Consider the following 112,366-nt stretch of genomic DNA (forward strand, 5'->3'; position numbering starts at 1 on the left):
CCGGACGGCACGATCGAGGCGGCCGAGGTGCGGGAGGGCGACCCGGCGCCGGACGGCAAGGGCACGCTGGTGGCCGCCCGCGGCATCGAGGTCGGGCACATCTTCGCCCTGGGCCGCAAGTTCAGCAACGCGTTCGAGCTGGACGCGCTCGGCCCGGACGGCAAGCCGGTGCGGATCACCATGGGCTCCTACGGCATCGGCGTCTCTCGCCTGGTGGCGGCCATCGCCGAGCAGCACCACGACGAGCTGGGCCTGGTGTGGCCGCGGGTGGTGGCGCCCGCGGACGTGCACATCGTGCTGGCCGGCAAGGACGACGCGGTGTTCGAGACGGGCGAGAAGCTGGCGGCCGAGCTGGACGCCGCGGGCGTGCGGGTGATCCTGGACGACCGCAAGGCCACCCCCGGCGTGAAGTTCGCCGACGCCGAGCTGGTCGGCGTGCCCACGATCCTGATCGTCGGCAAGGGCCTCAAGTCCGGCGTGGTGGAGGTCAAGGACCGGGCCACCGGTGAGCGCACCGAGGTGCCGGTGGACGGCGCGGTGCAGCACCTGGTGGATCTCGTCAAGGCATGACCGACGGCGGCCGGGTCGGGCACCGCGTGCGCCTGCCCCGGCACCGGGCGACCGGGTCACTTGTTGGTGACGCGCAGGCTGCCGATGATCCGCCGAGCTTCGTCCTCGGGCAGCTCGTCGTCCACCCCGGTGTCGTGGTACAGCACGAACACCACCGTGAGGCCGCCGGGACGGGCCTGGAAGGCGACCGTCGTGACCTTCACGCCCTCGCCCTGGCAGGGCCCGTCCTCCGGGTTGTCCACCGTCGCGGTCGACAACCAGGCACGCTTGCCGCCGTGGATCTCGACCTCCTGCGCGGGCGTCGGCTTGACCTTCGGTGAGTCCTCCGGCAGTTCCATGGCGGCGGTCGCCCACATCTTCGCCGCGGCCCTGGCGACCTTCTTCGGGTCGAGCTTCTCGACGCTCATGAACCCGGCCCGGCCCCTGTTGGAGTTCTTCTCCTCCGCGCAGAACCCGTCGCGGTAGGTCGCCACCCCGTGCATGGCCGTCCGGATCCCGCTGTCGTCCTCGAATCCGGCGATCACCCCGGGATCTTCCACGGTCCAATCCTCGGACACGTCGAACGCCGCACCCTCCCGCGCGGAAAACACCGGTGCCCAGCCCTCGACGACTGCCTTGACGCGCGACGATCCGGCGCTTTGTGTGGTCGGCGGGGCAAGCGAGCTGGTCGGGGGTGGCGAGCTGCTCTGCGCGGTGGTGGGCGCCGCGCTCGTCGACGTCGCAGGCGCGGCTTCCGGCGATTCGTCACCGCCAGTGGTGAGGAAGTATGCGGCCGCACCCCCACCTGCCAGCACCAGCGCGGTGACGACGCCGGCCACGAGTGCCGTGCGCGACCGACGCGGCGGCTGCTCGAACGCGCCGAGCCCCTGGTAGGTCGATCCGGAACCGTAGTAGTGGGGAACCGGCTGACCGCTGTAGGGATCGTGCTCACCACCGGGATAGGTCATAGCTGCAGACCATATCCGGACGCGCGGAAGGCGCGCGGGAAGGTCGCGCGAACGTGCTCGGCCGGGGGAGGAGCAGGTCAACCCGCCAGGTAGCTGAACCGGACCTTGCGCACCGGGTTGTCCACGTTGGTGTCCACCAGGCACAACGACTGCCAAGTCCCCAGCGCCAGCCGCCCGTCCAGCACCGGGACGGTCGCGTACGGCGGCAGGAAGGCGGGCACCACGTGGTCGCGGCCGTGACCAGGGGTGCCGTGGGCGTGCCGCCAGCGGTCGTCCCGCGGGAGCAGGTCGTCAAGGGCGGCCAGCAGGTCGTCGTCGCTGCCTGCTCCGGTCTCCACCACGGCCAACCCGGCCGTGGCGTGCGGAACCCACACGTGCAGCAGCCCGTCGGTGGCGCCGCAATCGGCCAGGAACTTCTGTGCCTGCTCGCTCAGGTCGTGCACGACGGCCCGGCGGCCGGTGGTGATCTCGATTTCGACCGACTTCACACCTCCACGGTAGGGCGCTTCGTCCGGCGGGCAAAGCCGGCGGGAAGAAGACGACGGCCACCCGCGTTGTTAACCGCGCCACCGAAGATCGCCAAGGCCGGTCCGCCGTGGTACACAACGTCTTCAACGCCCGTGGTCCTGGCGGCCCCGAGCGGTCTGAGTTGCTCTCGGACAGGAGGTCACGCGGATGGCGGACACCGAAGCGGGAAGTGCGGGCGGCGCAACCGTCGGCGTCGTCGCCGAGACGGCGGCCGGTGAGCGCCGGGTGGCGCTGGTACCGAAGATGGTCGAGCGCCTGGTCAAACGCGGCATGCGGGTGATCGTGGCGGAAGGCGCGGGCGCCGGGGCGTTCCTGGCGGACAGCGCCTACACCGAGGCGGGCGCCGCGATCGGCGATCCCTACCAGGCGGACATCGTGGTGCGGGTGGCACCGCCCACCGACGAGGAGATCGCCCGGCTGCGCAAGGGCAGCGTGGTGATCGGCTTTCTCGCCCCGCTGAGCGACCCGGATCGGGTGGCCAAGCTCGAGCAAGCGGGCGTGATCGCGTTCGCCATGGAGTCGATCCCGCGGATATCCCGCGCCCAGGCGATGGACGCGCTGTCGTCGCAGGCCAATGTCGCGGGCTACCGGGCGGCCTTGCTGGCCGCGACGCACTTGGCGCGTTTCTTCCCGATGCTGACCACCGCGGCGGGCACCGTGAAGCCCGCGCGGGCGCTGGTGTTGGGCGCCGGAGTGGCCGGCCTGCAGGCGCTGGCCACGTGCAAACGGCTGGGCGCCCAGACGACCGGTTACGACGTCCGGCCCGAGGTGGCCGACCAGGTTCGGTCGGTCGGCGCGCAGTGGCTGGACCTCGGCATCGAAGCGGTGGGCGAAGGAGGGTACGCCCGCGAGCTGACCGAGGAGGAGCGGGCCGAGCAGCAGCGCAGGCTGACCGACGCGATCACCGGCTTCGACGTGGTGATCACCACCGCGCAGGTGCCGGGCAGGAAGGCGCCCACGCTGGTCACCGCGGACGCGGTGGAACGGATGAAAGCGGGCAGCGTGATCGTCGACCTGGCTGGGGACAGCGGCGGCAACTGCGAGCTGACCGAGCCGGGGCAGGTGGTGGTCAAGCACGACGTGACCATCGTGGCGCCGTCGAACCTGCCCGCCGAGATGCCCGACCACGCCAGCGAGCTGTACTCGCGCAACGTGGTCGAGCTGCTGGAGTTGCTGGTCGACGACAACGGCGCGCTGGCCATCGACGTCGGTGACGAGATCGTGGCCAAGGCATGTGTGGCCGGGCGGGCGTTGCTGCCCGCCGCACCGGAACCGGCCACCGAGCAGTCCGGGGAGGCGTGATGGAGAACCTGGTGCTGATCCAGAACCTGGCGATCGTGGTGCTGGCCGGATTCACCGGATTCCTGGTGATCTCCCAGGTGCCGAACACGCTGCACACCCCGCTGATGTCGGCGACCAACGCCATCCACGGCATCGTGGTGCTCGGTGCGGTGCTCGTGCTGGGCATGGGCGTGGGTGACGACGTGGTGAGCGGGATCATCCTGTTCGTCGCGGTGGTGTTCGGGGCGATCAACGTCGTCGGTGGCTTCGTGGTCACCGACCGGATGCTGGGGATGTTCAAGCAGAAGCCCGGCCAAGCCGGCTCGGTGAGCAAGGGGAAGGCCGACAAGTGAGCTGGATCCGTCACGAGGTGTTCGTCAACACCCTCTACATCATCGCGTTCTCGTTGATGATCTACGGGCTGATGAAGCTGACCAGCCCGAAGACGGCCGTGCGCGGCAACTGGATCGCCGCCGTCGGCATGACCGTGGCGTTCGTGGCCACCCTGCTCAAGGACGAGATGGGCCACAACTGGCTGCTCATCGTCGTCGCCCTGGTGATCGGCTCGGCGATCGGCGTGCCCGCCGCGCGGAAGGTCAAGATGACCGCGATGCCGCAGATGGTGGCGCTGTTCAACGGTGTCGGCGGTGGCGCGGTGGCACTGATCGCCTGGGCGGAGTTCCGCAACACCGACGCCTACGCGCACGAGCCGAAGTACATGGCGATCGCCTCGCTGTTCGCCGCCCTGGTCGGCTCGGTGTCGTTCTGGGGTTCCAACATCGCGTTCGGCAAGCTGCAGGAGATCCTGCCCGGCAGGCCGATCACGCTGGGCAGGCTGCAGCAGCCGGTGAACCTGCTGGTGCTGCTGGGCGCCGTGGCGTGCGCGGTGGCCATCGTCGCCGGGGCGGACTCCGAGCTGCTGATGATCGGCCTGCTGGTGCTGGCCGCGCTGGCCGGCGTCTTCGTGGTGCTGCCGATCGGTGGCGCGGACATGCCGGTGGTCATCTCCATGCTCAACGCGCTGACCGGCCTGTCCGCCGCGGCGATGGGCCTGGCGTTGAACAACACCGCGCTCATCGTGGCCGGCATGCTGGTCGGCGCGTCGGGTTCGATCCTGACCAACCTGATGGCCAAGGCCATGAACCGGTCGATCCCGGCCATCGTGGCCGGTGGTTTCGGCGGCGGCTCCGACACCGGGGGCGGCGCCACCGGGGGCACCGACCGCCCGGTGCGGAGCACCAGCGCGGCGGACGCGGCGATCCAGATGGCGTACGCGTCCAAGGTCGTCGTGGTGCCCGGTTACGGCATGGCAGTGGCGCAGGCGCAGCACGCGGTCAAGGAGATGGCCGAGCTGCTGGAAGCCAAGGGCGTCGACGTCGCGTTCGCCATTCACCCGGTGGCCGGCCGGATGCCGGGGCACATGAACGTGCTGCTGGCCGAGGCGGACGTGCCGTACGAGCAGCTCAAGGAGATGGACGAGATCAACTCGCAGTTCGCGCAGACCGACGTGTCGCTGGTCATCGGCGCCAACGACGTCACCAATCCGGCGGCCGAGACCAACCCGAACTCGCCCATCTACGGCATGCCGGTGCTGAAGGTGAACCAGTCGAAGTCGGTCATCGTGCTCAAGCGGTCGATGAGCTCCGGCTTCGCGGGCATCGAGAACGAGCTGTTCTACGACAGCAAGACGGCGATGCTGTTCGGCGACGCCAAGGCGTCGGTGACCGACATCGTGGAGGAACTCAAGCAGCTGTGAGGGGCGCGGCCATCCGCCGATCCCGCGGTGGCGTGGCTGCACCTGCCGTTCCCTGCCGCCGGCAGGGGCCCGGGGGTCCCGAGTCGCTCGGTCGGGAGCTGGTGGTCCTGGGTCGCTCGGTCGGGAGCTGGTGGTCCTGGGTCGCTCGGTCGGGAGTCGGCGGTCCCGGGTCACTCGACCGGGACCCGGAACGCGGTCTTGGCGATGCGGTCCAGTTCCCGGTCCTTGTCGGTGGACGGCCGGTCCAGCCACGCGACCCGCACCAGCCGCACCGAGTTGCCGTGCACCACGCTGTGATACACGGCGTGGTGGAAGGTCAGCTTGCCGTCCGGCCACGACTCGCTCATGTTCGCCGCGTCCGCCGCGCCGCCCGAGCCCGGTTTGTCCGCGACCGCCTTGAGCTGCTTGGCGTGCGCGGGATCGGCGAAGTCGATCACGGCCAGGCTCACCGCGGCCTGCTTGCCCGGGGTGGTGGCGAGGTAGCTGGCCAGGCGGATGCGGGTGCACGGCGTCTGCTGGAGCTTGGCCTGCACGTCGCCGTAGGTCAGGTCCTGGCAGGTGTCGTTGTCCCACCGCTCCACCGCGGTGAACTGCACGCCGTCGACGGTGATGTCCTGCGCCCGCTGTTCGGCCCGGTTCGCCGGTTCCGGCTGTTCCCCGGTCCCGCTCGTGCTGGTCGCCATGACGATGGCCGCGACGAGCCCGGCCACCACCACGAGCACGGCAGCGATCGGCAACAGCCGGAGCTGGGACCGGCGGCCGGACGGGGCAGGCCGCTGCTTCGGCAACGGCGGCGGTATCAGGTCCGTCGGGCGGTCGTCGGCCGCGAACGCGGCTCGTATCCGTTCGGTCCCGGACTGCTGTGCCTTGCCGGCGGCCTGGGGCGTGCCCGAGCTGTCGGGCTGCTGGGTGGTACCAGCAGACGTGGATTGCCGTGCCTGGGCCGCGGCCGCGAGGGCGGCCGCCTTGGCCTTCTGCGCGGTCACCGACGATGCCCCGGCGGCTGCCGGGGGAACGGCGTCGCCGGTACCATTCCGCACGGTGCTCGCCTGCCCGTTCGCCGGTGGCGACATCGGCACGGTCGACGCTTCCTCGGCCAGCGCGGGAGCGCACCCGTCGCGGGCGAGGGCGGCCGCCCCGGCGGCAAAGCCCTCCCGCATGAGCACGTCGTCCGGCTGAATCGGGGCATTGCTGTCGAGCAGGCGCACGATCGCTCGCGCTTGCTCCACCGTGCATGCCGGCCCTTCGGCGGGGACCAGCTCGGTGATCGCCTCGAGCAGCGCAGCGGGCCGGGGGTGGACGATCCGTACCCGGTCGTTCTCCGCCTTGGCGGGCGTCACCCGTTCCACGAACGGACCGACCGCCAGGATCAGGGAGATCGGCACGCTGCCGTTGGTCAGCGCGGCCAGGCGGCCGGCCAGCTCGTCGGCCGCGCGCAACGACGCGCTGGCCGGATTCACGGCTGCGGACTTGCCGACCAGCGGCCAGTTGTCCGCCTTCCACTGACCGTGCAGCGGCGCTTCCAGGTGCAGGGCGGGCCCGGGCAGATCGATGCCGGCCACCAGGACGATGCCGCGCGGCATGACCAGCACCGCGTCGAACGACGGGCCGTTCTCCAGCGGCTGCACGCCCACCACCGCGATCCCGCCCAGCTCCGCAGGACCCCGGCCGAGCGCAGTGAGGCCCGCCCGCACGTCGGCAGCGACCGTGCTGGCGGGCTCCCCGACACGAAGCAGCCGCACGCAAACCTCCCGGCTCGGCTGGTGGATTCCCCCGGATAGGTTAACCAGGACCCCGGCGGCCGGCGCGTTCGGACCCGCCCGTCGCACACCGGGACATCGGCCCGTTTGCGCAGGTCACCGGGGTATATGACCGGTTGTGCTGGTATGCCTGATTTGCGGCGCGGCCCATGGTGCGGTCGCTGCGAGTGCCGCCCCGCGGCTGTGTTCCCGGCGCGTCGACGTGACGGATGCGGCGCACTCCGAAGTGGGTCGCTGAACCGGGTGGCTCCGTCGTGCGAAGCATCGCCCGAGTACGGCGTGGCAGGTCGACACACCGCCGCGGGGTGGTGTATTGGTCCCGTTTTCGGTGTTGCAACTGGTGCATGTGGGGCGGGATAGGTAATCTGCAACTACCACAACTGCATACCCCGGAGTGCCTTCCTCCGATGCGGATCGATCGGATCTGTACACGACGAGGACGTTGGGGAAGATGCCCCTCGTCGGCAGAGCAAGATCGACAACGCGGAGGTCAGCTGTGAGCACTCGTGGGAACACGCGCGGCGTGGTTTATGTCCACTCCTCGCCTGCTGCGGTCTGTCCGCACGTCGAGTGGGCGCTCTCCGGCGCGCTGGGGAGGCCGGCGCAGCTGAGCTGGACGGCGCAGAACGCCGCGCCTGGGCAGTTGCGTGCCGAGTGCGACTGGCGTGGCCCGGCGGGGACCGGTGCCGCCATCGCCAGGGCACTCAAGGCGTGGCCGATGCTGCGCTTCGAGGTCACCGAAGAGCCCAGCGAAGGGGTCGACGGTGAGCGGTTCTGCTATGCCCCAGGACTGGGCCTGTGGCGGGGCCGCACCAGCGCGAACGGCGACATCGTGGTGGGCGAGGACCAGCTGCGCACCCTCGTCGCCCGCAGCCGGGCAGGGGAGGATCTGGCTCATCGGATCGACGAGTTGCTCGGCACCGCGTGGGACGAGGCGCTGGAGCCGTTCCGCCACGCGGGTGACGGCGCGCCGGTCACCTGGCTGCACCAGGTGGTGTAGCGGCGGCCGACTAGGCTGAACGCCGTGCGGTTGCTGGTGCCAACGGTGATCGGGGTGATGTCGCTGGCAGTGGCCGGCGGTCTGCTGGCCCGCGAGCTGTATCAGGAGCGCGCGCCGGTCCGTGCGGACATACCGGTCACCGTCGCGCCGTCGACCTCACTCGCGCCGTCCGACCAACCGGGGCCCGCGCAGGTCAAGCTGACGCCCGATGCCGCGCGGCACCCGTACGGCGAGATCGCCCGGAAGTTGCTGCAGGCCTACACCACCGGCATCAACGAACGCAACTACGGGCGCTGGAAGACCGCGGTCTCGCAGGAGCGCATCGCGGTGCAGCCGAAGCAGGCGTGGCTGGAGGGCTACCGCAGCACCCGCATCGGCAGCGCCGTGCTGCACCGGATCGAAACCGGCCCGGACGGCTCGCTGCGCATCCTGTTCAGCTTCACCAGCACGCAGGACGAGCAGGATGCGCCGCCGGATCTTCCTGCCGGGTGCATCCACTGGCAGCTGATGCTGCCGCTGGTGCTGGAGAACGACGGATGGAAGATCGGCAGCGTCGTCCCGGGGACGGTGCCGGAAGCCCGGCGATGCTGACCCCGCCCACGATCCTTGCCATGACGAGCCGAACGCCCCGGGGACGCGCCCGGGGCGTTCGTACTGCCTGCGTCAGGCCTTGGCGAAAGCCAGCGTCACGTTGTGCCCGCCGAACCCGAACGAGTCGTTGAGCGCAACGTCGATGTCCATCTTCCGCGGCTCGTCGCGCACCACGTCCAGCGTCACGCCGGGGTCGAGCTGCTCGAGGTTCTTGGTCGGCGGGATCAGGCCGTGGTGCACGGTCAGGATGGTGGCGATCGACTCGACCGCCCCCGCCGCGCCCAGCAGGTGCCCGAGCACGCTCTTCGGCGCGGTGAGCACCGGGTGATCGCCGATCGCCTTGCGCACGGCCACCGTCTCGGTCACGTCGCCCACCGGGGTCGACGTCGCGTGCGCGTTCACGTGGTGCACCCGCTGCGGGTCGATGTCACCGCTGCGCAGCGCGGCTCGCATCGCGCGCGCCTGGCCGGTGCCTTCCGGGTCCGGCGCGGTGATGTGGTGCGCGTCCGCGCTGGTGCCTGCGCCGACCAGCTTGGCGTAGACCCGCGCGCCACGTGCCGCGGCGAACTCCGCCCGCTCCAGCACGATGCAGCCGGCGCCCTCCCCGAGCACGAACCCGTCCCGGTCGACGTCCCACGGCCGCGAAGCGCCCTCCGGGTCGTCGTTGCGGGTGCTCATCGTGCGCGACTGGGCGAACCCGGCCATCGTGATGGCGGCGATGCAGGCTTCCGCTCCGCCGGCCACGACCACGTCGGCCTCCCCGGCCCGCAACATGCGGAAGGCCCAGGCGATGGCTTCAGCGCCGGAGGCACAGGCCGACACCGGCGCGTGCACGCCGGCGCGTGCCTTCAGGTCGATGCCGACCCACGCGGCGGGGCCGTTGGGCATCAGCATGGGGACGGTCAACGGGGACACCTTGCGCACCCCGTTGCTCTCCAGCTGATCGTCCATGGCGAGCAGGGTGCCCGCGCCGCCGACACCGGTGCCGATCACGACACCGAGCCGCTCCGGCTCGACGCCGGCGTCCTCGCCCTCGCCGAACCCGGCGTCCCGCCACGCCTGCCGCGCGGCCACCATCGCCACCTGCTCGACCCGGTCCAGCCTGCGCGCTTCCACCCGGGGCAGGACCTCGGTCGGCTCCACCGCCAGCGGCGCGGCGATCCGCACCGGCAGGTCGTAGGTCTCGACCCACTCTTCCTCCAGCAACCGGACGCCGCTCCGGCTGGCCAGCAGGCCGTCCCACAGGGCATCGACGTCCCCGCCCAGCGGTGTCGTCGCGCCCAGGCCGGTGACCACGACGTCTGGTGTGCTCATTGACTAACGCCTCCCCACTTGCAGGATGTGACCGGCGGTGTGCCGATCAGGAGTTCTTGGCGACGTAGTTCACCGCATCGCCGACCGTCTTGAGGTTAGCCAGCTCGTCGTCCGGGATCTTCACGCCGAACTTGTCTTCCGCCTGAACGGCGATCTCCACCATGGACAGCGAGTCGATGTCCAGGTCGTCCACGAACGACTTCTCCGGCGTGACCTCGTCCTTGGCCACCCCGGCGACCTCCTCGACGATCTCGGCCAGGCCGGCGAGGATCTTCGCGTTGTCCGCCATTGCGTTCCTTTCTGTCAGTTCACCAGTGCTCTTCCGCCCGGCACGACCTGCCCGAGCAGCTGATCACGGAGCCACGAACACCTGTCCCGCGTAGGACAGCCCGGCCCCGAAGCCTACGGCCAGCACCACGTCGCCCGACGACACCCGTCCCTTTTGACGCATGTGATCCAACGCCAGCGGGATGGACGCCGACGACGTGTTGCCGGAGTAGACGATGTCATCGGCCACCACCAGATCGTCCCGGGCCCCCTTGGCCTTGAGTTTCTTGGCGATCGCCTCCACGATGCGCAGGTTCGCCTGGTGCGGGATCAGCACGTCGATGTCGGCAAGGCTCAGCCCGGCCGCCTCCACGGCACGCATCGCCACCGGCGCGATCTGTGTGGTCGCCCAGCGGAAGACCGACTGGCCCTCCTGGTGGATGTACTTGTTGTCGCGCATGTGGATGGTGGCGGCCAGATCGCCCGCGCTGCCCCACACCACCGGGCCGATGCGTGGCTCATCGGCAGGCCCGACCACGGCGGCGCCCGCGCCGTCGGCGAAGATGATCGCGTTCGCCCGGTCCAGCGGGTCGACCACGTCGGTGAGCTTCTCCGCGCCGATCACCAGCGCCCGCCGGGACGAGCCGGCACGCACCAGATCGGAGGCGACCCCGAGGGCGTAGCAGAAGCCGGCGCAGGCCGCGTTCAGGTCGAACGCGCCCGCGGCCTTGACCCCGATGCGGTCGGCCACTTGCGCGGCGGCGTTCGGGATGGGGGCGGGCATGGTGCAGTTCGGCACGATCACCGTGTCCACGTCCGACGGCTCCAGCCCCGCGTCGCTGAGTGCTTTGCTCCCGGCCTCCACCGCCATGTCGACCAGCCGCTCGTCCTCGGCGGCGAACCGGCGCTCGACGATGCCGACCCGGTCCCGGATCCACTGGTCGCTGGTGTCCATCACCTGCGACAAGTCGTCGTTGGTGACCACCCGTTCCGGCTGGTAGCTGCCGATGCCGAGCACCTGGGTGGCCGGGGCCCCGGCTGCCTGACGAATCGCGGTCACGAGCTCTCCCGGCTGTCGTCGGCCAGCTTGTCCAGATCGGCGGGCACCTTGATCGCCGTGGTGCCGGTGACGGTGCCCTTCAGCTGGCGTCGCACCAGGCCGGTCAGCGTTCCGGCGGGGGGAAGCTCGACCGTGCTGGTCACGCCGATCTCGGCCAGCGTCTGCATGGTCAGGTCCCAGCGCACCGGGCTGGTGACCTGGCTGACCAGCCGGTCCAGGTACTCCTTCCCGGAGGACACGACGGCGCCGTCGGCGTTGGACAGCAGCGGCCGGTCCGGGTCGCGCGGGGTGATCTTGGCCGCGTGCCCGGCCAGCGCCTCCCGCGCGGGCGCCATGTACTCGGTGTGGAACGCGCCCGCCACCTTCAGCTGCCGCACCTTGGTGCCGGGGAGGGGGTCGGCGACGATCGCCGCGATGGCGTCGGCGGGGCCGGACGCGACGATCTGGCCCGCGCCGTTGCGGTTGGCCGCGGACAGGCCGTGCTCGGCCAGCCAGGCCACCACCTCGTCGGGATCGCCCATCATCACCGCGGCCATGCTGGTCTCGGCCAGCGCGCACGCCTTGGCCATCTCGGCGCCGCGCACCGCGGCCAGGGCCACGGCGTCCGTGGCGTCCAGCACGCCGGCGATCGCGGCCGCGGCGAGTTCGCCCACCGAGTGCCCGGCCACGGGGGCGTCCGCCGGCCACAGGCCGCGCTCGGCGCCGATCTCGTAGGCCAGCAGCGACGCCGCCACGATCAGCGGCTGGGTGATGGCGGTGTCCTGGATCTCGTCGGCGTCGGCCTCGGTGCCCAGCCGGATGAGGTCGAGACCGGTCGCCTCGGACCATTCGGCGAGACGCTTGCGGGCCCCGTCGACCTCGAGCCACGGGGTGAGCATCCCGGGGGACTGGGAACCTTGTCCGGGGGTAAGAACGGCGAGCTCGTGCGTCACGTTTCTAGCGAACACGGCGATGGCCTCCGGCCGTGATGTCGCGGAGTACCAAGTACTCCGAGCGTCTTTGGAGGAACCCCACAAACGTACCGCTTGCCGCCGGGTTCGCATCCCGGCTTGTGTAGAGGCTCACCACAAGCCGGGGATTCGCGGCATGCGGCAGGCCGCACGCTGCCGAGTGCGCGGCGGCGGGCCTGCTCACCACAGCCCCCTGGCCTTGGCCAGCCTGCCGACCATCAGCCCGACCCGCAGCACGAGCGCGTCGCGCGGATCGGTGGCGCTGCGCCCGGTGAGCTCGGCGGCCCGCTTCAGCCGGTAGCGCACGGTGTTGGGGTGCACGTACAGCTGCCGCGCGCACGCTTCCAGTACGCCACCCGCCTCCAGGTAGGCGGTGACGGTCTCCTCGATCGCGCTTCCCGCCTGTTCCAACGGCCGGGCGATCTCCTCGATCAGCGTGCGCTCCGCCTCGGCGTCGCCGGCCAGCGCGCGTTCCGGCAGCAGGTCGGCGGCACGGACCGGGCGAGGGGCGCCCGCCCAGCCGACCACCGCCCGCAGGCCGGACAGCGCCTCCACCGCGCTGCGGTGCCCGTCGGCCAGCCGGGGCACGGTCGAGCCCGCCACCACCGGCCCGTCGCCGAAGCACGCAGTCAGCGCGGGAAGCACCTTCTCGGCCTCCGGTGACCCGGTCGTCGGCCCGTTGACCACCACGATCAGCCTGGTGCCCTGTACCCCGACCAGCACCGAGCGGCCGACCCGGCCTGCTTGCGCCCGTACTTCGGTGATGACGTCGGGGGAGTCCGCCTTGGGGGCCGCGCCCACCACGACCGTGGCCGGGCTGGCCGGATCCCAGCCGAGGGCGGCCGCGCGGGACAGCAGTGACTCCTCGGCGTCGCCGCGCACGATCCCGTCCACCACGAGCGCTTCCAAGCGGGCGTCCCACGCGCCGCGAGACTCGGCGGCTGCGGCGTAGGCGGTCGCCGCGGCGAACGCCACCTCCCGGCCGTAGCGCAGCACGCTCTCGGTCAGCAGCACGCGTTCGGCCTCGTTGGCCGCGTACTTGGGCAGCTCCCGCTCGAACACCTCGATGGCGATGCGGATCAGCACCACGGTGTGCCGCAGGTTGATCAGCCGGGACAGCTCGCGCGGAGCGTCCCGGAACGCGTCGGTGGTCGGCCGGGAGGGGATGGTCGGATCCCGGAGCCACTCGGTGAACCCCGCAGCTTCCGCCTGCGTGATGAGCAGGATGCTGGCCCGCTGGTCGGCCGTCATCCGGGAGAACCACGGCAGCCGTCGCTGCATCTCCGCCACGCACGCCCCCGCCAGGTCGCCGGAGGCCCGTTCGACCTTGCGCATGGTGCCCGGCGACAGCCTCGCCGCAGGCGGCTCGAGCGACTGGGTGGTCATGCCGACAACAGTAATCCAGCGGGTCGGCGGCGATGTTTCCTCGGCGTTGCGGTCCGGTGCCGAGCGAGGTGTCGCCCGGGATGTTTTCCGTCCCATTGTCGTCCGGCTGCACCGGCGCTCGCTGGGCCCTGATTTTCCGGCATCCGGTCGTGCTCGATTCGGCTTGCCGCAGCGTCCGGATCCGCGTGCCGCGATGCGGATTCCCGGGTCGTGTCGCCGGAATTTGACTCCGGGCGCCTTTTGCATCGTCGTGCGATTTCCCGGTCGGCGTGTCCATTATGGGCGGACACGTCCTGTTTGCCTGCGGAATCACCCGTCCTTGCGTCCGTTTCGAGTTGCTGACCAGCGCATGCGGGCTGACGATCACGCTGTCCGGGGCGTTCGGTAGCGAGGAGGAGATGGCCGTGGACGAGATCAGAGCAGGCCTGGGCGATGCGTGGAGCGCGATCGTCACGTTCGTGCCCAAGCTGCTGATGTTCCTCATCGTTCTGTTGATCGGCTGGCTCATCGCCAAAGCCGTGTCGAAAGGGCTGAGCCTGCTGCTGCAGAAACTCGGCTTCGCCCGCTTGGTGGACAAAACCGGGCTGGCCCGGATTTTCCAGCAGTCGAACATCGACGCGGGCGGAATCATCGTCAAGATCGTCTACTATTTCATTCTGCTCATCGCGTTGCAGATCGCGTTCGGGGTGTTCGGGCCGACGAATCCGGTCAGCCAGCTGCTCAACGACGTGATCGCCTTCCTGCCGCGGATCGCGGTGGCCATCGTGCTGGTGCTGGTGGCGGCGGCGATCGGCAACGCGGTGCGCGAGCTGGTGGGCAACGCGCTGGCGGGCCGAGGTGCCGCGCGTGGCCTGGCCACCGCGGCGTACTGGGTGATCCTGGCGCTGGGCGTCATCGCCGCGCTGAGCCAGATCGGCGTCGGCGAGCTGGTCACCGGCCCGGTGCTGATCGCGGTGCTGGCCACCGTCGGCGGCGTGATCGTCGTCGGCTTCGGCGGTGGCCTGATCAGGGCGACGTCCGAGCGCTGGCCGCGCTGGCTCGACTCGATCGAGCAGCAGTTCTCGTCCTCGTCGGCAGGCGGCCGGCCCGCCCCGGGGGCCGGTCCCGGCGCCGGCCCTGCCACCGGCGGCATGAGCGGAGATCTGCGCGAGTAGCCGCCCGTACGACAGCAGAAGGCTGGGCGGACGCCGGTCGTCCGCCCAGCCTTTCGCCCGCTGTGTCAGGCGTCGCCGGCGTCGGTCAGCTGCGGGCCCGCGGCGGTGACGTCGTCGATGCGGTACTTGCGCGCCGCCTCGGACACCGCGGACTGCTTCACGTCGCCGGTGCGAGCCAGCGCGGCCAGCGTGGCAACCGTGATCGACTCGGCGTCGACCAGGAAATACCTGCGTGCCGCCGGACGGGTGTCGGAGAAGCCGAACCCGTCGGTGCCCAGGGTGTACATCGGGGCGGGTACCCAGGGCCGGATCAGGTCCGGCACCGCGCGCATCCAGTCGGAGACCGCCACGATCGGCCCTGCCGCGTCGGACAGCACCTGGGTGACGTACGGAACCCGCGGCTCCTCGTCCGGGTGCAGCAGGTTGTACCGGTCGATCTCCACCGCTTCGCGGCGCAGTTCCGACCACGAGGTCGCGGACCAGACGTCGGCCTGGACGCCCCACTCCTCGGCCAGCAGCTTCTGCGCCCGCAGCGCTTCGGGCATGGTCACGCCGGAGACCAGGATCTGCGCCCGTGGACCGGTGTTCCCCGGCGCCACCTGGTACCGGTAGAGGCCCCGCAGCAGGCCCTCGACGTCGAGGTCCTCCGGCTCGGGCGGCTGCTTGTACGGCTCGTTGTACACCGTGAGGTAGTACATGACGTCCTCGGCGTTCTCGCCGTACATCCGGCGCAGCCCGTCCCGCACGATGTGCGCGATCTCGAACGCCCACGCCGGGTCGTAGGACACCACCGCCGGGTTGGTCGCCGCCAGCAGATGCGAGTGGCCGTCCGCGTGCTGCAGGCCTTCACCGGTCAGCGTCGTCCGGCCCGCCGTCGCGCCGATCACGAAGCCGCGCGCCATCTGGTCGGCGGCCGCGTAGAGCCCGTCGCCGGTGCGCTGGAAGCCGAACATCGAGTAGAAGATGTAGACCGGGATCATCGGCTCGCCGTGCGTGGCGTACGACGTGCCCGCTGCGGTGAACGACGCCACCGACCCGGCCTCGTTGATGCCCTCGTGCAGCAGCTGGCCGTCCTCGGCCTCCTTGTAGGCCAGCATCAGCTGCGCGTCGACCGACGTGTAGCTCTGGCCGTGCGGGTTGTAGATCTTGGCGGTCGGGAACATCGAGTCGAGGCCGAACGTGCGCGCCTCGTCCGGGATGATCGGGACCACCCGCTTGCCGATGTTGGCGTCCTTGGCCAGCTCGCGGATCAGCCGCACCAGCGCCATGGTGGTGGCCACGTCCTGCTTGCCCGAGCCCTTGCGCAGGCCCTCGTAGACCTTGTCCCCCGGCAGCACCAGCGGCTTGGCCTGCACCCGGCGTTCCGGCAGGAAGCCGCCGAGCGCCTTGCGGCGGCCGATCATGTACTGGATCTCCGGGGAGTCCTCGCCCGGGTGGTAGTACGGCGGCAGCGCCGGGTCGGCCTCCAGCTCCTCGTCGCTGATCGGGATGCGCAGCGAGTCCCGGAACAGCTTCAGGTCGTCCAGGGTCAGCTTCTTCATCTGGTGCGTGGCGTTGCGCCCCTCGAAGGCCGGGCCCAGCCCGTAGCCCTTGATGGTGTGCGCCAGGATCACCGTCGGCTGACCGTGGTGCTCCATGGCCGCCTTGTACGCCGCGTACACCTTGCGGTAGTCGTGCCCGCCGCGCTTGAGGTTCCAGATCTCCTCGTCGGACAGGTGCTTGACCAGCTCCTTGGTGCGCGGGTCACGGCCGAAGAAGTGTTCCCGCACGTATGCGCCGTCGTTGGCCTTGTAGGTCTGGTAGTCGCCGTCCGGCGTGGTGTTCATCAGGTTCACCAGGGCGCCGTCGCGGTCGGCGTGCAGCAACGCGTCCCACTCCCGGCCCCAGATCACCTTGATGACGTTCCAGCCCGCGCCGCGGAAGTAGGCCTCCAGCTCCTGGATGATCTTGCCGTTGCCGCGGACCGGGCCGTCCAGCCGCTGGAGGTTGCAGTTGATGACGAACGTCAGGTTGTCCAGGCCCTCGGCCGCCGCCACGTGGATCAGGCCGCGCGACTCCGGCTCGTCCATCTCCCCGTCGCCCAGGAACGCCCACACGTGCTGGTCGGACGTGTCCTTGATGCCGCGGGCGTGCAGGTAGCGGTTGAACCGGGCCTGGTAGATGGCGTTCATCGGGCCCAGGCCCATGGACACCGTGGGGAACTCCCAGAAGTCCGGCATCAGCCGCGGGTGCGGGTACGACGGCAGGCCGCCGCCCTTGCCGGCGTGCGAGTACTCCTGGCGGAAGCCGTCCAGCTGGGCAGCGGTCAGCCTGCCTTCCAGGAACGCACGCGCGTAGATGCCGGGGGAGGCGTGGCCCTGGATGAAGACCTGGTCGCCACCGCCGGAGTGCCCCTTGCCACGGAAGAAGTGGTTGAAACCGACCTCGTACAACGCGGCCGACGAGGCGTAGGTGGAGATGTGGCCGCCGACGGAGACGCCGGGACGCTGGGCGCGGTGCACCATGATCGCCGCGTTCCACCTGATGTAGGCGCGGTAGCGGCGCTCGATCTCCTCGTCACCGGGGAACCAGGGCTCGTTCTCCGTCGGAATGGTGTTGACGTAGTCGGTCGCCGTCAACGGTGGAACGCCGACGTTGCGCTCGCGGGCCCGCTCGAGGATGCGCAAGAGCAGATACCGGGCCCGCTGTTGGCCGCCGCGGGCCAACACCTCGTCGAACGAATCCAGCCATTCGCCAGTCTCTTCCGGGTCGATGTCGGGCAGGTGCGCTGCCAGGCCGTCCCGGATGACCCGCACGCGGGCTGGCGCCTTGCCGTTCGTGGCGGCGCCGGACGGCGGTGTGTTCTGCTGGGGCAAGGGTGCCGCTCCTAGCTCGTCACTGTGGTCTTGGTGATGCTGTTGTCATCCTTCCGCTTCCTGGCGGTTTCGTCATCGTTACTCGCCAGTAGGCGGGTGTTCGTGACCGTCGAGCGCGGAAATAATGCCGACTCGGTGGCCGTGGTTGCTTGCGTGCGCGGCCACTGCGGTGTTCGCTGTCACTACTCAATACTGACGTTACAAGAGTCGGCGCGCCGATGGGCAGCGCATGGCAGGTAGGAGGAGTAGCAGTCGTGGTCGCGGCTGGAAACGTCGCCGACAGGCTTGGCATCAAGCCGGACATGGTGGTTCAGGAGATCGGCTGGGACGAGGACGTCGACGAGAGCGTTCGTGCCGCGATCGAGGAGCGGATCGGTGGGGAGATCCTCGACGAGGACGCCCAGGAAGTCGTCGACGTGGTGTTGCTGTGGTGGCGCGACGGCGACGGTGATCTCGGCGACGCCCTGGTCGATGCCCGGCAGCCGCTGAGCGAGAACGGCGTGGTGTGGGTGCTGACGCCCAAGACCGGCCAGGAAGGCCACGTGGAGCCGGCGGAGATCGCCGAGGTCGTCCCGACCGTGGGGCTGGCGCAGACCTCGACCATCAGCGTGGGGGAGAAGTGGGCTGGGTCTCGCCTCGTCCCGCCGCGGGGGACACGTCGTTGACCACGCCACTAACCTGACCCGCATCGCAGGTGATCCACGGGTTAGGGAGGCAGCAGCACATGATCGAGGTCGAGGTCGGTTCGATCGCGCCGGAGTTCTCGCTCAACGACTACAACAAGCAGCAGGTGAAGCTGTCCGACTTCCGGGGCGCCAAGCCGGTGCTGCTGGTGTTCTACCCGTTCGCGTTCAGCGGGATCTGCACCGGTGAGCTGTGCCAGCTGCGCGACGACTACTCGTCGTTCGAGGACAAGGTGCAGGTGCTCGGCATCTCGGTGGACACCCCGTTCGCCCTGAAGGCGTGGGCGGACCAGCAGGGCTTCCAGTTCCCGCTGTTGTCGGACTTCTGGCCGCACGGGGAGGTGGCCAAGAAGTACGGGGTGTTCAACGCCGACAGCGGGATGGCCGTCCGCGGCACGTTCCTGATCGACACCGACGGCGTGGTCCGCTTCGCCGAGCGCAAGGTGCCGGGTGAGGCCCGTGACCAGGAGGCGTGGAAGAAGGCGATCGCCGAGCTTTAAGGTATAACGGAGCACCCGGGTTCGCCCGGGCCCGTCGGGGCGCATAGCTCAGCGGAAGAGCACCTGCCTTACAAGCAGGGGGTCGCTGGTTCGAACCCAGCTGTGCCCACCGTGTGCGATGTGCGGGAGTCTCCCGTTTCCCGCGGCACCTGCAGCCGCCGTGCGGTCGGCTCTGGAAGACGACCGATGCCGGACCTGGCACAAGGCCGGGACGGCCCGCAGGTACCCGTCCCGCAGGCCGCCTCGGAGCGAATCAGCGCGCGCAGCTTGATCCGCGATGCGCGCGGCGCCGGTCCGTCCTCGACCGGGAAGCGGTACCGCTCGATCGTGCCGTCGTCGTAGGTGACGACCATCTCGTGCTCGGTCGGCGACACGTCGCGGATCGTGATGCGCTCGTCGCCACCACGGCCGTCGACGTCGCCGGATGTGGTCACCTAGGCGGCGGCTGACATGGTGTCCGCCGCCGCTACCGGCACCGTTGCAGCCGCAATCGCGGCGATACCGGAAACAACGATGCCAAGTGTCCGTTTACGCGCGGGCTCCCCCTTGTTGTCGCGTTGTCACGGGCTCTCCGGAAGACGTCTCGACGCCGATTCGGTTGCCCCGCCGCGAGAATCGAGCATCGGCGTCTTCGCGTACGCCACACGTTCACACCGCACGCCGCGCATTGTCCGCGTAGGCGGAGAACGACGCCGCCTCCGTTGACTGACTGAATGTTCAGACAGTATGCTGACTAAGCGTTCAGTCAGGAGTTGGCGAGTGGTGGCGCAACCGGACAGACGGGAAGAGGCGAACGCCGAGCGCGGCGGCGTGGAACGCATCCGGGACGCGGCGATCGAGTTGTTCGGTCAGCACGGGGTCAACGGCACGAGCCTCAAGGCCATCGCGGAGCGCGCGGGTGTTTCACCCGCGTTGATCATTCACCACTACGGCTCCAAGGACGGCCTGCGCGTGGCATGCGACCAGTACGTCGCTGACACGCTGCTGGCGCTCAAGACCGACGCGGTGCGGCAGGGCCCGCGGCTCGACCCGGTCATGCTCACCAGTCAGATCGCCGAGTTCCGGCCGTTGATGCGCTACCTGGCCAAGACGCTGGTCGACGGCAGCCCGCACGTCAACGACCTGATCGACAAGATGGTCGAGCACGCCGAGCAGTACATCGAAGAGGGCGTGGCAGCAGGCCTGGTGAAGCCCAGCGCCAACCCGCGGGCTCGGGTGGTGGTGCTGTTCCTGTTCGCCATGGGCAGCTTGGTGCTGCACGAGCACTTCAAGCGGCTGCTGGGGGTCGACCTGATCGACGGCGACGAGCCGCCGGTGGCCTACTTGCAAGCCGTCCTGGAGATCTACTGCGAGGGCGTGCTCACTCCCGGGACCTATCAGAACGTCCGCTCTTACCTCGATCAGCTCGAGGAGCAATCCGACCCGAAAGGCGGCAGCGACGATGAACGTGATTGAGTGTGCCGGGCTGGTGAAGACTTTCGGCACCATCCGCGCGCTCGACGGCCTGGACATGACCGTCGCCCGCGGCGAGGTGCACGGGTTTCTCGGCCCGAACGGAGCGGGCAAGTCCACCACCATGCGGGTCCTGCTCGGCCTGTTGAAGGCCGACGGCGGGACGGTGCGGCTGTTCGGCTCCGATCCGTGGCACGACGCCGTGGCGCTGCATCGCCGGCTCGCCTACGTTCCCGGCGACGTGGAGCTGTGGCCGAAGCTGACCGGCGGGGAGGCGATCGACGTCTTTGCGCGGCTGCGTGGCGGGGTGAACCGGCGCAAGCGCGACGAGCTGTGCGAACGCTTCGACCTGGACCCGACGAAGAAGGCCCGCACGTACTCCAAGGGCAACCGGCAGAAGGTGGCGCTGATCGCCGCCTTGGCCTCCGACGTGGAGCTGCTGCTGCTCGACGAGCCGACGGCAGGCCTGGACCCGTTGATGGAGCTGGTGTTCCAGCAGGCCATCCGGGAAGCCCGGGACACGGGCACGACGGTGCTGCTGTCCAGCCACATCCTGGCGCAGGTCGAAGTGCTGGCGGACCGGATCTCCATCGTGCGGCAGGGCCGGATCGTGGAGTCCGGCTCCCTGCGCGAACTGCGGCACATGACCCGCATCACGGTCGAGGCCGAGGTCACCGGCTCGCCGGAGCGGCTCGCCGCCATGCCGGGCGTGCACGACCTGCGGCAGACGGACGGACAGGTGCGCTTCGAGGTCGACGGCAGCCGGGTCGGGGACGTGCTGCGTGAGCTGGCCGGTTTGGGTGTCCGCTCGATCGTCGCCCATCCGCCGACCCTCGAACAGCTGTTGATGAGCCACTACGGGGACGATCTTTCGGCGCGCGGCGCCACGACGGGAGTGAAGTGACGTGCCGGCCACCGTGGGTGACCGGACGGCAACGCGGCACAGCGCGCCGTCCGGTTCGCGTACCGCGACCTTGACGCTGGCGCGGTTCCTGCTGCGCCAGGATCGGGTCAAGTTGCCCGCCTGGATCGTCGGCCTCGGGCTACTGGTGGTCTACATCGGGGCGGCGCTGCCCGAACTCGCGCCGTCGGAGCAGGATCTCGCCGCGGCCGTTCCGCTGCTCGAGCAGCCGGTCGGGCGCATGTTCGCCGGCCCGGCGTTCGGTCTCGACGCGCCGACCTACGAGCGGTTCTTCGCCGCCGGCTACCTGCTCTATCTGTTCCTGCTGGCCGCGTTGATGAACATCATGCTCGTCGTCCGGCACACCAGGCTGGAGGAGCAGACCGGGCGCGCCGAGCTGATCCGCGCCAACGTCGTCGGCCGGGACGCGCCGTTGACCGCGGCATTGCTGGTCGCCGTGCTTGCCGACATCGCGGCCGCGATCGTGGTGACGGCGCTGGCGGTCGGCAACGGCTTCGCACTGACGGGCTCGCTGCTTGTGGGCGCCGCGACCGGGGCGACGGGCCTGGCCTTCGCCGGGGTCACCGCGGTGACCGTGCAGCTGAGCGAGAGTTCGCGCACCGCGGCCGGGTGGGCCGGGGTGGTCGTCGGAGTGGCGTTCGCGCTGCGCGGCCTCGGTGACATGGCCGAGGTCGGCGGCAGCGCGCTGTCGTGGACGTCACCGTTCGGCTGGGCCTCGCAGACTGCGCCATACGTCCACGACCGGTGGTGGCCGCTCCTGCTCCTGCTGGGGCTGGGCATCGTCGGGGCGCTGCTCGGGTTCGTCCTGCAGAACAAGCGCGACCTGGGCGCCGGCCTGATCAGTGCGCGGCGCGGCGCGGCGACGGCTTCCCGTTTTCTGGGCACGCCGCTCGGTCTCGCGTGGCGTCTGCAGCGGGGTGGGCTCGCCGGTTGGGCGGCATCGATCGTCGCCCTCGGCTGTGTCGACGGGGCCTTCGCGGATGTGATCGTGGAATCGGCCGCCGACCTGCCGGAGGCCGTCCGGCAGATGTTCGGCGCAGAGCAGCTGCTCACCGGGTATCTGGCGTTCCTGGCGATCTTCGGTGGGTATCTGACGGCCGCCTACGTGGTGTTCGCGGCGCAGGTGCTGCGCGCGGAGGAGACGTCCGGGCGGGCGGGCGCGCTGCTCGCCACCCCGGTCAGCCGGTCTGCCTGGGCGGGCTCTCACCTGCTGGTGATCGGGTTCGGTGCGGCGGTGATCCTGCTGCTGACCGGCGTGGGTACCGGCGCGGCCGTGGCCGGATCGCTCGGCGACTGGCAAACGTTCGGGGACGTCGTCGCCAGCCATCTCAACATGATCCCGGCGGTGCTGCTGGTGCTGGGCCTGTGCGCGGCGCTGTACGGCTGGGTACCTGGCTGGCTGCCTGCGATCGGCTGGGCGGTGGTCGCCTTGGCGGTGTTCGTCGGCAACTTCGCCGATCTGCTCGACCTGCCGGAATGGGTGCGTGCCCTGTCACCGCTGAGCCACCCTGCGGACATGCCCGTCGAATCGTTCGACGTGCTTCCGGCGCTTTGGCTGGCGGTCCTGGCGCTGGCGGGTGCAGGCATCGGCCTCGCCGGCCTCCGGCAGCGCCAGATCGGCGTGCGGTGATGGACCCGTCGATCAGCGCAGGTCGGCCAGGGCCGTCCGGAGCTGGGTCAACGCCGCCGCCACCCACGGCAGTTCGGCCGGGGCGTCCGAACTCAGCGCTTGCCACCGCTGCTCCTCGGACTCCCCGTACAGCAGGCTGGTGGCCACCCGGAAGCGTGGCGCGTCCGGGTGGTCGCCGAACGCGGCGCCGCTGAGCACGCCGACGCCGTGCTTGTCCAGCAGGAAACCGGCCACGGCGTCCGCCCCCGCCAGGCCGTGACGGCCGAGACCAGCCAGCGGACTGAGATCGGGATACAGGTAGAACGCTGCCGTCGGCTGACGGCATGCCGCTCCGGCGGCGACGAACTCCCGGTACACCGCCTGCGCGACGGCCGCGTGCAGCTTGCGGCCGGCGGCAACGTGCTCGCGCACCTCGGACGGCTCATCCAGGACGTACGCGGCGACATCCTGCATAGGAGCGGCCAAGCTGGACCAGACTTCGCTGGCGATACCGATCACCGCGTCGAGAGTGCGCTCACCGAGGTCACTGTGCGGGAAGCGAGCGAAGCCGATGCGCCACCCGCCGAGGGCCAGGCTCTTCGACAATCCACCGGTCACGAAGCACTGCTGGGGCAGGAACTCGGCGGGGGAACGCACGCTTGCCGGGTCGGCGGCGAGATCGCGGTAGATCTCGTCCGAGATCACCGCGAGACCGTGCTCCTCGGCGATCGCGCACACCTGCTTGACGTGCTCGGCCGTCGCGACGGTCCCGGTCGGGTTGTCCGGCACCGTCAGGACCAGCACACCGGGCCTCTGCCCGGCCCGGCGCGCCGCGTGCACCGCGGCAGTCAGTGCCCCGGGATCGGGCACGCCACCGGCTTCCTCGGGGATGTCCGCCCAGTGCACGCGCTTACCGGCCAGAGCCGCTTGAGCCGCATAGCTCACCCACGACGGCCGGGGCAGGATCACGTCCCCGGGGAGGGCGGCGATCAGCGCGTACAGCAGTGCTTTGCTGCCGGGAGCGGTGACGATCTGCTCCGGCTGGGTGGTGATCCCTCGGCGGGTGAAGTAGCCGGCCGCGGCCCGGCGTACTCCGGGCGAACCGGCGACCGGGCCGTAGCCGTTGCGCCCGGCGGCGCCACGCAGCTGCTCGGCGATGAAGCCGGGCACCGGCAACCCGGCTTCGCCGAAGCCGAGATGCACCACCCGCTCACCGGCCGCGCGCCGAGCCGCAAGCCGTTCGTTGATGGCCAATGTCGCCGAATGGGCAACCATGTGCATGCCTCCTTGGCCGACTCCTTGGCCGACTGATGCAAACAGTATTGCACAAAGTAGTCATCGTGCAAACATTCATGCCGCCATGTGTGGCCCAGCGCGCAGCTCGGCGGCCGGCTGAGGATGATGGTGGTCATGGCCGACACGAACACCGCGCCGGAGACCTTCGACGAGCTGGCGGCGCTGCTGCGGAGCCGGATGCCTCAGCTGACCCGATCGCAGCAGCTGCTCGCCGAACGTGTGCTGGCCGATCCGGAAGGCGTGGCGTTCATGACGGTGACCGAGCTGGCCAGGTCGGTCGGCATCAACGAGTCGACCGTGGTCCGGTTCGCCACCAGCCTGGGGTTGGACGGCTACCCCGGCCTGGCGCGGCTGTGCCGGGAGCGGTTGCGGGAACAGGCGCAGCTGCTGCGCCGGTTCGCCAACGTGGAATCGCTCACCGCGCAGGCGCGGGATCCGCTCGAGCTGGCGGTGGCCTTCGATCAGGCCAACATCGCCCGCAGCATCGCCAGGGTCGACCGTCCCGCCTGGGACCAGACCGTCGGCGTGCTGGCCACGGCGACCCGGGTGCACCTGCTGGGCCTGCGCAAGTGTTTTCCCGTCATGCACCTGTTCGGCTACCTGCTCGGCCTGGTGCGGGAGGAGGTGCGCGTGCTCGGCGCGGCGCACGGCGTGCTGACCGACGAGCTGCGCCGGGTCCAGCAGGGTGACTGCTTCGTGGCGGCCTCGATCCACCGCTACTCGGCGGACACGGTCCGGGCCTTCGAGTGGGCGGCCCGGCGCGGCGCCACCACCGTGGCCCTGACCGACAACCCGGCCTCACCGTTGGCCGGCTCCGCAACCCACGCGTTCTACCTGGACACCACCGGGGTGTCGGTGTTGCGGTCGATGACCGCCTTCGTGACGTTCGTGCAGGCCATGGCCACGTCGGTGGCGGCGGCGCGGGGCACCGAGGCCCGGTCGGCGCTGCTGGTGGAGGAAGAACTGCTCGACACCTTCGGCGTCTACTACGCGCCGAACCGCGACCGCTGACATCTGAGGCGCAGCATGCCTGCGCAGCCTCGATGCCGGATCGGCGGCCCGCCGACGTACACGCCGAGAGACGGTCTGCAGTGGTCGTGGCGTGGCAGGTTCCGGTCAGCGCCCGTTGTCGTGGACCGGGCGTGCTACCACTGTGCTATGCACACCACTGACCTGGGGGCGCTCGTCGGCCGGTACCCGGTGGACAACAAGCGGCGTCGTGTTCTCGGACTGGCTTACACGATCGGCGGGGCGGCGGCGCTGGCCGTGGGGATACCCATGATGCTCTCCGATGCGGACCGGCCGATGCTTCCCGGTGAACCGGCGTATCGCGCGATCGAGATGGTGATCGGCGGCTTGCTCGGCCTCGGCGGGCTTGCCGTGCTGATCGGGGTCGTGCTGCTGATCAGGGCAGCGCAGACGCGTGGCCACGCGATCGACCTCCACGAGCACGGCATCGTCCGCCATGCCCGGGGTGCGGCCGAAGCGATCCCCTGGCGGGACATCGCCCAGGTGGTCCGGCAAGGGAACCCGCAGAATCGCGGGGGCCTGGGCATCAACTTCCGCTGTGTCGTCCGGCTGAACGACGGACGACAGTTCGCCTTCAGCAGTCACACGACGAGGGCCATCGAACTCGCGGAGCGGTTGCAGACGGCGGTGCACGGCCGCCCCTGACCGGCGTGCCGTTCTCGCCCGGCACTGCACATCACGTCCACCCGGGTCGTCACGAATGCCCGGGCGGGACTTCGGCCAGCCAGGCTGCCGCGGGTGACTGCCCGGTCAGGCGGGCTCGATGGGTGGCTGCCCGGTCAGCCAGGCTGCCGCGGGTGGCTGCCCGGTCAGGCGGGCTCGATGGGCAGCCGCCCGCCTAGGCAGGCTCAGACGTCGAGCAGCTCGACGGTCACCTCGGCGATGGAGCCTGGCTCGAGGCCTTCGGCGGTGCGCACCGCGCGCTTGACAGGCAGCGCATAGCAGCCGGACCCGCTGTCCGGGAAGATCGACGTCCGCCACGTGGTGCCGCCGATCGTGGCCCGGACCCGGAGCGACCCGAACCCACGCTGCACGCCCTCGGTGAGCTCCCGGATGTCCTCGCTCACCTCGACGGGAACCGACACGAACGTCCACGTCTCGGCACGCCGGGCGTCCCATACCCACAGTTCGGCTGCGAAAGTGGCGATCACCGTGCCAGCATGGCACGCCCTACCGACAGTCGCGGGCCGGGAATCCGGACGCACGACGCATACCGCTGACGGGCCGCGCTGGGCGGTGGGGCCTCCCGCGAGCGGCAGCCGCGCGAAGGCCCCACCGGCCGGCTACATGTTGCGGGCGCCCTCCTCGATCGCCTCGCGAATGCGCGAGTAGGTGCCGCACCGGCAGATGTTGCGGATCTGGTCGAGATCGGCGTCGGTGATCGACCTGCCTTCCCGCCGCACCTTCTTCACCAGCGCCACCGCGGCCATGATCTGCCCGGGCTGGCAGTAACCGCACTGCGAGACGTCCTTGTCCAGCCACGCCTGCTGCATCGGGTGCAGCTCGCCGTCGGCGGTGTCCGCCAGCCCCTCGATGGTGGTGATGTGATCGGTGGGTTCGAGGTCACCGACCCGGACCGCGCACGGGTTGAACGCCCGGCCGTTGATGTGCGAGGTGCATGCCTTGCACACGTTGATGCCGCAGCCGTACTTCGGTCCCGTCACGCCGAGAATGTCCCGGAGGACCCACAGCACTCGGACGTCGTCCTCGACGTCCACGGTGACCTTCTTCCCGTTGAGGATGAATGTCTGCTCGGGCATGGCGCTCCTCACCAGGTCAGCTTCAGGCCGTTGGTCGGCGACTGCGGAATCGGGGGAATGAACGGCTTCGGCTTGAACGCCAGCGGGTCACGGTGGTTGACCGGGAAGTAGTCCGGCACCCGGCCGACCGCCCTGGCGTAGGCGCAGGCCACCGCGGCCATGCTGGCGGCCACCCCGGCCTCGCCCGCACCGCCCGGCGTCTTGCGGTCGGAGGGCATGACGATGATCTCCACCTCCGGCGGCGTGTTCCACTGCCGTGTGTAGAAGTAGTTGTCCCAGCTGGCCTCGAGGAAGTGCCCGTCCTTGAGGTGCATGCTCGAGGTCAGCGTGAGCGCGATGCCGTCGTTGATGCCGCCGAGCATCTGCGCCCGCAGGCCGGTCGGGTTGATGACCAGCCCGGCGTCGATGGCGTACACCGCCTTGGTCACCCGCGGGCCGGTCACCGCGTTGGGGATCTTCCGGTTGACCGTCTCCGGGCGGCAGTCGATCTCCACCAGGCAGGCGCTGGCGGTCTTGTACTCCTTGTGGATCGCGATGCCCTGCGCCATGCCCTTCGGCAGCGGCCGGCCCCACTTGCCGACCTCGGCGACCTTGTTCAGGCAGGCCAGCACCCGCTTGTCCTTGAGGAACTTGCGGCGGAACGTCAGCGGGTCCATGCCCATCGCGGCGGCCAGCTGATCCACCACCAGCTCGGCGGCGGTGCGCACGTCCGGCGAGTAGATGTTGCGCATGCTGCCGGTGTTGAACCGCTGGTCGGTCTCCACCAGCGACTGGTTGACCACGCCGAAGTTGTACGGGATCTCCTGGGTCAGGGCGAAGATCGTCTCGGCGAAGCCGAGGTTGCCGAGGCCGGTCGGCAGGTTCGCCACGCTCGCCGTGATCAGGTCACCGAGGCCGTGCCGGTAGTCGGTCTCGATGCTGGTGTGGTTCTGCAGGAACGCCAGCACCTGCTTGCCGGTGTAGAGGGCGCGCACCCGGCTGGTGGCCATGCCGTGCATGCGGCCGGCGCGAGCGTCGTCGGCACGGTGCCACATCAGCTTGACCGGCTTGCCCATCGCCTTGGAGATCTTCGCCGCCTCCAGCGCCGCGTCGAAGAACAGCCGGCGGCCGAACGACCCGCCGCCGTCCACGACGTGCACCTTCACCTTGTGCTGCGGCAGGCCGAGCTCGGCGGCGATGGTCTGCTGGGTGACGATCGGCGACTTCAGGCTGGCCCAGATCTCCGCCCGGTCCTTGCGCACGTCGGCGACCGCCGAGTTGGTGTCCAGCGCCGAATTGCTGCGGAAGTAGAACAGGAAGTCGGCGTCGATGGACTTGACCAGGTTCAGGTTGACCGGGCCGATGCCGATCTTGTCCAGGCCCAGCTCGCTGATCTTGGGCAGCGGTATCTCGGCCTGGCGGAGCTTGCGCACGATGTCCTCGTCCGACTCGCCTGCCACCGGGCCCGGCTTCCACTCGACCTGCATGGCGCGGACCGCGTCGATGCACTGGCCGAACGTCCTGGCCCGCACCGCGACGCCGGTGTCGATCATCGCCACGTCGGTGACGCCGGGCATGGCACGGATCTCGGCCTCGTTGAGCAGCTTGACCGGCTTGCCGTTCAGCGTCGGCGGGCGGCACACCATGGTCGGCAGGGCGTCCTCGACGCGCAGGTCGGTGGTGAACACCTTGCGGCCGGTCACGGCGGCCCGCGCGTCGATGCGCTTCTGCTCCTTGCCGATGACCTTGAACTCGCTGACGTCCTTCAGCGTCACCTCGACCTTCTTGGTCTCCGAGACGGCGGCCCGCTTGGCCAGCTCGCCGTAGCCGACCGAGCGGCCGTCCGGGGCCTGGATGACGCCCGCCTTGGCGACGAGCTTGTTCACCTCGTCGCCGAGCAGGATCGCCGCGGCCTCCAGCAGCGCGTTACGCGCGATCGCGGCGGCGACCCGGATCGGGGTGAACGTCGAGATCGTGGTGTTCGAGCCACCGGTGAGCTGGTTGAACAGCAGCTCCGGCCGGGCGTCGGCGAGCGTCACCTTGACCTTCTCCACCGGCAGGTCGAGCTCTTCGGCGATGATCATCGCCGTGGACGTGGTGATGCCCTGACCGACCTCGGCGCGCGGCAACGCGAACGACGCGGTGCCGTCCTCGTTGATGATGACGGTGATCAGGTTCGCCGTCGCGCGGGTCGCGTCGGTGAGCAGGTCGTTCAGGTCGTACAGCTCGGGGACCTGGGGCGGGCTCGGGACGGCGGCGGTGGCCGGTTCGGACAGCGCGATGTCCGCGGCGGCCACCAGCGTCGTGCCTGCCACGACGTAGCCGAAGAACTTCCGTCGACTGATGCCAGAACGCTCGCTCGCTCCGGACTGGGCACGTTCACAATCGATCGTTGGACCGGACATATGCACCTCGTGGTGGGAGCGGATCAACCGGGTGGTTACGCCGAATGGCGGTAACCATCGGCCAGGTGGCCCTGAGTGTGTCACCCATCACGAGCAGTGCCTAGGAGGGACCCGCCCAAATTCAGCCGAACTGGTTGTGCAAGTGGCACAACTCACGGTCACCGGCCGGACCGCATGGCCAGGGCGCGCAACGCGAGGTCGAGCTCCACCGGCGGGGTGTCTTCGGCCAGCGGGCGACCGATGAGGAGGGCGATCCGGCGCAGCCGGTTGACCACGGTGTTGCGGTGGCAGGGGACCGCTTTGGCGGTGCGCACCGTCGACCCGGCGCAGGCGACCCACGCGCGCAGCGTGCGGATCAGCTCGCGGGCCTCGGCCGCAGGCAGCGCGAGCAGCGGGTCGAGCCAGGTGCGGATCAGGTCGTCGGCGATGTCCGGCGAGCTCAGCAGCAGCGCTTCCGGGAGACAGTCGTCGTAGCGGGACAAGCCGCGCGATCCGGCGCGGGCACGCAGAGCCAGCAGCGCTTGCCGGTATCCGTCGGCCACCCCGGCCAGCCCGCGGACGACGCCGGACACCCCGATCAACCTGCCGGGCGGGGCGGCGGCGAGCCCGTGCAGCAGCTCCAGCGGCTGGTCGGCCCGCGGCTCGCGCAAGGCGATGACGCCGACCACGACGTCGGAGCGGTCCACCCACGCCGAGGGATGGGCCGCCAGGCGTGATTCGGCGAGCGGGATGTCGAGCTCGTCGCAGACGATGACCAGGTAGTCGTCCTCGACCGGCAGATCGAGCACCCGCGACGCTTCCGCGATGAACCCTGGCTGGCCCGTGCGCCCGCTGAGCACGCCCTCCCACAGCATCGCCCTGCGCCGTTCGTCAGCGCGCAGGACCGATCGTTCGTAGTGGTGGTAGGCGCTGGCCACCTCGGCCGACGTCTGGTCGACCACCTCCCACAGCCTGGTGCCGATCTCCGGCACCACCTCGGGGGGCAGCACGTCGCGGCCGTGTTCGATGAGATCGTCCCAGATGATGCGCCCGCCGAACCGGAACGACCGCAGCACGTCGTCCAGCGGGACACCCTGCTCGGCGCGGCGGTGGCCGGTCTGCCGGGCAGCGTCGAAGATGGCGTCGGCGTGCGGCCTCGTCGGCCGGCCGCTGACGGCCTCGGCGAGCAGTTGCAGCACCCGGTCGATGTTGTCGTGGCAGGACCGGCGGAGGTCGTCGTGCGGAACGCGGATGGTGTCCTGGTAGCCGGGGTTCTCGCTCTCGATCGCCTTCACCAGCCGGTCGGTCAGGGATTCCAGCCGGTTGCGGCGGTGCGCGGTGATGAACTCCACCGCCGCGGCCTGCGTGTCGGTGTGCGACCTGGTCATCGTCGTTGCTCGTCTCGTCCGGCCGGTACGTACCGGAAGCCGGCTGGGCGGGGTGGTGCATCCGGCGTGCGCAGCGAGTCCGGCCGGGACGAGGCGTGCGGCACGACGGTCATCCCGTGATAGTAGGGGCCGGCGAGCCCGGCCCGGCAGAAGCGGACGTCAGCCCATCCGGCGAAGTTCCGGCCACATCTGCGACCACGGGCGGCTGGGGCCCGCGCAGAACAGCACCGGTGCGCCGTTCTCCTCGTTGTCGACGCCCGCGTCGTTGCCGATCGTGGCCGCGGTGGTGCAGCCGACGAAGAACCGCGACGCCCGTTCGGCCGGGATGCCCACGACCACCACCCGGCTGGCCAGGTCGGGAGGAGGTCCCCAGTGCCAGTAGGCGTTGTGGCCGCTGTAGGCCTGCGGCAGACCGTAAGCGGGGCCGAACCTGTCGATCGCGCCCGCCTCGCCGTAGTTGCGGGTGAAGATGACCGCGCCGTCCTGGTGGGCGTGTGCGACCGTGCTGACCAGCTCCGGCCAGCCCACCGTTTCGCCGACGTCCTCGTTCATCGCCACCACGAGGTCGATGTCCCGTACCGGCAGCACCGGCAGCGCGATGACCGGGTCGATCACGATGCTGGCGGCCAGCGCCAGCCCGAGGGCGGCCTTGCGCAGCAGCGGCGGGCGCCCGCGCAGCCATCGCGGGATGGGCACGCAGCCTGCGGCGACGAGCAGCGGCAGCATCCCCGCCAGGTAGTAGGGCTTGCCGCCGGTGGCCATGAACACCACCGCCAGCAGCACCCAGGTCACGGCGAGGAAGCGCAACTCGGCGTCCCGGAACAGCCGCACCAGCCCGGCGATCCACACCGGCGCCAGCACCGGGCTGACCAACAGCAGCTGGAACGGAACGACCGCCCACCACGGCTCGGAACTGGCCGACTCGCCGCGTGCGATGGCCGCGGACACCTCCAGATGCGGCCAGCCGTGCGCGGCCTGCCAGAGGATGAACGGCGCGAACAGCACCACGGCGATCATGGCGCCCAGCCACGGGTAGGGGCTGCGCAGCACGTGCCGTGGGCCGGCCGCCAGCAGGCTGACCAGCACCGCCACGGCCAGCAGCGCGGGCAGCGGCTTGTTGAGCAGGCCGAGCCCGACGACCAGCCCCACCGCCAGCCACAGCCGCTCGTCGCGCAGCACCGCACGGACGATCAGCCAGGTGGCGGCTGTCCAGCACAGCAGGTCGAACGTGGTGGTGCTGAGCAGGTGGCCGTTGAACAGCACGACCACCGACACCCCGGCGATCACCGCGGCGAGCACCTGGGCGCTGCGCTTGGCACCCAGCTCGCCGGCGAGCAGGCCGGTGATCAGCACGATCAGGCCGGCGGCCAGCGCAGAGGGCAGCCGGAGCAGGGTGAGCGAGTCCGCATCCAGCTCGGTCATCAGCCGGGCCAGCAGCGGGGTCACCGGGCCCTGGTCGACGTACGCCCAGTCCAGTCGCTTGCCCGCGGCGATGAAGTACAGCTCGTCCCGGTGATAGCCGTACTCGTGCGCGAACAGGACCAGTACCGCGCTGACGAGGCCGGCGACCGCCACGATCATGGCTCGGCAGCATAGCGCCACTTGCGCCGTCATGGGCCGTGTTCGGGCTGGTCACAAGCGCGGTTCCGGCCGGAAAGGCACCGCCGGGCAGCGCGATCCTGCCCGGAGAAGCACCACGGAGCAGGCACACGAGCCGGGCGGCGGCCCGGCGGGCGTCAGCGCTGCGGCTCGGGCTCGGTTGCCGCGGCCTCGGGCGCGACGCCGGCCTGCCGTTCGGCGGCGGCCTTGCGCTTCCGCTTCAGCAGCATGATCACGACGAAGCCGGCCACCAGCACGCCGAGCACCACCCAGCTGCCCTTGCCGATCGCCGACTCCAGCCACTTCGCCGACTCGCCGAGTGCCGCCCCGATGCCGACGTGCAGGGCACACCAGGCCAGGCCCGCCACGCCCGCCGCGGGCAGGAACCGGTGGAACGGCAGCTTGGCCGCCCCGGCCGCGGCGGGCACCAGCGTGCGCATCACCGGCAGGAAGATCGCGATCATCACCGCGACCGCGCCGCGCCGCTGCAGGAACTCGACCGCCTTGTCCCAGCTCTCCCCGCCGTGCTTGTCGACGAACTTCACGTTGCGCAGCTTCGGGCCGAAGTAGCGGCCCAGCCAGTAGCCCGCGGTGTACCCCAGCATCGCGCAGCCGGTGGTGACCAGCCACATCGCGACGAACTCGGGAACCGAGTCGACCGTGACGCCCAGGATGAACAGCCCGGTCTCGCCCGGCGCGACGAAACCGAGGCCCAGACAGGTCTCCCCGAACACCAGCAGGCCGGCGCCGAGGATCAGCCAGCCCTCGGGCAGGTTCTGCAGCCAGGTCAGGAAATCCGAGATCACGCCGCGGGGCCCCCTCTGCTACTGCCGTGAGTGGATCAGCGGGCGAGCAGCGCGCTCGCCTCCTGAGCCGCGGGCCCTGACTCGGCGAGATGTGCCAGGTTGGCCGGCAACGGCTCGCCGCGACGGCGCTTGGTCTGCGCGTACAGCCGGCCGGCGCGGTAGCTGGAGCGTACCAGCGGGCCGGCCATCACACCGGCGAAACCCAACGATTCGGCCACCCGGGCGTGCTCGACGAACTCCTCCGGCTTGACCCAGCGGTCCACCGGGTGGTGCCGGATGCTCGGCCGCAGGTACTGGGTGATGGTGAGGATCTCGCAGCCGGCGTCCAGCAGGTCACGCATCGCGGGCTCGACCTCCTCCGGCCGCTCACCCATGCCGAGAATCAGGTTCGACTTGGTGACCAGACCCGCGTCGCGGGCGCGCCGGATCACCTCGAGCGACCGCTCGTAGCGGAAGCCGGGGCGGATCCGCTTGAAGATGCGCGGGACCGTCTCGATGTTGTGCGCCAGCACCTCCGGCTCGGAGCCGAACACCTCGGCCAGCAGGTCCGGCTTGGCGTTGAAGTCCGGGATGAGCAGCTCGACGCCGGTGCCCGGGTTCAGCGCGTGGATCTGCCGCACGGTCTCCGCGTACAGCCAGGCGCCGCCGTCCGGCAGGTCGTCCCTGGCGACACCGGTGACGGTCGAGTAACGCAGCCCCATGGCCTGCACGCTCTCCGCCACCCGCCGGGGTTCGTCCCGGTCCAGCTCCGCGGGCTTGCCGGTGTCGATCTGGCAGAAGTCGCACCGCCGGGTGCACTGGTCGCCACCGATGAGGAAGGTGGCCTCGCGGTCCTCCCAGCACTCGTAGATGTTCGGGCAGCCCGCTTCTTCGCAGACGGTGTGCAGACCCTCCCGTTTCACCAAGCCCTTCAGCTCGGTGAACTCCGGGCCCATCTTCGCCCGGGTCTTGATCCACGACGGCTTCTTCTCGATGGGCGTCTGGCTGTTGCGGACTTCTAGTCGCAGCAGCTTGCGGCCCTGGGGTGCGGGTACGCTCACGGTCCCCACACTACCCACCCGCGCGCGCACGAGACACCGCGCTGTGCTCGGGACCGGATGGTGGACACCGCAGTCGTGGTCAGCCGGTCGGCGTCAGCATGCGCAGCAGCTCACCGACCGGAAAGCGGCGCCGCCTGCGCGTGGGGGCGGCCTGGTCCGCGCCGTGGCGCAGCAGCGCCATGAAGCTCGCACCGACCCGGGTGATCTCGTCCAGCGGCTCGTGCGGTTCGGCCAGGCCTGCGGTGATCGCCAGCAGCCGTTGCTCCCGTTCCAGAGCGGGCACCAGAGTCTCCGGGTAGACGTCTATGTGGCTGTCGAGGACCGCGCGCAACGTCGGGTTCTCCGCCACCGTGCCGCGCCAGGCCTGCGCCACCAGCTCGGGGTTGTCCGAGTCCTCCCGCGGCGGCGCGTCCATGGCGTCCTCCGGGCCGCCGACCGTGCTCCGCAACTTGCCCAGCAGGCGCAGGTTCCACCGGTAGTAGAGGGCCAGCAGCAACTGCTCCGGGGTGCCGAACAGCTCTTCGGCGCGCGGGATCTCGGCGAACGGCAACGGTCCGCCCGGCGCCCGGCGGGCCAGCTTGAGCACGGTGTTCATGACCTTGCGGCGGGCGTAGTAGTCGTTCCAGCTCATGGCAGCTCCCCGCTTCTTGCGATGCGCCCGAAATGTTGCTCCGGGGACATGGCCGAATCGCATACTGCCGGTATGTTCTGGAAACGAACATACCACGGGTATGGTGCGGCTCAGGTGGCGTAAACTTGTGATCATGGCGACAGTCCGTGCTCGTCCGGCGTCCGCGCGCAAGACGCGCTACGCCTCAGCCACCCGTGATGACCTGGTACGGAGTGCGGTCGCGTTGTTCACCACGCACGGCTACGCCGGCACGTCGCTCGATGTCATCGCGGCTCGCGCCCGGGTCACCAAAGGTGCGCTGTATCACCATTTCCGGGACAAGCAGGATTTGTTCGAGGCCGCATTCAGTGCGGTCGAGAAGAAGGTGTACGCCAAGCTGAAGAAGGTTCTCGCCACGTCCGAGAATTTGTGGGTGAAAGCCGGTCTCGTGGTGCGCGAGTACCTGCAGAGTTGCCTGGATCCGGCCTATCAGCGCATCGTCATCCACGAGGGACCGGTGGTGATGGGCTGGCAGCGCTGGCGGGACGCCCAGGAGGGCCTGAGCTTCGGGGTGATCAGGGACGCCATCGCCGACCTGCGTGCGGCGGGCGGCCTGTCCGGGCTGCCGGTCGAAGTCACCGCGCGGCTGGTGTGCGGAGCGTTGTCCACCGCGGCCACGATGATCGCCAACTCGCCGGACCCGAAGCGGGTCAGCGAGGAGACCGAGGACGCCGTGGTGCGGCTGCTCGGGTTGGTCCGGGCTGGTGCCGAGGCGCAGGGCCTGCGGTGAGCGGAACAGGTCACGCCTTGCCGTAGACCGGCACGTGGGCGCCGCTGACCGCGCTCGTCTCCTCCTGGCAGAGGGCGAGGATCACGTCGGCGATCTCCCGCGGCTGCACCCATCGGGAGTGATCGGCGTCCGGCATGCTTGCCCGGTTGGCCGGGGTGTCGATCACGCTGGGCAGCACCGCGTTGACCCGGATGCCGTCGTCGCGGTACTCCTCGGCCATCGCGTCGACCAACGCCAGCACGGCGGCCTTGCCGGTGATGTAGCCCGCGGCCCCGCTGAACGGCCGCAGCGCGGCGCGGCTGGAGACGCACACGATTGCGCCGCCGCCTGCCTCGATCATGGCGGGCAGCGCCGCCTGGCTGACCAGGTAGGTCGGGCGCAGGTTGAGCCGCAGCTGGTGCTCGAACTCGTCGACGTCCGTCTCGTGCACGCGCCCGCCCGCGGCGAATCCGCCTACCAGGTTGACGACGGCGCGCAGTGCAGCTGCGGGCTCGGCGGTGGCGAGTCCCACCACCGAGCGCGCCGATGCGGGATCGAACAGGTCGGCCTGGACCAGGTGCAGGTTCTCGTGCTCGGCCAGCCTGCCCACCTCGGATTCGGCCAGCCACGGCACCACGACCCGCCACCCGGCAGCCAAAAACACTGTGGTGACGGCGGAGCCGAGCCAGCCCGTGCCTCCGGTGATCAGGGCCGTCCTCGCCGCAGACGTCGCCATGCCGGACTCAGCCGTTCTGCAGGGCGAAGGTGACGCCGGGAGCCTCCGGCCGAGCCCGCGGGATCCACCGGTCGTCGCTCACCGGGAGCTCGCCGTCCAGCGCCGCCAGGGTCGCCTTCTCCGCCAGCGGCAGCACGTCCTCGACCGTCACCTCGCGGCCCAGCTCGGCGCTGAGCGACGTCACCCCGGCGTCGGAGATCCCGCACGGGATGATCTTGTCGAACGCGCTGAGGTCCGCGTTGCAGTTGATCTCGAAGCCGTGCATGGTGACCCCGCGCTGCACCCGGATGCCGATCGCGGCGATCTTGCGCTCCGGGCGGTGGTCGTCGGCAGGGACCCACACGCCGCTGCGGCCCTCCACCCGGCCGGTGGTCAGCCCCAGCTCGTCGCACACCGCGATGAGCGCCTCCTCCAGGCGCCGGACGAAGTGCACCACGTCGATCGGGTCGGCGAGCTTGACGATGGGGTAGCCGACCAGCTGGCCGGGGCCGTGCCAGGTGATCTTGCCGCCGCGGTCGACGTCCACCACCGGGGTGCCGTCCTGCGGCCGCTCGTGCGGTTCGGTGCGCTTGCCCGCGGTGTACACCGACGGGTGCTCCAGAAGCAGCAACGTGTCCGGGCCGGTGCCGTCGGCCCGCGCGGTGAGCAGCTCGCGCTGCAGCTGCCATGCCTGCCGATAGTCGATGAGTCCGATCCGCCGCACGTCGACCGGGTCCGAGGAGGCCCGGCAGCTCAACGATTCACTCACGATTGCGAGCCTACCCACTCCCGCGGCCTAGACAACGGCCGCCAGCGCTTGGTGCAGGTGCTCGTGCCGGAACGTGAAACCGGCGTCGAGCAGGGCCTTGGGTCGCGCGTTGTGGCTGTTCAGGATCGGCTCGACGGCATCGGGGCCGAGCAGCAGCCGCATGGCCTGCTTCGGCACGAACCACGGCGTCGGCCGGTGCAGCCGCGCCCCGAGTTGCCGGACGAACTCGGTGTTGGTCACCGGGTGCGGCGCCACCACGTTGACCGGGCCGCGCACCGCCGCCTGCTCCACCGCGAAGCGAGTGGCGGCGGCGTGGTCCGGCAGGCTGATCCACGGCACGTACTGGGTGCCGTCACCGAGCCTGCCGCCCAGCCCGAACCGCACCAACGGCGTGAGATAGCGCAGCATGCCGCCGTGCCCGGACAGCACCACTCCGGTGCGCAGCCGGACGACTCGCGCGCCCGCGCGCTCCGCCGCCTGCGTCGCTTGTTCCCAGTGGGTGGTCAGTTCGGCCAGAAAGCCGGAGCCGCCCGCGGCGGATTCGTCCACCACCGCGCTGCCGGTGTCGCCGTAGTAGTCGATGCCGGACGCGTTGACCATGGTCGCGATGCCGCGCTCGGCGACTGCCTCGGCGAGCACCTCGGTCGGTTCGATCCGGCTGTCCTTCATCTCCTGCTTGCGGGCATGACTCCACCGGCCCGGCGTCATCGGGGAGCCGCACAGGTTCACCACCGCGTCGACGTCGTCCAGCGCCTCCTCGTCGATGGTGCCCGCGGGAGGGTTCCAGCGGTGCTCGTCCCCGGCCGCCGGGTCGCGGCGGACCAGCCTGCGCACTTGGTGACCGTGTGCCCGCAGTTCGGCCACCAAGGCGCGCCCCAGCAGTCCGCTCGACCCGGCGACCAGGACGATCATGACCGGTTACAGCCCGAGCTCGGACTCGAAGTTGCCCTCGGTCAGCCGCTGCTTGACCGTGGTCAGGAAGCGGCCGGCGTCGGCACCGTCGATCAGCCGGTGGTCGTAGGTCAGCGCCAGGTAGGCCATGGACCGGATCGCGATGGTGTCGTTGCCGTCGGCGTCGGTGACCACCACCGGGCGCTTGACCACCGCGCCGACACCGAGGATGGCCGCCTGCGGCTGGTTGATGATCGGCGTGTCGAACAGCGCCCCGTTGCTGCCCAGGTTGGTGATGGTGAACGTGCCGCCGGTCAGCTCGTCCGGCTTGATCTTGTTGGTGCGGGTGCGCTCGGCCAGGTCGGCGATCCCGCGGGCCAGGCCGGCCAGGTTGAGCTCACCGGCGTTGTGCAGCACCGGGGAGATCAGCCCGCGCTCGGTGTCCACCGCGATGGCCAGGTGCTCCTCGCCGTAGTAGGTGATCTCGCCTGCCTGCTCGTCGAAGTAGGCGTTGATGTTCGGGTGCTGCTTGAGCGCTTCGACCGCGGCCTTGGCGAAGAACGGCAGGAACGTGAGCTTGACGCCCTCCCGTTCCTGGAACGTCTTCTTCGCCTGCTGGCGCAGCCGGGCGATCTTGGTGACGTCCACCTCGTGCACCTGGGTCAGCTGCGCGGAGATCTGCAGCGACTCCCTGGTGCGCTTGGCGATGGTCATCCGGATGCGGTTGGCCTTCTGCGTGGTGCCGCGCAGGCCGGAGGTGTCCACCGCGGCCGGGGCCGACGGTGCGCTCGGCGCCTGCGCCGGGGCGGCTGCGGCCGGAGCCGCGGGCTGGGCGGCGGGTGCCTGGGCGGCGGGTGCCTGGGCGGCGGGTGCCTGGGCGGCAGCCTTGGCCTTGGCTTCCGCAGCGGCCAGCACGTCCTGCTTGCGGATGCGGCCACCGACCCCGCTGCCCTTGATCGTGGACAGGTCCACGCCGTGCTCGGCGGCCAGCTTGCGCACCAGCGGCGTGACGTACGGGCGCTTCTGCTCCCCGTCGGGCGACCCGGCAGCCTGCGCGGCGGGCTGAGGCGCGGTCTGGGGTTCCGCTGCCTGCGGGGCGGGCTGCGGCGTGGGCTGGGCCTCTGCCGCCTGCGGGGAGGGGGCCGGCTGCGGGGCGGGGGCCGGCTGCGGAGCCGCGTCCTGCGCGGGGGCCTGCGGCGCGGGAGCTTCCGCGGCGGGGGCCTCCTCGGCCGGGGACGGCTGCGGCGCAGCGCCGCCGGCGCCGCCTGCGCCGGGCGTCCCGATGACCGCCAGCTGGCTGCCCACCTCGACCGTTTCGTCCTCGCCGACGGTGATCTCCAGGACGGTACCTGCCACCGGGGAGGGCACCTCGGTGTCGACCTTGTCGGTGGAGATCTCCACCAGCGGTTCGTCCACCTCGACGGTGTCGCCGACCTGCTTCAGCCACCGGGTCACCGTGCCCTCGGTGACGCTCTCGCCCAGCTCGGGCAGCGTGACCGGGGTGCCGGAGGCGGCGGATCCGTCGCCACTCGCCGAGGCCGGCTCCGCGGCGGGTGCTTGCGGGGCCGGGGCCTGCTGCTCCTCGGTGGCCGCAGGCGCGGCGGCCTGCGCTGGTTCTTCCTCGGCGGCGGCAGTACCCTGCTGCTCGCCACCGGCGTCGCCGCCGGAGCCACCGGACCCGTCGTCGATCACCGCGAGCTCGGCCCCGACCTCGACGGTCTCGTCCTCCTGCGCGACGATGCGCGCCACGACGCCCGCGACGGGGGAGGGCACCTCGGTGTCGACCTTGTCGGTGGAGATCTCCAGCAACGGCTCGTCGACGGCGACCGTGTCACCTTCCTTCTTGAGCCACCGCGTGACGGTTCCCTCGGTGACGCTCTCGCCGAGTTCCGGCAGTCTGACGGAGAAGGCCATCGCTGTTTAGCTCCTTGAGGCAGTAGTGGTTCGGGGATCAGGCGTGGACGTGAAGCGGTTTGCCGGCCAGCGCCAGGAAGGCCTCGCCGAGCGCTTCGTTCTGCGTGGGATGGGCGTGGATCAACGGGGCGACGTCCTCCGGGAAGGCCTCCCAGTTGTAGATCAGCTGGGCCTCGCCGATCAGCTCACCGACGCGGTCGCCGACCATGTGCACCCCGACGACCGGGCCGTCCGGCGCCTTGACCAGCTTCACCGCGCCCGACGTCTTGAGGATCTGGCTCTTGCCGTTGCCGCCGAGGTCGTACGTCAGCGTGGTCACCCCTGAACCGTATCGTTCTTTCGCCGCGTCTTCAGTGAGACCGACCGATGCCACCTCGGGGTGGGAGTAGGTCACTCGCGGGATGCCCGCCTCGTCGATCGGCTTGGGCTTCAGCCCGGCGATCTGCTCGGCGACGAAGATGCCGTGCGCGAAGCCGCGGTGCGCCAGCTGCAGCCCGGCGACGATGTCGCCGACGGCGTACACGCCGTCGATGTTGGTGCGCAGCCGCTCGTCGGTGCGCACGAAGCCCCGCTCCAGCGCGATCCCGACCTCCTCGAAGCCGTGGCCCGCGGTGTTCGGCCCGCGGCCCACCGCGACCAGCAGCACGTCCGCCGCCAGGGTCTCGCCGTTCTCCAGCGACACCTCGACGCCGTTGTCGTCCTGCCTGGCCCCGGTGAACTTCACACCGGTCTTGAATCCGATCTTGCGGCGCCGGAAGGCCCGCTCCAGCTGCTTGGACGCGAACTCGTCCTCCGAGGGGACCAGGCGCGGCAGCGCCTCGACCACGGTGACGTCGGTGCCGAAGGAGGCCCAGATGCTGGCGAACTCCACGCCGATGACACCGCCGCCGAGCACCACCGCCCGCTCCGGGACGGTGTCCAGCAGCAGCGCCTGGTCGCTGGTGATGATCCGCCCGGTGATCTCCAGCCCGGGCAGCGTCCTGGCGTACGAGCCGGTCGCCAGCACGACGTTGCGGCCGGTGTAGGTCACTCCGTCCACCTCGACGGTGGTCGGGCTGGTCAGCGTCCCTGCGCCCTCGACGATGGTGACCTTGTGCGCCTTGGCCAGGCCCTGCAAGCCCTTGTAGAGCCGCGACACCACGCCGTCCTTGTACTTGTGCACCCCGGCCATGTCGACGCCCTCGAACACCGACTTGACGCCGAACTGCTCGCCTGCCCGGGCGTTGTCGGCGATCTCCGCGGCGTGCAGCAGGGCCTTGGTCGGGATGCACCCGCGGTGCAGGCACGTGCCGCCCAGCTTGTCCTTCTCCACCAGGATCACCGACAGGCCCAGCTCGGCCGCGCGGAACGCGGCCGCGTAGCCTCCCGAGCCGCCACCCAGGATGACAAGGTCAGCGGACGTTTCGGTCACGGTCACTCCTCATCGTCAGGCTTACACCACACCAGGGATCACACCATGGCCGCGCTGACGGCCCGGCGTCCGCGGGTCGCGCGTGCGCCGTGGTTCACCTCATCTTGTCATTACGGATGCCACGCTAGCGACCGGAGAACGGCTGTGGGACACCACACCCGGGCTTCCGGCAGAATGTGCCCACATTGACGGGACGGAGTTGGTTGTGTTGGCGTGGTTCAGGCGGCGCAAGGGCAAGCAGAAGCAGGGCGTGCTCCGCAAAGCCACCTCGAACGATTTCGCCCACCTCGAGGCATGGGCGGCGTCGCGGCGCGGGGTCGAGGCGTACTTCGAACCCCGCACGCACGTCACCGAGGCGACAGTGGTCTTGGTGGCGCACGACGGGGAGTGGACGAGGCGACGCGTCGACAGTCTGGAATCGCTGCAGAAGTTCGGTGCGAAACGGTCGATCCCGGTTTACGAAGTCAATCGTGTCGGCTACCCGAAGCGGATGCGGGAGTACACCCAGCGGATGAAGGCGCAGCGCAAGCGGGACGGCCAGGTGTGATCCACTCCGCACCGCGATGAGTCCGGCCCGGCGCGGCGGTCTGCACTGCTGAACATCCACCGGACACGACACCGAGGAGACGCCATGCGCCGGGTGATCTGTTCCATGGGCACGTCGCTGGACGGCTACATCGTCGACGCCGACGGCGAGTTCGCCTGGTCCAAGCCGGACGAGGAGCTGTTCGCCTTCGTCACCGAGGAGATCCGGCACGTGGACGCCTTCGTGCTCGGCCGCAGGCTCTACCAGACGATGCTCTACTGGGAGGACGTCGATCAGCTGCCCGGGCTGTCCGAGGCGGAGCTGGTGTGGGCCCGGCTGTGGCAGGCGCTGCCGAAGGTGGTCTTCTCCACCACGCTGACGTCGGTGCGCGGCAACACGCGCCTGGCCAGGCGGGGCCTGGCGGAGGAGATCGAGCGATTGCGAGCCGAGTCGGGCGACGGTGACATCGCCGTCGGTGGCGCGCATCTTGCCGCGCAGGCGGCTGAACTCGGTGTGATCGACGAGTACCGCATCCGGGTGCACCCGGTGCTGGTCGGTGGCGGCGTGCCGTTCTTCCCGCGGAACGAGCGGCACGTGGACCTGGAACTGAAGGAATCCCGGGTGTTCGGCTCCGGCGTCGTCTACCAGCGCTACCGCGTGACACGCCAAGGCCCGGCAGCACGAAAGCCCCGTGATGCCGGGCGCGAGGCGTGATCAGCCGTTCTCGGCGATGTCCGCCAGGACGGCGGCCAGCGTACGGACCGGGACGCCGGTGCCGCCCTTGCCGGTGTAACCCCACACCGAGTCGCTGTAGGCGGGGCCGGCGATGTCGATGTGCACCCACGGCACGCCGTCCGGCACGAACTCGCGCAGGAAGATCCCGGCGGCCAGCATGCCGCCCCATCGGTGGCCGGTGACGTTGGCGATGTCGGCCAGCTTGGAGTCCAGATCCGAGCGCAGCTCCTCCGGCAGCGGCATGGGCCAGCCGCCCTCCCCGGTGCGCTGCGCGATGTCGGCCACCCGGTCGCGGAACTCGTCGCTGCCCATGATGCCCGGCGTGCGGTTGCCCAGGGCGACGACCTGCGCGCCGGTGAGGGTGGAGGTCTCGATCAGGTAGTCGGGTTCGTCCTCGCCCGCCCGCGCGATGGCATCGGCCAGGATCAGCCTGCCCTCCGCGTCGGTGTTGAGCACCTCGACCGTCTTCCCGCCGTACATGGCCAGCACGTCGCCGGGCCGGTAGGCGGTCCCCGACGGCATGTTCTCCGCCAGCGGCAGGTAGGCGATCACCTCGAGCGGGTAGTTGAGCTCGGCAGCCAGCAGCACGGTGGCCAGCTGGGCGGCCGCACCAGCCATGTCCGAGGTCATCTCGTCCATCTTCGCTGCGGGCTTGAGCGAGATGCCGCCGGTGTCGAACGTGATGCCCTTGCCGACCAGCGCCACCTTCGCCTTCGGCTTGCCGGGCCGGTAGTGCAGGCGGACCAGCCGGGGCGGCCGCGACGATCCGCCGCCGACCCCGAGGATGCCGCCGTAGCCTGCTCGCTTGAGCTGCTTCTCGTCGAGGATCTCCACCGCGATCCCGGCCTTCTCGGCCAGCGCCGCCGCACGCTTGGCGAACGACGCCGGGTACAGGTCGTTCGGCGCGGTGTTGACAAGGTCGCGAGCCGTCACCACCGCGGAGGCGACCGCGGTCGCGGCCTTCAGCGTCGCCTTGTGCTCCTTGTTGGTCCCGGCGGCCGGGCGGACGAAGTCGACGGTCTTCACCGGGGCGTCGCCTGGGGCGGACTTGTACTCGGTGAACTGATACGCGCCCAGCGCGATGCCTTCGACGGCCGCTCGCAGGTCGATCTCCGACAGCGTCACCAGCGCCCGCTTGGTGCCTGCCAGGGCGCGTCCCGCGGCACCGCAGGCGCGCCTGACCTGCTCCGCGGTCGGTTCACCGTTGGTGAGCTTGCCGAGGCCGGTGGCGTAGACGGCGCTCGCGCCGAGCTTGCCGAAGGTCGGGATGCGCACGACCTCGTCGGCCGAGCCGGTGGCGCCGGCTGCCTTGAGCGCGTCCAGCAGCTGGCCGTCGAACGCTTCGTCGACCGCGGCCGCGCCTTCGGCCAGCGCCACGGTGTCACCTTCGCTGATGGTGCCGATGACGATCACGTCCGCTTTGCCAGAGCGGATCGCCTCGGCGGTGTGGTCGGTCAGGCCGCATTTCGGCACGGTCACGGGGGCTCCCTCTGCATGCTGTCGATGAACGTGAGCCATGCTAATGGCGTGTCTTCGGGGCGACGGAACAGCCTTTGGTAGGGAGCGGACCACGTGCACACCCTGCCGGCGCTGCTCACCGCGCTGCCCACGGCATCCGCGGTCGGCGGGTGGTGGCTGATCGCCGGCCTGGTCGTCGCCGGGGCGTTCGCCGCACTGTTCACCGGAACGGGCAGACGCCGCGCCGTGCCCCATCCCGTGTTGCGCGTGGCCGTGTGGGGCTTGCTCGCCGCGGTCGCCGCGCGAGCGTTCGCAGCCGTCGTCTTTCCGCAATACGACAGCCTGGCCGCGGCAGTGGTGATCGTCGTGACGGGTGGGGGAGTGATCCTCGGGCTGGCCGCCCCGCCCGCGAGCCGCCGGGCGGCGTCCGCGGTGCTGCTGCTCGGGGCGGCGAGCTTCGCGGCCATCTGCGCGACCGTCGATCCGCCGCCCACCGTGGTGCCGGTTCCGGCGGACGACACCTCAGCCGCGAGTTCGTTCGCGGTCGCCGGACTGTTCGTCGCACCGATGCTCGTCCTCGACCCCGCCGGCTCGGCACGGCGAGGGCTGGCTCGCGTCGCGGCTGCCGTGGTGGCCACGTGTGCCGTTGCGGCGGGCGCGTTGTATCAGCTCGGCCCGCAACGTCTTGCGGTATCGGACGCACCGCTGCACGACGCGTTGGCCGCAGCAGACGCCGCCGTGCTGACCACGATGCTCGAAGCTTTCGTCGTGGTGGGCACCCTCACGGCCGTCCTCGTCGCGCTCGCCTCCGCCCGGCGCGCGGCGTCGGCGGGTCCACGGCCGAGAATCCTCGTCGGCGCTGTGGTCGCCGGTGCCGTGGTGCTTGCCTCGACCGTCGACCCCGTAGTCGTGCTGGCCGCTGCCTCGGTGGTCGCGGTGACCAGTTCCGTGCTCGGTTGGGTGCAGGCGGGGCAGGACGGCGGACGGCAAAACGGCAAATAGACCGAAGCCCGTTACTTGGACGTCCGAGTAACAGGTAAATTCGCACCATGACGACCGCGATGCCTTTCACCCACGTCGCTCACCCCGATCCGGCACCTGCCGAGCGAGTGGCCGAGGTATTGGCCAATCCGGGGTTCGGCACGCACTTCACCGACCACATGGTCACGGTGTCGTGGAGTGCGGAGCAGGGGTGGCACGACGCCAAAGTCGAACCGTACGCGCCCCTGACGCTCGACCCGGCGACCTCGGTACTTCACTACGGGCAGGCCGTGTTCGAGGGCCTGAAGGCCTACCGGCAGCCGGACGGGTCGATCGCGACGTTCCGTCCGGAGGTCAACGCCCGGCGGTTCCAGGGCTCGTGCGCGCGGCTGGCCATCCCGGAGCTGCCGGAGCAGGTCTTCCTCGACTCGTTGCGTGAGCTGATCGCGGTCGACGGCAGGTGGGTACCGGACGCCGAGGGCTCGTCGCTGTACTTGCGCCCGTTCATCATCGCCACCGAGGCGGGACTGGGCGTGAACCGGCCGGCGAACTCGTACCTGTACACGCTGATCGCCTCGCCTGCCGGGTCGTACTTCTCCGGTGGCGTGAAGCCGATCAAGCTGTGGATGTCGACCGAGTACAGCCGGTCGGCACCCGGCGGCACCGGGTTCGCCAAGTGCGCGGGCAACTACGCGGCCTCGTTCCTGCCGCAGGCGGAAGCGGTCGAGCAGGGCTGCGACCAGGTCGTCTACCTGGACGCGGCCACCCACGAGTGGGTCGAGGAACTGGGCGGGATGAACCTGTTCTTCGTGTTCGGCTCGGGGGAGAACGCGCACCTGGTGACGCCGGAGCTGAACGGCAACCTGCTGGCAGGCGTGACCAGGGACTCGATCCTGACGCTGGCCCGCGACTTCGGCTACTCGGTGGAGGAACGCCGGGTCTCGGCCGAGGAATGGGAGAAGTCCGCGCTCTCCGGTGAGCTGACCGAGGTGTTCGCGTGCGGAACCGCGGCGGTGATCACCCCGGTGGGGTCGGTCAAGCATGCGGGTGGCGAGTTCACCGTCGCCGACGGCGGCGCGGGCGAGATCACCATGCGGCTGCGCGAGGAGCTGGTCGGCATTCAGTACGGCACGCGCCCGGACAAGCACGGCTGGCGGTACCCGCTCGGCTGAGCGGCGACTGCGGACGACCGGTTCGGACACGGCACGAAGCTGCACCTGGCCCGTCGGGACGGCACGCCCGGCGGGCCAGCACGTCCGGCATGCCTGCGGCACAGCGGTACAGGCGGAAGCAGCTGGAGTGCATGCGCCGGGCCGGCACCTCGGTTCAGGACCCGACGATCGACGACCGGTACCGCGGCCCCGAGCGACCGTCAGGACCGCGGCGGCGCGCTCCGACCGCATCGGGCCCCGATTCCGTGCGTCTTGGCTGCCCGATTCTCGTGCGTCTTGGCTGGCGGTCGGCCACGGGCCAGCTCGTCGCTGCGCCAGCAGGCCGGGAAAGGCCGCCACGTCCCGTTGTGGGGTCTCAGGGTAAGCGCAGCGTCGACAGCTCTCGCCGTGCTCGCGCAAACCCGGCCGACCGTTTCCCAAGTGATCTCCTCGACGAGGCCGTCCGCTCACCTCGGTCTCGTGGGTGAGCACGCGCCAGCCGGTGTGATCAGCGCGGGCCGATGGTGCCGGGAGCCGTTGCCGTCACGCGTCGGCGAGGAGCCAGGCGGCCGCGGTCACCAGTGGCAGCGCCAGCAGGCCAGCGGTCGGGGCGTCCCCGCCCAGCCGGAGGTCCAGCAGCGGCTCCAGATCCAGGTGCTGCAGCGCGACGGCGTGGGCCGGTTCGGTGGTGCTCGACGCGGCCAGCCACCAGTCGCGCGCTCCGGGCGCCAGCTCCTCCGCGACCACGGCGGCGGCCAGCACGGTCACCCCGCCCAGCAGGACCGGCGTCCGCCGGACGGCGGCCTGGATCAAAAAGCCGGTGAGCCCGGCCAGGTCGGCCCCGCCAGCGGCGGCCAGCAGCTCCATCGGCTGGGACAGCCGTGGCTTGGCGCGGCGCATGGCGTCGCGAATGGCGGAGGTCTTGCGCATCCATGCCGTGTCGTCGATGCCGGAGCCACGGCCGACCACGGCGACCGGTTCGGTGTCGGTGAGCGTGCCGATCAGCACCGCCGCCGGGGTCGTCGCGCCGGCGCCCACGCTGGAGGCGACCAGCAGGTCGGCGCCCCCGTCGACCTCCGCGTCGGCCATCTCCATGCCCTTGCGGACGGCCGATTCCGCTTCTTCTGCGGTCATGGCGTCTGCGGTGTCGATGGGGCGGGCGGCCGGCTCCATCTCGACGACGCGTGTTCCGGCGTTCGCTGCTTGGGCGAGCGCGCCGACGGCGCCACCGCCGACATTGATCTCCGCCACTAGCTTCCCGGCGGCGTCAGCGCCGTGGGACGACACGCCGCGTTCGGTGATTCCGTGCTCGGCCGCGAACACGACGACTCGCGGCGTTCGCAAACGGCGTGGCGGGCACGTGCCCTGACACCCGGCAAGCCACGACGCGACGGTCGCGAGCTTGCCCAAGCCCAAGGGGCCTGCCGGGGTGGCCACCGTGTCGTCGGCGCCCGCCAGGCTCAGCGCAGCGGTGCGGGCGGATCCGTCCGGAGGTTCGATGCGAGGCAGTTCCAGCACAGTCGCCGACGTCATACCGGGATCTCGTCACCCGGCTTCACCCGGGGACGCGGGATGCGCAGCTTGCGCAGCTGGGTGGCCCGGATGAAGCAGTACCAGCCGATCGACCGGCCCTTGATGGTCTCCTTCGGGAACTTCTCCCTGGCCAGCCTGGTGATCCGGCGCCCGTTGTAGAACGCCTCCATGATCATGGCCAGCAGCAGGATCATGCACGTCGACGTGATCACCTGCTGCACCACCAGGTTGGGGAACAGCGTGGAGACGAACATCACCAGCGCCATCGGCATGAACAGCCCGAGCAGGTTGCGGCGCGAGTCCACGCAGTCGCGCGCGAACGCCTTGACCGGTCCGCGGTCGTGCGGCGCGAGATACCGCTCGTCGCCGGCCAGCATGCGTTCCCGCCGCTCCCGCCGCAGTGCCTTGAGCTCTTCCTTGCTCACCGGGTTGGCCTTGCGCAGCTCCCGGTTGCGCCTGATGGCCTCCCGCGTGGTCTTCGGCGGCGGGGGGACCGGGCCGCGGCGCCTTCCTTCGGCTTCCCGGCGCGACGGCGTCGGGCGCCCCTTCTTGGGGGTGTAGCCCCGGCGATTGTGGGGTTGCGCACTTTCCTCGTCGTGCTCGGGGGCCTCGGCGTCCTTGGTGTCCGTCGATGAACTGCCTTTACGCAAGAACCTCACGATCCCAGCCTATGGCACCGTCACCCGGATTGGTTCAGCAGGAGCGGCGGATGTGTCACCATGGACGCAGAAGCAGACGTATACCGGGTAGCGGTCGGACCAGGCTGGGAACAGATCGCACGGCCGCGGCGTTGCCCCAGATGTACGCGCACGACCCAAGGAGAGTCATGACGACTGCTGAGCAGACCGGGACGAAAACCGAGCAGACGCACGGCGTCGTGTTGACCGAGGCTGCGGCGGCCAAGGCGAAGGCGTTGCTGGAGCAGGAGGGCCGCGACGACATGCACCTGCGGCTCGCGGTGCAGCCCGGCGGCTGCGCCGGTCTGCGCTACCAGCTGTTCTTCGACGAGCGGGAGCTGGACGGCGACCTGTTCCGCGAGTTCGACGGGCTGCGCGTGGCGGTGGACCGGATGAGCGCCCCGTACGTGGACGGCGCGGTCATCGACTTCGTGGACACTATCGAGAAGCAGGGGTTCACGATCGACAACCCGAACGCCACGGGTTCCTGCGCCTGCGGCGACAGCTTCAACTGAGCCGCCCGCGCCGGCTGGCGCCCGGATGAGGTCGTCGGCCGGTTCGTGTTGAGAACGACGCCCTCGATGGCGCTGTCGACGAGCCTGCACGTGTCGCCCGCGTGCGGCGGCCGACTTCGTCGAGAACCGATCGGCGGCGACCTACTGGACGTGTCGCCCGCGTGGGTCGGCGTGCCCTGGTAACCCATCCGTGCGACAGTGGTTCGCGCGACCGGTATTTTCCGGCGTTGATGCGAGTTAACGCGACGACGCCGATGGGCGACACCGAGGAGTGACCAACGGAATGGCTCAGCAGCCCGACTTGTCCGTGATCGCCGGGGCACCGGTGGCGGTGTGCGGCAGCATCGCCACCGACCACCTGATGCACTTCCCAGGCCGGTTCGCCGAGCAGCTGGTCGCCGAGCAGCTGCACCGGGTGTCGTTGTCGTTCCTGGCCGACGACCTGGTGGTCCGGCGGGGCGGCACGGGCGGCAACATCGCCTACGGCCTCGGCGTACTAGGGGCGCGCCCGGTGCTGGTCGGCGCGGTCGGTGACGATTTCGGCGACTACCGCGCCTGGCTGGAACGGCACGGGGTGGACACCTCGGGGGTGCACATCTCGGAGGTCGCGCACACGGCGCGGTTCGTCTGCACCACCGACGAGGACAACTGCCAGATCGGCACGTTCTACGCGGGCGCGATGGCGGAGGCCCGCAACATCGAGCTGGCGCCGCTGGTGGAGCGCACCGGCCGGTTCGGCCTGGTGCTCATCGCCCCGGACGATCCGGAGGGCATGCTGCGGCACGCGGAGGAGTGCCGCCAGCGGGGCTGGCCGTTCGCAGTCGATCCGTCCCAGCAGCTGGCCAGGATGAGCGGGGCGCAGGCCCGCAAGCTGATCGCGGGGGCACTGCTGTTGTTCAGCAACGACTACGAGCTGGGCCTGCTGCTGCGCAAGACCGGGTGGACCGAGCAGGAGGTGCTGGAGCAGGTCGGCCTGCGGGTCACCACGCTCGGCCCCAAGGGAGCGGAGATCGTCGGCGCGGACGGTACCGCGCTGCACGTCGGCGCGGCGAAAGAGCTGTCCAAGACGGACCCGACGGGCGTCGGTGACGGCTTCCGCGCCGGGTTCGTCGCCGCGCTGCGCGCCGGGTTGGGCCTGCAGCGCGCCGCTCAGCTGGGTTCGGTCATTGCCGTGCTGGTGCTGGAGACCGTCGGCACCCAGGAGTGGCGGTACGAGCGCTCGGAGGTGCTGCGGCGCCTGGCCGAGTCGTACGGATCCGAAGCCGCCGAGGAGATCGCTCCGGCACTGCCCGGTTGATCCGCACAGCACCACTCACGGCAGCAGCACCATGCTGTCGCCGAACTCGTGCCACAACAGGCGGTGCTCCACCGCGTCGGCATAGGCGGCGTCGACCAGTTCCTTCCCCGCCACGGCATCCAGCAGGCTCAGATGACTGGCCTGCGGGTCGTGCAAGCCGGTGATCAGTCCGGAGACCACCCGGGCGGGACGATCCGGTCCGAGCACGAGATCCGTCCAGCCGCTCGTGCCGCGCTCGTGCCCGGCCGATTCCAGCGCACGCACCACCGTGGTGCCGACCGCGATCACCCGCCGCCCGCCGGCGCGCGCCAGCGCGACGAGCCGTGCGGTGGCGTCCGGGACGATGAACGGCTCGGGCGTGGGCGGTTCGTGCACCTCGGGGCTGGACACCCCGGCGTGCAGTACGACCGGCGCCACGATCACCCCGCGGGCCATCAGTCGCACCAGGAGCTCGGCGGTGAACGGACGGCCTGCGCTGGGCATCTCGGCGCTGCCCGGTTCGGTCGCATAAACCGTCTGGTACGCGGCGAGCGGAAATGCGCCGCCCATGTACCCGTAGGTGATGGGACGGCCGTAGCTGCGCAAGTACTCGGTGCGCGAGACGGCAGGGGCGGTCGTCGCGCGCCACAGCCGAGACTCTGCGGCATCCGCGTCCGGGTACGGCACGATCAGCTTGAGCAGCACCTCGCCCGGCAGCCGCACGTGTTCCCCCGGCGCGACACCGGAGCGCCATCCCGTGCCGTCCGGTTCACGAAGTTCGACGACCCAGTCGCCGTTGTCCAGTTCCAGCGCGACGTGCACCGGCAGCGTGCCGTCCCGGTACTGCCCGTCGACGGCGGCAGGCAGGGTGGCGGAGGTGTTGACGACCAGCAGGTCGCCGGGGGCCAGCCAGGCAGGCAGATCGCGGAACCGGGTCAGGTGCCTGCCGGACCGGGTGGCGACGAGGAGCCGCACGTCGTCGCGCTCGAAACCGCGCCATTCCGGTGGGGCGGTGGCCTCGGCCGACTCGGGCACGGCGAACCGGGTGCTCATGACGGCACCGCCGCGGGGAGCTCGGTTGCGCGGTAGCGGCCGCTGGGCAGGGCGCCGTCGAACAGTGGCTGCATTGCGGCGGCCACGCCGCCCGGATCGGCCCGGTCGGAGATGTCCTCGCCGGGGAAGGCCGCTTGGTGCATCGCGGTGTTCATGTCGCCAGGGTCGACCGCGTACACCCGCAGATCGAGTTCCTCCTCGGCCAGCACGGCCGACACCTGATCGAGCGCGGCCTTGCTCGCACCGTAGCCGCCCCAGCCGGGATAGGCGGCTTCGGCGGCATCCGAGCTGATGTTGATCACCCGGCCTCGTGCCGTGCGTAGCTGGGGGAGGAGTTCCGCGGTCAGCCGCACCGGTGCAAGCACGTTGACCTCGAAGATCCTGTGCAGTTCGGCCGCCGTGACGGTGTCGAGCCTGGCCCCGGGCAGCGACGGGCTCGGTCCGAGTTCGCTGGCGTTGTTCACCAGCATGGCTGTGCCACCGGCGGCACGGGCGGCTTCGGCCAGCCGGCGGCGGTGGTCGGCATCGGCGACGTCGCCGGGCACGGCGGTGACGAGCTCGTTCGCCAGGTTCGCCAGGGCGTCTTTCAGCCGGGCGGCGTTTCGTGCGTCGGCGACGACATGCCACCCGTGACGGGTGAGCGCGGTGGTCACGGCCAGCCCGAGGCCGGCGGAGGCCCCGGTGACGACGGCCACCGGGGCCTTGGTGGAAGTGCGATGAGTCATGCCCCCATCGTCAAACTTCGACTTAAGTCGAGGTCAAGGCGTGCCGTGCAGGTTTTTCGCCGTCGGCGACGTCGGCACCGTCGCCGGGTCGGGATACGTGCCCAGAATCCGGTCCGCGGTGCCGCTGGTGGTGACCGTGAACCAGTAGTGCTCGTTCTTGTAGTGATGACGCCGGTGGTTGCGCCACACCGCTCGGTAGATGCGGCCCCGTGGCTTGTAGTCACTGTGGATCAGGTAGTGGGTCCACTCGTACCCCAGCCCGAGCGCGAACACGCCGACGACGAAGGTCAGCCCGGTGCCGGTGCGCGGGAACGCGACCAGCCCGATCACCACGGTGCCGATCAGCAACCAGATCAGCGCCTGCCAGGGAATGAACACCAGGGGGATGTCACGCGGATCGGCGTGGTGCTCCCGGTGCTTGCGGGCGAGCAGCGAGTCGAGTCGGATCGGGCCCAGCTTGCGGGGCTTCCAGTGCAGGATCACCACGTGCACGACCCACTCGAAGAACGGGAAGACCGCCAGCATGATCGCAGGCACGAGTGCGTCATTCCACGTCCACTCGCCCACCGCGAGGCGGGCCACCACCGCGGCGGCCAGCGACGTGCAGATCATCCACGGCGAGGGGTGACGCCAGAACTCCCTGGCCGCCTCCCCCAGCGTGATCGTCTTGCGCGAGCGGCGCAGCGCTTCCTCGTCGGCGCGAACGCGGGCGCGGGCTTCCGGCTCGTTCATGATTGCTCCAGGTGACGCAGTGCGGTGAACATCCGTTCGGTGGCCGGGGTGAGCAGATCGACCGCGCGGTCGCGTGCCTGGCGGGCGTCGCCCGCCGTGACGGCGGCGGCCAAGGCGCGGTAGGCGTCGGTGCGGTCGACTTCGGCGGCCATGATCGTGGTGAGGGCGTCGACCGCAGGCAGGTACGCGGCCCGCAGGCCGTTGAACATCAGGCGGAACACGATCGACGAAGCGCCTTCGACCAGCACGTCCCAGAAGTCGAGGGCCCGGTGCTGGCGTCGTACCGGGTCGTCGGCGGCCACCAGCGCGGCAATGACCGCGTCGAGGTCGCCGGCCAGCCGCGGGCCGGATCGTTCCGCGGCCAGCTCGGCGATCTTGGGCGCGATGTGCAGCCGGGCCTCCATGATGCTGCGCACCACACCGATGTCGACCTGGCCGCCGGGCATCAGCAGCCGGGGGAGCAGGTCCAGGCCCGCGTGCTTGCGGTAGTCGAGCACCGTCGTGCTCTCACCCTGGCGCACGTCGACGAGCTTGGCCTGCGCCATGCGTTGCAGCGCCTCGCGCACCGCAGGCCGGGAAACCCCGAGCGCTTCGGCCAGCTTGCGCTCGCTGGGCAGTGCCTCGCCCGGGCCGAGTGTGCCCTCGACCATCTCGGTCAACAACCGCTCGAACACCTCGTCCGGGACCGAGCGGCGGGAGATCGGCTGCAAGTTCATGCGCAGAACGGTAGGAGGCAAGACCGGCAGAGGTCAAGTGGTATGACCAGTTTCGTGGGAGGCGGCAGCCAAAAGGGCCGGTGTCAGGGGTTGAGGAACGCGTGATCTCCGAAGAGGCGATCCGACGACGCACCTTCGCCCAACCGCGGGCAGCTTCCACGGCAGCCGCCACACCCACGACGGCGCCGACTACGACCAAGCCACACCCAGGCAGGCGCCGACTACGAACAAACTCGGACGGTCTACAGCACAGTGCGTCCCGTCCGCGGATGATCGCCAAGCGCGCGGACGTCGACGACGTGCGCACTGCGTTGCACTACGAGCGCCAACGGGCTGTCCGTCGCCGTCCGGGGTGTGGGCACGCGTCGCGGGCGCCAGCCTGGTCGAGGTCGTGGAGATCGGGTTGCCCGGGCTCGACCACCTCAATGTCGTCGGAGATGAGGGCGTCAGCGGCTTCGGCTCGGAGAACTGCCGGCGGCTGGCGAGGATCAAGGCGCCCCGCGCCCCGGAGAAGTGTTCCGCTGGCACAACGTGCTGCCCTCCAGGCGGGCCGCCGGAGACCTCAGAAGCCCGTGCCTGCCCCGTGCCGAGGCGATGCGTCGACGGTCGGCGTCGGCACGGCGAGCGGCGATCACGGTTCGGATCAGATCTTGACCGGGTAGTGCGGCTCCGGCACCTCGGGCTTGATCCGTTCCTCGACGAAGATGCCGTGCCAGAGCATGAACACCAGCAGCGCCCACAGCTGACGGCTGCGGTCGTGCGGGCCGGCCCGGTGCTCGTCGAGCAGCCCGAGCACGGCCTGCTTGTCCAGCAGCTCGTCGGTGCCGGACTCGGTGATGATGGTGCGCGCCCAGTCGTACATCTCGTCCCGCAGCCAGTGCCGGATCGGCACCGGGAAGCCCAGCTTCCTGCGGTTCAGAACGTGCGCGGGGACGATCTCGGCGAGCGCGCGCCGCAGCGCGTACTTGGTCGTCTCCTTGGTGATCTTCTGCTCGAGCGGGATGGTCGACGCCACCCGGAACACCTCGGCGTCCAGGAACGGGACCCGCAGCTCCAGCGAGTTGGCCATGGTCATCTTGTCCGCCTTGACCAGGATGTCGCCGCGCAGCCAGGTGAACAGGTCGACGTGCTGCATCCGGGCGACCGGGTCCCAGCCCTCGGACAGCCGGTACGGCTCCGCCGTCACGTCGGCGTGGCCGACGTTGTCGTCGAACGTGCGCAGCACCCGGCGTAGCTGGTCGTCGCGGAAGATGCGCGCGTTGCCGTAGTAGCGCTCCTCCAGCGTCAGCGACCCGCGCCGCAGCAGGTCCTTGCCCTTGGTGCCCTCCGGGATGCGCTGCGAGATCTTGCCCAGCGCACGGCGCATCGCACCGGGGACCTTCTCGAACGCGCGCAGCGAGATCGGCTCCCGGTAGATGGTGTAGCCGCCGAACAGCTCGTCCGAGCCCTCGCCGGAGAGCACCACCTTGACGTGCTTGCGCGCCTCCCGTGCGATGAACCACAGCGGCACCAGCGCCGGGTCGGCGACCGGATCGTCCAGGTACCAGACGATCAGTGGCAGCGCCTCCATCATCTCCTCGGCGTTGACCGTGCGCACCACGTGCTTGACGCCGATCGCCGCCGCCGACTCCGCGGCCACGTCGACCTCGGAATACCCTTCCCGCTCGAAGCCGGTGGTGAACGTGATCAGGTCCGGGTTGTGCTCCTTGGCCAGCGCCGCGATCGCGGTGGAGTCGATGCCGCCGGACAGGAAGGCCCCGACGGTGACGTCGGCCCGCATGTGCTTGGCCACCGAGTCACGCATCGCCTCGGCGATGCGGTGGTGCAGCTCGGCGGGTTCGTCCACCGGTGTGGCGTTGAACACGGGGTGGAAGTAGCGGCGGATGTCCGGTTCGCCGCCCGGGCGCAACGTGAACAGGCACCCGGATTCCACCCGGCGGATCGCGGTGTGCAGGGTCTCCGGTTCCGGCACGTACTGCAGCACCAGGTAGTGCTGCAGCGCCGTGCGGTCCAGCTCCTTGGCCATGCCGAGCTGCGGGGCTAGCTCGAGCAGCGACTTCTTCTCGCTGGCGAACGCGGTGCCGCCCGGTCCGGTGGCGTAGAACAGCGGCTTGATGCCGAACGGGTCGCGGGCGCCGAACACCACACGTTCCTGGGAGTCCCAGATCAGGAAGGCGAACATCCCGCGCAGCCGGGACACCGCCTCCTCGCCCCAGTGGTGGTAGGCGGCGACGATGGCCTCGCTGTCGCCCGAGGTGTGGAACACCGCGCCGTGCTTGTCGGCCAGCTCGGCGCGCAGTTCCAGGTAGTTGTAGATCTCGCCGTTGAACAGCAGCGTGTAGCGCTGCGGCGACTCGGGCGGGCCCCAGGTCAGCGGCTGATGCGAGTGCTCGACGTCGATGATGGACAGCCGGTTGAAGCCGAACACCACCTCGGCGTCGGCCCAGGTCCGGTTCTCGTCCGGGCCGCGGTGCCGCTGACAGCGCAGTGCAGCGCCGACCGCCGGCCGCGCCTCGGCGGCGTCATCCGTGTTGGTGCAGATCAATCCGAGCAGGCCGCACACGCTTCGTCCCACACTCCCAGGCCGTCGATGCCACAAAGCTGCCGAAGCCGTGACAAGCTGTGACAGCTGTCAGTGAAGTATGCCCGCTCACAAACCCGGCCCGGCTGGATGCCCCACCGCGGGCGCGTCTGCGATATTCGGCTAGGCTCCCGAATTGATCCACCGTAGTTCTCGGACTGGCACACCTAGGAGGCGCGGCGTGCGGACCAGCAGAGTCGCCACGGTCGCCGGGCTGGCAGGGCTGGTCGCCCTGACCACGACCGGCTGCTCGGTCGAGGAGGTGCTCAGATTCGGCTGGCCGGAAGGCATCACGCCGGAGGCGCAGCAGATGCGGCAGCTGTGGATCGGCTCGGTCATCGCCGCGCTGGCCGTCGGTGCGCTGGTGTGGGGCCTGCTGATCTGGTCGGTGACCTTCCACCGCAAGAAGAAGGGTGACAGCGAGTTCCCCCGGCAGTTCCAGTACAACGTGCCGCTGGAGATCTTCGCCGTCGGCCTGCCCACGGTCATGGTGTGCGGCCTGTTCTACTTCACCGTCACCACCGAGACCGACGTGGTGCGCAGCGACAAGCCGAACCCGGACGTCGTGGTCGACGTGACGGCCTTCCAGTGGAACTGGGAGTTCAGCTACCCGGGTGAGGAGACGCCCGACGGCGACGTGGTGCGGACCACGGGCAGCTCGTCGGAGATCCCGCTGCTGGTCCTGCCGACCGATCGGCGGATCCAGTTCAACATCCGCTCCACCGACGTCATCCACGCCTTCTGGGTGCCCGACCTGCTGTTCAAGCGGGACGTGATGCCGCAGCCGGAGCGCAACAACCAGGACGCGGACTTCCAGATCACCCGCATCGACCGGGAAGGTGCCTTCGTCGGGCGCTGTGCGGAACTGTGCGGCACCTACCACGCGGTGATGAACTTCGAGCTGCGTGCACTGTTGCCGGACAAGTACGAGCAGTACATGCAGCTGCGCCGGTCGGTGAACCCGCAGACCGGGCAGCCGTACACCGCCGCCGAGGCGCTGGAGGAGATGGACTGCGGCGAGCTGTGCAGCCCGACCGCGATCTCCACCAAGCCGTTCAACACCGACCGCCTCGCCCGGTCCGCCTCGGGCTGAGCGCGCAAGCCAGGAAGTAAGGAACCGACATGAAGGTCGAAGCACGGGTCTTCGAAATCGTCACGGTCTTCGCGTTCCTCATTGCGGCCATCTACGGGGTGGCTACCGAGCTGTGGACCGAGGACGGCATCGAGCCGGTCGGCGTGGTCGCGCTGTTGCTCACCGGTGGCCTGGCGCTGATCGCGGGCAGCTACTTCCGGTTCGTCGCGCGCCGCATCACGCCGCGGCCGGAGGACAACGACGAGGCCGAGGTGAGCGACGGCGCGGGGGAGATGGGCTTCTTCAGCCCCGGCAGCTACTGGCCGGTGGGCATCGCGGCCTCCGCTGCCGTGGCTGGCATCGGCTTGGCCTTCTTCGAGGCCTGGGTGTTCTTCCTCGGCGCCGCGTTGGTGCTCGTCACCGTCGGTGGTCTGGTGTTCGAGTACCACCGCGGGAGCCCGCGGCACGGCTCGGGCGGGTGAGTCGTCCTCCCGGTTAGCTCGACTGATGGTCGGCGGAGTGCCGCGTCGGCCGCTGTTGTGCCAGGCTCACACATGTGACCGATGCGCATGCGCCCGACATCGACCCGCTGGCGCAGCTGGGCCAGCGCCTGGCCGGCGGATCGGTGCACACCGTCGTTCTCGTCGAAGGGCTCAGCGACCAGGCGGCCGTCGAAGTCGTGGCCGAGCGATGCGGACACCGGCCCGGCCGAGACGGCTTCGCGGTGGTCCCGATGCACGGAGCGACCAACGTCGGCCGCTTTCTCCACCGCCTCAGCGGGCTCGGCCTGTGTCTGGTGGTGCTGACCGATGCCAACGAAGCCCCCGGCATCCGTCGGCGCCTGACCGATGCGGGTGTCCCGGAGGCGGTGCTTTGTGTCTGCGCACCCGACTTGGAGGCGGAACTCATCAGGGCACTCGGTGCCCGACGGGTCCAGTCGCTCATCGCCGAGCAAGGCGACGAGCGCGCATTCCGGTCACTGCAGAAGCAGCCCGAGTGGCGCGGCAAACCGGTCGAGGAACAGCTGCGGCGCTTCTTCGGCGCCGGGTCCGGCCGCAAGCTCCGCTACGGGCGGGTGCTGGCGCAGCACCTCTCGCCGACGGCGCTGCCAGCACCGCTGCGTGAGGTGATGCGGACGATTCAGGGTCAGCGAGGCGGAGCTTCAGTCCTGGCCGGCCAGCGACTGGGACAGCGCGACCCACCGGTCGAGCAGCTGCGCGGCGGCTCCGGAGTCGAGCGCCTCGGCCGCCCGCTCGATGCCCGCGGCGATGTCGTCGACGAGTGAGCCGCCGAACCCGGAGAACGCGGCCAGCGCCGCGCCGGCGTTGAGCAGGACGGCGTCCCGGACCGGCCCGGTCTCGCCGGCGACCAGAGCGCGGACGACAGCGGCGTTCTGCTCCGCGTCACCACCGCGCAGGTCCTCGGCCGCGGCCCGGTCGATGCCGACGTCGCGCGGGTCGAACGAATGCACCGTGACGTTCTCGCCCGCCACGCGCCACACCGTGCTCGTGGTCGTGGTGGTGAGCTCGTCCAGGCCGTCGTCACCGCGCACCACCAGCGCGCTCGCCTTCCGCGCGGCGAACACGTTGGCGATCACCTCGAGCTTGTCCGGGTAAGCGCACCCCACCAGCCCGGCGTTCGGCCGAGCCGGGTTGGTCAGCGGTCCCAGCAGGTTGAAGATCGTCGGAATGCCCAGTTCACGCCGGGTGGGGCCGGCGAACCGCAGCGCGGGGTGGAACACCGGGGCGAAGCAGAACCCGATGCCGAGCTCGGTGACGCAGCGCGCGACCGCTTCCGGCTCCAGCGCGGCCACCACACCGAGAGCCTCCAGGACGTCGGCGGCACCGCACTTGGACGACGCCGACCGGTTGCCGTGCTTGACCACCGGCGCTCCGGCCGCCGCCGTGACGATGGCGCTCATCGTGGAGATGTTCACCGAGCCGGAGCGGTCCCCGCCGGTGCCCACGATGTCGACCGCGGGGCCGGGCACGTCGAACGTGCGGGCGTTGGCCAGCATCCCGTCGGCCATGCCGACGACCTCTTCCGCCGTCTCGCCCTTGGCCCGCAGGCCGACCGCCAGCGCGGCGATCTGCGACGGGGTGGCTTCGCCGGACATCACCTGGTTCATCGCCCACCTGGTCTGCGCGGCGCTCAGGTTCTCGCCCGCGACCAGGCGGTTGAGCAGGTCCGGCCAGGTCTCGGTCGTCATCACCGGGCCCGGACGGCGGGAACCTTGTGCGAGCGCAGCACGTCCGCGACGACGTCGCCGGTCGCGATCGGGTCGAACGGATGCACGATCACCGCGTCCGCCTGCGACCAGGTGGCCAGCCACCGGTCGTCCTTGCGGCGCACCGCGACGACGATCGGCGGGCAGTCGGTCAGCTCGTTCTTCAGCTGCCTGCACAGCCCCATGCCGCCGTTCGGCTGCGCCTCGCCGTCCAGGATCGCCAGATCGATGCCGCCTTGGTCACACTCGGCGATCACGTCGGCGACCTTGTCGACCTCCACGTAGGTGAGCCGAGGCAGATCGCTTGCCGGGCGCCGCCCGACCGCGCTGATGATCGACTCCCTCACCTGGGGTTTGTGGCTGTACACCAGGACAGTGCGCACCTCGCTGGTCATGCCTGTGACTCTAGCCCGTCGGGTGAGGCAGCCAACACAGAGCTACCCGGGGGCGCGGGGTCGGGCATGAAGGGACATAATGCGAGGCGTGACTACGGCAGCCCCAACGATCAGCCAGCGGGTGCACTCGCTGAACCGGCCGAACATGGTCAGCGTCGGCACCATCGTCTGGCTCTCCAGCGAGCTGATGTTCTTCGCTGGGCTCTTCGCGATGTTCTTCACCGTGAAGGCCCAGAACACCGCAGAGAACTGGCCGCCGAACCCGCCAGGGTGGAGCGAGCCGGAGCCGTTCGTGCTCAACCTGCCGTGGGCGTTGCCGTTCACGATCATCCTGGTCGCCTCGTCGTTCACCTGCCAGCTCGGTGTGTTCGCCGCCGAGCGCGGTGACGTCTTCGGGTTGCGCCGCTGGTACCTGCTCACCCTGTTCATGGGTGCGCTGTTCCTGTTCGGCCAGGTCTACGAGTACTTCCAGCTCGTGGACGAAGGCGTGACCATGCAGGCCAACGGGTTCGGGACGGTGTTCTACATGACCACCGGCTTCCACGGCCTGCACGTGCTCGGTGGCCTGATCGCCTTCGCGATGCTGCTCATCCGCACCAAGATGAGCAAGTTCACACCCGCGCAGGCCACCTCGGCGATCGTGGTGTCGTACTACTGGCACTTCGTCGACATCGTGTGGATCGGCCTGTTCGCGGTGATCTACATCGTGCCGTGACAGGCGTGCGAGGAACTGCCGAAGCACAAGGACTTGACAACAAGACAGCCGCAACGCCCGAACTGACAGCAAGGTGCCGAAGATGACATCTCCGACGCCCCGGGGCACTGACACCGGGGAGCAGGTCCCCAGGACCCGCCGGCCGCGTGCGGGCAGGACGCGCCGCCGCATCGCCGGGCTGGTAGCCCTCGGCCTGGCGCTCATGGTCGCCGGCGGACTTTACGCCCTGTTCGCGCCCAAGCCGCAGACCGCGCAGGCGGACAGCAAGCAGCTGAGCGCACTGGAGCGCAAAGGCGCCGAGGTCTACAACACCACGTGCATCACCTGCCACGGCAAGAACCTCGAGGGCGTCAAGGGACGGGGCCCGAGCCTGATCGGCATCGGTGAGGCGGCGGTCTACTTCCAGACCTCGACCGGGCGGATGCCGATGGCGCGCCAGGAGGCGCAGGCCCAGCGCAAGCCGCCGCGGCTGACGCCGGAGGAGATCGACGCCGTGTCCGCCTACGTGCAGGCGCACGGCGGCGGCCCGGCGCGGCCGGAGGAGAAGGGCAAGGAGCTGCGCGGCGACAACCCGGCGCGCGGTGGCGAGCTGTTCCGGCTCAACTGCGCCTCGTGCCACAACTTCACCGGCAAGGGCGGCGCGCTGTCGTCCGGGAAGTTCGCGCCGCCGCTGCAGCCGGCGAACGAGGAGCAGATCTACACCGCGATGCTCACCGGTCCGCAGAACATGCCGAAGTTCTCCGACCGGCAGCTGTCGCCGGAGGAGAAGAAGGACATCATCGCCTTCATCAAGTCGGTCAACGACGGCAACAACAACCCGGGTGGGATGTCGCTGGGCGGCTTCGGACCGTGGTCCGAGGGCATCGTCGCCTGGGTGGTCGGGATCGCCGCCATCGTCGGCGTGACCCTGTGGATTGGAACGAGGGCTGGGCATGAGTAGCGAGAACGAGGAGCGGTTGCCCACCGCCGCCGAGCTCGCCGAGATGGATCGCGACCAGCTGGTCAGGCTCGGCGGGAAGCTGGACGGCGTCGAGCTGGTGGAGTACCCCGACCCGTGGCCGGTGCAGGGCACCAAGGCGGAGAAGCGTGCCGCCCGCGGCGTCACGATGATGTTCCTGCTCGGGACGTTGCTCGGCGTCGCGTTCCTGGGCGTGCTGCTGTGGTGGCCGTGGGAGTACAAGTCGCCGGACGACGAGGTCGGTGAGTTCTGGTACAGCCTGTACACCCCGCTGCTGGGCATCACGCTCGGCGGCGCGGTGCTGTGCTTCGCGTTCGGCGTGCTGATGTACACCCGCCGGTTCCTGCCGCAGGAGCTGGCCGTCCAGGAGCGCGGGGACAACCTGGGCGCCGGTTCCGACGAAATCCACCGGCAGACGTTCCTGGCGCACGTGACCGACGCCGGAGCGCGCAGCACCATCGGCAGGCGCAAGGCGATCCTGGGCAGCGCCGGGCTCGGCCTCGGGGTGCTCGGCCTGGGAGCGGCGGTGCTGCCGGTCATCGGCTTCGTCAAGAACCCGTGGTCGAAGGATCAGGACCCGCGCGACACGCTGGCGCACACCGGGTGGCTGCCGCGCGACGGGGAGAAGGTCTACCTGCGCCGCAACACCGGCCACCCGCACGAGGTGTCGCTGGTCCGGCCGGAGGACCTGGACGCGGGCGCGATGGAGACGGTGTTCCCGTTCCGCGAGTCCGAGCGCAACGACCCGGAAGCGCTGTCCGCGGCACTGAAGCGGGTCGACAACCCGGTCATGCTGATCCGGCTGCGGCCGGAGGACGCGGCCAGGGTGATCAAGCGCAAGGGCCAGGAGGACTTCAACTACGGCGACTACTACGCCTACACGAAGATCTGCAGCCACGTGGGTTGCCCGACGTCGCTGTACGAGCAGCGCACCAACCGGATCCTGTGCCCGTGCCACCAGTCGCAGTTTGACGCACTGCAGTACGCCAAGCCGGTGTTCGGCCCGGCGACCAGGGCACTGGCGCAATTGCCCATCACGGTGGATCCTGAGACTGGATACTTCATGGCCAAGGGCGACTTCATCGAGCCGGTCGGGCCCGCGTATTGGGAGCGTGAGTCATGAGCGAGCTGACGACCCCGACCAGGGGGGACTCCCTGATCAAGCGCCTGGCCGGCAGGCAGCTGGACGAGGTGGACAAGCGCTACCGCGCGGCCAAGGGCATCCGCCACCAGCTGAACAAGGTCTTCCCGACCCACTGGTCGTTCCTGCTCGGCGAGATCGCGCTGTACAGCTTCATCATCCTGCTGCTGTCCGGCGTGTACCTGACGCTGTTCTTCGACCCCTCCATGGAGGAGGTCGTCTACGACGGCAGCTTCACCAACCTGCAGGGCGTGGAGATGTCCCGCGCCTTCGAGACCACCCTGAACATCTCGTTCGACGTGCGGGGCGGCCTGCTGATCCGGCAGATCCACCACTGGGCCGCGCTGATCTTCGTCGCCGCGATGTTCATCCACATGCTCCGGGTGTTCTTCACCGGTGCGTTCCGCCGCCCGCGCGAAGCCAACTGGGTGATCGGGGCGCTGCTGCTCATCCTGGGCATGTTCGAGGGCTTCTTCGGCTACTCGCTGCCGGACGACCTGCTGTCCGGTACCGGTCTGCGCGCCACGATGTCCGGCATCGTGCTCTCCACGCCGGTGATCGGCACGTGGCTGCACTGGGCGCTGTTCGGCGGTGAGTTCCCGGGCAACGAGATCATCCCGCGCCTGTACACACTGCACATCCTGATCGTCCCCGGCATCATGCTGGCGCTGGTGGCGGTACACCTGGGCCTGGTGTGGTACCAGAAGCACACCCAGTTCCCCGGCGTGCGGCGCACCGAGAACAACGTGGTCGGCGTGCGGATCATGCCGTACTTCGCGCTGAAGGCCGGCTCGTTCTTCCTGGTCGTCACCGGCGTGATCGTGGCGATGGCGGGCCTGTTCCAGATCAACGCGGTGTGGAACATCGGCCCGTACCTGACCTCGCAGGTGTCCGCGGGCTCGCAGCCGGACTGGTATCTGGCGTGGGCGGACGGCATCCTGCGTATCTGGCCGGCGTGGGAGCTCTACCTCGGGCCGTACACCATCCCGCCGGTGTTCTTCGCGGGTGCGGTCGGGATGCCGATCCTGTTCGGGCTGCTGATCGCCTACCCGTGGATCGAACGCAAGTTCAGCAAGGACACCGCGCATCACAACCTGTTGCAGCGTCCGCGTGACGTCCCGGTCCGCACCGGCATCGGCGTGATGGCGTTGACATTCATCTCCGTGCTGGAGATCTCCGGCTTCAACGACATCATCGCCTTCACGTTCGACATCTCGTTGAACGCGATGACCTGGATCGGCCGGATCGGCCTGTTGGTGCTGCCGCCGATCGCCTACTACGTCACCTACCGGATCTGCCTCGGGTTGCAGCGGTCCGACCGTGAGGTGCTGGAACACGGCGTGGAGACCGGCATCATCAAGCGGACGCCGGAAGGCGCGTTCATCGAGATCCACCAGCCGCTCGGCCCGGTGGACGAGCACGGCCACCCGATCCCACTGGAGTACCAGGGCGCGCCGGTGCCGAAGAAGATGAACGAGCTCGGCTTCGCGGGCAAGCCGGTGTCCGGCTCGTTCCTGACCCCGGATCCGCCGGAGGAGGTCGAGGCGCTGGAGCGGGCGCGGGCCGCGCAGCACGGCGACGGCCGGGCGGCCATCACCTCCGGCAACGGTCAGGCGAGCGGATCCCGCACGGAGGTCGAGTCGCGCGCGAAGTAGCCCCAGGCTGTTCACAGGAAGGCGGCGTGCCGGGATTGCCGGCGCGCCGCCTTCGTCGTTGTCGCGGGCCGGCGTCCGGGGACATGGCTCGTCGAGGCGCTGCCTGTCCGGCCGTCGTCGGCCCGTTTGCGCGCTTGGGCGCGGACAGGTTCGCCGGTGTCGGGGTGCTTGTACGGGTTTCTGCGCTTTCGTGCACGTCAGGCTTCGCGCGCGTCAGGGAACTCGGCGGGAGAACCTGCTCTTCGGGCGTCCTGCACGGTGGGGTGGTCAGCTGGCCAGTTCGAGGGCGCGGGCCGTGGCCACCCGGTCCAGCCAGCTCCGCCAGCCCGACGTCGCGCCGGCCGGCTCGGCCCACGGGTCGCTGCAGCGCACCAGGCGAACGCCGGGACGGGCCAGCCACCGCAGCAGCACACGCACTTCCTCCGGGCTGGCGCCGCGCAGCGGCCCGCGCGTCGGGAGCACGGTCTCCGCACTCGCCACCAGTGCATCGACGACCGGCATCGGCGGCACACCGCGCGCGGCCGTACCGGCCGAAGCCAGCCGCCCGTAGCGGATCACCGCGAACTCCCAGCCACCGGTGCCGTCGGGGTGGGCAGCGACCAACTCCGCGATGCGGGCCAGTGCGGCCATCCGGTTCGCGGTCATGACCGTGCCGACGACCTCGGCGAGCTCGTCCCGTCGCGCCGCGGCCAGCTCGAAGCGCTGCGCGGCCGCCAGTTTCTCGACCCGGTCGGCGGCGGCGCGCAACGCCGATCCGTCGGTCCCGGCGATGAGCGCGGAGACCGCTTCGACGGCGGGCGCGTACTCCTCGACGCTCTGCTGCCCCGCGCACGGCGCCCCGCATTTGCCGAGCTCCCACAGCGCACACGGGGATCCGTGCTGGGACTTCGCCGGGATGCGGTCACTGCATGCCCGCAGACCGCACGCAGACGTCAGGACGGAGGCCGCCGAGGCGGCGGCGGATCTGCTGCGGAACGGCCCCAAGGATCCGTCCCGCGGCACCCTGACGACCGACAGGCGCGGGAAGGCCTCGTTGGTGAGGGCGACCCACCAGTACTTGTGCGGATTGCGCGACCGACGGTTGTAGACCGGCTTGTGCGCGGCCAGCAGCCGCAGCTCGCGTACTTCGGCCTCCAGGGAGTGAGCGCAGGGGATGCCCTCCACCCGCTCGGCCAGCGCCACCATCTCCCGGATGCGCCCCCTGCTTTCAGATCCGGTGAAGTACTGCCGGACCCGCTTACGGAGATTGGACGCGGTGCCCACGTACAGCACCTCGTCGTTCGGCCCGCGGAACAGGTACACGCCGGGGGAGGGAGGCAAATGGGCGGCCATGCCGCGCTTGCGCCGCTGCTCCGGGGTGACCTCGGGCAGGAAGTCCATCAGTTCTTCCAGCGACTGCACGCCGAGGTTGCCGACCCGCTCCAGCAAGCCGTGCAGCACGTCGACGGTCGCGCGAGCGTCCTGCAGCGCGCGGTGATTGGGCACCGTGTCCGCGTTGAACAGTGCGGCCAACGCAGACAGCCGGAAACTGCGCGCGTCGTCGTGGCGGGTGAGCACGCGGCGAGCCAGCCGCGCGGTGCACAACACCGTCGGCTTCGGCCAGTGATAGCCGTGGCGTGCGCACGCCGAGCGCAGGAAACCGATGTCGAAAGCGGCGTTGTGCGCCACCAGCACGGCCCCCTTGGCGAACTCCAGGAAGGCGGGCAGCACCTGTTCGATCCTCGGTGCCGAGGACACCATCGCCTGGGTGATGCCGGTCAGCTGCACGATCTGCGGCGGAATGGTCGTGCCCGGATCCACCAGCGTGGCGAACTCGCCGAGCACTTCGCCGCCGTGCACCTTCACCGCGCCGATCTCGGTGATCGCGTCCTTGTCCGCCGAGCCACCGGTGGTCTCCAGGTCCACGACCACGAACGTGGTCTCGCGCAGTGGCGTCCCGAGTTCGTCGAAGCTCAACTGCACGCTCACGAGCGCTCACGATAGGGCGGAAAACCGACAGTATGTTCGAATGACGCGCCGGACTACGGTAAGTCCATGGACGCGCCTCGGGTGGACTTCTCGGCGGTGCCGGACCCGGTGCGGGCCCGGCTGGCCGAAATCGTGGCGCAGGCGCTGAGCGGGCTGGCGGTATCGGAGATTCCGCACCGGTTGCGGCCGGTGGCCCGATTCACCCCGGCCAAGCGGGCGAAGGTGGCCGCTGGGCAGATGATCAGCGCGCTCGCCGAGAGCACGGGTTTCCGCGCGGCCGTGGTCGCCTGGGCGCAGCATCGGCGGCCGGACCTGCTGTGTCCGGCACCGGACGATGTGGTCGGCAAGGCGGCGCTGGCCGTGCTGCTGGGCACCGACGACGCAGGCGAGATGGTGGCGGCAGCGGCCGAGCAGGCCGAGGAAGCCGATCTGCGCGCGGAACGGGACGCGTTGCGCACCCGCGTGCAGCGGTTGGAGACCGAGGTGGGGCGGCTGCGCGCCGAACTGGAACAGCAGCGCCAAGCGACCGAGGCGGCGCGGGCCGAGCGGGAGGACGAGCTGGAGCGGCTGCGGCAACGGCTGCGGGAGCGCGGCATGCAGCTGCGGCAGGCGCGCGACGAGGCTCGGCAGGCGCGGGAGGAGCTGGCCGAAGCCGGCACGACGACGGACAGCAGGATCGCCGAACTGACCGAGCGGCTGGCCAAGGAGCAGCAACGGGCCAAGGCCGAACGCGCCCGCGCCGATCGGGCGGTCGAACAGCTGGAAGCGCTGCGGGCGAGGGCGGAGCATCAGCGGCGCGGCGACCAGGCGCGGCTGAGCCTGCTGCTGGACACCGTCGCCAGCGCGGTCGAGGGGCTGCGCGGCGAGCTGCGGTTGCAGGCGGGCACGCCCGGCGATCGGCCGGCCGACGCGGTGGCCGGCGCGACCAAGGGCGGCACGACCAGCTCCCCGGTGCACGATCCGATGATGCTCGAGCGGCTGCTGAGCGTGCCGAACACGCACGTGATCGTCGACGGGTACAACGTCACCAAGACCGGCTATCCCGACCTTGCCCTGGCCGAACAGCGGGAACGGCTGGTGCGTCAGCTCGGGCCGCTGGCGGCACGGACCGGAGGCGAGATCACCGTCGTCTTCGACGGTGCGGGCGTCGTCGCGGCACCGGTCACCGGGGTGAGGGGCGTGCGGGTGCTGTTCAGCGAGCCGGGGATCTCCGCCGACGAGGTGATCAAGAATCTGGTCGCTGCCGAGCCGTCCGGGCGCCCGCTGCTGGTGGTGACCGCGGACCGGGAGATCATCGCCGCGGTACGAAAGCGGCACGCCCGCCCGGTGGCACCGACCGTGCTGTTGGAGCAGCTTCAGCCGGGGTGAGAGACGCCGTCACGTCGACGCCGGTCGTGCGTTGTCTCAGTAGGCGCCTTACCACCCGTCCGCACGTGACGGTGACGTATCGTCACCACATGGCGACGAGCTGAGGTGGGGATCGAGCGGGATTTCGGAGGTGTGATGCGGGCGAGGACCGCGGTCGCGGTGCTGCTGGCCGGCGCGGTCGTGGTGACGCCGGTCAGCGAGGGGGACGCGCGCGCTCAGGACACCGCCCCGACCGATCCGGGGGACCTGCGCATCGAGGCAGGCGTCGCGCCGGGAACCGGTGCGCCGGACCCCCGTCCCGGGGTGGCGTTCGCCGATCCGAAGGTGGCCGCGCTGCAGCGGACGGCCAGCCAGGTGCAGCGCGAGCTGAGTGTGCTTGCCGAGCGGATCCGCAACGCCAAGGGGAAGGTGGCCGAGGCGACGGCCAAGCTCAGCGCGGCGCGCGCGGAGCGGGAAGCCGCGGAGCTCGCGGTGGAGCGGCAGCAGGCCGAGGTCGACGCACTGTCGGCCAGCGCGTACACGTCCATGGGCAGGCCGAGCAAACTGCGCGCCATGCTGACCGCCACCGACCCGGCCAACTACCTGGAGAAGTCGTGGGTGGTGGAGTACCTGCGCACCGAGCAGGACGAGCGGCTGAACGCCGCGCTGCGCAGGCATCGCAAAGCCGTCGCGGCCGAGCGTGCCGCGCTGGGGCTGGAGCGGCGGGCGAGCGAGCGCGAAGCGGAGCTGGTGCAGCGCAACCGCGACGCGACCAACCGGGCGGACGCCATCAGCTCGGAGCTGCGCACCCCGATCGAGGCGGCCAGTGCCGCGGTCACCGCACAGCAGCTGGCGCAGAAGAAGCGCAACGCTCGCACGGCGAAGGCCTGGCGCAGGTATCTCGACCGGCTCGACGAAGCAGGGATCACCCCGCCGCGGGCGTCATCGCTGCTCGACCCGGCGAACCTACCGGGCGGGCTGCGGCCGCTGAAAGGCGCCAACGGCAAGCCGCAACCGGGCGTCGCGCAGGTGACGGTGAACGGCAAGCGGCTGCTGGTGCTGCCGAAGGAGACCATCGAGGCGGTCAGCGCCGCCATCGACGCGCTCGGCAAGCCGTACGTCCCGCGCGATCACGGCGAGGGCCCGATCGCGTACTCGTGCGACGGGCTGGTGCGGAAGGTCTTCTCCGACGCCGGGCTGGAGCAGCCGGCCGGCGCACGGAAGCAGTACATGGTCGGCAAGCCGGTCTCGGTGCGTGACATCCGGCCCGGTGACCTGGTGTTCGTCGGCCCGGCCAAGTACGGGGTGCAGCACGTCGGGATCGCATTGGACGAGCGCACGATGGTGGCCGCCGACGGCAGGCTTGCCTCGGTGGCGGTGACCGACATCCCCGGCAAGGGGACGCTGCTGGGGGTCACCCGGCCGTCACTGGGCGAGGGGTCGCCGCGGAAGGCCCCGCTGCGCGACAAGAAGGAGCTGACCTGGCGGTGCGGCGGCGTGGAGCTTCCGCTGTCGGTCGCGGGCAGCCTGAACGGCGACGGCACCGCCCAGGGGGCGACCGGGGCCTGGGGTGGCTACCCGAACGGGCTGATTCCGCCGTCGGCGCTGTGCAGTGTGGGGATCGGCAATCACGCGCTGCGCTGCGACGCCGCCCAGGCGTTCGTGGCCATGTCCCGCGAACACGCCAGGCAGACCGGCCGCCCGCTGTGCATCACGGACTCCTACCGGACGTTCCAGCAGCAGGTCGACCTGTATCGGCGTAAGCCGTCGCTGGCTGCCGTGCCGGGAACGTCGAACCACGGCTGGGGACTGGCGATCGACATGTGTGGCGGGGTGGAGTCGTTCGACACGCCCGCTTACCGGTGGATGGCCAAGTACGGACCGGCGTTCGGCTGGATCAACCCGGAGTGGGCGCGCCCTGGCCGTGGGCGAGAAGAGCCCTGGCACTGGGAGTACGTCGGGCGGGGTTGACGAGCGCCGCAGCGCCGTGGGCGGGCATGCCGGCGGTGATCACGCCGCTCGCGTGGTCTGCGAGCGAGCGGCGGATGGCGTCCCCAGCGGGGGCTGAGGCCACGGCATCGGGGCATCGAGACACTGCCGGGGTGACCGTGACCCGGTAGGCGTCGTAGGCGCCCAACGCCGTCCTCGCCCGTGCGCTCTTCAGACAGCGCGGCGTGTCAGGCAGCGCGACGTGGCCTCCCAGCGCGTGCCGTGCTCGCGGCCCCGACGGTCTCATGCCTCGGCTGGCGCCCGTTCACAGCCGGCCGACGACGAGGTGCGGTAGCTCAACCCGCGCGACGCTCGCTTGCCTTCGACGCGCGGTCCGTGCGCGGCACGAGGCGCAATCGCGGCACCATACCCGCGTCCGCAAGGGCGGTCACCGCGCGACGCTCGTCGGCGTCCCACTCCACGCGTCCCGGCGGCCCCAGCAACACGCTGACCACGCAGTCAGCGCATGCCGTGGGGCGCACCGCGCAACTGTCACAGTCGATGATCAACGTGCCGTCGTCCGCTCGTTCGCTCATGGTCGCCTCCTTCATGGCGAGGTGCTCGGTGCGCGATCGGGGCGGCCTGTGCCGTGCGATGCGCCTGGCAACCCCGTCACGGCGCACGATAGGCAGCCCCACCGACAACCTGCGCCGATGCGCATCGGCGATGTCCCCTGGACGGGTGGCCTGTGACGATCCGCGGGCGGCGTCGGATAGCCCGATCGGGCACTTGCGCGGACCGGTGCGGGACGAATGCGGTGAGCGGTCGGCCCGGCGCGCCAGGTGTCACCGAGAGTGCGATCTTGTCGATGAGCGGTAGATCTGATCGGTGAACGGTCGTCGTCGCTGGTCCGAGTGGGCCGTGGTGATCGTCACGTGGCGCGATTTCCCGCTGCTCCACTCGTGTTTCGCCGCTCATCCGACGACCGGCCCTGGACGCAAGCGCGCTCGTTTCGTAACCTGTCCGAGATCTCGCGGGAGGCCGTTGCCGTACCCCGGAGGCGACGCCGCGGGATTGTCGCCGGGACGGCTCGTCGGGGAGTCGTCCTCGGAGGGTCGAGGCGAAGCCGGACCGGCCATGCGGCCGACCACAAGGACTGTCGGGCTTCGCCGTGCCACGGGGAGGGCCCCCGACCTCACCCGCCGGCATCGGCTCTCGACAGCGGCGACCGAGCGCAAAGGAGAATCGCGCGACGTGAAGTCGCTTCAGTTGTTGAAGCGAGGAGTGTCCGGTGTTGTCGCAGCCGTCGCTGTCGCGGCGATGGTCAGCATTCCGTCCCCCGCTCTCGCTGACCCCGACCCGACGCCGGACACGGCCTCTGAAGCGCTGAAGGCCTACGAGGCACTCAAGCGCAAGGCGGAGAAACTCAACGAGGCGCATCTTCGGGCGCAGGACGACCTCGAAGCCAACCGGAAGAAGATGCGCCAGGCCAAACGAGCCCTGGCCGCCGCGCAGAAGGCCGAGCAGCGTGCGCGCGCCGACGTGGCCGCCTATCGCAAGGTGGTCGACAAGTTCACCAGCGCCGCCTACCGCGGCAGCAGGCTGACCAGCGTGGCGGCCGCGCTGACCGGCGACTCGGTGCGCGACTACCTGGACCGTGCGGCCACCATCGACCTGCTCGCCGCCGAGAAGGCCGCGGCGCTGAAGAAGCTGAACCGTGCCGTGGAGAAGGCCGAGCAGGCCCAGCGGGAGGCGCTGGCTTCGCAGCAGGCCGCGCGAAAGGCCGAGCAGGAGGCCAAGCGCAACCTGCGGGACATCGAGGTCCGCGGCGAGGAGCTGCAGAAGCAGATCGACAAGGCCCGCGAGGCCTACGAGCGGCTGAGCGGCGCCGACCGGGCCGCGCTGGAGGCCAGTTACGGCGACAGCGCGACGCCGCCGAGCACCATCAAGGCTCCCAGCGAACGCGCCCAGATCGCGGTGGACGCGGCCATGTCCAAGCGCGGCAGCCCGTACGTGTACGGGGCGGAAGGGCCGGATGCCTTCGACTGCTCGGGCCTGACGTCGTGGGCCTACCAGCAGGCAGGCATCTCCATCCCGCGGTCCAGCTCGGCGCAGTCGCAGTCGGGCACGGCGGTGCCGCGGGACCAGCTGGCGCCGGGCGACCTGGTGTTCTTCTACTCGCCGGTGTCGCACGTGGGCATGTACATTGGCGACGGGCTGATGGTCCACGCCCCGCAGCAAGGCGACGTGGTCAAGGTGGCGCCGGTGATGTGGAACAACTTCGTCGGCGCTCGCCGGTACGCCTGACAGCACGGAGCCGGCCGGGCGACGGCCGGAGGAGCCAGCAGAGTCACCTTCGCAGTCCCCCGGGCGAAGGTGGCTCTGTTTTCTTTCCGGGCTTGTTCCGGGCCTGTTCCGAGGGCGGAAAAGGCGATTCTCTTCTGGGCCTTCGAGGACGGCCGGCGGCACTGTCCTGGGCCGCCGGGGGTCAACCGAGCGGGACGCCACCGCTGCCCGTAGGCACGCACGGAGATGCAGGGCCGCGAGTATCGGGCCGCCTACCGGGTGGTTCGCAGGCACGCGCGGAGGACACACAGGGTGTGGGCTGTCGGCTGGTTGGCTGCGGAAGCGCGCGGGAGAGGCGGTGCGGGCGTCGTTGGCACAGCAAGCACACGCTGAAGACGCAGGGTGTGAGGATGGCCGCCAACCGGTCGCCTGCCGGACGGAAGAGGCCTTTCGCCGCTGTCTGCGGCTCCCGGTCCGGCGTGGCCTTCATTCGGCGGCTCGATGATCCTGCTGCCTTCCCCCGGGGGGAAGTGGGCCCGGATCCGTCTTCGGTAGCGTTGACCAGGTGCGGCCAACACTGTTGGTGACCAACGACTTCCCGCCGCGCCCCGGCGGCATCCAGAACTACCTGCACTCGCTGGCCACGCGGCTCGACGCCAAGGACCTGGTGGTGCTGTGCTCGAGCTGGGACCGGCCGCAGGGGAGCGACGCGCGGTTCGACGCCGAGCAGCCGTTCGAGGTGGTGCGACACCCCACCACGGTCCTGCTGCCCACGCCGGACGTGCTGCGCCGGGCCGCCGAGCTGATCAAGACCCGCGGGCTGAGCGCGGTGTGGTTCGGCGCGGCCGCCCCGCTCGGCCTGCTCGCCCCCGCCCTGCGCCAGGCCGGAGCGGAACGCGTGGTGGCCAGCACCCACGGTCACGAGGTGGGCTGGTCGATGCTGCCGGGGGCCCGCCAGGCGCTGCGGGTCATCGGCATCAACAGCGACGTGGTGACCTACGTCAGCCAGTACACCCGCCGCCGGTTCGCCACCGCGTTCGGCCCCATGACCGGCCTGGAACATCTGCCGTCCGGGGTGGACACCGAGGTGTTCCGGCCCGACCCGGCAGCGCGCGAAGAGCTCCGCAAGCGGTACCGCCTGGGCGATCGGCCGGTCGTAGTGTGCGTGTCGCGCCTGGTGCCCCGCAAGGGGCAGGACATGCTCATCCGGGCGCTTCCCGAGCTGCGACAACGGGTTCCCGGCACCGCGTTGCTGCTGGTCGGTGGCGGCCCCTACCGCCAGTACCTGCAGCGCGAAGCGGTGGCATGCGGCGTAGCCGATCACGTCGTGCTGACCGGTTCGGTGCCGTGGGAGGAACTTCCCGCTCACTACGCGGTCGGTGACGTGTTCGCCATGCCCGCGCGCACCCGCGGCAAGGGACTCGACGTCGAAGGGCTGGGCATCGTCTACCTGGAAGCATCCGCCACGGGACTGCCGGTGATCGCCGGGCGATCCGGCGGCGCCCCCGAGACCGTGCAGGACGAGGTGACCGGGCACGTGGTGGACGGGCGCGACCTGCCTCAGCTCGTCGACACACTGGCGTCGCTGCTGTCCGACCCGATCCGGGCGGCGTCCATGGGTGCCGCCGGGCGGGAGTGGGTGAGCAAGCACTGGCGGTGGGACCGCCTGGCGCGCCGGCTGGCCGGGCTGCTCAGCGGCATACCGGCCCGATATCGCGCGTGACACGCCGCGTCGTAGGGTCGGCCGAGAGGGGGTCGGACGCCTGCGAGGGAGCGATGGATTCGCAGCAGCTGCAGAAGTGGGACGCCGCGCACGTGTGGCACCCGTACGGCCCGATGCCGGGCACGGTCGCGCCGCTGGTGGTGGAATCGGCGCGTGGTGTGCGGTTGCAGCTGGCCGACGGCCGCGAGCTGATCGACGGCATGTCGTCGTGGTGGGCGGCCATCCACGGTTACCGGCACCCCCGGCTCGATGCCGCGGTCGTGGACCAGGTGAGCCGGATGAGCCACGTCATGTTCGGCGGCCTGACCCACGAGCCCGCGGTACGGCTGGCCCGCACGCTGGTCGAGCTCACGCCGGACGGCCTCGAGCACGTGTTCCTGTGCGACTCGGGCTCGGTGTCGGTCGAAGTCGCCATGAAGATGTGCTTGCAGTACTGGCGGTCCGTCGGCCGTCCGGGCAAGCAGCGGATGCTGACGTGGCGGGGCGGATACCACGGCGACACGTTCCACCCGATGAGCGTCTGCGATCCCGAGGGCGGCATGCATGCGCTCTGGCGTGGCGTGCTGCCGGAGCAGGTCTTCGTTCCCGCGCCGCCGGGCGGCTACGACGACCCGGTCGACCAGGACTACGCGCAGCTGCTGGACGAGACGATCGGCAAGCACGCCGGCGAACTGGCCGCGGTGATCGTGGAGCCGGTCGTGCAGGGTGCAGGCGGTATGCGCTTCCACAGTCCCGGCTACCTGAAGGTGCTGCGCGAGGCGTGCGACGCCCACGACGTGCTGCTGATCTTCGACGAGATCGCCACCGGGTTCGGCCGCACCGGGGAGTGGTTCGCGGCCGATCACGCCGGCGTCACCCCGGACGTGATGTGCCTGGGCAAGGCCATGACCGGCGGATACCTGACGATGGCCGCGGCGTTGTGCACGCCTCGCGTCGCCGATGGCATCTCCCGCGGTGAGTTGCCGGTTCTGGCGCACGGGCCGACGTTCATGGGCAATCCGCTGGCCGCGGCGGTGTCGAACGCGTCGATCGCCCTGTTGCGCAGCGGGGAATGGCGCGACGCGGTCAAGCGGATCGAGCAGCAGCTGCGCATGCACCTCGCCCCCGCCGCCGACCTGCCCGCTGTGGTCGACGTCCGGGTGCTGGGCGCCATCGGCGTCATCCAACTCGACCACCAGGTGGACATGCGCCGAGCCACCGAGACGACCGTCGAGCACGGCGTCTGGCTTCGGCCGTTCCGCGACCTGGTCTACACGATGCCGCCGTTCATCAGCACCGACGACGACGTCGCCGCGATCGCCAAGGCCATGACCGCGGTGGCCGCCGTCGCATGAAACAACCGGCAGTAAGCTCGCACGCCGTGAGCCTGCTGGTCATCACCGGGACGGACACCGGGGTCGGCAAGACCGTCGCGACCGCAGCGATCGCGGCGGTGGCTGCCGGCTCGGGGCGGCGGGTCGCCGTGCTGAAGCCCGCGCAGACCGGCGTGGCGCCCGGCGAGCCGGGCGACGTCGACGTGGTCCGGCAGCTGGCCGGTGCGGTGACCACCAGGGAAGTGCGCCGCTATCCCGACCCGCTTGCCCCGGACACCGCCGCCCGGCGCAGCGGGCTGCCGCCGGTGACACCGGCCGAAGCCGCCGCGGCCGCGGCCGAGCTGGCCGAGCAGCACGACCTCGTGCTCGTCGAGGGTGCGGGCGGCCTGCTTGTCCGGATGGACGAGCACGGCGGCACGCTGGCGGACGTGGCGTGGGCGCTGGCGGCGCCGCTGATCGTGGTCGCGCGCGCCGGGCTCGGCACGCTGAACGCCACCGCGCTCACCGCCGAGGTGGCCACCCGCCGCGGGCTGACCGTGGCGGGCGTCGTCGTGGGCAGCTGGCCCGAGCAGCCGGGCTTGGCCGAACGCTGCAACCTCCACGATCTGCCGGACGCGGCCGGGGCGCCGCTGCTCGGCGTGCTCCCGGCTGGCATGGGCGGCCTGACCGGCGCGGAGTTCGCCGACGCCGCCGTGGCCGGGTTGTCCCCGTGGTTCGGCGGCACGTTCGACCCCGAGCGGTTCGCCGAGCAGGTGCTCGGGGCGTGATGGCGGTCTCGCCAGGGTCTCGGCGGCGGGAAGAACGGTTAGGGTAAATCAGCCCCAGGTGCACCCGCTGACTCGAGGAGATGGTGTGACCGCTGCTGCCAGGACCGATGTGTTGGCCGTTGCCCGTGAGCAGGTGCTCGAGCGTGGGGAAGGCCTCGCCGAGGACCAGCTGGTGGAGGTGCTCCGGCTGCCCGACGAGCGGCTGACCGAGCTGCTCGACCTGGCCCACCAGGTGCGGATGCGCTGGTGCGGCCCGGCGGTCGAGGTGGAGGGCATCGTGTCGGTCAAGACCGGCGGCTGCCCGGAGGACTGCCACTTCTGCTCCCAGTCCGGCCGGTTCCCGTCGCCGGTGCGATCCGCCTGGTTGGACATTCCCGGGCTGGTCCGCGCGGCGCGCGAGACGGCCGCGACCGGGGCGACGGAGTTCTGCATCGTGGCCGCGGTGCGCGGCCCGGACAAGCGGCTGATGTCGCAGGTGCGCGACGGCATCAAGGCGATCCGCGAGGACGGCAACGACATCAACATCGCCTGCTCGCTCGGCATCCTCACCCAGGAGCAGGTCGACGAGCTGGTCGAGATGGGGGTGCACCGCTACAACCACAACCTGGAGACGGCGCGCAGCCACTTCCCGAACGTGGTTACCACGCACACCTGGGAAGAGCGCTGGGAGACGCTGCGGATGGTGCGTGAGGCGGGCATGGAGGTGTGCTGCGGCGGGATCATCGGCATGGGGGAGACCGTCGAGCAGCGCGCCGAGTTCGCCGCCCAGCTGGCCGAGCTGGGGCCGGACGAGTGCCCGATGAACTTCCTCACCCCGCAACCGGGCACACCGTTCGAACACTACGAGGTGGTGGACGGCAAGGACGCGCTGCGCACCGTGGCGGCCTTCCGGCTGGCCTTGCCCAAGGCGATGATCCGGTTCTCCGGCGGCCGCGAGCTGACCTTCGGCGACCTGGGCACCAAGCAGGGCATGTTGGGCGGGGTGAACGCCATCATCGTCGGCAACTACCTGACCAGCCTGGGCAGGCCGGCGTCGGAGGACCTGCGGATGCTCGACGAGTTGAAGATGCCGATCAAGGCCCTGTCCGACACGCTGTGAGCAGGTACTGCGTTCAATGCGGCAAACCCGCGGCCGAGCCGGTGCACCGGGAGTGCGACGGCCCGCAGGCCGCGCTGCGGCCGCCGCGGTTCTGCCCCGAGTGCGCCCGCCGGATGATCGTGCAGGTGACCCCGATGGGCTGGACCGCGACGTGCAGCAGGCACGGTGAGGTGTCCTCCGGCTCGGCGTGACGGATCCGGGACGGATACCCTGCGTGCCATGCATCAGCTGCCGCGCGAGCGAGCCCGGGTGGTGGTCAAGGCGGATCTGCTGCCCGCCGTGTCGGTGCTGTCCACGTTCGGCCTCCTCGGCATCCCGCTGGGGTGGCTGTGGGCGCAGGTGGCACCGCCGCAGCGGGCCCAGGTTCATCCGGACGGCAAGCCGCATCCGATCGACATCGAGGCTTGGCACGTCTTCGACGCCGTGGTGATCTTCGCTTTGCTGGCCGGGGCGTGCGGAGTGGTCATCGGCGCGGGGACCTGGATGCTGCGGGAACGGCGGGGGCCGGTGGCGATGGCGGCCGCCGTGCTCGGCGCGCAGGTCGCAGGCTGGCTCGGCACGCTGATGGGCGGCGTGTTCCTCGGTGACCGGTACACGCTCACCGAGCCGCCCGAGGTCGGCCAGATCGTCGACATCGCCCCGCAGATCACCACGGACTGGGTGCTGATCTGCGCTCCGTTCACCGCCGCGCTGACCTACGGGTTCCTGGCGGCGTGGAACGGCCGCGACGACCTCGGGCGCCGGCTGGGCTGAGCCGAACCGGCCCGCCGGGTCGTGGTCGGCTCGTGGTCGTGGTGGCGAGTGGGCCTGCCGGGTCGTGGTCGGCTCGTGGTCGTGGTGGCGAACCGGCCCACCGGGCCGCGGTCGACCCGTAGTCTTGGCGGCAGGTGAGCCGAAAGGGGCGGATGTGACCGAGGACGTCACCGCACGGCAGAAGGCGCGTTTCCCGCGGATCAGCCCACGGGCGTACGAGCATCCGGTCGACCGCGGCGCGCTGGCGACGCTGCGCGCGGTACCGGGGTTCGCGCAGGTGCTCAGGGCGCTCGCCGGAGCGTTCTCCGAGCGCGGGCTGCGACTGACCGCTTTGGCTTCGGCGATCCGGGTGGGTCCGGCGCAGTATCCCCAGCTCGACGAGCTGCGCACGGAATGCGCGGCCGCGCTCGACCTGGAGCAGGCTCCCGAGCTGTACGTGACCCGGGATCCGGCGGCTGCCGCTTACACCGTCGGAATGGACAAGCCGTTCATCGTGATCACCACCGGCATGGTGGAGCTGCTGGACGCCGACGGGCTGCGGTTCGTCGTCGGCCACGAGATGGGGCACGTGCTGTCCGGTCATGCGGTGTACCGGACGATGCTGATGTACGTGCTGAACGCGCAGCGGAGCCTGTCGTGGAATCCGCTCTCCGCGCTCGGCCTGCGCGCGATCGGCGCCGCGCTGAACGAGTGGTATCGCAAGTCCGAGCTGTCCTGCGATCGCGCCGGCCTGCTGTGCGGGCAGGATCCGGAGGCGGCGTTGCGGGTGCACGTGCGGTTGGCGGGTGGAACCGGCTCCGCGGAGATCGACACCGCTGCGTTCCTTCGGCAGGCCGAGGAGTACTCCAGCACCGGCGACCTGCGGGACAGCCTGCACAAGCTGCTCACTGTGGAGAACATGTCGCACCCGCTCGCCGTGGTGCGCGCCGCGGAACTGCAGAAATGGGCCGCGTCGCAGGAGTACCGGGACATCCTCGGGGGCAACTACCCGCGCCGGGACGACGACGAGCCGGCGTCCAGCTGGCGGGAGGACGTCAAGGCGGCGGCCAGGGCCTACAAGGAGTCCGTCACCGAATCCACCGACCCCCTCGCGAAGGTGTTCAGTGACGTCGGAGCCGCCATCAGCGGCGCAGCGAGCAAGGTCCGGGACCGGTTCGTCCGCGGCGAGAAGGACGAGGCGGACACCGGTCGATGAGCCCGCTGCCGTGGTGGCGGGTGGCCGGGCTGCCCGAGCGCCCGGCTCCGCCCCCGCTAGGTGCGGCGTTGCCGGGCCCGGGTCGGCGGCTTCAGCACCGCGAACGCGTCCGTGACGTGCACCCCGTTGCAGGTGAATGCATACAACGCGGCGGGACGGCCGCCGGATCGGCCGGGTGGCGCGATCTCCCCGGTCGGCTCCAGCACGCCACGCCGGGAGAGCACCCGCTGCAGGTTCGTGGCGGAAACCGGGTAGCCAAGTGCTGCCGAATAGATGTCGCGCAGCTGTGAGATGGTGAAGCTGGCCGGGGCCAGCGCGCTGCCGATGGTGGTGTAGCTCAACTTCGCGCGCAGCCGGTCCCTGGCCCGCAGGACGATGTCGCGATGATCGAACGCCGTGCGTGGCAGGTTGTCGACCGAATGCCACGCCGTGTCTTCCGGGACGTCAGGGTCGACGTCGGTGGGGACGACGCCGAGGAACGCGGTGGCGACGACGCGCGGACCGGGCACCCGGTCCGGCGCGCTGAACACGGCCAGCTGCTCGACGTGCGACAGCTTGCGGACGTCGACCTTCTCGGCGAGCTGGCGCCGGATCGAGGTCTCCACGTCCTCGTCGATGCGGAGCCTGCCGCCGGGTAGCGACCACCGTCCCAGGTGAGGCTCGAGCGCGCGCCGCCACAGCAACACCTGCACTGTGGCGGAACGCACGCGCAGTACGGCCGCAAGAACCTCGTGAACCATCGGTGCCTTGGTGTTAAGATGACTGCGCACGTTTTCGATCCTAAGTCGAAAACTTCACGGTGCCAACCCGGGGAGGACCGATGACCGAGACGCTGCAGCGTCCGGCTGACGCGCACACGCCGTACGGCGGGGTGGAAGCCGACGAGGCGTGGGCCGAGGAAGTGCGGCGGCTGGCTCGCGAGCGGGACGCGGTGCTGCTGGCGCACAACTACCAGCTGCCGGAGATCCAGGAGATCGCCGACTACACCGGCGACTCGCTCGCGCTGAGCAGGATCGCCGCGGAGGTGGACGCCGCGACCATCGTGTTCTGCGGAGTGCACTTCATGGCCGAGACCGCCAAGATCCTCAGCCCAGACAAGACGGTGCTGATCCCGGACGCGCGTGCGGGCTGCTCGCTGGCCGACTCCATCACCGCCGAGCAGCTGCGGGAGTGGAAGGCGGAGCACCCGGGCGCGGTGGTGGTCTCCTACGTCAACACCACCGCCGAGGTCAAGGCGGAGACCGACATCTGCTGCACCTCGTCCAACGCCGTGGACGTCGTCCGGTCGATCCCCGCTGACCAGGAGGTTCTGTTCCTGCCCGACCAGTTCCTCGGCGCGCACGTCAAGCGCGAGACCGGCCGGGAGAACATGCACGTGTGGGCGGGCGAGTGCCACGTGCACGCCGGCATCAACGGGCCGGAGCTCGCCGAGCGGGCGGCGGAGAACCCCACGGCGGAGCTGTTCATCCACCCGGAGTGCGGCTGCGCCACCTCGGCGCTGTACCTGGCCGGGGAGGGCACGGTGCCACGCGAGCGGGTGCACATCCTGTCCACCGGGGACATGGTCAAGCAGGCGCGGGCGACCAGGAGCAGCACCGTGCTGGTGGCCACCGAGGTCGGCATGCTGCACCAGTTGCGCAAGACCGCGCCGGAGATCGAGTTCAAGGCGGTGAACGACCGGGCGTCCTGCCGCTACATGAAGATGATCACGCCCGCGGCGCTGCTGCGGTCGCTGCGTGACGGGGTGGACGAGGTGCACGTCGACCCGGAGGTGGCCGAGCGGGCGCGTGCGTCGGTGCAGCGGATGATCGCCATCGGCCAGCCCGGCGGTGGCGAGTGACCGGCCCAGTTGGCGCCCGTCAGTCGAAAACCGGGCCGGATTGGGAGGCGGGCGCCCAGCTGGTCGTCGTCGGGTCCGGTGTGGCGGGCCTGACCGCCGCGGTGCGCGCCACCGAGCTCGGCCTGCGGGTGGTGCTGGTGACCAAGACGTCGGTGAGCGAGAGCAACACCCGGTGGGCGCAGGGCGGCGTGGCCGTGGTGCGTCCGGAGGAACGCGACCCGGGTGATTCCGTGGACCGCCACGTGGCGGACACGCTGGCGGCAGGCGCGGGCCTGTGCGACCCGGCCGCCGTCGCCTCGATCATCGCCGACGGCCCGGCCGCGATCAGCCGGTTGCGGCAGCGCGGGGCGAGGTTCGACGTGAGCGCCGGCGGGCAGCTGGCCCGCACTCGCGAGGGCGGGCACAGCGCGTTCCGGGTGATTCACGCGGGCGGTGACGCCACCGGAGCGGAGATCCAGCGTGCGCTCGTCGAGGACGCCGCGGAGCACCGGGTGACGATCCTGGAGCGGCATGTCGCAATCGATGCGCTGCTGGACGACGGCGGCGCCGTCGGCGGCGTGACGGTCCTGGACGACCACGGGCGCGTGGGTGTGCTGCGGGCACCCGCCGTGGTGCTGGCGACGGGCGGGCTCGGCCAGCTCTACCAGGTGACGTCCAACCCGGACATCGCGACCGGGGACGGACTCGCCCTGGCGCTGCAAGCCGGAGCGCAGGCCGCGGACCTGGAGTTCGTGCAGTTCCACCCGACCGTGCTCTACCGTCCGGGTGCGCGGGGACGGTGTCCGTTGGTGACCGAGGCAGTGCGCGGCGAAGGCGCAGTTCTGGTGGACGCCACGGGGGCGCCCGTGATGGCCGGGGTGCACGAGCTCGGCGATCTGGCACCACGGGACGTGGTCTCCTCGGCCATCACCCGCCGGATGGCCGAGGCGCCCGGCGGTGTGGACGATCACGTGTTCCTGGACGCCACCGGCATCGCGGACTTTCCCGGCCGGTTCCCGACCGTGGCCGCGTTCTGCCGTCAGGCGGGGATTGATCCCGCTCGCGAGCCCATCCCGGTCGCCCCGGCGGCACACTTCGCCTGCGGTGGCGTGCTGACGTCGGCCGCCGGACGCACGTCCGTCCGCGGTCTCTACGCCGCCGGCGAGGTCGCCCGCACAGGGCTGCACGGAGCCAACCGGCTGGCGTCGAACTCCCTGCTGGAGGGCTTGGTGATGGGCGCTCGCGCTGCCGAAGCCGCCGCGATCGATCTTGCCGCCGGCCAGTTGAGCGCGCAGCAGGCCGAGTTCCGACGCCCGCGGGCGAACCTGGTGCCCCGTGACCGGCTGCAGCGGGTGATGACCAGGTACGCCGCGATCGGTCGTGACGCCGCCGGGTTGGCCGATGCGGCGCAGATGCTGTCGGAGTCGATGCGGCCTGCCGAGCTGACCACCGTCCGGGACGTCGAGGACGCGGCTTTGACCTTGGTCGCCCGCGCCCTGCTCACGGCGGCAGCGGCGCGTACCGAGACGCGTGGTGCTCACGTGCGAACCGACTTTCCGCATCGCGACGACCAGCGGTGGCGATACTCGCAGGTGGTCGGTCTGGCCGGGGATGGCGATCCGGTGCTGCTCGAGCCCGCGTTGGCGACGGGAGGCGCGGCATGAGCCCGGAACTCGACCGGAACGACGTGGCGCGGGTGGTCCGAACCGCGCTGGACGAGGATCTGCGCTACGGACCCGACGCGACCACCGAGGCCACCGTGCCCGAGGGTGCAGTGGCCACCGCCGAACTCACCCCACGCAGGGACGGCGTCCTGGCCGGTGCCCCGGTGGCCCTGGCCGTCTTCGACGCGGTCCTGAAGGACGGCTACGAGGTCGTCGAGTGCGCCGAGGACGGCTCCCGGTTGACCGCGGGCGTGCCGGCGATCGTGCTCCGGGGACCGGTCCGCGGCCTGCTCACCGCCGAACGGACGGCGCTGAACCTGCTCTGCCACCTGTCCGGGGTGGCGACACTGACCGCGGCCTGGGTCGATGCGGTGGCAGGCACCCGGGCGGCCATCCGGGACAGCCGGAAGACGCTCCCCGGATTGCGGTCGCTGCAGAAGTACGCCGTGCGCTGCGGGGGAGGGGTCAACCATCGCATGGCCCTCGGTGATGCGGTGCTGATCAAGGACAACCACGTGGTGGCTGCCGGGTCGGTGACCGCGGCCCTGGAGGCCGCCCGCAGGCATGCGCCCGATCTGCCGTGCGAGGTGGAGGTCGATTCGCTCGACCAGCTGCGCGAGGCGCTGTCCGCGGGCGCCGACGAGGTGCTGCTCGACAACTTCACCCCGGACCAGTGCCGTCAAGCGGTGCGGCTGCGGGACGAGCTGGCCCCGAAGACCAAGCTGGAGGCGTCCGGCGGGCTGACGCTCGAAGTTGCGCGCGCGTACGCGGAAGCCGGAGTGGACTACCTTGCGGTAGGCGGGTTGACGCACTCCGCCCCGGCCCTGGACGTGGGGATGGACTTGCGGGCCGACTGACGAGCAATCCTCACGGGGTCGGCCGACGGACAGGGGAGGACAGCCGATGAACCGCGAGGAAGAATCCGGTGCCGGCGCGCCCGTTTCGGCGTTCGGTCTCGGGCTGCACCACGTGCAGCTGGCGATTCCGCCCGGCAGCGAGGACGCCTGCCGCGCGTTCTACGTCGACGTGGTCGGCATGACCGAAGTGCCCAAGCCGCCGGAGCTCGCGGCGCGCGGCGGGCTGTGGGTGCACGGCGCCCGGTGGCCGCGTGAGAAGCTGTCGGCATGAACACCGCGGCATGGGCTGTGCAAGTCATCCTGGCCGTCATGCTCTTCGGTGCCGGCCTGGCCAAGGCCACCCAGAAGAGAGAGCAGCTGCAGGCTCTGTCGCCGAACATGGCCTGGACGGAGGACTTCGGCGACGTGACCATCCGGCTGATCGGCATCGCCGAAGTGCTCGGTGCGCTCGGCCTGATCCTGCCGCTGTGGACCGGAATCGCGCCGGTGCTCACGCCCGTCGCGGCGGTGGGACTGACCGTGATCATGATCGGCGCCGCCGTCACCCACCTCAGGCGCAATGAGTTCAACGCCATGGCCCCGCCGGTCGTGCTCGCCGCCGGTGCAATCTTCGTGGCGTGGGCGCGGTTCAGCGGGGTGGCCTGACCGGCTCCGGAACGCCCCGGGACGCTGGACGGCGCGCCGGCCGTCACAGGCGCCGGTTGGCCAGCACGGCGGTGGCTTGGCGGGACTCCTCGGCGCGCTTGGGGTCGATGTCGGCCACCAGGATCCCCGGCCCCGGGCCCAGCTGGTCGTGCACCCGGCCGAACGGGTCGGCGATCGTGCTGTAGCCGATGCCGGTCGGCACCCCCGGTTTGGTCTCGATGCCGCTGGTGGCCGGGTCCGCCTGCCCGCAGCCCAGCACCCAGCACCCGGAGTCCAGGGCGCGCGCTCGCACCAGCAGCTCCCACTGCTCGCGCTTGCCCTCACCGGCGCCCCACGACGCGGGAACCACCACCGCGGCAGCGCCTGCCTCGCCGTGCGCCTGGAACAACTCGGGGAACCGGATGTCGTAGCAGGTCGCCAGGCCGATCTTGACCCCTTCCACGTCGACCGAGACCAGCTCGCCGCCCGGGGCGACGGTGCGTGACTCCTGGAAGCCGAACGCGTCGTAGAGGTGGATCTTGTCGTAGCCGATGGACTTCCCGCGCCCGGTGACCAGCAATGTGTTGTACACCCGGCCGTCACCGGCAGGCGTGAACATGCCTGCGATCACCAGCACCCCCGCGGCTTCGGCGATGGCCGAGATCACCGTGGCCCACGGGCCGTCCAGCGGTTCGGCGACGTCCTTCAGCCGGGTGCCGAAACGGGCCATGGTGGCTTCCGGGAACACCACCAGCGACGCGCCCGCGGTGACCGCCTCGGCGACCGAAGCACGGACCTGCTCGGCGTTCTCCACCGGATCGGGCGTGCTGGTGATCTGACACAGGGCTACGCGCATGACTTGCAGACTACTGGCGGGCAGGCGATTCGCCAGGGGCGCAGCGGGCGGGACGGACGGTGCGCACTGCAGCCCGCGCGGCCGGTTGGCCGGGGTGTCGGCCGGCTCTCGTGCCCGCCACCCGGCACGCCGGTACAGCGCGCGGCGCCCGTATCGTTAGCTGCATGCTCAACCGTATCGACCTGCGTGGACGCCCCGCGTCGCTGACTCCGGCCGAGCTGCGAGCCGCCCTGCCCAGGGCGGAGATCGACGTCGACGCGGCGGTACATCAGGTGCGCCCGGTCGTGACGGCCGTGCGCGAGCGCGGTGTCGATGCGGTCCTGGACTACACCGAGCAGTTCGACAAGGTGCGGCCGGAACGGGTCCGGGTGCCCGCCGGGGAGCTGGCCAGGGCCGCCGAGCAGCTGGATCCGGCGGTGCGCTCGGCCCTGCAGGTGAGCATCGACCGGGCCCGCCGGGTGCACGCCGACCAGCTTCGTCCGGACGTCACCACGACACTGGCCGACGGGGCCACGGTGACCGAGCGATGGCTCCCGGTGCGCCGAGTCGGCCTGTACGCGCCGGGCGGCCTGGCGGCCTACCCGTCGAGCGTGATCATGAACGTGGTCCCTGCCCAAGTCGCCGGCGTGGAGTCGCTGGTGCTGTGCTCGCCGCCGCAAGCCGAGTTCGGCGGGTTGCCGCACCCGACCATCCTGGCCGCCGCGGCCATGCTGGGGATCGACGAGGTGTGGGCCGTCGGCGGCGCGCAGGCGGTGGCGCTGCTGGCTTACGGCGGGACGGACACCGACGGGACGGCACTGGAGGGTGTCGACATGGTGACCGGTCCCGGCAACGTGTACCTGACCGCGGCCAAGCGCATGCTGCGCGGCGTGATCGGCATCGACTCCGAGGCAGGCCCGACGGAGATCTGCATCCTGGCGGACGACACCGCCGATCCGGACCACGTCGCGGCCGATCTGGTCAGCCAGGCCGAACACGACCCGCTGGCCGCGTCGGTGCTGGTCACCACGTCCGAGGCGCTGGTGGACGCGGTGGAAGCCCGGCTGCAGCAGCGTGTCGCCGCCACCAAGCACAGCGCGCGCGTCCGCCAGGCGCTGACCGGCAAGCAGTCGGGTGTGGTGCTGGTGTCCACGCTCGACGACGGGCTGCGGGTGGTGGATGCCTACGCTGCCGAGCACCTGGAGATCCAGACCGCCGACGCCGGAGAGGTCGCCGCTCGCGTGCGCAACGCAGGTGCGATCTTCGTCGGCCCGTATTCGCCGGTGTCGCTCGGGGACTACTGCGCGGGCTCCAACCACGTGCTGCCGACCGGCGGCTACGCGCGCCACTCGGGCGGCCTGTCCGTGCAGACGTTCCTGCGTGGCGTGCACGTGGTGGACTACAGCAAGGAAGCGCTGCGTGAGGTCGCTGACGAGGTCGTGACGTTGGCCAATGCCGAGGATCTTCCCGCCCACGGGGAAGCCGTGCAGGCTCGGTTCTCGGGGAGCGAATCGTGAAAGACGTGACGCTGGACGACCTGCCGTTGCGCGAGGACCTGCGCGGCCGCACCCCGTACGGCGCCCCGCAGCTGCAGGTGCCGGTGCGGTTGAACACCAACGAGAACCCCTTCCCGCCGCCGCCCGAGCTGGTCGCGCACGTGGCCGCGTCGATCGAGAAGATCGCCGGGGAACTGCACCGCTACCCGGACCGGGACGCCGTGGAGCTGCGGGCCGACCTGGCCGGTTACCTCAGCGCTGCCACCGGTGTGGAGCTGACCGCGGACAACGTCTGGGCGGCCAACGGATCCAACGAGGTGATCCAGCAGCTGCTGCAGGCGTTCGGCGGCCCCGGCCGCACCGCGCTGGGATTCGAGCCGTCGTACTCGATGCACCCGATCATCTCCGCGGGCACCCGCACCGAGTGGCTGCCCGCGCCGCGGCGCAACGACTTCGGCCTGGACGCCGAGGCGGCCGCACGGCTGATCGCCGAACGGGCACCCGACGTGGTGTTCGTGACCAGTCCGAACAACCCCACCGGCGGCAGCATCCCGCCCGCCGATCTGCGGAAGATCCTCGACGCGGCGCCGGGCATGGTGGTGGTGGACGAGGCTTACGCGGAGTTCTCCAGCAACCCCAGCGCGGTGCGGCTGCTCGCCGACTATCCGGCCAAACTGGTGGTCTGCCGCACGATGAGCAAGGCGTTCGCGTTCGCCGGCGGCCGCCTCGGGTACTTGGCGGCCGCTCCTGCCGTCGTCGACGCGCTGCAGCTGGTGCGCTTGCCGTATCACCTGTCGTCGCTCACCCAGGCGGCGGCGCGGGCCGCCCTGGCGCACGGCAAGCAGACGCTGGAGTCGGTTCGCAAGCTCGTCGCCGAGCGGGAACGGGTCCGCCAAGCGCTGACCGCGATGGGTTTCTCCGTGGTCCCCAGCGATGCGAACTTCCTGCTCTACGGCCGCTTCGCGGACGCGGCGGCGGCCTGGGCGACCTATCTGGACCATGGTGTACTGGTACGCAACGTCGGCGTTCCCGGGCATTTGCGGGTGACCATCGGCACGCCCGAGGAGAACGACGCGTTCCTGGAAGCGAGCAAGAAGGTGACAACGTGAGCCGCATCGGCAAGGTCGACCGCACCACCAAGGAGTCCTCGATCAGCGTCGAGGTCGACCTGGACGGGACCGGGCAGGTCGAGATCGACACCGGGGTGCCGTTCTACGACCACATGCTCACCGCGTTCGGGGTGCACGGCTCGCTGGACCTGCGCGTGCGCGCCGACGGCGACGTGCACATCGACGCCCACCACACGGTGGAGGACACCGCGATCGTGCTCGGCCAGGCCATCCGCGAAGCGCTCGGCGACAAGCAGGGCATTCGCCGGTTCGGCGACTGCTGGGTGCCGATGGACGAGACCCTTGCCCATGCCGCGATCGACGTCTCCGGCAGGCCGTACTGCGTGCACGTCGGCGAGCCGGAGGAGTTCACCACCTTCACCATCGGCGGCAACTACCCGTTCGTGCTGACCAGGCACGTGTTCGAGTCGCTGGCCTTCCACGCGCAGATCGCCCTGCACGTGCGGGTGATCCACGGACGGGACCCGCACCATATCGCCGAAGCGCAGTACAAGGCGGTCGCCCGCGCACTGCGCGCCGCGACCGAGCCGGATCCCCGGCAGGGCGGCGTGCCGTCCACCAAGGGCGTGCTCTAGCCTGCGCGGTCGCGCGGCGGGCGGAGAGCGAGGAGCGCATGACCGAGTTCGTGTTCATCCTGCTGGTCGCGGCGGCAGGGCTGCTGCTGGGCGGGGTCATCGCGATGTGGAAGACCTCGAAAGCCGTCGCCGCGTTCCTCATGGTGCTGTGCGTGATGGCGGGCGTGGGCGCGGCGCTGTGGTACCAGTCGGTGTCCTAGCCTCAGCACCCATCCGCGGTCACCGGCCGCCGCCGGTGGTCACAGTCCGCCTTCGGCGGCGGGCTTCAGCCGTGGCGCGCCCGGTCCGTACTTGGCCAGCTCGTCGTCGTGGTTCATCAGCGAGCACGACCTCAGCGACAGGCAGCCGCACCCGATGCAGCTGGTCAGGCTGTCCCGCAGCCGTTGCAGCGCGTCGATGCGGGCGTCCAGTTCGCTGCGCCACTGCCGGGACAGCCGAGCCCAGTCGGCCTTCGTCGGCGCGCGGTCCTTCGGCAGCGTGGCCAGCGCCTTGGCGATGTCTTCCAGGCTCAGCCCGACCCGCTGCGCGGAGCGGATGAACGCGATGCGGCGCAGCACGGTGCGGGGATAGCGCCGCTGGTTGCCGGAGGTCCGTTCGGAGGAGATGAGGCCGCGTTCCTCGTAGAACCGCAACGCCGTGTGCGGTACCCCGCTGCGCTCGGCGACCTGTCCGATGGTCAGGTGGTTGGCCAGCCTGGTCACGACCTCCATGGTAGCGAAAGTTCGAGATTACTCGAGGTTGGCTGCCGGTGCGTGCCGCCGTGGGGTGGCCAACTACGCTGATACGGGTGACGGCACGGGTGGTGATTCTCGACTACGGCTCCGGCAACCTGCGCTCCGCGGAGCGGGCGCTGCAACGCACCGGGGCGGACGTGACGGTCACCGCAGACGCGAAAGCCGCCGTCGAGGCGGACGGCCTGGTCGTCCCGGGAGTCGGTGCGTTCGCCGCGTGCGTGGACGGCCTCCGGGCGGTCGGCGGGGAGTCGATCATCGACCGGCGGCTGGCGGGCGGACGGCCGGTGCTCGGCATCTGCGTCGGCATGCAGATCCTGTTCGAGCACGGCGTAGAGCACGGCATCAAGGCCGAAGGGCTCGGGCAGTGGCCGGGCACCGTCGAGCGGCTGCAGGCCGACGTGCTGCCGCACATGGGCTGGAACACCGTCCAGGCGCCGGAGGACTCGGTGCTGTTCGCCGGCCTCGATGCGGACACCAGGTTCTACTTCGTGCACTCCTACGCCGTGCGCACCTGGCAGCTGGAGTCGGGACTGCCCGGGCAGCAGCCGCTGGTCACCTGGGCCGAGCATGGCGAGCCGTTCGTGGCGGCGGTGGAGAACGGCGCGTTGAGCGCGACTCAGTTCCACCCGGAGAAGTCCGGTGAGGCGGGCGCGGTGCTGCTGAAGAACTGGGTGAACACCCTGCGCTGACCAGGCCGGGTGCGGGTGCGCGGCCGGCCACCCGTTGCCAGTGGCCGTCCGGCGTCGCCGTAAGGTGGTCGGCGTGACGTTCACATTGCTGCCCGCCGTCGACGTCGCCGACGGCAAGGCCGTCCGCCTGGTGCAGGGTGCGGCCGGAACCGAAACCGAGTACGGGTCACCCCGCGACGCCGCCCTCGCCTGGCAGCGGGACGGCGCGGAGTGGATTCATCTGGTCGACCTGGACGCCGCTTTCGGGCGTGGCTCCAACCGCGAGCTGCTCGCCGCGGTTGTGCGCGAGCTCGAGGTGAACGTCGAGCTGTCCGGTGGCATCCGGGACGACGAATCGCTGCAAGCCGCCCTGGCCACCGGCGCACGCCGCGTCAACGTCGGCACGGCGGCGTTGGAGGATCCGGAGTGGACCGCGCGGGTCATCGGCGAGTACGGCGACCGGGTGGCGATCGGGCTGGACGTGCGGATCAACGGCGACGAGCACCGCTTGGCCGCCCGTGGCTGGACGTCCGACGGCGGTGACCTGTGGGAGGTGCTGGAGCGCCTGGAGTCCAACGGCGCCCAGCGGTACGTGGTGACCGACGTGAGCAAGGACGGCACGCTGCGCGGGCCGAACCTGGAGCTGCTGCGCGCGGTGTGCGCCCGCACGAAGGCCCCGGTGATCGCCTCCGGCGGGGTGTCCAGCCTGGACGACTTGCGCGCTTTGGCCAAGCTGGCCTACCGGGAAGGCGAGGGCGGCGTGGAAGGCGCCATCGTGGGCAAGGCCCTGTATGCGGGCGCGTTCACGCTGCCGGAGGCCCTGGCCGCCGTTCGCTGACGCGAGCGCTCCACGGACCGCGGGCGGCTCAGTCCCGGTCGGCCTCGATCTCGATGCCGATGGTGCGCCGCCGCCCGCCGCGCAGGATGCTGCCGTAGACGGTGAGGTAGCCGAGGATCCCGTACTTCTTCACCAGCAGCTTGCGCATCCGTTCGGTTCCGCCGTCGTCGAGCAGGCGCGGCGTGCCGTCGACCGGTTCTCCGTACGTCGTCTTGCCGAGTGCGTCACAGGCGACCAGCGTCGCACGGCTGCCTGCTCGGATCCGCTTCACCTTGCCCGCGTCGCGTGCGCTCCAGACGTAGACCTTTCTGCCGTCGTCCGGGTCGTGCACGAACCACACGGGCGTGGACACCGGCGTTCCGGACTTGCGATACGTCGTCAGCAGGACGTACTTGTGACCGCGCAGGCGTTCCATTCGCCCAGGTTAACCGGGCTCACGGGGTGCGGCGGCGCAATGTCGCGGCGCCGCCGACGAGTGCGGCCAGCCCGCACAGGGCGACGATCACGACGTTGCGCACCAGCGTGCCGTCGATCTCCGCGCTGCGGGTGACCTGGGTCAGGGCGTCCACGGCATAGGACAGCGGCATCACGTCCGACAGCCATTCCAGCGGCTCGGCCATCGCCTCGCGCGGGGCGAACAACCCGCACAGCAGGACCTGCGGCATGACGAACAGCGGCATGAACTGCACCGCCTGGAACTCGGTGCGGGCGAACGCCGAGGCGAACAGCCCGAGCGCCATGCCGAGCAGCGCGTCCAGCAGGGCGATGACCAGCAGCAGCCACACCGACCCGGCGATCTCCATGCCGAGCCAGGTCAGCGACACCACCGCGGCCAGCGCCACTTGGGCCACGGCGACGAGCCCGAACGCCACCGCGTAGCCGAACAGCAGGTCGACCTTGTGCAGCGGCATGGTCATCAGCCGCTCGAGCGTGGCGGTGGTGCGCTCGCGCAACGTCGAGATCGACGTCACCACGAACATGATCGCGAACGGGAACACCGCCAGCAGGGCAGGAGCGGCGGCGCTGAAGGCCCGGTCGGTGTTGAGCACGTACCGCAGCAGGATCAGCAGAACCGACGGCATCAGCACCAGCAGCACCAGGGTGCGGTGGTCGTGCTTGAGCTGGGTGAGGATGCGACGTGCGGTCGCCAGCGTGATTGCGACGCTCATGCCGCCACCTCGCTTGCGGTGATCAGCCGGAGAAAGGCCTGTTCGAGGTCGCCCGCCTGGGTGCGGGCGCGCAGCGCATCGGGTGGCCCGGTGGCCAGCAACCTGCCCTCGCGCATCAACAGCAGGTGGTCGCACCGGCCCGCCTCGTCCATCACGTGGCTGGACACCAGCAGGGTCGCGCCGCGGCCGGCCAGTGCACCGAACAGCTCCCACAGCTCGTCACGCAGCACCGGATCCAGGCCCACCGTCGGTTCGTCGAGCACCAGCAGCTCGGGCTCGCCGAGCAGGGCCACCGCCAGATTGGCGCGGCTGAGCTGGCTGCCGGACAGCTGCCCGACCATCGCGTTCGCGTGCGTGCCGAGCCCGACCTCGTCGACGACCCGGTCCACGTCCTCGGCAGGCGCCCCAGCACCGAGGCGAAGTACCGCAGTGCCTCGGCGACCCGCAGGTCGGGGTAGATCGCCGGGTTCTGGGTGGCGTACCCGATCTTGCGGCGCAGGTCCTTGTGTCCGGCGGGCAGGCCGAGCACGGTCACACTGCCGCCGGCGACGATCTGCACGCCCACGATGGCGCGCAGCAACGTCGACTTGCCGCAGCCGCTCGGCCCGAGCACGCCGGTCACCGAGCCTCGTTCGAGCGCGAAGCTCACGCCCTGGAGCACTTCTCGTCCACCACGTCGCACGTGGAGGTCGTCCACCGCGACGGCTAAATTAGTCATGTGTTTAATTCTGTGCCTGTGCCGGACGGGTGTCAATGACGCAGGTCGTTGGGTCGATGGCGCGGGCTGATCGCCGGAACGGCGCGGGCCGATCGCCGGTTCGGCGGCGAAGCCACCCGGTCTTCAGCGGTCCGCGGGGCGGGGTGCAGCGTCGATGTGCTGTTGGATCGCCGGGGCGATCATGGCGATGACGTCTTCCGGCGGGGCCGAGGCCAAAGGCTCGAGCCGCACGATGTAGCGGAGCAGGGCGACGCCCATCAGCTGCGAGCCGATCGCGGTCATCCGCAACTCGTCCACACCGAGCGCCGGCCCGAGACGGTCGACGATCACCCGGTGCAAGAACTCCCGCATCATTCGCGCGGCCTGCTCGGACGAGGTCACCGAGCGCAGCAGGGCCAGAAACGGCCGCCGGGTCTCCGTGCCGTCCCACACGCTGATGAACAGACGCAGCAGCCGCTCGCCCGCCTGCTGGCGTGGCCCGTCGGTGACGACGTCGGCGATCGTGTACAGGTTGACCGGCAGGTGCAGGGAATCGGTGAAGACCCGGTCCTTCGAGCCGAAGAAGTGGTGGATCAACGCCGGGTTCACGCCCGCTTCGGCGGCGATGGCGCGGATCGTGGTGCCTTCGTAGCCGCGCTCGGCGAACAGCCGCCGGGCAGCCGCCAAGATGTGGTCCCGTGTCTCGGTCCGTCCCGGCCTCCGGCCCGCGCGCGCCATGCTCGTAGGCTAAACGGCGTGGGTGTAGCTGTGCGGGTCATCCCGTGTCTGGACGTCGACGCCGGCCGGGTGGTCAAGGGCGTCAACTTCGAGAACCTGCGCGACGCGGGCGACCCGGTCGAGCTCGCCGCGCGGTACGACGCCGAAGGCGCGGACGAGCTGACCTTCCTCGACGTCACCGCCTCCTCCGGCAACCGCGAGACCACCTATGACGTCGTCCGGCGCACGGCCGAGCAGGTGTTCATCCCGCTCACCGTCGGGGGCGGCGTGCGTACCTGCGAGGACGTCGACCGGTTGCTGCGGTCCGGTGCCGACAAGGTGTCCGTCAACACCGCCGCGATCGCCCGGCCCGAACTGCTGCGCGAGGCGGCCCGGCGTTTCGGCTCGCAGTGCATCGTGCTGTCGGTCGACGCCCGCCGGGCCGAGGGCACGCCGTCCGGGTTCGAGGTGACCACTCACGGCGGCCGCCGCGGCACGGGCATCGACGCTGTGGAGTGGGCCGCCCGCGGCGAGGAACTCGGGGTGGGGGAGATCCTGCTGAACTCGATGGACGCCGACGGCACGAAGGCGGGCTTCGACCTGGAGCTGATCCGCAAGGTGCGCGCCGCGGTGCGGGTTCCCGTGATCGCCAGCGGCGGCGCAGGCGAGCTGGAGCACTTCCCGCCTGCGGTGCAGGCGGGCGCCGACGCGGTGCTGGCGGCGAGCGTGTTCCACTTCGGGCACCTGTCCATCCCGGACGTGAAGAAGACGCTGCGCGTCGCGGGAATCGAGGTCCGATGAGCGCACTTGATCCCGCCGTGGCCAACCGACTCAAGCGCAATGCCGACGGACTGGTCGCCGCCATCGCGGTGGACGCGACCTCCGGGGCGGTGCTCATGCAGGCGTGGATGAACGACGAGGCGCTGGCGCGCACGCTGAGCACGCGCCGGGCGACCTACTTCTCCCGCAGCCGCGGGCGCCTGTGGGTCAAGGGCGAGGAGTCCGGACACACCCAGCACGTGCGGGAAGTCCGCATCGACTGCGACGGCGACACCGTGCTGTTGCTGGTCGACCAGGTCGGGCCCGCCTGCCACACCGGCACGCCGACATGCTTCGACGGGCCCGATCGCGTGCTGCTGGCCGCCGAGTGAGCCGGGTCAGTCCAGCGGCCCGGTGAGGTAGCGCTGGATGGTCGGGCCGATCGCCGCAGCGACGGTGGGGATGTCCGCTGACGCGAGCGGCTCGAATCCGGTGACGTAGCGGACCATGCCCAAGCCGATGATCTGCGATGCGCACAAGGTCGCGCGCATCTCGACAGCACCGGTGCCCGCCAGTTTGGCGACCCGTCCGAACAGGTAGTGCACGAACAAGTCGCGCATCACGTCGATGGCCTGCTCGTGTGCCGCGACGCTGCGGACCAGGGCGGTGAAGACGCCGCCGCCCGCGCTGTCCCACACCGTCAGAAACCGCGTGACGATACGGTGGCCGAGCTCGTCCACGTCGCCGCTCATCAGCTCGTCGGCGACGGTCTTGGGGTTGAACGGCAGCTGCAGCACGGCCTCGCCGAACAGGCCCTCCTTGCCGCCGAACCAGTGGTTGACCATCGCCGGGTCGACCCCGGCGCGCTTGGCAATGCCGCGCACCGTCGCCCCTGCGTAACCCGATTCGGCGAAGACTTCCCGTGCCGCCTCGATCAGCGCCGCCCTGGTGTCCGCGCCGCCGGGACGGCGGCCCCGTCGCTTGGTCGTTTCTTCGGCCACCCCGCCATCATGACCTGCGGCGACACCCTATTTCCACCGGGGTTGAATTCCGCTGCGCCCACCCCGGCGAGCGCTGGCCGGTGCACGCGGCGACGAGCGCTGACGGCAGAATGGCGTCCGTGGCCAACCACAGCGCAGTCCGCACACCGCTCGGTGCGGTGGGCCTGACCAGAGACGAGTTTCGCGAGCTCGCCAAGACCCGCCGGGTCATCCCGGTGGTGCGGCGGCTGCTCGCCGACGCGGAGACGCCGCTGTCGATCTACCGCAAGCTCGCCGCCAACCGTCCAGGAACGTTCCTGTTCGAATCGGCCGAGAACGGGCAGTCCTGGTCGCGATGGTCGTTCGTCGGGGTGCGCAGCCCCGCGGCGCTGACCGTGCGGGACGGGCAAGCGGTGTGGCAGGGCACGCCGCCGGCCGACCTGCCGACCGAGGGCAACCCGTTGCAGGTGCTGCGCGAAACGCTCGTCGCCCTGCGCACCGACCCGTTGCCCGGCTTGCCGCCGCTGACCGGCGGCATGGTCGGTTACCTGGCCTACGACGCGGTCCGCTGGCTGGAGCGGCTGCCCGAGCTGGCCACCGACGATCTGCGCCTGCCCGAGCTGATCATGCTGCTGGCCACCGATCTGGCCGCCTACGATCACCACGAGGGCACGGTCACGCTCATCGCGAACGCGGTGAACTGGGACAACACGCCCAAGCGGGTGGACGCCGCGTACGACGACTGCGTGCGCAGGCTGGACGAGATGACCCGGCAGCTGGCCACCCACGCCCCGCCGACGGCGGTGCAGTTCCACCGCCCGGAGCCGGAGTTCGTCCGTTGCCGGGACAAGGCGGAGTTCCACAAGGTCGTGCACGAGGTGGTCGAAGCGGTGCACGCCGGTGAGGCGTTCCAGGTGGTGCCTTCGCAGCGGTTCGAGATGCGCACTTCCGCCGATGCCCTCGACGTCTACCGGGTGCTGCGCAACACCAACCCGAGCCCGTACATGTACCTGCTGCGGCTCGACGGCTTCGACATCGTCGGCTCGAGCCCGGAGGCGCTGGTGACGGTGCGCGACGGGCGCGCGACGACGCACCCGATCGCCGGCACCCGCTGGCGGGGCGCCGACGAGGAGGAAGACGCGCTGCTGGCCAAGGACCTGCTGGCCGACGAGAAGGAACGTGCCGAGCACCTGATGCTGGTCGATCTGGCCCGCAACGACCTGGGCCGGGTCTGCCGGCCCGGCACCGTGCATGTCGTGGACTTCTTCAGCGTCGAGAAGTACTCGCACGTCATGCACATCGTGTCGACGGTGACCGGTCTGCTCGCCGAGGGCAAGACCGCGTTCGACGCGGTGGCCGCCTGCTTCCCGGCGGGCACGTTGACCGGGGCGCCGAAGGTGCGCGCGATGGAGCTGATCGAACAGCTCGAACCGACCAGGCGCGGGCTCTACGGCGGGGTGGTCGGGTACCTCGACTTCGCCGGCGACGCGGACACCGCCATCGCCATCCGTACCGCGCTGATGCGCGACGGTGTCGCCTACGTGCAGGCGGGCGCCGGCGTGGTGGCGGACTCGCAGCCGGACTACGAGGACAACGAGACGCTGAACAAGGCGCGGACCGTGCTGTCGGCCGTGGCCGCGGCGGAAACGATGCGAGAACCGTGAAACGCCTGCTGTGGACGGTGATCGTCGCGCTGGTGCTCGGCGCGGCGGCGCTGTGGGGCGCGGGCCGCCTGGTGTGGTCGCAGGAGCAGCAGGAGCTCACGTGGCCGACTCCGCTGGCGTTGCTGGTGCTGGCGTCCATCGGCGCCATGTTCGCCGTGCGCGCGGTGGGCAAGCGTGTCCTGGGCGGCGTCCTCGTGGTCGCAGGCGGGGCGGCGTGCGTGCTGGCAGTGACCGATGTCGAGCTTTTCGGCATGGGCCCGGTGATCGCACTGCTGGGCGGGCTGCTGACCGGCGCGGCGGGTGGCCTGCTCATGGCCCGCGGGCACCGGCTGCCCGGGATGGGGAGCCGCTACGAAACGCCCGCCGCGCAGCGCGCGAAGCAGCAGGAGAGCGGCGGAGGACATGACGAGGGGGACGGCGAGCAGGCCGGCGGACGAACCGGCACCGCCGCCGACGACGGCGACGACTTGTGGACGGCGCTGTCGGAGGGGAAAGACCCGACCGAAGAAGGTTGACGGCGTGCGACGGCGCAGCAACGCCGCATCCGGGGTCGCTGCCGCGTGGCCGACCCCGGACCAGGGAGCGTCCACCCTCGCGGGTAGCATTCTGAGCGCGGGAAGGGAAGGTTCTGGTGATCGTGCTTGCGAGCGACGGACGACAGCTGCTAGTGCGGGTGGCCTGCCGGTGAGCGTGCTCGAGGACATCATCGTCGGCGTGCGTGCCGACCTCGCCGAGCGCGAGGCCGCGCTGCCGCTGGAGGAGCTGAAGAAGCGGGCCGCCAAGGCGCCAGAGCCACGCGACGCGATGGCCGCGCTGAAGGAGCCGGGCATCGGCGTCATCGCCGAGGTGAAGCGGCGCAGTCCGTCGAAGGGGAAGCTGGCCGACATCCCGGACCCGGCGGCGCTGGCCGCCGACTACGCCGCGGCCGGGGCGCGCGCGGTGAGCGTGTTGACCGAGCGGCGGCGGTTCGGAGGGTCGCTGGCCGATCTGGCCGCGGTGCGCGCTGCGGTCGACGTGCCGGTGCTGTGCAAGGACTTCATCGTCAGCCCGTACCAGGTGCACGAGGCCCGGCTGCACGGTGCGGACATCGTGCTGCTCATCGTGGCGGCGCCGGAGCAGAACGCGCTGGTGTCCCTGCTGGACCGGGTCGAGTCGCTGGGCATGACCGCGCTGGTCGAGGTGCACAACGCCGAGGAGTGCGACCGGGCGCTGGAGGCGGGCGCCGAGCTGATCGGCGTCAACGCGCGCAACCTGCACACGCTGGAGGTGGACAGGGAGGTGTTCGCGCGGCTCGCCCCCGGGCTGCCGCCGAACGTGCTCAAGGTCGCCGAGTCCGGTGTGCGCGGCCCGGGCGATCTGATGACGTACGCGGGGCACGGCGCGGACGCCGTGCTGGTCGGCGAGGGCCTGGTCACCAGCGAGGACCCGAAGGCCGCGCTGGTGCAGCTGGTGACCGCGGGCTCCCATCCGGCGTGTCCGAGGCCTGCCCGGTGAGTGCGCCACGCGACCCCGCGGCGGCCGGCGAGCCGGACAAGGACCTGCATGCGCCGGGCAAGCACGATCCCGACGAGCGCGGCCACTTCGGCCCGTACGGCGGGCGGTTCATGCCGGAGGCGCTGGTCGACGCCCTGGACGAACTGACGGAGGCCTATGACAAGGCGCGGGTCGATCCGGATTTCGTCGGCGAGTTCCGGCGCCTGCTGCGCGACTACGCGGGCCGTCCGTCGTTGCTGACCGAAGCCCCGCAGTTCGCCGAGCACTGCGGCGGTGCGCAGGTCTGGCTCAAGCGGGAAGACCTCAACCACACCGGATCGCACAAGATCAACAACGTGCTGGGTCAGGCGCTGCTGACCAAGCGGATGGGCAAGACCAGGGTCATCGCCGAGACCGGCGCCGGACAGCACGGCGTGGCGACGGCGACCGCGTGCGCGCTGCTCGGCCTGGAATGCGTGATCTACATGGGCGAGGTGGACACGCAGCGGCAGGCGCTCAACGTGGCCAGGATGCGGCTGCTCGGCGCGGAGGTCGTCCCGGTCACGACCGGATCCCGCACGCTCAAGGACGCCATCAACGAGGCGTTGCGCGACTGGGTCACCAACGTCGACACCACGCACTACCTGCTGGGCACCGCGGCGGGCCCGCACCCGTTCCCGACCATGGTGCGCAACTTCCACAAGGTGATCGGCGCCGAGGCCCGTGAGCAGATCCTGGAGAAGGCGGGCAGGCTGCCGGACGTGGTCATCGCGTGCGTGGGCGGCGGGTCGAACGCCATCGGCATCTTCCACGGCTTCATCGACGATCCGGGCGTGCGGCTGGTCGGCGTCGAACCGGGCGGACACGGCCTGGACTCCGGCAAGCACGGCGCTACGCTGAGCCAGGGTGTTCCCGGCATGCTGCACGGCGCCTTCTCCTACCTGCTGCAGGACGAGGACGGGCAGACCATCGAGGCGCACTCCATCTCGGCCGGCCTGGACTATCCGGGCGTCGGGCCGGAGCACTCGTGGCTGAAGGACACCGGCCGCGCCGAATACATCACCGCCACCGACGACGAGGCGATGCACGCCTTCCAGCTGCTGTCCCGCACCGAGGGCATCATCCCGGCGCTGGAGTCCGCGCACGCGCTGGCCGGTGCCATCAAACTGGGCAAGGAGCTGGGCGAGGACGGCCTGATCCTGGTGAACCTTTCGGGTCGCGGCGACAAGGACATGGACACCGCCGCCAAGTACTTTGGATATACCTCATGACCGGGTTGGAGTCGGTGTTCGCCCGTGCCAAGGACGAGGGCCGGGCGGCCCTGATCGGGTATCTGCCTGCCGGCTACCCGACGCTGGCCGAGTCGAAGGACCTGCTCGCGGCGATGCTCGACGGCGGGTGCGACGTCGTCGAGGTCGGCGTGCCGTACTCGGACCCGGTGATGGACGGGCCGACCGTGCAGATGGCCTCGGACAAGGCGCTGCGCGCCGGTTTCCGGCTGCGTCACGTGTTCGACGTGGTCGAAGGGATCAGCGCAGCCGGCGGCCACGCGGTCGTGATGACCTACTGGAACCCGGTGCACCGATACGGCGTCGACGCCTTCGCGCGGGACCTGGCGGCGGCGGGCGGCCACGGCATCATCACCCCGGACCTGATTCCGGACGAAGCCGAGGACTGGCTGCGGGCTTCCGACGAGCACGGCCTTCACCGCATCTTCCTGGTGGCCCCTTCGTCGTCGGACCGGCGCCTGAAACTGACCGCCGATGCGTCGTCCGGTTTCATCTACGCCACCGCGGTGATGGGCGTGACCGGCATGCGCGACAAGGTCGGCGCAGGTGCACGGGAGCTGGTCCGCCGCACCCGCGAACACACGTCGTTGCCCATCGGAGTCGGGTTGGGCGTGCGCAACGGGGAGCAGGCCGCGGAGGTGGCCGGCTTCGCCGACGCGGTGATCGTCGGGTCGGCGTTCATCAAGGCCGCGGAGGACGAGGGCGCCCAGGGGGTTCGGCGGCTGGCCGGAGAACTCGCCGCCGGAGTGCGCTCGCCGCGTCCGGCGGGCTCCTGAACCGGCCCTGGTCGCCGGCCCCGGCGGCGGGCTGACTACGGTGTCCGTGTGACCAGCCTGACAGCGTTTTCCATGGCCTTGCCACTGTTCTCCACGGAGATTCCCAGCCCGCCGCGCGGAGTGTGGGAAATCGGCCCGGTCCCGGTCCGCGCCTACGCGCTGTGCATCATCGTCGGCATCATCGTCGCCATCTGGTGGGGCGAGCGGCGCTGGCAGGCGCGCGGCGGCAGCCCCGGTTTCGTCATCGACGTCGCCGTGTGGGCGGTGCCGTTCGGCCTGATCGGCGGCCGGCTCTACCACGTGATCACCGACGCGCACCGGTACTTCGGTGAGGGCCGGAATCCGCTGGACGCGGTCAAGATCTGGGACGGCGGCCTGGGCATCTGGGGTGCCATCGCGCTGGGCGGTGTCGGCGCGTGGATCGCCTGCCGCCGCAGGGGCGTGCCGCTGCCCGCGTTCGCCGACGCGATCGCACCGGGCATCGTGGTGGCGCAGGCCATCGGACGGCTGGGCAACTACTTCAACCAGGAGCTCTACGGCGGGCCGACCGACCTGCCGTGGGGCCTGATCATCTACGAGCGGGTGGACCCGGACAACCCGCTGATCACCGACCGGCTGGGCGGCGTGTCCAACGGCGTCGTCGAGGCCGTGGTGCACCCGACGTTCCTGTACGAGCTGCTGTGGAACCTGGCCGTGGCGGCCGTCGTGGTGTGGGCGGACCGCCGGTTCCGGCTCGGGCACGGCCGCGCGTTCGCGCTCTACGTGGCCGGCTACACGCTGGGCCGCACCTGGATCGAGCTGATGCGCACCGACCCGGCCACCCATGTCTTCGGCGTCCGGATCAACGTCTGGGTCTCGCTGCTGGTGTTCGTCGGCGCGGTCGTCTACATGATCGTGGCGCGCAAGCGCGGTGACCGGGAACCGCCGGAGTTGCTGCGCGGACATGGGCCGGGCGAGGCGGCGGACGCGGAGAAGGAACCGGCCGCGGTCAAGGCCGATCCTGGGAAGGCGGACGGTACCGCGGGGGACGACTCCTCTGGCGGCGCTGCCGGCACAGCAGCCGGGGGTGCCGACGACGCCGGCAAGACCGACGGCGACCAGCCCGAGCAGGGCTGAGCGCCGGATCGCGTCGGCGTCGCCTAGCGTCCGTTGGTGCGCACCGGGATGACCACCTGGCGTCCGGCCACGGTGACGACCTCGACGTCTGCGTCGTAGTGCCTGGCCAACAGCTCCGGGGTCAGCACTTCCTCGGGCGGTCCGGCGGCCACCGTATCGCCGCCGTCCAGCAGCAGCACGCGATCGGCGTACTGGCCGGCAAGTGTCAAGTCGTGCAAGGTCGAGACGACCGTGGTGCCGTCCTCCCGGCGCAGCCGGTCGACCAGGTCCAGCAGCGCCTGGGCGTGGCCGAGGTCGAGGCCGGTGGTCGGTTCGTCCAGCAGCAGGACGTCCGCCTGCTGAGCCAGCGCCCTGGCGAGCACGGCTCGTTGTCGCTCACCGCCGGACAACGTGCCGAGCCGCCGTGCGGCCAGCTTGTCGAGGTCCAGCCTGCGCAGGACGTCGGCCACCACGCGCTGGTCCGCCGAGCGCTCGCGGGCCAGCAGGCCGAGGTGCGGGGTGCGGCCGAGCAGGACGTAGTCGGTGACCGTCAACCCGCCGGGGATCGCCGGCTGCTGTGGGGCGTAGCCGATGATCCGCGCCGCTTCCCTGGCCGGCAGCGTCCGCCGGTCCCGTCCGCGAATCAGCACCTCCCCGCCCAGCCGGGTCAGCCCGAGCATCGCTTTCACCAGCGTGGACTTGCCCGCGCCGTTCGGCCCGATCACGGCCAGCCACTCACCGGCGGACACGGTCAGCGAGACCCCGTCGAGTACCAGCCGGTCCCGGTACCCGGCGCGGACGTTGCGCAGTTCGACGACCGGGCTCACCACAGCTTCTCCGCGTTGCGTCGCAGCACGATGATGAAGAACGGGGCCCCGGCGAACGCGGTGACCACTCCGATGGGCAGTTCCCCCGGCATGGCGGTGCGGGCGATCTGGTCCGCCACGATCAGGAACGAGGCCCCGCCCAGCACCGACAACGGCACGATCACCCGGTAGCTCGCCCCGACGGTCAGCCGGATGAAGTGCGGCACGATGATGCCGACGAAGCCGATCAGGCCGCTGACCGACACCGCGGCCGCGGTGGCCAGCGAGGCCGCGCTGATCAGCAGCAGGCGCAGCCGTCCCGGATTGACGCCCAGCGAGGCCGCTTCCGCGTCCCCCAGCGACAACACGTCGAGCAGGCGCGCGCACACCATCAGCACCACCGCGGCCGCCCCGATGTAGGGGATGACGCTGACGAAGTCGGCCCAGCCGGTGATGGCCAGCCCGCCGAGCATCCAGTTGTAGACCTGCCGGATGGTGTCGGCGTTGAGCTGCTGCACGAACGTCTGCACCGCGGTGAGGAACGCCGACACTGCGACCCCCGCCAGCAGCAACGTGGTGGGGCTGACGCCACCGTAGGAAGTGCTCAGCAGCCAGCTCAACGCGACCCCGCCGACAGCGCCCGCGAACGCCGCCACCGGCAGGGCGGAGGCGGCCCACAGCGTCAGCGCCGGGGCGAACACCACCACGATGGTGGCGGCCATCCCCGCGCCCGCGGCGGCGCCGAGCAGGAACGGGTCGGCCAGCGGGTTGCGGAACACGCCCTGGAACGCCGCCCCGGACATGGCCAGCGCGGCACCGACGGCACCGGCGAGCAGCACCCGGGGCACCCGCAGCTGCCACAGGATCGCCGCCTCCCGCTCGCTCAGCGGCGACGTGCCGCCGACCAGCTGTGCCCAGATCTCGGCGAGCACCCGCTGCCAGCCGAGCTCGGCGGCCCCGATCAGGACCGCCATGAGCATGGTGGCCAGCAGGACGGCGATCCCGCCCGCGAGCGTGCGCGCCCGCAGGCGGGTCACGGGACGGGTCGTCACCCAGCGCCCTCGACTTTCTCCACCGCGTCGGCGATGGTGCGGACCAGGTCGACGATGCGTGGACTCCACCGCGAGGCGATGTCGTCGTCCAGCGCGATGACGTGGCCGTTGCGGACCGCGGTCAGGGTGTCCCAGCCGGGGCGCTTGCGCACCGTCTCCGGGCTCTGCCCGCAGCAGATGGTGTCGGCGAGGAAGATCAGGTCCGGGTCGGCCTCGATGATCTTCTCCGCGGACAGCTGCGGGTAGCCGCCGTGCGCGGACGGGTCGTCGCCGTCGGCGATGTTGCGCAGCCCGAACAGCGCGTACACCTGGCCGATGAACGTCTCCGACGTCACCGTGTAGTAGGTCTGGTCCAGCTCGTGGTAGTAGGTCAGCGGGTCGGCGGGCTTCGGCGCGTCCGCGACGATCTTCTCGATCTCCCGCTTGGTGCGGTCGGCCAGGTCTTTGCCCTCGTCCGGGTGCCCGGTGACCTTGCCGACCAGCTCGAACTGCGCGTAGGCGTCGTCGAGCGTCTTGGCGGCGGGCAGGATCAGCGTCTTGGTGCCGATCTTGTCCAGCGTGGCCGACAAGTTGTCCACGTCGTTGTCGATCACCACCAGATCCGGCGCGTAGTCGCTGATCTTGTCCGGGCTCGGGGTCAGCCCGGACAGTTTGGTGCGCGGAGCGTCCTTCGGATAGTTCGACTGGTCGTCGACGGCGACCACCTGGTCACCTGCGCCGACCGCGTAGAGCATTTCGGTCGCGGTGGGGGACAGCGACACGATGCGCTCGGGCTTGCTCTCCAGGGTGAGTTTGCCGCCGTCCGGTGTGGTGACGGTCAGCGGGAAGCCGCTGTCGGCGGCGGATGCCGAGCGGGAATCCCCTTCCCGGTCGGCACATCCGGCGATTGTCAGTGCGAGAACGGATACGGCCGCGGCGACGCGGCGCATCGACCAACGATGTGACCTCATTCGAGTGACCCTCGTGCTCGGCCGGCCGAGCTGCGGAGTCCTGCTTCGCAGGTGGCACCGCACCCCTGCGCCGGGGGTGGGACTTGCCCCGAGATGGACAGGCGACCTGGCTTACGGCGGCTTGGCAGGAACCGCCGATCACAGTTGCGGCACAGCGCCGGACTCGCACCGGACTTCGCTGAACCATCCCGGTGGCCGCGGATGCGGCCGATTCCGGACATTACCAGCGCGCGAGGCGATTTCGGGTGGGCCGGGCCGTGAGGTCTCGGTAACATCCCGGCGCCTGGGGCGGGGTGTGTGCCGCGCGCCGCACCCCGGTGTCGTCCGAGGTGGCTGGCCGGATCGCCGGTTCTCCCTGCCGATACGATGGGTCCGTGAACTGGACTGTCGACGTCTCGATGGAGAATCTCCCGTCGCTGCCTCCGCTGCCGCCCGAGCTGCGCGAGAAGCTGGACGAGGCGCTGGCCAAGCCCGCCGCGCAGCAGCCGGAGTGGCCGGACCACGAGGCGGTGGTCCGGGTACGGACGGTGCTGGAGTCGGCGCCGCCGATCGCCGTCCCTGCCGAGATCGACCGGCTGCGCAGGCGCCTGGCCGCGGTGGCCCGTGGTGAGGCGTTTCTGCTGCAGGGCGGGGACTGCGCCGAGACGTTCGAGTCCAACACCGAGCCGCACATCAGGGCGAACCTGCGCACGCTGCTGCAGATGGCGGTCGTGCTGACCTACGGGGCCAGCCTGCCGGTGGTGAAGGTGGGACGGATCGCGGGCCAGTACGCCAAGCCGCGTTCCAACCCCACCGACTCGCTCGGGTTGCCGGTCTACCGCGGTGACATCGTCAACTCGCTGACCCCGGACGCCAAGCTGCGGGTGCCCGACCCGGGCAGGATGATCCGCGCCTACGCCAATTCGGCGGCGGCGATGAACCTGGTCCGTGCGCTCACCGCCGCGGGCATGGCGGACCTGGCCCAGGTACACAACTGGAACAAGGACTTCGTGCGCACCTCGCCCGCGGGGGAGCGCTACGAGGCGCTGGCCGACGAGATCGACCGTGGCCTGCGGTTCATGGCGGCCTGCGGGGTGCAGGACACGTCGCTGCACTCGACCGAGATCTTCGCCAGTCACGAGGCGCTGCTGCTGGACTACGAACGGGCGATGCTGCGGCTCGACCGGCCGGGCGACCCCGACGCCAAGCTGTACAACCTGTCGGCGCACTTCCTGTGGATCGGCGAGCGCACCCGCCAGCTGGACGGCGCGCACATCGCGTTCGCCGAGATCATGGCCAACCCGATCGGGGTGAAGATCGGCCCGACGACCACGCCCGAGCAGGCGGTCGAGTACGTCGAGCGGCTCGACCCGTACAACGAACCGGGCAGGCTGACGCTGATCTCGCGTATGGGCAACAACAAGGTGCGCGACGTGCTCCCGCCCATCGTGGAGAAGGTGGAGGCGTCCGGGCACAAGGTCGTCTGGCAGTGCGACCCGATGCACGGCAACACCCACGAGTCGTCCAACGGCTACAAGACGCGGCACTTCGACCGGATCGTGGACGAGGTCCAGGGCTTCTTCGAGGTGCACCGCGCGCTGGGCAGCTACCCCGGCGGCATCCACGTGGAGCTGACCGGCGAGAACGTGACCGAGTGCCTGGGCGGTGCGCAGGACATCTCCGACCTGGACCTGTCCGACCGCTACGAGACGGCGTGCGACCCGCGGCTGAACACCCAGCAGTCGCTGGAGCTGGCCTTCCTCGTCGCGGAGATGCTGCGCAACTGACGTCGGCGGATCGCCGGGCACGTACCCACGACGGACACGCGGAAACGGCGTGGGTGACCGCACATGCGGTGCGCGCCCACGCCGCTTTCCACGCCGTTTTCCGTGCGGGCCGGAGCCGTCAGTGGCTGGGCCAGCCGGGCTGTCCGGTCTGCTGCGGCGGCATCGTGTGCGGGTTCACCTGTGGTGTGCCGTGCGGGACCGTCTTCGGGTCCGGGTCGTGCCAGTCCCGGTTCGGCCCCGGCTCCGCGCCGGTGCGCTGCTCCACCGGTGTGCCTTCCGTGGTCTCGGCTGCGTCGGCGTGCTGCCGCACTGGTGTGGCCCCGGGCGCGTCGTAGTCGTCCGGCAGCACCTTGCGCGCCTTGGCGTGTTGTTCGGCGGCCGCTCTGCGCTCGGCATCCGCCCGTGCTGCTTCGTGTTCGGACATCGCGAGGTCTTGCTCGGCACGTTGCCGCATCGCGTCCGCGTCGGCCTGCTGACGCAGCGCCTTGGCCCGCAGTTCGGCGGCGTCCGCGTCCTTGCGGCGCGCCTCGACCGCGCGTTGCTCGGCTTCGCGCTGTTGCTGCACGGCTTCCTCGTGCCGCTGGTGTGTCCGGCGTTCCCGGGAACGCCGGGCGAGCATTGCCAGCACCGCGGCGAGGGCCAGCACGACCAGCACCGCCACGATGATCCAAACGACGGTTGATGTGTCCATCACGGCCTCCTTGTCACGGAGGCATACCCGCACCGGCGGCGCCGGAAACTCGCCGGATTCACCGCCGTACCAGGGGTCGCGTCACGGGATGGTCTTCACCCGGACGGTCCCGCCGGGTTCGACCCGCCCGCCCGGGCGGGGCTCCTGCGCGTAGATCAGCGACAGCCTGCCCTTCCCGCGTCCCTGGACGACCTCCAGCTTGAGGCCGAGCTGACCGAGGAGCTGGCGAGCTTCCTTCACCGGTTTGGCCACCAGGTTCGGCACCGGGACGGCGTTGGACACGACCACCTTCACCGTGGTGTCCGTCGGCGTCGCGCCCGCGGCAGGTTCGGTGCGGACGACCATGCCCGCGTCGAGATCCGCAGAGAACTCCGTGCCGCCGTCGACCGGGTGGAACCCGGCATCCTTCAGCTTCTGGAACGCCTCCTCCTTGGGCAGGCCGGTCACGTCCGGTACCGGCGTCGGCGGCGGGCCCTTGGACAGCACCAGGGTGACCTCGTCGCCGATGTCGAGCGTGGTGCCCGGCTTGGGCTGCACCCGGATCACCGCGCCCTCCGGCACCGACGGATGGAACTCGTCGGTCGCCTCGTCGTGCACCGGTTTCAGCTGCACCGCCTTGATGGCCTGTTCGGCTTCCTCCCGGGAGGCGCCTTCGGCGATGTCCGGCACGACGGGCTTGCCCGCCGAGATCAGCACCGTGACGGTGTCCCCGGCCTGCACCTCGGTGCCCGCCGCCGGCCGGGTCTCGATGACCAGGCCCGCGGCGATGGTGTTGTGCCGCTGCTCGACGAACTTTGCCTGCAGCTCGGCGGTCTGCAGCGCCTGCGTCGCGCGGTCGCGGGTCATTCCCGCGAGGTCGGGCACCTGTACCGTCGAACCGGCCTGGACGAAGATCCACACACCGACCGCCACCAAGCCGGCCACCAGCAGCGCGACCGCGCTCCACCACGCGACCCGCAGCGGGGCGATGCGGCGCGGCTGGGACGATGCGGTGTCGGCGGGCGGCCGGGCGTCGCGCAGGACGGACGACTGCAGCAGCGTGTCCTTGGGGGAGGGGACGCGCACCGGGTTCATCGCCGGGACGGTCGCATCGGCCGACGGGTCACCGCCGTTCGGGGGCGGGACGGCGGGTACCGGCACCACCGGAAGGCCGGCCTCGGCGCGCGCCCGGCGCAGCTCGGTCAGGAACTCCGCGGCGTCCTTCGGGCGCAGCCGCGGGTCCCGCCGGGTCGCCCGGACGACCAGTTCGTCCAACACCGCCGGGATCTCCGGGTTCATCGCCCGCGGGCTGGGCACGTCCGTGTTGACGTGCTGATAGGCCACCGACAGGGCGGTGTCACCGGAGAACGCCGGCTTGCCGGTGAGCATCTCGTAGAGCAGCAGGCCGGTCGAGTAGACGTCGCTGCGTTCGCTGGCCTCGCCGGTCTCCACCTGCTCGGGCGACAGGTAGGCGACCGTTCCGAGGATCACGCTGGAACTGGTCGTGCCCGCTCCGGCGATCGCCCGTACCAGGCCGAAGTCGACGACCTTGACCGATCCCTGGCCGGGGTCCTCGGTGTGGCCTGCGCCGTGGCCGAGCAGCACGTTCTCCGGCTTGACGTCGCGGTGCACCAGGCCGGCCCGATGCGCCGCCGCCAGTCCGGCCAGCACCTGTTCGGTGATCGACACCGCCAGCGCGGGCGGCAGGGCGCCGCGTTCGTCCAGCAGATCGCGCAGCGTTCCGCCGTCGACCAGCTCCATCACCAGGAACGCGTGGGCCTGGTCGCCGCGGTAGTCGACGCCCTGGTCGTAGACCCCGACGACGTTCGGATGCTGGAGCCTGGCCGTCGCGAGCGCTTCACGCTGGAAACGCTGAGCCCAGCTGCGGTCGGCGGCGTACTGCTGGTGCATGACCTTGATGGCCACCGGCCGCTGCAGCCGGGTGTCCATCCCGCGGTAGACGGTCGACATGCCACCGCGTGCGAGCAATCCGGTCACCAGGTAGCGATGATCGAGCAATGCCCCCACGAGGGTGGCGTCCCGTCCAGTCACAGCTGCCGATGGTATCCGGGGGCCGACTGTGGCACGCTGACACCGTGGGAGCGATACCAATCGCCGATGACGTGCTGGGTGAGGAAGTCGAGGTCATCGGGTTTGACGAAGCAGCCGCGAAACTCGGAATCTCCGCAGGAAAACTGCGCCAGTTGCTGCGCGACGGGCAGCTGATCGCGATCAAGCGGGACGGCGAAGTGGTCATCCCGGCGGACTTCGTCGGCGACCACGGCCCGGTCAAGGGGTTGGCAGGCACGCTCACGGTGCTTGCCGACGCCGGATTCACCCCCACCGAGATGCTGCGCTGGTTGTTCGCGGCGGACGAAAGCCTGCCGGGCGTCACGCCGATCAACGCGCTGCGCACCAACCACGGCACCGAGGTCAAGCGGCGCGCCCAGGCGCTGGCGTTCTAGTCCGGCACGTTCGAGGTCCACACGGCCGCGCCGCCGGGTGGTCACGGCAGACACCCGGCGGCGCGGTCACGTTCTTCGGTGGAAACGTCCGGCCCGCCGTCCGGTTCAGCTGATCGAGTCCCGCCACTTCAGCCAGGTGCGCAGCGTGGACAGGTCCATGTCCGGGCCGGTGGTCTGCGGGACGAACTGAGTGACGCCGAGCTGCAGCAGCTTCTCCGCGTTGTCGCCAGGTTCACCCCGGACGAACACCGCGCGTTCGATCTCGTTCGGGTCCCGCCCGACCGCGGCACAGTGCTCGTCGAGGATGCGGCTCTTGCGCTCCACGACGTCCACGTCACCGATCACGTGCCAGATGTCGGCGCGTTCGGCGACCATGCGCAGCGTCTTGCGCTCCCCACCGCCCGCGATGAGCAGCGGGATACGCCTGGTCGGCGGCGGGTTGAGCTTGCTCAGCCGCTTCTCGATGCGGGGCAGGGCCTCCCGCAGGTCGTTCAGCCTGCTGCCCGCCGTGCCGAACTCGTAGCCGTACTCGGTGTAGTCCTTCTCGAACCATCCGGCGCCGATGCCCAGGATGAGCCTGCCGCCGCTGATGTGGTCGACGGTGCGCGCCATGTCGGCCAGCAGGTCCGGGTTCCGGTAGCTGTTGCAGGTCACCAGCGCGCCGAACTCGGCACGGGACGTGCTCTCCGCCCACGCGGCGAGCATGGTCCAGCACTCGAAGTGCTTGCCGTCCGGGTCGCCGTAAAGCGGATAGAAGTGGTCCCACGTGTACAGAATGTCGGCGCCCAGGTCCTCGGCTTCCTGCGCCGCGCGGCGGATGTCGGCGTAGTCGGCGTGCTGCGGGTGGATCTGCAGCGCGATGCGAATCGGCTTGTTGGGGGTAGGCGTCATGTTTTCACCGTACGCGCGCGATGTGGGGTGGTGATCAAGTTGCGCTTCATCGGCGCCGTTGTGTGGCGGCATGGGCAAGCTTGGTCAGTTCGGTGGCCGCCGGCTCGCCGATGCCTGCCGCGGCCAGGGTGTTCAGGGCGCGTTCGGTGAGTTCGGCGATGCGGTGCTCGACCGCCTCGACCGCGCCGACGTCGACGAGGGCCCGCCGGGCACGCTGCAGCACGTCGTGGGTCAGCTCGGGGTTGCCGATCGCCTGGGTGATGGCTTCCACGGCGCCCTCGTCGTCCTGGTCGCGGGCTCGCTCGATGCCGAGTGCCACCAGCAGCGTCCGCTTGCCCTCGCGCAGGTCGTCGCCTGCCGGTTTGCCGGTGACCTCGGGATTGCCGAAGACGCCGAGCAGGTCGTCGCGCAGCTGGAACGCCACCCCGATGTCGGTGCCGAACGACCGCAGGGCGGTGGTGAGGTCGTCGGCCGCACCGGCCAGCCTGGCTCCCAGCTCCAGCGGGCGTGCCACCGTGTAGGCGGCGGTCTTCAGTTCGCTGACCCGCAGGGCGGCTTCCGGGCTGGCGTCGCCGGTGGCTTGCGTGTGGACGTCGAGGTACTGGCCGGCCAGGACCTCGGTGCGCATCGCTTCCCACACCGGGCGGGCCGCGGCGAGCGCGTCCGCGGGAAGGTCCGCGGCGGCGAACATGTCGTCCGCCCACACCAGGGCCAGGTCGCCGATCAGCACGGCGGCTGCGAGCCCGAACCCCTCGGCGGTGCCCAGCCAGCGCTGTTGCCGGTGCTTGGTGGCGAACGCGACATGAACCGTGGGCGCCCCGCGGCGGATCGCCGAGGCGTCCATCAAGTCGTCGTGGATGAGGGCACAGGCTTGGATCAGCTCCAGCGACGCCGCCGCGTGCAGCGCCCCTTCGGCCGCCGGGCCGTCCGCGGCGCCACCTGCCGCCCGCCAGCCCCACCAGGCGAAGGTCGGCCGCAGGCGCTTGCCCCCGTTGAGCACGAACGCGCGCAGCGCCGCCACCGCCTCGCCGAACGGCTGGTACTTCTCGGCGAGGTCGCCGGCCGCTCGGGCGAGGTAGTGCTCGAGGACGCGCTGGACGGCTGCGGGCAGGTCGGTGTCTGTCACGCGCCTATCGTCCGTCGTCGCCGGTGCACATGCGCGTGCGGGGCGGTGTGTGGGCTCGGTTGCGGGAGCTTTCTCCCGGATCTTGGGAACAATTCCCGGTCTGCGGACGATTGTTACTCTGTGTACATGAGCTCGGTGCTGTCCAGAATCTCCGGCGAGGCACCCACGTTCTCGGTGGAGTTCTTCCCGCCCCGTGACGCCGAGGAGGAGGCGATCCTGTGGCGGTCGATCCGCGAGCTCGAATCGTTCGACCCGGCCTACATGTCGATCACCTACGGCGCGGGCGGGAGCAAGCGCGACGGCACCATCCGCAGCATCGCCAGGGTGGCGCAGGAGACCACGCTGGTGCCGATGGCGCACCTGACGGCGGTGGACCACTCGGTGGCCGAGCTGCGCAACGTGATCGGCCACTACGCCGCGGTCGGGGTGCGGAACGTGCTGGCGCTGCGTGGCGACCCGCCGGGGGACATCCACGGTGAGTGGGTGCCGCACCCGGAGGGGCTGAACTACGCCTACGAACTCGTCGAGCTGATCCGTTCGCTCGGTGATTTCTGCGTCGGGGTGTCGGCCTTCCCGTACGGGCATCCGCACTCGCCGGATCTGCAGACCGACACCCGCTACCTGGTGCGCAAGTTCCAGGCGGGGGCGGAGTTCGCCATCGCCCAGTTGTTCCACGAGGCCGACGACTTCCTCCGGCTGCGGGACAGGCTGGCCGCCGCGGGGGTGGATGCGCCGCTGCTGCCCGGCGTGATGCCGCTGACCACGCCGCGGACGCTGCACAAGACGATCGAGCTGTCCGGCGCGCCCGCCCCGGAGTGGCTGCTGCGCAGGCTGGAGCCGCTGGCCGACGACAAGAAGGCGTTCCGGGCCGAAGGGCTGGACGTGACCACCGAGCTGTGCGAGCGGCTGCTCGCCGAGGGCGTGCCGAACCTGCACTTCTACACGTTCAACCGGTCCAAGGCGACCAGGGAAGTGGTGACCCGGCTCGGCCTGGTTCCGGTCCGGGCGTGAGTCGTGGCCGCGGACGGTTGCCTGCGGAGGTAGCCTGCCGGGCATGGCAGAGGGCATCCACGACACCTGCAACACCTTCGTCGACGAGTTCGCCGCGGCTCACCCAGTGGAAGCCACGTCGCTGGGGATCCCGGGCCACGACGACAAGCTGACCGACTACTCGCCGGACGGCGTGGCCCAGCGCGCCGAATTGGCTCGCCGCGCGTTGGCGGCGGTCCGCGCAGCGGAGCCGGCGGACGACTCCGAGCGGGTGGCCAAAGCCGTGTTCACCGAGCGGGTGGGGCTGGCCGTCGAGCTGCACGAGGCGAACCTGGATCTGGCGCCGCTGAACACCATCGCCAGCCCGGCGCACGAGATCCGCATGGTGTTCGACCTGATGCCACAACGGACCGCGGAGGACTGGCAAGCCATCGCCGCCCGGTTGCACGCGGTGCCTGCCGCGCTCGCCGGGTACCGGGCATCGCTGCTGGAAGCCCTCGATCGCGGTCGTGCGCCTGCGCTGCGCCAGGTTGCCAAGGTCGCCGAGCAGTGCGAGGTGTGGGCCGGCCTCCACGGTTCCGAGGGCTACTTCCAGAAGCTGGCGTCGGCGGCGGCAGGCGCGTCGATCGACGAAGCATTGCGCCGCGAGGTGGAGCGCCGGTGCGCGGAAGCGCAGGAGGCCTACGCCGAGTTCGCCGGGTTCCTGCGTGCCGAGCTGGCGCCGGTGGCCAGGAGCACCGACGCGGTCGGCAGGGACGAGTACGCGCTGTGGTCGCGGGTGTTCCTCGGCTCCGCGGTGGACCTGGAGGAGGCCTACGAGTGGGGCTGGCACGAGTTCGCCGAGCTCGAGCGGGAAATGCGCCAGATCGGTCAGCGCATCAAGCCGGGGGGTTCGCTGGCCGAGGTGGCCGAAGCGCTGGATGCCGACCCGCGCTATCGCGTGGTCGGCCAGGACGCGTTTCAGCAGTGGATGCAGCAGCACTCCGACGAGGCGGTGCGGGCGCTGCAGGGTACGCACTTCGAGATCCCCGGCGAGCTGACCCGGCTGGAATGCCTGATCGCACCGCCGGGAGGGTCGGTCGGCGCGTACTACACCGGGCCGTCGGAGGACTTCAGCAGGCCCGGCAGGATGTGGTGGTCCATCCCGGCCGACCGGGAGGAATTCAGCACGTGGCGTGAGCTGAGCGTGGTCTACCACGAGGGCGTGCCCGGGCATCACCTGCAGATCGGCACCAGCGTGTACGAGAAGTCGCTGAACCGGTTCCAGCGGCTGATGAGCACCACGTCCGGACTGGCCGAGGGCTGGGCGTTGTACGCCGAGCTGCTCATGCGCGACCTGGGCTTTCTGGAGGACGACGGCAACCTGCTCGGCATGCTGGACGGGCAGCTGTTCCGGGCCGCGCGGGTGATCGTGGACATCGGGATGCACCTGGAGCTGGAGATCCCGCGGGGCACGGGATTCCACGAAGGCGAGCGGTGGACGCCGGATCTCGGCCTGGAGTTCATGCTCACCCGGACGATCACCGACCCGGCGCACGTGCGGGACGAGATCGACCGCTACCTGGGCTGGCCGGGCCAGGCGCCCGCGTACAAGATCGGCGAGCGGCTGTGGCTGGCCGCCCGCGAGGACGCCCGGCGGCGGGC

General features: G+C 70.6%; 109 protein-coding genes, 1 tRNA gene, 2 pseudogenes and 1 riboswitch (2 of these 113 running past the window's edge). Of the genes and pseudogenes, 62 read left to right on the forward strand and 50 right to left on the reverse strand.

The window, feature by feature from the left end; genetic code table 11:
- Nucleotides 1–570: the final stretch of a proline--tRNA ligase gene (locus YWY_RS0113565; protein ID WP_028848042.1), read on the forward strand. Its footprint begins 1,182 nt before the window's first position; 570 of the gene's 1,752 nt are visible here — the last part of the coding sequence; its start codon lies off the left edge, out of view; its stop codon occupies nt 568–570.
- Between the two features lie 56 nt (nt 571–626).
- Here the strand turns inward: YWY_RS0113565 and YWY_RS23325 are convergent, their stop codons facing one another.
- Nucleotides 627–1,517 (reverse strand): DUF8017 domain-containing protein, encoded by an 891-nt coding sequence (locus YWY_RS23325; protein ID WP_028848043.1) that lies wholly within the window; start codon nt 1,515–1,517, stop codon nt 627–629.
- A gap of 77 nt (nt 1,518–1,594) precedes the next feature.
- Nucleotides 1,595–2,005 (reverse strand): secondary thiamine-phosphate synthase enzyme YjbQ, encoded by a 411-nt coding sequence (locus YWY_RS0113575; RefSeq protein ID WP_028848044.1) that lies wholly within the window; start codon nt 2,003–2,005, stop codon nt 1,595–1,597.
- Nucleotides 2,006–2,192: 187 nt separating this feature from the next.
- Between YWY_RS0113575 and YWY_RS22005 the strand changes: the two genes are divergently transcribed.
- Genes YWY_RS22005 through YWY_RS0113590 form a run of 3 tightly spaced genes read left to right on the forward strand, consistent with a single transcriptional unit; the run spans nt 2,193 to nt 5,082 of the window.
- Nucleotides 2,193–3,347 (forward strand): Re/Si-specific NAD(P)(+) transhydrogenase subunit alpha, encoded by a 1,155-nt coding sequence (locus tag YWY_RS22005; RefSeq protein ID WP_051310218.1) that lies wholly within the window; start codon nt 2,193–2,195, stop codon nt 3,345–3,347.
- Nucleotides 3,348–3,358: 11 nt separating this feature from the next.
- A complete protein-coding gene (locus YWY_RS0113585) occupies nt 3,359–3,679 on the forward strand; it encodes an NAD(P) transhydrogenase subunit alpha part 2 (RefSeq protein ID WP_028848045.1) in 321 nt (106 codons plus the stop codon).
- Entirely contained in the window at nt 3,676–5,082 is a 1,407-nt protein-coding gene (locus YWY_RS0113590; protein WP_425426129.1) for an NAD(P)(+) transhydrogenase (Re/Si-specific) subunit beta, read from the forward strand. The genes YWY_RS0113585 and YWY_RS0113590 overlap by 4 nt, the downstream gene beginning before the upstream one ends.
- A 170-nt stretch (nt 5,083–5,252) precedes the next feature.
- Here the strand turns inward: YWY_RS0113590 and YWY_RS0113595 are convergent, their stop codons facing one another.
- Nucleotides 5,253–6,824, reverse strand: a complete 1,572-nt coding sequence (locus YWY_RS0113595) for a hypothetical protein (protein WP_028848047.1) — start codon at nt 6,822–6,824, stop codon at nt 5,253–5,255.
- Nucleotides 6,825–7,338: 514 nt separating this feature from the next.
- Here YWY_RS0113595 and YWY_RS0113600 point away from each other — a divergent pair.
- Both YWY_RS0113600 and YWY_RS0113605 read left to right on the forward strand, forming a co-directional pair.
- Complete coding sequence (locus tag YWY_RS0113600; RefSeq protein ID WP_028848048.1) at nt 7,339–7,842, forward strand: DUF3145 domain-containing protein; 504 nt, start codon at nt 7,339–7,341, stop codon at nt 7,840–7,842.
- A 24-nt stretch (nt 7,843–7,866) separates the two neighbouring features.
- Complete coding sequence (locus YWY_RS0113605) at nt 7,867–8,433, forward strand: hypothetical protein (RefSeq protein WP_028848049.1); 567 nt, start codon at nt 7,867–7,869, stop codon at nt 8,431–8,433.
- 72 nt (nt 8,434–8,505) lie between these two features.
- Here the strand turns inward: YWY_RS0113605 and YWY_RS0113610 are convergent, their stop codons facing one another.
- The 5 genes from YWY_RS0113610 to YWY_RS0113630 all read right to left on the reverse strand — a co-directional run bounded on the left by YWY_RS0113610 (nt 8,506) and on the right by YWY_RS0113630 (nt 13,410).
- Nucleotides 8,506–9,747 carry a beta-ketoacyl-[acyl-carrier-protein] synthase family protein gene (locus YWY_RS0113610; RefSeq protein WP_028848050.1) on the reverse strand — a complete coding sequence of 414 codons (1,242 nt, stop codon included), beginning with the start codon at nt 9,745–9,747 and terminating at the stop codon, nt 8,506–8,508.
- Between the two features lie 46 nt (nt 9,748–9,793).
- Nucleotides 9,794–10,036, reverse strand: a complete 243-nt coding sequence (locus tag YWY_RS0113615) for an acyl carrier protein (protein ID WP_028848051.1) — start codon at nt 10,034–10,036, stop codon at nt 9,794–9,796.
- A 63-nt stretch (nt 10,037–10,099) separates the two neighbouring features.
- Nucleotides 10,100–11,074, reverse strand: a complete 975-nt coding sequence (locus YWY_RS0113620) for a beta-ketoacyl-ACP synthase III (protein WP_028848052.1) — start codon at nt 11,072–11,074, stop codon at nt 10,100–10,102.
- Nucleotides 11,071–12,006, reverse strand: coding sequence for an ACP S-malonyltransferase (locus YWY_RS0113625; RefSeq protein WP_281168993.1), 936 nt, complete (start codon nt 12,004–12,006; stop codon nt 11,071–11,073). Before YWY_RS0113625 ends, YWY_RS0113620 begins: the two co-directional genes overlap by 4 nt.
- 198 nt (nt 12,007–12,204) lie before the next feature.
- On the reverse strand, nt 12,205–13,410 hold the full coding sequence (locus YWY_RS0113630) for a PucR family transcriptional regulator (RefSeq protein ID WP_028848054.1): 1,206 nt from the start codon (nt 13,408–13,410) through the stop codon (nt 12,205–12,207).
- 398 nt (nt 13,411–13,808) lie between these two features.
- Here YWY_RS0113630 and YWY_RS22010 point away from each other — a divergent pair, with 398 nt between their 5' ends.
- Nucleotides 13,809–14,564 (forward strand): mechanosensitive ion channel family protein, encoded by a 756-nt coding sequence (locus tag YWY_RS22010; RefSeq protein WP_038045323.1) that lies wholly within the window; start codon nt 13,809–13,811, stop codon nt 14,562–14,564.
- 65 nt (nt 14,565–14,629) lie between these two features.
- Here the strand turns inward: YWY_RS22010 and aceE are convergent, their stop codons facing one another.
- Complete coding sequence (gene aceE / locus YWY_RS0113640; protein WP_028848055.1) at nt 14,630–17,419, reverse strand: pyruvate dehydrogenase (acetyl-transferring), homodimeric type; 2,790 nt, start codon at nt 17,417–17,419, stop codon at nt 14,630–14,632.
- Between the two features lie 254 nt (nt 17,420–17,673).
- Here aceE and YWY_RS0113645 point away from each other — a divergent pair, with 254 nt between their 5' ends.
- The 6 genes from YWY_RS0113645 to YWY_RS22020 all read left to right on the forward strand — a co-directional run bounded on the left by YWY_RS0113645 (nt 17,674) and on the right by YWY_RS22020 (nt 22,606).
- Nucleotides 17,674–18,084 (forward strand): DUF3052 domain-containing protein, encoded by a 411-nt coding sequence (locus YWY_RS0113645; protein WP_028848056.1) that lies wholly within the window; start codon nt 17,674–17,676, stop codon nt 18,082–18,084.
- A gap of 62 nt (nt 18,085–18,146) precedes the next feature.
- On the forward strand, nt 18,147–18,602 hold the full coding sequence (locus YWY_RS0113650) for a peroxiredoxin (protein WP_028848057.1): 456 nt from the start codon (nt 18,147–18,149) through the stop codon (nt 18,600–18,602).
- A gap of 37 nt (nt 18,603–18,639) precedes the next feature.
- A tRNA-Val gene (locus tag YWY_RS0113655) sits at nt 18,640–18,711 on the forward strand.
- 650 nt (nt 18,712–19,361) lie between these two features.
- On the forward strand, nt 19,362–20,057 hold the full coding sequence (locus YWY_RS22015) for a TetR/AcrR family transcriptional regulator (RefSeq protein WP_051310220.1): 696 nt from the start codon (nt 19,362–19,364) through the stop codon (nt 20,055–20,057).
- Nucleotides 20,044–20,958: an ABC transporter ATP-binding protein gene (locus tag YWY_RS0113675; protein WP_028848058.1), complete on the forward strand. Its 915-nt coding sequence runs from the start codon at nt 20,044–20,046 to the stop codon at nt 20,956–20,958. Before YWY_RS22015 ends, YWY_RS0113675 begins: the two co-directional genes overlap by 14 nt.
- 1 nt (nt 20,959) lies before the next feature.
- A complete protein-coding gene (locus tag YWY_RS22020) occupies nt 20,960–22,606 on the forward strand; it encodes an ABC transporter permease (protein WP_051310221.1) in 1,647 nt (548 codons plus the stop codon).
- Between the two features lie 12 nt (nt 22,607–22,618).
- Here the strand turns inward: YWY_RS22020 and YWY_RS0113685 are convergent, their stop codons facing one another.
- Nucleotides 22,619–23,860: a pyridoxal phosphate-dependent aminotransferase gene (locus tag YWY_RS0113685; RefSeq protein WP_028848059.1), complete on the reverse strand. Its 1,242-nt coding sequence runs from the start codon at nt 23,858–23,860 to the stop codon at nt 22,619–22,621.
- 135 nt (nt 23,861–23,995) lie between these two features.
- Between YWY_RS0113685 and YWY_RS0113690 the strand changes: the two genes are divergently transcribed.
- Together YWY_RS0113690 and YWY_RS0113695 are read left to right on the forward strand one after the other, a co-directional pair.
- Nucleotides 23,996–24,892: a MurR/RpiR family transcriptional regulator gene (locus YWY_RS0113690; RefSeq protein ID WP_051310282.1), complete on the forward strand. Its 897-nt coding sequence runs from the start codon at nt 23,996–23,998 to the stop codon at nt 24,890–24,892.
- Between the two features lie 147 nt (nt 24,893–25,039).
- Nucleotides 25,040–25,555 carry a hypothetical protein gene (locus YWY_RS0113695; RefSeq protein WP_028848061.1) on the forward strand — a complete coding sequence of 172 codons (516 nt, stop codon included), beginning with the start codon at nt 25,040–25,042 and terminating at the stop codon, nt 25,553–25,555.
- A gap of 203 nt (nt 25,556–25,758) precedes the next feature.
- On the opposite strand, the gene YWY_RS0113700 is transcribed toward YWY_RS0113695, so the two are convergent.
- From YWY_RS0113700 to YWY_RS0113735, 8 genes are all read right to left on the reverse strand, one after another.
- Nucleotides 25,759–26,061 (reverse strand): DUF1905 domain-containing protein, encoded by a 303-nt coding sequence (locus YWY_RS0113700; protein WP_028848062.1) that lies wholly within the window; start codon nt 26,059–26,061, stop codon nt 25,759–25,761.
- A gap of 132 nt (nt 26,062–26,193) precedes the next feature.
- The gene (locus YWY_RS0113705; protein WP_028848063.1) at nt 26,194–26,670 is read right to left on the reverse strand and encodes a (2Fe-2S)-binding protein; all 477 of its coding nucleotides are present in this window, start codon (nt 26,668–26,670) and stop codon (nt 26,194–26,196) included.
- A gap of 8 nt (nt 26,671–26,678) precedes the next feature.
- On the reverse strand, nt 26,679–29,054 hold the full coding sequence (locus YWY_RS0113710) for a molybdopterin cofactor-binding domain-containing protein (RefSeq protein WP_038045072.1): 2,376 nt from the start codon (nt 29,052–29,054) through the stop codon (nt 26,679–26,681).
- Between the two features lie 158 nt (nt 29,055–29,212).
- A complete protein-coding gene (locus YWY_RS22025; protein ID WP_084609250.1) occupies nt 29,213–30,421 on the reverse strand; it encodes a PucR family transcriptional regulator in 1,209 nt (402 codons plus the stop codon).
- Nucleotides 30,422–30,580: 159 nt separating this feature from the next.
- Nucleotides 30,581–32,002 (reverse strand): glycosyltransferase family 39 protein, encoded by a 1,422-nt coding sequence (locus tag YWY_RS0113720; RefSeq protein ID WP_038045073.1) that lies wholly within the window; start codon nt 32,000–32,002, stop codon nt 30,581–30,583.
- 155 nt (nt 32,003–32,157) lie between these two features.
- Nucleotides 32,158–32,826 carry a DedA family protein gene (locus YWY_RS0113725; RefSeq protein WP_028848066.1) on the reverse strand — a complete coding sequence of 223 codons (669 nt, stop codon included), beginning with the start codon at nt 32,824–32,826 and terminating at the stop codon, nt 32,158–32,160.
- Nucleotides 32,827–32,861: 35 nt separating this feature from the next.
- Entirely contained in the window at nt 32,862–33,875 is a 1,014-nt protein-coding gene (gene lipA, locus YWY_RS0113730) for a lipoyl synthase (protein ID WP_028848067.1), read from the reverse strand.
- Between the two features lie 70 nt (nt 33,876–33,945).
- Entirely contained in the window at nt 33,946–34,497 is a 552-nt protein-coding gene (locus tag YWY_RS0113735) for a hypothetical protein (RefSeq protein WP_028848068.1), read from the reverse strand.
- Nucleotides 34,498–34,630: 133 nt separating this feature from the next.
- Between YWY_RS0113735 and YWY_RS0113740 the strand changes: the two genes are divergently transcribed.
- Nucleotides 34,631–35,266 carry a TetR/AcrR family transcriptional regulator gene (locus tag YWY_RS0113740; RefSeq protein WP_028848069.1) on the forward strand — a complete coding sequence of 212 codons (636 nt, stop codon included), beginning with the start codon at nt 34,631–34,633 and terminating at the stop codon, nt 35,264–35,266.
- 10 nt (nt 35,267–35,276) lie between these two features.
- Here YWY_RS0113740 and YWY_RS0113745 read toward each other — a convergent pair whose 3' ends face one another.
- The 5 genes from YWY_RS0113745 to lpdA are packed head-to-tail and all read right to left on the reverse strand — an operon-like array spanning nt 35,277 to nt 40,945.
- Nucleotides 35,277–35,981 (reverse strand): SDR family oxidoreductase, encoded by a 705-nt coding sequence (locus tag YWY_RS0113745; protein WP_028848070.1) that lies wholly within the window; start codon nt 35,979–35,981, stop codon nt 35,277–35,279.
- A gap of 7 nt (nt 35,982–35,988) precedes the next feature.
- Nucleotides 35,989–36,729 (reverse strand): lipoyl(octanoyl) transferase LipB, encoded by a 741-nt coding sequence (gene lipB / locus YWY_RS0113750; protein WP_038045074.1) that lies wholly within the window; start codon nt 36,727–36,729, stop codon nt 35,989–35,991.
- A gap of 27 nt (nt 36,730–36,756) precedes the next feature.
- Entirely contained in the window at nt 36,757–37,641 is an 885-nt protein-coding gene (locus YWY_RS0113755) for a TIGR01777 family oxidoreductase (protein ID WP_028848072.1), read from the reverse strand.
- Between the two features lie 6 nt (nt 37,642–37,647).
- A complete protein-coding gene (gene sucB / locus YWY_RS0113760) occupies nt 37,648–39,534 on the reverse strand; it encodes a 2-oxoglutarate dehydrogenase, E2 component, dihydrolipoamide succinyltransferase (protein WP_028848073.1) in 1,887 nt (628 codons plus the stop codon).
- A 37-nt stretch (nt 39,535–39,571) separates the two neighbouring features.
- A complete protein-coding gene (gene lpdA, locus YWY_RS0113765) occupies nt 39,572–40,945 on the reverse strand; it encodes a dihydrolipoyl dehydrogenase (protein WP_028848074.1) in 1,374 nt (457 codons plus the stop codon).
- A gap of 199 nt (nt 40,946–41,144) precedes the next feature.
- On the opposite strand from lpdA, the gene YWY_RS0113770 reads away from it, so the two are divergent.
- Both YWY_RS0113770 and YWY_RS0113775 read left to right on the forward strand, forming a co-directional pair.
- Complete coding sequence (locus YWY_RS0113770; protein ID WP_028848075.1) at nt 41,145–41,492, forward strand: hypothetical protein; 348 nt, start codon at nt 41,145–41,147, stop codon at nt 41,490–41,492.
- Nucleotides 41,493–41,576: 84 nt separating this feature from the next.
- Nucleotides 41,577–42,185, forward strand: a complete 609-nt coding sequence (locus tag YWY_RS0113775) for a dihydrofolate reductase family protein (RefSeq protein WP_028848076.1) — start codon at nt 41,577–41,579, stop codon at nt 42,183–42,185.
- Here YWY_RS0113775 and YWY_RS0113780 read toward each other — a convergent pair whose 3' ends face one another.
- Nucleotides 42,186–43,685: a leucyl aminopeptidase gene (locus tag YWY_RS0113780; protein WP_028848077.1), complete on the reverse strand. Its 1,500-nt coding sequence runs from the start codon at nt 43,683–43,685 to the stop codon at nt 42,186–42,188.
- A 93-nt stretch (nt 43,686–43,778) separates the two neighbouring features.
- Between YWY_RS0113780 and YWY_RS23330 the strand changes: the two genes are divergently transcribed.
- Complete coding sequence (locus YWY_RS23330; RefSeq protein WP_051310222.1) at nt 43,779–44,666, forward strand: hypothetical protein; 888 nt, start codon at nt 43,779–43,781, stop codon at nt 44,664–44,666.
- Nucleotides 44,667–44,713: 47 nt separating this feature from the next.
- Nucleotides 44,714–45,817: a branched-chain amino acid aminotransferase gene (locus YWY_RS0113790; RefSeq protein WP_028848078.1), complete on the forward strand. Its 1,104-nt coding sequence runs from the start codon at nt 44,714–44,716 to the stop codon at nt 45,815–45,817.
- Nucleotides 45,818–46,339: 522 nt separating this feature from the next.
- On the opposite strand, the gene YWY_RS22035 is transcribed toward YWY_RS0113790, so the two are convergent.
- Both YWY_RS22035 and YWY_RS0113800 read right to left on the reverse strand, forming a co-directional pair.
- On the reverse strand, nt 46,340–47,329 hold the full coding sequence (locus YWY_RS22035) for a nicotinate-nucleotide--dimethylbenzimidazole phosphoribosyltransferase (RefSeq protein WP_051310223.1): 990 nt from the start codon (nt 47,327–47,329) through the stop codon (nt 46,340–46,342).
- Nucleotides 47,326–47,988: a DUF3043 domain-containing protein gene (locus YWY_RS0113800; protein WP_028848079.1), complete on the reverse strand. Its 663-nt coding sequence runs from the start codon at nt 47,986–47,988 to the stop codon at nt 47,326–47,328. The genes YWY_RS22035 and YWY_RS0113800 overlap by 4 nt, the downstream gene beginning before the upstream one ends.
- Nucleotides 47,989–48,155: 167 nt before the next feature.
- Between YWY_RS0113800 and YWY_RS0113805 the strand changes: the two genes are divergently transcribed.
- Both YWY_RS0113805 and YWY_RS0113810 read left to right on the forward strand, forming a co-directional pair.
- Nucleotides 48,156–48,521 carry a HesB/IscA family protein gene (locus YWY_RS0113805; protein ID WP_028848080.1) on the forward strand — a complete coding sequence of 122 codons (366 nt, stop codon included), beginning with the start codon at nt 48,156–48,158 and terminating at the stop codon, nt 48,519–48,521.
- A 283-nt stretch (nt 48,522–48,804) separates the two neighbouring features.
- A complete protein-coding gene (locus tag YWY_RS0113810; protein WP_211227534.1) occupies nt 48,805–49,818 on the forward strand; it encodes a carbohydrate kinase family protein in 1,014 nt (337 codons plus the stop codon).
- Nucleotides 49,819–49,833: 15 nt separating this feature from the next.
- Here YWY_RS0113810 and YWY_RS0113815 read toward each other — a convergent pair whose 3' ends face one another.
- The 5 genes from YWY_RS0113815 to asnB all read right to left on the reverse strand — a co-directional run bounded on the left by YWY_RS0113815 (nt 49,834) and on the right by asnB (nt 55,586).
- Complete coding sequence (locus YWY_RS0113815; RefSeq protein WP_028848082.1) at nt 49,834–50,850, reverse strand: S-adenosylmethionine:tRNA ribosyltransferase-isomerase; 1,017 nt, start codon at nt 50,848–50,850, stop codon at nt 49,834–49,836.
- Nucleotides 50,847–51,575 carry an SDR family NAD(P)-dependent oxidoreductase gene (locus YWY_RS0113820; RefSeq protein ID WP_028848083.1) on the reverse strand — a complete coding sequence of 243 codons (729 nt, stop codon included), beginning with the start codon at nt 51,573–51,575 and terminating at the stop codon, nt 50,847–50,849. Before YWY_RS0113820 ends, YWY_RS0113815 begins: the two co-directional genes overlap by 4 nt.
- A gap of 33 nt (nt 51,576–51,608) precedes the next feature.
- Nucleotides 51,609–52,307, reverse strand: coding sequence for a sterol desaturase family protein (locus tag YWY_RS0113825; protein ID WP_051310224.1), 699 nt, complete (start codon nt 52,305–52,307; stop codon nt 51,609–51,611).
- Entirely contained in the window at nt 52,304–53,023 is a 720-nt protein-coding gene (locus YWY_RS0113830) for a FadR/GntR family transcriptional regulator (RefSeq protein WP_028848085.1), read from the reverse strand. Before YWY_RS0113830 ends, YWY_RS0113825 begins: the two co-directional genes overlap by 4 nt.
- A gap of 643 nt (nt 53,024–53,666) precedes the next feature.
- Nucleotides 53,667–55,586, reverse strand: a complete 1,920-nt coding sequence (gene asnB / locus YWY_RS0113835) for an asparagine synthase (glutamine-hydrolyzing) (protein WP_028848086.1) — start codon at nt 55,584–55,586, stop codon at nt 53,667–53,669.
- Nucleotides 55,587–55,785: 199 nt separating this feature from the next.
- Between asnB and ctaC the strand changes: the two genes are divergently transcribed.
- The 3 genes and pseudogenes from ctaC to YWY_RS24940 form a co-directional block, all read left to right on the forward strand.
- Nucleotides 55,786–56,697 (forward strand): aa3-type cytochrome oxidase subunit II, encoded by a 912-nt coding sequence (gene ctaC, locus YWY_RS0113840; RefSeq protein WP_028848087.1) that lies wholly within the window; start codon nt 55,786–55,788, stop codon nt 56,695–56,697.
- Between the two features lie 29 nt (nt 56,698–56,726).
- Entirely contained in the window at nt 56,727–57,158 is a 432-nt protein-coding gene (locus YWY_RS0113845) for a cytochrome c oxidase subunit 4 (RefSeq protein ID WP_028848088.1), read from the forward strand.
- 143 nt (nt 57,159–57,301) lie between these two features.
- Nucleotides 57,302–57,475 (forward strand): annotated as a pseudogene (locus tag YWY_RS24940) (TOPRIM nucleotidyl transferase/hydrolase domain-containing protein); the annotation flags it as partial.
- A gap of 363 nt (nt 57,476–57,838) precedes the next feature.
- On the opposite strand, the gene trpD reads toward YWY_RS24940, so the two are convergent.
- Together trpD and YWY_RS0113860 are read right to left on the reverse strand one after the other, a co-directional pair.
- Nucleotides 57,839–58,885 (reverse strand): anthranilate phosphoribosyltransferase, encoded by a 1,047-nt coding sequence (trpD, locus tag YWY_RS0113855; RefSeq protein ID WP_028848089.1) that lies wholly within the window; start codon nt 58,883–58,885, stop codon nt 57,839–57,841.
- Nucleotides 58,885–59,298: a hypothetical protein gene (locus YWY_RS0113860; protein WP_028848090.1), complete on the reverse strand. Its 414-nt coding sequence runs from the start codon at nt 59,296–59,298 to the stop codon at nt 58,885–58,887. The genes trpD and YWY_RS0113860 overlap by 1 nt, the downstream gene beginning before the upstream one ends.
- Before the next feature lie 79 nt (nt 59,299–59,377).
- Here YWY_RS0113860 and ctaE point away from each other — a divergent pair, with 79 nt between their 5' ends.
- From ctaE to qcrB, 4 genes are all read left to right on the forward strand, one after another.
- Entirely contained in the window at nt 59,378–60,013 is a 636-nt protein-coding gene (gene ctaE / locus YWY_RS0113865) for an aa3-type cytochrome oxidase subunit III (RefSeq protein WP_028848091.1), read from the forward strand.
- Nucleotides 60,014–60,095: 82 nt separating this feature from the next.
- On the forward strand, nt 60,096–60,953 hold the full coding sequence (qcrC, locus tag YWY_RS22045; protein ID WP_051310284.1) for a cytochrome bc1 complex diheme cytochrome c subunit: 858 nt from the start codon (nt 60,096–60,098) through the stop codon (nt 60,951–60,953).
- Nucleotides 60,946–62,094 (forward strand): cytochrome bc1 complex Rieske iron-sulfur subunit, encoded by a 1,149-nt coding sequence (gene qcrA / locus YWY_RS0113875; protein ID WP_028848092.1) that lies wholly within the window; start codon nt 60,946–60,948, stop codon nt 62,092–62,094. Before qcrC ends, qcrA begins: the two co-directional genes overlap by 8 nt.
- Nucleotides 62,091–63,767 carry a cytochrome bc1 complex cytochrome b subunit gene (qcrB, locus tag YWY_RS0113880; protein ID WP_028848093.1) on the forward strand — a complete coding sequence of 559 codons (1,677 nt, stop codon included), beginning with the start codon at nt 62,091–62,093 and terminating at the stop codon, nt 63,765–63,767. The genes qcrA and qcrB overlap by 4 nt, the downstream gene beginning before the upstream one ends.
- A 267-nt stretch (nt 63,768–64,034) precedes the next feature.
- Here qcrB and YWY_RS0113885 read toward each other — a convergent pair whose 3' ends face one another.
- Nucleotides 64,035–65,729 (reverse strand): DEDD exonuclease domain-containing protein, encoded by a 1,695-nt coding sequence (locus YWY_RS0113885; RefSeq protein WP_028848094.1) that lies wholly within the window; start codon nt 65,727–65,729, stop codon nt 64,035–64,037.
- Between the two features lie 72 nt (nt 65,730–65,801).
- Here YWY_RS0113885 and YWY_RS22050 point away from each other — a divergent pair, with 72 nt between their 5' ends.
- Both YWY_RS22050 and YWY_RS0113895 read left to right on the forward strand, forming a co-directional pair.
- Entirely contained in the window at nt 65,802–67,103 is a 1,302-nt protein-coding gene (locus YWY_RS22050; RefSeq protein WP_038045075.1) for an NYN domain-containing protein, read from the forward strand.
- Between the two features lie 135 nt (nt 67,104–67,238).
- Complete coding sequence (locus YWY_RS0113895; protein ID WP_028848095.1) at nt 67,239–69,053, forward strand: D-alanyl-D-alanine carboxypeptidase family protein; 1,815 nt, start codon at nt 67,239–67,241, stop codon at nt 69,051–69,053.
- 314 nt (nt 69,054–69,367) lie between these two features.
- Here the strand turns inward: YWY_RS0113895 and YWY_RS22055 are convergent, their stop codons facing one another.
- Nucleotides 69,368–69,607 (reverse strand): hypothetical protein, encoded by a 240-nt coding sequence (locus YWY_RS22055; protein WP_425426130.1) that lies wholly within the window; start codon nt 69,605–69,607, stop codon nt 69,368–69,370.
- Nucleotides 69,608–70,265: 658 nt separating this feature from the next.
- Here YWY_RS22055 and YWY_RS0113905 point away from each other — a divergent pair.
- From YWY_RS0113905 to YWY_RS0113940, 8 genes are all read left to right on the forward strand, one after another.
- Nucleotides 70,266–71,318, forward strand: a complete 1,053-nt coding sequence (locus tag YWY_RS0113905) for a C40 family peptidase (protein WP_028848096.1) — start codon at nt 70,266–70,268, stop codon at nt 71,316–71,318.
- 544 nt (nt 71,319–71,862) lie between these two features.
- The gene (locus tag YWY_RS0113910; protein WP_028848097.1) at nt 71,863–73,020 is read left to right on the forward strand and encodes a glycosyltransferase family 4 protein; all 1,158 of its coding nucleotides are present in this window, start codon (nt 71,863–71,865) and stop codon (nt 73,018–73,020) included.
- Nucleotides 73,021–73,073: 53 nt separating this feature from the next.
- Nucleotides 73,074–74,354, forward strand: a complete 1,281-nt coding sequence (locus YWY_RS0113915) for an adenosylmethionine--8-amino-7-oxononanoate transaminase (RefSeq protein WP_028848098.1) — start codon at nt 73,074–73,076, stop codon at nt 74,352–74,354.
- Nucleotides 74,355–74,380: 26 nt separating this feature from the next.
- On the forward strand, nt 74,381–75,100 hold the full coding sequence (gene bioD, locus YWY_RS0113920) for a dethiobiotin synthase (protein ID WP_028848099.1): 720 nt from the start codon (nt 74,381–74,383) through the stop codon (nt 75,098–75,100).
- 85 nt (nt 75,101–75,185) lie between these two features.
- Entirely contained in the window at nt 75,186–76,199 is a 1,014-nt protein-coding gene (gene bioB / locus YWY_RS0113925; protein WP_028848100.1) for a biotin synthase BioB, read from the forward strand.
- Nucleotides 76,196–76,390 carry a biotin synthase auxiliary protein BsaP gene (bsaP, locus tag YWY_RS0113930; protein ID WP_028848101.1) on the forward strand — a complete coding sequence of 65 codons (195 nt, stop codon included), beginning with the start codon at nt 76,196–76,198 and terminating at the stop codon, nt 76,388–76,390. Before bioB ends, bsaP begins: the two co-directional genes overlap by 4 nt.
- A 28-nt stretch (nt 76,391–76,418) precedes the next feature.
- Nucleotides 76,419–76,952 carry a DUF2567 domain-containing protein gene (locus YWY_RS0113935; protein WP_051310225.1) on the forward strand — a complete coding sequence of 178 codons (534 nt, stop codon included), beginning with the start codon at nt 76,419–76,421 and terminating at the stop codon, nt 76,950–76,952.
- A gap of 154 nt (nt 76,953–77,106) precedes the next feature.
- A complete protein-coding gene (locus YWY_RS0113940; protein WP_028848103.1) occupies nt 77,107–78,147 on the forward strand; it encodes a M48 family metallopeptidase in 1,041 nt (346 codons plus the stop codon).
- A gap of 56 nt (nt 78,148–78,203) precedes the next feature.
- Here the strand turns inward: YWY_RS0113940 and YWY_RS0113945 are convergent, their stop codons facing one another.
- On the reverse strand, nt 78,204–78,887 hold the full coding sequence (locus YWY_RS0113945) for an NUDIX hydrolase (RefSeq protein WP_211227583.1): 684 nt from the start codon (nt 78,885–78,887) through the stop codon (nt 78,204–78,206).
- An 80-nt stretch (nt 78,888–78,967) separates the two neighbouring features.
- Here YWY_RS0113945 and nadA point away from each other — a divergent pair, with 80 nt between their 5' ends.
- Genes nadA through YWY_RS0113970 form a run of 5 tightly spaced genes read left to right on the forward strand, consistent with a single transcriptional unit; the run spans nt 78,968 to nt 83,132 of the window.
- Nucleotides 78,968–79,987, forward strand: a complete 1,020-nt coding sequence (nadA, locus tag YWY_RS0113950; RefSeq protein ID WP_051310226.1) for a quinolinate synthase NadA — start codon at nt 78,968–78,970, stop codon at nt 79,985–79,987.
- The gene (locus YWY_RS0113955; protein ID WP_028848106.1) at nt 79,984–81,630 is read left to right on the forward strand and encodes an L-aspartate oxidase; all 1,647 of its coding nucleotides are present in this window, start codon (nt 79,984–79,986) and stop codon (nt 81,628–81,630) included. Before nadA ends, YWY_RS0113955 begins: the two co-directional genes overlap by 4 nt.
- Nucleotides 81,627–82,487: a carboxylating nicotinate-nucleotide diphosphorylase gene (nadC, locus tag YWY_RS0113960; RefSeq protein WP_028848107.1), complete on the forward strand. Its 861-nt coding sequence runs from the start codon at nt 81,627–81,629 to the stop codon at nt 82,485–82,487. The genes YWY_RS0113955 and nadC overlap by 4 nt, the downstream gene beginning before the upstream one ends.
- Nucleotides 82,488–82,533: 46 nt before the next feature.
- Nucleotides 82,534–82,758 carry a VOC family protein gene (locus tag YWY_RS22060; protein ID WP_211227536.1) on the forward strand — a complete coding sequence of 75 codons (225 nt, stop codon included), beginning with the start codon at nt 82,534–82,536 and terminating at the stop codon, nt 82,756–82,758.
- A complete protein-coding gene (locus YWY_RS0113970; RefSeq protein WP_028848108.1) occupies nt 82,755–83,132 on the forward strand; it encodes a DoxX family protein in 378 nt (125 codons plus the stop codon). The genes YWY_RS22060 and YWY_RS0113970 overlap by 4 nt, the downstream gene beginning before the upstream one ends.
- Nucleotides 83,133–83,175: 43 nt before the next feature.
- Here YWY_RS0113970 and YWY_RS0113975 read toward each other — a convergent pair whose 3' ends face one another.
- Nucleotides 83,176–83,967: a carbon-nitrogen hydrolase family protein gene (locus YWY_RS0113975; RefSeq protein WP_038045076.1), complete on the reverse strand. Its 792-nt coding sequence runs from the start codon at nt 83,965–83,967 to the stop codon at nt 83,176–83,178.
- Nucleotides 83,968–84,131: 164 nt separating this feature from the next.
- Here YWY_RS0113975 and hisD point away from each other — a divergent pair, with 164 nt between their 5' ends.
- From hisD to YWY_RS24165, 4 genes are read left to right on the forward strand one after another with little or no spacing between them, the layout of a single operon-like run.
- Nucleotides 84,132–85,463, forward strand: coding sequence for a histidinol dehydrogenase (hisD, locus tag YWY_RS0113980; protein WP_028848110.1), 1,332 nt, complete (start codon nt 84,132–84,134; stop codon nt 85,461–85,463).
- Entirely contained in the window at nt 85,457–86,551 is a 1,095-nt protein-coding gene (locus YWY_RS0113985; RefSeq protein WP_028848111.1) for a histidinol-phosphate transaminase, read from the forward strand. The genes hisD and YWY_RS0113985 overlap by 7 nt, the downstream gene beginning before the upstream one ends.
- Nucleotides 86,548–87,147, forward strand: coding sequence for an imidazoleglycerol-phosphate dehydratase HisB (gene hisB, locus YWY_RS0113990; RefSeq protein ID WP_028848112.1), 600 nt, complete (start codon nt 86,548–86,550; stop codon nt 87,145–87,147). Before YWY_RS0113985 ends, hisB begins: the two co-directional genes overlap by 4 nt.
- Nucleotides 87,148–87,185: 38 nt before the next feature.
- Nucleotides 87,186–87,347, forward strand: a complete 162-nt coding sequence (locus YWY_RS24165; RefSeq protein WP_156899236.1) for a hypothetical protein — start codon at nt 87,186–87,188, stop codon at nt 87,345–87,347.
- A 39-nt stretch (nt 87,348–87,386) separates the two neighbouring features.
- On the opposite strand, the gene soxR is transcribed toward YWY_RS24165, so the two are convergent.
- Nucleotides 87,387–87,848 carry a redox-sensitive transcriptional activator SoxR gene (soxR, locus tag YWY_RS0114000; RefSeq protein ID WP_028848113.1) on the reverse strand — a complete coding sequence of 154 codons (462 nt, stop codon included), beginning with the start codon at nt 87,846–87,848 and terminating at the stop codon, nt 87,387–87,389.
- 86 nt (nt 87,849–87,934) lie between these two features.
- Here soxR and hisH point away from each other — a divergent pair, with 86 nt between their 5' ends.
- The gene (gene hisH, locus YWY_RS0114005) at nt 87,935–88,570 is read left to right on the forward strand and encodes an imidazole glycerol phosphate synthase subunit HisH (RefSeq protein ID WP_038045077.1); all 636 of its coding nucleotides are present in this window, start codon (nt 87,935–87,937) and stop codon (nt 88,568–88,570) included.
- A gap of 73 nt (nt 88,571–88,643) precedes the next feature.
- Nucleotides 88,644–89,387, forward strand: coding sequence for a bifunctional 1-(5-phosphoribosyl)-5-((5-phosphoribosylamino)methylideneamino)imidazole-4-carboxamide isomerase/phosphoribosylanthranilate isomerase PriA (gene priA / locus YWY_RS0114010; RefSeq protein ID WP_028848115.1), 744 nt, complete (start codon nt 88,644–88,646; stop codon nt 89,385–89,387).
- A gap of 28 nt (nt 89,388–89,415) precedes the next feature.
- Here the strand turns inward: priA and YWY_RS0114015 are convergent, their stop codons facing one another.
- The 4 genes and pseudogenes from YWY_RS0114015 to YWY_RS0114030 all read right to left on the reverse strand — a co-directional run bounded on the left by YWY_RS0114015 (nt 89,416) and on the right by YWY_RS0114030 (nt 91,991).
- A complete protein-coding gene (locus YWY_RS0114015; protein WP_028848116.1) occupies nt 89,416–89,802 on the reverse strand; it encodes a PPOX class F420-dependent oxidoreductase in 387 nt (128 codons plus the stop codon).
- Between the two features lie 19 nt (nt 89,803–89,821).
- Nucleotides 89,822–90,556, reverse strand: coding sequence for an ABC transporter permease (locus YWY_RS0114020; protein ID WP_028848117.1), 735 nt, complete (start codon nt 90,554–90,556; stop codon nt 89,822–89,824).
- Nucleotides 90,553–91,274, reverse strand: a pseudogene (locus YWY_RS22065) (ABC transporter ATP-binding protein). Before YWY_RS22065 ends, YWY_RS0114020 begins: the two are co-directional and overlap by 4 nt.
- 123 nt (nt 91,275–91,397) lie before the next feature.
- Entirely contained in the window at nt 91,398–91,991 is a 594-nt protein-coding gene (locus tag YWY_RS0114030) for a TetR/AcrR family transcriptional regulator (protein WP_028848118.1), read from the reverse strand.
- Nucleotides 91,992–92,009: 18 nt separating this feature from the next.
- Here YWY_RS0114030 and hisF point away from each other — a divergent pair, with 18 nt between their 5' ends.
- Both hisF and hisI read left to right on the forward strand, forming a co-directional pair.
- On the forward strand, nt 92,010–92,771 hold the full coding sequence (gene hisF / locus YWY_RS0114035; RefSeq protein ID WP_028848119.1) for an imidazole glycerol phosphate synthase subunit HisF: 762 nt from the start codon (nt 92,010–92,012) through the stop codon (nt 92,769–92,771).
- Nucleotides 92,768–93,121 carry a phosphoribosyl-AMP cyclohydrolase gene (gene hisI, locus YWY_RS0114040; RefSeq protein WP_028848120.1) on the forward strand — a complete coding sequence of 118 codons (354 nt, stop codon included), beginning with the start codon at nt 92,768–92,770 and terminating at the stop codon, nt 93,119–93,121. Before hisF ends, hisI begins: the two co-directional genes overlap by 4 nt.
- A gap of 6 nt (nt 93,122–93,127) precedes the next feature.
- On the opposite strand, the gene YWY_RS0114045 is transcribed toward hisI, so the two are convergent.
- A complete protein-coding gene (locus YWY_RS0114045; protein WP_028848121.1) occupies nt 93,128–93,730 on the reverse strand; it encodes a TetR/AcrR family transcriptional regulator in 603 nt (200 codons plus the stop codon).
- A gap of 110 nt (nt 93,731–93,840) precedes the next feature.
- Here YWY_RS0114045 and YWY_RS22070 point away from each other — a divergent pair, with 110 nt between their 5' ends.
- The 6 genes from YWY_RS22070 (at nt 93,841) to lgt (ending at nt 100,027) form a co-directional block, all read left to right on the forward strand.
- On the forward strand, nt 93,841–95,373 hold the full coding sequence (locus YWY_RS22070) for an anthranilate synthase component I (protein ID WP_156899237.1): 1,533 nt from the start codon (nt 93,841–93,843) through the stop codon (nt 95,371–95,373).
- Complete coding sequence (locus YWY_RS23335; protein WP_028848122.1) at nt 95,370–95,888, forward strand: Trp biosynthesis-associated membrane protein; 519 nt, start codon at nt 95,370–95,372, stop codon at nt 95,886–95,888. The genes YWY_RS22070 and YWY_RS23335 overlap by 4 nt, the downstream gene beginning before the upstream one ends.
- Before the next feature lie 169 nt (nt 95,889–96,057).
- Entirely contained in the window at nt 96,058–96,867 is an 810-nt protein-coding gene (gene trpC, locus YWY_RS0114060) for an indole-3-glycerol phosphate synthase TrpC (protein WP_028848123.1), read from the forward strand.
- A 44-nt stretch (nt 96,868–96,911) separates the two neighbouring features.
- Nucleotides 96,912–98,117: a tryptophan synthase subunit beta gene (gene trpB / locus YWY_RS0114065; RefSeq protein ID WP_028848124.1), complete on the forward strand. Its 1,206-nt coding sequence runs from the start codon at nt 96,912–96,914 to the stop codon at nt 98,115–98,117.
- Complete coding sequence (gene trpA, locus YWY_RS0114070) at nt 98,114–98,911, forward strand: tryptophan synthase subunit alpha (protein WP_028848125.1); 798 nt, start codon at nt 98,114–98,116, stop codon at nt 98,909–98,911. Before trpB ends, trpA begins: the two co-directional genes overlap by 4 nt.
- A 72-nt stretch (nt 98,912–98,983) precedes the next feature.
- A complete protein-coding gene (gene lgt / locus YWY_RS22080) occupies nt 98,984–100,027 on the forward strand; it encodes a prolipoprotein diacylglyceryl transferase (RefSeq protein ID WP_038045354.1) in 1,044 nt (347 codons plus the stop codon).
- Nucleotides 100,028–100,050: 23 nt separating this feature from the next.
- Here the strand turns inward: lgt and YWY_RS0114080 are convergent, their stop codons facing one another.
- From YWY_RS0114080 to YWY_RS0114090, 3 genes are all read right to left on the reverse strand, one after another.
- The gene (locus YWY_RS0114080; RefSeq protein WP_038045356.1) at nt 100,051–100,833 is read right to left on the reverse strand and encodes an ABC transporter ATP-binding protein; all 783 of its coding nucleotides are present in this window, start codon (nt 100,831–100,833) and stop codon (nt 100,051–100,053) included.
- Entirely contained in the window at nt 100,830–101,792 is a 963-nt protein-coding gene (locus YWY_RS0114085; protein WP_084609290.1) for a FecCD family ABC transporter permease, read from the reverse strand. The genes YWY_RS0114080 and YWY_RS0114085 overlap by 4 nt, the downstream gene beginning before the upstream one ends.
- 68 nt (nt 101,793–101,860) lie before the next feature.
- On the reverse strand, nt 101,861–102,793 hold the full coding sequence (locus YWY_RS0114090; RefSeq protein WP_028848128.1) for an ABC transporter substrate-binding protein: 933 nt from the start codon (nt 102,791–102,793) through the stop codon (nt 101,861–101,863).
- A 100-nt stretch (nt 102,794–102,893) separates the two neighbouring features.
- A riboswitch (cobalamin riboswitch) is annotated at nt 102,894–103,041 on the reverse strand.
- A gap of 171 nt (nt 103,042–103,212) precedes the next feature.
- Here YWY_RS0114090 and YWY_RS0114095 point away from each other — a divergent pair.
- The gene (locus YWY_RS0114095; protein WP_051310227.1) at nt 103,213–104,580 is read left to right on the forward strand and encodes a class II 3-deoxy-7-phosphoheptulonate synthase; all 1,368 of its coding nucleotides are present in this window, start codon (nt 103,213–103,215) and stop codon (nt 104,578–104,580) included.
- A 118-nt stretch (nt 104,581–104,698) separates the two neighbouring features.
- On the opposite strand, the gene YWY_RS0114100 is transcribed toward YWY_RS0114095, so the two are convergent.
- Together YWY_RS0114100 and pknB are read right to left on the reverse strand one after the other, a co-directional pair.
- Entirely contained in the window at nt 104,699–105,271 is a 573-nt protein-coding gene (locus tag YWY_RS0114100; RefSeq protein WP_156899239.1) for a hypothetical protein, read from the reverse strand.
- A gap of 81 nt (nt 105,272–105,352) precedes the next feature.
- The gene (pknB, locus tag YWY_RS0114105; RefSeq protein WP_028848131.1) at nt 105,353–107,302 is read right to left on the reverse strand and encodes a Stk1 family PASTA domain-containing Ser/Thr kinase; all 1,950 of its coding nucleotides are present in this window, start codon (nt 107,300–107,302) and stop codon (nt 105,353–105,355) included.
- Nucleotides 107,303–107,346: 44 nt separating this feature from the next.
- Here pknB and YWY_RS0114110 point away from each other — a divergent pair, with 44 nt between their 5' ends.
- Nucleotides 107,347–107,715 carry an Rv2175c family DNA-binding protein gene (locus tag YWY_RS0114110; protein ID WP_028848132.1) on the forward strand — a complete coding sequence of 123 codons (369 nt, stop codon included), beginning with the start codon at nt 107,347–107,349 and terminating at the stop codon, nt 107,713–107,715.
- A gap of 105 nt (nt 107,716–107,820) precedes the next feature.
- On the opposite strand, the gene YWY_RS0114115 is transcribed toward YWY_RS0114110, so the two are convergent.
- Nucleotides 107,821–108,606 carry an LLM class F420-dependent oxidoreductase gene (locus tag YWY_RS0114115; RefSeq protein ID WP_028848133.1) on the reverse strand — a complete coding sequence of 262 codons (786 nt, stop codon included), beginning with the start codon at nt 108,604–108,606 and terminating at the stop codon, nt 107,821–107,823.
- A gap of 46 nt (nt 108,607–108,652) precedes the next feature.
- Nucleotides 108,653–109,732 carry a polyprenyl synthetase family protein gene (locus tag YWY_RS0114120; protein WP_028848134.1) on the reverse strand — a complete coding sequence of 360 codons (1,080 nt, stop codon included), beginning with the start codon at nt 109,730–109,732 and terminating at the stop codon, nt 108,653–108,655.
- 126 nt (nt 109,733–109,858) lie between these two features.
- Here YWY_RS0114120 and metF point away from each other — a divergent pair, with 126 nt between their 5' ends.
- Entirely contained in the window at nt 109,859–110,743 is an 885-nt protein-coding gene (metF, locus tag YWY_RS0114125) for a methylenetetrahydrofolate reductase [NAD(P)H] (RefSeq protein WP_028848135.1), read from the forward strand.
- Nucleotides 110,744–110,786: 43 nt separating this feature from the next.
- Nucleotides 110,787–112,366 carry the 5' portion of a DUF885 domain-containing protein gene (locus tag YWY_RS0114130; RefSeq protein ID WP_038045078.1) on the forward strand. It continues 100 nt past the right edge of the window, so 1,580 of the gene's 1,680 nt are visible here — the first part of the coding sequence; the start codon lies at nt 110,787–110,789; its stop codon lies off the right edge, out of view.

This window comes from Thermocrispum agreste DSM 44070 (genome assembly GCF_000427905.1).
Lineage (GTDB): Bacteria > Actinomycetota > Actinomycetes > Mycobacteriales > Pseudonocardiaceae > Thermocrispum > Thermocrispum agreste.

What these genes read in the sequence shown, in the direction of transcription:
- YWY_RS23325 (WP_028848043.1), bottom strand. Translation starts at nt 1,517, where the DNA reads ATGACCTATCCCGGTGGTGAGCACGATCCCTACAGCGGTCAGCCGGTT.
- YWY_RS22005 (WP_051310218.1), top strand. Translation starts at nt 2,193, where the DNA reads ATGGCGGACACCGAAGCGGGAAGTGCGGGCGGCGCAACCGTCGGCGTC.
- YWY_RS0113610 (WP_028848050.1), bottom strand. Translation starts at nt 9,747, where the DNA reads ATGAGCACACCAGACGTCGTGGTCACCGGCCTGGGCGCGACGACACCG.
- YWY_RS0113615 (WP_028848051.1), bottom strand. Translation starts at nt 10,036, where the DNA reads ATGGCGGACAACGCGAAGATCCTCGCCGGCCTGGCCGAGATCGTCGAG.
- YWY_RS0113630 (WP_028848054.1), bottom strand. Translation starts at nt 13,410, where the DNA reads ATGACCACCCAGTCGCTCGAGCCGCCTGCGGCGAGGCTGTCGCCGGGC.
- YWY_RS22010 (WP_038045323.1), top strand. Translation starts at nt 13,809, where the DNA reads ATGGCCGTGGACGAGATCAGAGCAGGCCTGGGCGATGCGTGGAGCGCG.
- YWY_RS0113675 (WP_028848058.1), top strand. Translation starts at nt 20,044, where the DNA reads ATGAACGTGATTGAGTGTGCCGGGCTGGTGAAGACTTTCGGCACCATC.
- YWY_RS0113685 (WP_028848059.1), bottom strand. Translation starts at nt 23,860, where the DNA reads ATGGTTGCCCATTCGGCGACATTGGCCATCAACGAACGGCTTGCGGCT.
- YWY_RS0113690 (WP_051310282.1), top strand. Translation starts at nt 23,996, where the DNA reads ATGGCCGACACGAACACCGCGCCGGAGACCTTCGACGAGCTGGCGGCG.
- YWY_RS0113695 (WP_028848061.1), top strand. Translation starts at nt 25,040, where the DNA reads ATGCACACCACTGACCTGGGGGCGCTCGTCGGCCGGTACCCGGTGGAC.
- YWY_RS0113705 (WP_028848063.1), bottom strand. Translation starts at nt 26,670, where the DNA reads ATGCCCGAGCAGACATTCATCCTCAACGGGAAGAAGGTCACCGTGGAC.
- YWY_RS0113710 (WP_038045072.1), bottom strand. Translation starts at nt 29,054, where the DNA reads ATGTCCGGTCCAACGATCGATTGTGAACGTGCCCAGTCCGGAGCGAGC.
- YWY_RS22025 (WP_084609250.1), bottom strand. Translation starts at nt 30,421, where the DNA reads ATGACCAGGTCGCACACCGACACGCAGGCCGCGGCGGTGGAGTTCATC.
- YWY_RS0113720 (WP_038045073.1), bottom strand. Translation starts at nt 32,002, where the DNA reads ATGATCGTGGCGGTCGCCGGCCTCGTCAGCGCGGTACTGGTCCTGTTC.
- YWY_RS0113735 (WP_028848068.1), bottom strand. Translation starts at nt 34,497, where the DNA reads ATGAGCTGGAACGACTACTACGCCCGCCGCAAGGTCATGAACACCGTG.
- YWY_RS0113740 (WP_028848069.1), top strand. Translation starts at nt 34,631, where the DNA reads ATGGCGACAGTCCGTGCTCGTCCGGCGTCCGCGCGCAAGACGCGCTAC.
- YWY_RS0113745 (WP_028848070.1), bottom strand. Translation starts at nt 35,981, where the DNA reads ATGGCGACGTCTGCGGCGAGGACGGCCCTGATCACCGGAGGCACGGGC.
- YWY_RS0113755 (WP_028848072.1), bottom strand. Translation starts at nt 37,641, where the DNA reads ATGATCGTCCTGGTCGCCGGGTCGAGCGGACTGCTGGGGCGCGCCTTG.
- sucB (WP_028848073.1), bottom strand. Translation starts at nt 39,534, where the DNA reads ATGGCCTTCTCCGTCAGACTGCCGGAACTCGGCGAGAGCGTCACCGAG.
- YWY_RS0113775 (WP_028848076.1), top strand. Translation starts at nt 41,577, where the DNA reads ATGCGCCGGGTGATCTGTTCCATGGGCACGTCGCTGGACGGCTACATC.
- YWY_RS0113790 (WP_028848078.1), top strand. Translation starts at nt 44,714, where the DNA reads ATGACGACCGCGATGCCTTTCACCCACGTCGCTCACCCCGATCCGGCA.
- YWY_RS22035 (WP_051310223.1), bottom strand. Translation starts at nt 47,329, where the DNA reads ATGACGTCGGCGACTGTGCTGGAACTGCCTCGCATCGAACCTCCGGAC.
- YWY_RS0113805 (WP_028848080.1), top strand. Translation starts at nt 48,156, where the DNA reads ATGACGACTGCTGAGCAGACCGGGACGAAAACCGAGCAGACGCACGGC.
- YWY_RS0113810 (WP_211227534.1), top strand. Translation starts at nt 48,805, where the DNA reads ATGGCTCAGCAGCCCGACTTGTCCGTGATCGCCGGGGCACCGGTGGCG.
- YWY_RS0113815 (WP_028848082.1), bottom strand. Translation starts at nt 50,850, where the DNA reads ATGAGCACCCGGTTCGCCGTGCCCGAGTCGGCCGAGGCCACCGCCCCA.
- YWY_RS0113820 (WP_028848083.1), bottom strand. Translation starts at nt 51,575, where the DNA reads ATGACTCATCGCACTTCCACCAAGGCCCCGGTGGCCGTCGTCACCGGG.
- YWY_RS0113825 (WP_051310224.1), bottom strand. Translation starts at nt 52,307, where the DNA reads ATGAACGAGCCGGAAGCCCGCGCCCGCGTTCGCGCCGACGAGGAAGCG.
- YWY_RS0113830 (WP_028848085.1), bottom strand. Translation starts at nt 53,023, where the DNA reads ATGAACTTGCAGCCGATCTCCCGCCGCTCGGTCCCGGACGAGGTGTTC.
- YWY_RS0113845 (WP_028848088.1), top strand. Translation starts at nt 56,727, where the DNA reads ATGAAGGTCGAAGCACGGGTCTTCGAAATCGTCACGGTCTTCGCGTTC.
- trpD (WP_028848089.1), bottom strand. Translation starts at nt 58,885, where the DNA reads ATGACGACCGAGACCTGGCCGGACCTGCTCAACCGCCTGGTCGCGGGC.
- YWY_RS0113860 (WP_028848090.1), bottom strand. Translation starts at nt 59,298, where the DNA reads ATGACCAGCGAGGTGCGCACTGTCCTGGTGTACAGCCACAAACCCCAG.
- ctaE (WP_028848091.1), top strand. Translation starts at nt 59,378, where the DNA reads ATGCGAGGCGTGACTACGGCAGCCCCAACGATCAGCCAGCGGGTGCAC.
- qcrC (WP_051310284.1), top strand. Translation starts at nt 60,096, where the DNA reads ATGACATCTCCGACGCCCCGGGGCACTGACACCGGGGAGCAGGTCCCC.
- qcrA (WP_028848092.1), top strand. Translation starts at nt 60,946, where the DNA reads ATGAGTAGCGAGAACGAGGAGCGGTTGCCCACCGCCGCCGAGCTCGCC.
- qcrB (WP_028848093.1), top strand. Translation starts at nt 62,091, where the DNA reads ATGAGCGAGCTGACGACCCCGACCAGGGGGGACTCCCTGATCAAGCGC.
- YWY_RS22050 (WP_038045075.1), top strand. Translation starts at nt 65,802, where the DNA reads ATGGACGCGCCTCGGGTGGACTTCTCGGCGGTGCCGGACCCGGTGCGG.
- YWY_RS0113895 (WP_028848095.1), top strand. Translation starts at nt 67,239, where the DNA reads ATGCGGGCGAGGACCGCGGTCGCGGTGCTGCTGGCCGGCGCGGTCGTG.
- YWY_RS22055 (WP_425426130.1), bottom strand. Translation starts at nt 69,607, where the DNA reads ATGAGCGAACGAGCGGACGACGGCACGTTGATCATCGACTGTGACAGT.
- YWY_RS0113915 (WP_028848098.1), top strand. Translation starts at nt 73,074, where the DNA reads ATGGATTCGCAGCAGCTGCAGAAGTGGGACGCCGCGCACGTGTGGCAC.
- YWY_RS0113935 (WP_051310225.1), top strand. Translation starts at nt 76,419, where the DNA reads ATGCATCAGCTGCCGCGCGAGCGAGCCCGGGTGGTGGTCAAGGCGGAT.
- YWY_RS0113945 (WP_211227583.1), bottom strand. Translation starts at nt 78,887, where the DNA reads ATGGTTCACGAGGTTCTTGCGGCCGTACTGCGCGTGCGTTCCGCCACA.
- nadA (WP_051310226.1), top strand. Translation starts at nt 78,968, where the DNA reads ATGACCGAGACGCTGCAGCGTCCGGCTGACGCGCACACGCCGTACGGC.
- nadC (WP_028848107.1), top strand. Translation starts at nt 81,627, where the DNA reads ATGAGCCCGGAACTCGACCGGAACGACGTGGCGCGGGTGGTCCGAACC.
- YWY_RS22060 (WP_211227536.1), top strand. Translation starts at nt 82,534, where the DNA reads ATGAACCGCGAGGAAGAATCCGGTGCCGGCGCGCCCGTTTCGGCGTTC.
- YWY_RS0113970 (WP_028848108.1), top strand. Translation starts at nt 82,755, where the DNA reads ATGAACACCGCGGCATGGGCTGTGCAAGTCATCCTGGCCGTCATGCTC.
- YWY_RS0113975 (WP_038045076.1), bottom strand. Translation starts at nt 83,967, where the DNA reads ATGCGCGTAGCCCTGTGTCAGATCACCAGCACGCCCGATCCGGTGGAG.
- hisD (WP_028848110.1), top strand. Translation starts at nt 84,132, where the DNA reads ATGCTCAACCGTATCGACCTGCGTGGACGCCCCGCGTCGCTGACTCCG.
- YWY_RS24165 (WP_156899236.1), top strand. Translation starts at nt 87,186, where the DNA reads ATGACCGAGTTCGTGTTCATCCTGCTGGTCGCGGCGGCAGGGCTGCTG.
- YWY_RS0114015 (WP_028848116.1), bottom strand. Translation starts at nt 89,802, where the DNA reads ATGGAACGCCTGCGCGGTCACAAGTACGTCCTGCTGACGACGTATCGC.
- YWY_RS0114020 (WP_028848117.1), bottom strand. Translation starts at nt 90,556, where the DNA reads ATGAGCGTCGCAATCACGCTGGCGACCGCACGTCGCATCCTCACCCAG.
- YWY_RS0114030 (WP_028848118.1), bottom strand. Translation starts at nt 91,991, where the DNA reads ATGGCGCGCGCGGGCCGGAGGCCGGGACGGACCGAGACACGGGACCAC.
- hisI (WP_028848120.1), top strand. Translation starts at nt 92,768, where the DNA reads ATGAGCGCACTTGATCCCGCCGTGGCCAACCGACTCAAGCGCAATGCC.
- YWY_RS22070 (WP_156899237.1), top strand. Translation starts at nt 93,841, where the DNA reads ATGGCGTCCGTGGCCAACCACAGCGCAGTCCGCACACCGCTCGGTGCG.
- trpA (WP_028848125.1), top strand. Translation starts at nt 98,114, where the DNA reads ATGACCGGGTTGGAGTCGGTGTTCGCCCGTGCCAAGGACGAGGGCCGG.
- lgt (WP_038045354.1), top strand. Translation starts at nt 98,984, where the DNA reads ATGGCCTTGCCACTGTTCTCCACGGAGATTCCCAGCCCGCCGCGCGGA.
- YWY_RS0114085 (WP_084609290.1), bottom strand. Translation starts at nt 101,792, where the DNA reads ATGCTCATGGCGGTCCTGATCGGGGCCGCCGAGCTCGGCTGGCAGCGG.
- YWY_RS0114090 (WP_028848128.1), bottom strand. Translation starts at nt 102,793, where the DNA reads ATGCGCCGCGTCGCCGCGGCCGTATCCGTTCTCGCACTGACAATCGCC.
- YWY_RS0114095 (WP_051310227.1), top strand. Translation starts at nt 103,213, where the DNA reads ATGGAGAATCTCCCGTCGCTGCCTCCGCTGCCGCCCGAGCTGCGCGAG.
- YWY_RS0114100 (WP_156899239.1), bottom strand. Translation starts at nt 105,271, where the DNA reads ATGGACACATCAACCGTCGTTTGGATCATCGTGGCGGTGCTGGTCGTG.
- YWY_RS0114115 (WP_028848133.1), bottom strand. Translation starts at nt 108,606, where the DNA reads ATGACGCCTACCCCCAACAAGCCGATTCGCATCGCGCTGCAGATCCAC.
- metF (WP_028848135.1), top strand. Translation starts at nt 109,859, where the DNA reads ATGAGCTCGGTGCTGTCCAGAATCTCCGGCGAGGCACCCACGTTCTCG.